Below are 115,343 nucleotides of genomic sequence, written 5' to 3' on the forward strand. Positions count from 1 at the left end.
CAAGCTGCATTTAGGCCACGCTTGGGATACAACGTTACAAGACATCTTAACGCGTATGAAGCGCATGCAAGGCTATGACGTTTTATGGCTTCCTGGCATGGACCATGCGGGGATTGCAACGCAGGCAAAAGTAGAAGAAAAGCTTCGCAGCGAAGGGAAAAGCCGCTACGATCTAGGCCGCGAAAATTTTGTAGCCGAAACGTGGAAATGGAAAGAAGAATATGCAAGCTTTATTCGCCAGCAGTGGTCGAAGCTAGGACTTGGCTTAGACTATTCACGCGAGCGCTTCACGCTTGATGAAGGCCTTTCTAAAGCAGTGCGCGAAGTATTCGTAACGCTTTACAAAAAAGGGTTAATCTATCGCGGAGAATATATTATTAACTGGGATCCAGCTACAAAAACAGCTCTTTCAGACATCGAGGTTATTTACAAAGATGTACAAGGTGCGTTTTATCATATGCGCTATCCGTTGGCAGATGGTTCTGGACATATTGAAATCGCAACAACTCGTCCTGAAACAATGCTAGGAGATACGGCTGTAGCTGTTCACCCTGAAGATGATCGCTATAAGCACTTAATTGGCAAAAAGGTTGTCCTTCCGATTGTAGGGCGTGAAATTCCAATCGTAGGCGATGATTATGTAGATATGGAATTCGGTTCTGGTGCGGTGAAAATCACGCCTGCTCATGACCCGAACGATTTTGAAATTGGAAACCGTCATAATTTAGAGCGTATTTTAGTGATGAATCAAGACGGTACGATGAACGACAAAGCAGGTAAATATGAAGGAATGGATCGTTTTGCTTGCCGTAAGCAAATTGTTAAAGACCTTCAAGAAGACGGTGTATTGTTCAACATTGAAGACCACATGCATTCAGTAGGTCACAGTGAACGAAGCGGTGCCGTTGTTGAACCTTATTTATCAACTCAGTGGTTTGTAAAAATGCAGCCGTTAGCAGATAAAGCAGTAGATCTTCAAAAACAAGAAGAAAAAGTAAACTTTGTGCCTGATCGTTTTGAAAAGACATACTTACACTGGATGGAAAATATTCGCGACTGGTGTATTTCACGTCAGCTTTGGTGGGGACATCGCATTCCAGCTTGGTATCATAAAAAAACTGGAGAAGTATACGTAGATCATGAGGCTCCAGCAGATATCGAAAACTGGGAACAAGATTCAGATGTATTAGACACATGGTTCAGTTCAGCGCTATGGCCATTCTCAACAATGGGCTGGCCCGATGTGGATGCAGCTGATTTCAAACGCTACTACCCAACAAATGTGCTTGTAACAGGCTACGATATTATTTTCTTCTGGGTATCTCGTATGATTTTCCAAGGTCTTGAATTTACGGGTAAACGTCCGTTTGACGATGTACTCATTCACGGTCTTGTACGAGATGCTGAAGGTCGTAAAATGAGTAAATCACTTGGTAACGGTGTAGATCCAATGGAAGTAATCGAGAAATACGGTGCAGATTCTCTTCGCTACTTCTTATCTACAGGAAGCTCACCAGGACAAGATTTACGCTTCAGCTTTGAAAAAGTCGAAGCGACATGGAACTTTGCAAATAAAATTTGGAATGCTTCTCGTTTTGCATTAATGAACATGGACGGCATCACATTTGAAGAGCTTGATTTATCAGGCGAAAAGTCTGTTGCTGATAAATGGATTTTAACGCGCTTAAATGAAACGATTGAGCACGTAACAAAATTAGCTGACAAATATGAATTCGGTGAAGTTGGACGTATTCTCTATAACTTTATTTGGGATGATTTCTGCGATTGGTACATTGAAATGGCTAAACTTCCTCTTTACGGAGAAGATGAAGCAGTTAAAAAGACAACTCGCTCAATTTTAGCTTATGTACTTGATAATACAATGCGACTTTTACATCCATTCATGCCGTTTATTACCGAAGAAATTTGGCAAAGCTTGCCGCATGAAGGCGAATCAATTACAGTAGCTAAATGGCCGGAAGTACGCCCTGAGCTTTCTGATAAAGAAGCTGCTAACGATATGCGTTTACTTGTAGATATTATCCGCGCTGTTCGTAACATTCGTGCTGAAGTGAACACGCCGATGAGCAAACAAGTAAAATTATTTATCAAAGCTAAAGATGAAAATATTCAAAGCCAGCTCGAAAAGAACCGTGCGTATGTAGAACGTTTCTGTAATCCAAGTGAGCTTGTGATTTCAACAGATGTTTCATTAGATGAAAAAGCGATGACTGCTGTTGTAACAGGCGCAGAATTAATTTTACCTCTTGAAGGTTTAATTAATATCGAAGAAGAAATCGCGCGTTTAGAAAAAGAATACGACAAGTTAAACAAAGAAGTAGAACGTGTACAAAAGAAATTAAACAACCAAGGCTTTATTGCAAAAGCGCCTGCTAAAGTAGTAGAAGAAGAGCGTGCAAAAGAGCAGGATTATGTTGAAAAACGCGAAGCTGTTCAGTCTCGTATTGCTGAATTACGCGGATAATCAATGGGTTAATGAACCAACAGAAAAAGCGTGGCTTGTATAGCGACGCTTTTTCTTTACATAATAATAGCGATGGAAAAGAAAGGTGAATAAAAGATGATAACGACATATGAAGAAGCGCTTGATTGGATTCATAACAGACTTCGCTTTGGAATCAAGCCGGGGTTAGAACGAATGGAATGGATGCTAGAGCAGCTTGATTTTCCGCAGCAAAATCTAAATGCTATTCATGTTGCTGGTACGAATGGTAAAGGTTCTACCGTTTCTTATTTGCGAAACATGTTAGAAGAAGCAGGGTATAAAGTTGGAACCTTTACTTCTCCTTATATCGAAACATTTAATGAACGGATCAGCGTGAATGGAAAGCCTATTTCAAATGAAGCAATGACTGCTCTTGTTCAGGAAATAAAGCCTATTGTGGAGCGACTAGAACATACAAACTTAGGATCAGCAACGGAATTTGAAGTGATTACAGTCATGGCTTTTCTTTATTTCGGCTATCATGAGTCAGTTGACTATGCTGTGTTTGAAACAGGTCTTGGAGGACGATATGACTCAACAAACGTTGTGAATCCTATGGTGAGTATTATTACAAACATTGGATTTGATCACATGGCAATACTAGGAGATACGGTAGAAGAAATTGCAGCAGAAAAAGCGGGGATTATTAAAAAAGAAGTCCCTATTATTACCGGTGCAGAGCAAGTAAAGGCGCTTGATGTCATTACTGAAGAAGCAAAGTCAAAGCAGGCTTCGTTATTTGTGTTAGGAAAAGATTTTGACATTAAAAACTATGAGCCCTTAGCAAATGGGGAAGGCTTTGCGTTAAAAACGCCTTATGGCACATTTGAACATTTAGAATTAAATATGCTTGGCTATCATCAAGTGAAAAATGCAGCTTTGGCTGTCATGGCCGTTTGTTATTTAAAAGAAAAGAAAAAGCTTTCTATCTCCAAGGAGCAAATGATAAAAGGGATTCAGCATACAAAGTGGAACGGCCGCTTTGAGATAGTAAATGAGCATCCTTTAACGATTATTGATGGGGCTCATAATGCAGAAGGCATTGATAGCTTGTTATCTACTTTACGCCTTCATTATGAAGATCGAAGCATTCATTTAGTTTTCAGCTGTTTAAATGATAAAAGCGCTGATCGAATGGTCCAAGAACTTGAAACAATCGCTGCAAGTATTACATTTACGTCGTTTGACTTTCCTCGTGCTCGCCCAGCTCAAGAGCTTTATGAGATGAGTACTCATCATAATAAGCATATGGACGAGGAGTGGAAAAAAGCAATTGCTTACGTAAAAGAAAAGGCGACAGGTGAACAAGACATGGTCGTGATTACAGGGTCTCTGTATTTTATATCAGAAGTGCGGGCTTTTCTTCTAAAATGAGCAAAAGCAGCAAGTGAAATCTTGCTGCTTTTAACATAATGTGAGGAAGGGATACGGATAATAAGGAAGCACTAAGTTCAAAGTATTGTCACTTTCACCCCTTAGGTAAGTGATATATAATAAACATGTACATCACTAAATAAGGAGATTGTTAACATGAGTAAGAATAATGAAAAAATTGTACCGAAAAGTAATAAAAACTTTACTGGTATTATTCTTACCTTTTCAGTGATAGCGAATGTTATTATTTTACTGCTATTCTTTTCGAATATTGGCTATCAAGGAAAAGTAAGTTTTGATTTGACTATCTTTCCACGGTTAAATGCTATTTTGAATAGTTTTACGTTTATTTTTTTAGTTGCAGCGTTGATTTCAATTTTCAGGAAAAATATTAATGCTCATAAAGGTTTTATTTTAGCAGCATTCACTTCCACACTGCTCTTTTTAGTTTCATATTTAACGTTCCATTACATTTCCACAGAAACAGCTACGTTTGGTGGAGAAGGAATCGTTCGTCCCATTTACTTCTTTATTTTGATCACACACAGTTTCCTAGCAGCGATTATTGTTCCGCTGGCACTGTTTGCACTTGTGTGGGGCTGGACAATGCAAGTTGAAAAACACAAAAAAATTGTGCGATGGACAATGCCAATCTGGCTTTATGTAAGTCTTACAGGTGTAATTGTCTACTTATTTATGGCTCCTTACTATTAAAAGACGTCTGCTTTTGCAGACGTTTTTTTATGCTGTGTTTGTTTTTTAGTGGTATAATCCTTATTACCTATAAAAAGTGTGTTTTAAGGAAGGAGGCATACAGAATATGACTTTTATGGGTATTATGATTCAGTTTATTAACGAAGGAGCTGTTTGATACTAATCAATAAAGGAGAGATATTGAAATGGATAAACTGTCAACGAGGAATAAAGGAATTTCTCTAATGAAAGTGATCATACTGGTTATCGTAATAGGTCTTCTAGCAGCTTTTCTCATTCCGTTTATTGGCAGCTATTTAAGGGAACGAGATACATTCCTTCACTCAAAAGAAAACCTACAATTAGTAAGCAGCAGGCCTGAGATGGAAGAAATAGTATGAGTTTAATTTACCTCTATGCATTTGTTTCAGGTATCACGTTAGGTTCATTTTATAACGTAGCAGGACTTAGAATACCTCAGAAAAAATCTATTTTATCTCCAAGATCTCATTGTCCACACTGTTTATACGTTCTTTCTCCACAACAATTAATTCCCATAGTCTCCTACATTAAAAATGCAGGAAAATGTAGTATGTGTCACAAAAAAATCTCCTTCATCTACCCATTCATAGAATTTTCGACAGGAAGTTTATTTGTATATGCTTTTTTTAGATTGAATATGACGTTAGAACTGATTGTCATATTAACCTTTGTTTCTTTTTTAACAATTATAGTTGTCTCAGACATAGCCTATATGATTGTCCCAAATAAGGTGCTGCTTTTCTTTTTGCCTATCTTTCTACTTGAGCGTCTTTTCATTCCATTAAATTCGTGGAGTGATTCCTTAATGGGAGGAGGAATCGCATTTTTTCTCCTCTTTCTAATCGCATTTCTCAGCAGAGGGGGGCTTGGAGAAGGAGATATTAAATTGTATGCTTTGATTGGTATTGTGCTTGGAGTAAAGCTTGTTTTGCTATCGCTTTTTTTAGCTATATTAATAGGCGGAACCGTTAGTATAGGAGCGTTATTAATGAAAAAGGCAAAGGTAGGTGTACCAATTCCTTTCGTTCCATTTATTTTTATAGGCACAATCGCTGCTTATTTTCATGGAAACGAATTGATAGATTGGTATGTTAGCAACTATTTTTTATTGAGCTTCAAGTCTTCGACAAATTTAAAATTTCTGTAACTAAATAGCGAAAACCTTTTGTAACAAGACGACAAATGTCTTGTTATTTTTTTTTTCTTCTATGATAGCATGGAAAAAAGTGTATGTTTTATGTCGGTTTACCTCAGCTTGCAACCGGTACTAAGACTACGTTAACTAAAGGCGGTGGGGCAGTGGACAAGCAGGAACGAAAAATTTCAATTAAAATCAACGGTCAATCCAAGGAAGAACAAGCGCCAGAAAAAGACGAGTTTACGTGGGTTCTTCCGGAACCGGGATCCACAGATTCTCATGTGGAAGAAAATAAAGTGGTGTTTATTGAAGATGTAAGAAATGAAAAAAAGAAAAAGCCGCGATTACATCCTAAAAATGTTTCGATTAAAACGGTAAACGGCGGTGTGATCAAACGAACAGCTGTGATTGTACTGCTAGCAGTCGGAATAGGCAGCGGCATCGGTATGGTTGGTGTGAAAATGATGACAGGAAGCGAACAGCCTGTAAGCAAAGCACAAACAAGTGAGCAAACGAAAGAAGAAAAAGCTTCTCAAACAGCGTCTACCACTGAAAGTGTTGGTAAAGCTGAAAAGAAAAGCGAACAGGAATCGAAGGGGACATCAGCTGCTGCTTCTACTTTAGAACCTTTTTCCTTTTACATTGTTCAAGCAGGTGCTTTTTCATCAAAAACTGCTGCAAATAAAGCAATGGATAAATGGAAAGAAGAGAACGAAGCAGGCGAGATCTTTTCACCTAAAACCTATTCTCTTGTCGTTGGTGCTGCCACTGGAGAAGAAAAAGCGAACGCACTTAGTAAAACGTATAAACAACAAGGTAAAGATGTATATGTAAAGTCTTATGAAATTAAGCCCACTAGCGAATTAGGGAAAAAAGATCAAACGGTTATAACAACAGCGCAGCCGTTTATGGCTAATCTCTTAGATCAATCTGCTAAAGCGATTGAAGGACAGCGGGTAGCCGATATCAAATCTCTGAAAAAAGAGCTGACAAAAGTTCAGAAAGAAGCGTCAAATGAAGACATTAAAACCATGGTGAGCACCCTTCAAAAAGCTGCTGCTTCTCTTTCTTCATATGAAGACAATAAAAGCAGTAAAGATGCTTGGCTTGCTCAGCGATACGTGTTAAAAGCTCTTCAGCAGTATGAAAGCCTTGTAACGTCTTAACAAGTGAGGTAGTGTAATGCTGCCTCACTTGTTTATTGTCATTTGGAGATGAAATTGCTAAAATAACGGTGTGTCCTTCTTTTTTAAATCAAAATGCAAAGGTGAGATGTATGAAACAAACATTAATTTTAGCCTCAGGCTCTCCTCGTCGAAAAGAATTACTTCAGCAGCTTCACATTCCCTTTACCGTTCACGTTAGTACAATTGAAGAAATCGTCAATCCATCATACACTCCGTCCGAGGTAGTAATGGATTTAGCTAGGCAAAAAGCAGTGGACGTTGCTTCGCATCATAAAGAGGATATTGTCCTAGGTGCCGATACAGTTGTCGTATATGGCAATCGTATTTTAGGAAAGCCAAAAACGAAACAAGAAGCGATTGAAACACTTACGATGCTGTCAGGTCAAAAACATCAGGTATTAACTGGAGTAGCGTTCGTATCAAATGCAAAAGTTCATACGTTTTATGAACAAACAGATGTAGAGTTTTGGCCGATTGAACAAGATGAAATCGTACAGTACGTAGAGTCAGGAGAGCCTATGGATAAGGCTGGTTCTTATGGAATTCAAGGTCTCGGTGCTGCGCTAGTTAAAAAAATTGAAGGAGACTATTTCTCCGTGGTGGGCTTGCCGCTCTCCCGAACAATACGTGAGCTAAAACAATACGGTTTCGTTTACTAAAAAGGAGTGGCGAAATTGGATCAATCATTGTTAATTAAAGATTTCCCTCAAGATGAAAGACCTCGAGAGCGCCTTGTGTCAATGGGTGCTTCTAGTCTTTCTAACCACGAGCTTATTGCTATTTTGCTGCGCACTGGAACTAAAGATGAATCTGTTCTTCAGCTGTCCAATCGCATATTAACGCATTTTGAAGGTCTTCAACTTTTGCAGCATGCATCGCTTGATGAAATGATGAATATTAAAGGTATCGGACCTGCAAAAGCAATTCAAATTATAGCGGCTATTGAAATAGGTAACAGGATTGTACAGCGGAAATCTAGTCAGCGATATACCATTCATGGCCCTGAAGACGGAGCTAATTATGTGATGGAAGAAATGCGCGTGCTGTCTCAAGAGCATTTCGTCTGTTTATACCTCAACACGAAAAATCAAGTTCTCCACAAGCAAACCATTTTTATCGGAAGCCTCAATTCATCTATTGTCCATCCAAGAGAAGTATTTAAAGAAGCCTTTCGTCGTTCAGCTGCATCCCTTATTTGTATTCATAATCATCCCTCCGGCGACCCTACTCCCAGCAGAGAAGATATAGAGGTAACGAAGCGCTTAAAAGAGTGCGGATTTATCATAGGAATTGAATTGTTAGATCATTTAATTATCGGAGATCGAAAATATATTAGTTTAAAAGAAAAAGGATACATGTAAGGCTATGCTTTTTAAAATCCTTGGGTTATAATAGTAGTCATGATTTTAAATGACAAGTTCTTTACAATCATTCGTTATTAATAGACAAAGTATGACTTTTTATCATACAATATTTGGCGTTGACATCTATGAAAAAAGTATAGAAAATAAAAAATGTTACTTATGAAATGAAGAAATTGAATTATGGAATTTTTACCTTTGCATTTTGGTAAGAGAAAGGAAGAGACACATGTTTGGAATCGGTACTAGAGACCTTGGAATAGATTTGGGTACTGCAAATACGCTCGTTTATGTAAAAGGAAAAGGAATTGTTGTGCGTGAGCCGTCTGTTGTGGCTTTGCAAACTGATACAAAACAAATCGTTGCGGTAGGTAACGATGCAAAAAATATGATTGGTCGTACACCTGGGAACGTAGTAGCCCTTCGTCCAATGAAAGATGGAGTTATTGCAGATTACGAAACAACTGCGACGATGATGAAATATTACATCAATCAAGCTCAAAAAACAAAAAGTTTGTTTGCGGGTAAGCCGTATGTAATGGTTTGTGTACCTTCTGGCATTACAGCTGTTGAGAAACGTGCCGTTATTGATGCGACTCGTCAGGCTGGCGCGCGTGATGCGTATACAATTGAAGAACCGTTTGCTGCAGCAATCGGCGCCAATCTACCGGTTTGGGAGCCAACGGGAAGTATGGTAGTAGATATTGGCGGAGGAACAACAGAAGTTGCGATTATTTCTTTAGGAGGAATCGTAACATGTCAGTCAATCCGTATCGCTGGGGACGAGATGGATGAAGCGATTATTCAATATATTCGCAAGAATTACAATTTAATGATCGGTGAGCGTACGTCAGAAGCATTAAAAGTAGAAGTCGGTTCTGCCGGAATTCCAGAAGGTATTGAAAACATGGAAATTCGCGGACGTGACTTACTAACAGGTCTACCGAAAACAATCGAAATTTCAGCAGAAGAAATTGCAGAAGCGCTAAAAGATACAGTGGCTTCTATTGTAGATTCAGTAAAAAGTACATTAGAAAAAACACCACCTGAACTTGCGGCGGATATTATGGATCGCGGTATTGTATTAACAGGCGGTGGCGCATTGCTACGTAATTTAGATAAAGTTATTAGTGAGGAAACAAATATGCCGGTTGTCATCGCAGAAGATCCGCTTGACTGTGTTGCAATTGGAACTGGTAAAGCGTTAGAACACATTGATTTATTTAAAAATCGTACAAGCGATTCATATCGCTAAATATTAAGAGGTGTAGATCGTGCCACAATTTTTCTTAAATAAACGTTTAGTTATTTTATTAGTCAGTATTATTGTATTAGTGGCATTGATTGGTTTTTCGTTAAATGGTCGTAAAAATGTAACGTGGCCTGAACAGTTTGTCAAAGATACGGTTGGTCTTGTTCAGGCTACCTTTAATGAACCCGCACAATTTGTAGCGGGTTTCTTTCAGAATGTAGGTGACTTAAAGCGTACATACGAAGAAAACGAGGTATTAAAAGCCCGTTTAGACGAACGCATGCAATTAGAAACGAAAGCCAACGCTTTGCAGCAAGAAAATAAAAAATTAAGAGCACAGCTCGACAAAAAAACGGATTTAAGTCAATACAACCCAATCGAAGCAACAGTTATTGCTCGTAATCCAGACCGTTGGCATGAGGTAATTGCCATTGATAAAGGGACGGTTCATAATGTGCAGGAAAATATGGCTGTTATGACTCCTGAAGGGCTGATTGGTAAAGTGAAGCATGCATCTAAGTTCACATCTACTGTGCAGTTAATTAGTTCATCAGATCGTACAAACCGTGTATCTGCTAAAATTCAGGCTAAAAAAGAAGTGTTTGGTTTAATTGAAGGCTATGATGATAAAGAACAGGCGCTTGTTATGCGTCGTATTCCATTTGATGCTGATATTAAAGAAAAGCAAAAAGTAGTAACGTCTGGTCTAGGACAAGAAGACGGTATTTTCCCTAGCAATCTTCCAATTGGCGTTATCACAAAAATTGAGCCTGATGAATATGGATTAACGAAAAAAGCTTATATCAAACCTGCTGCTGACTTGTATGACTTAGATAACGTAGTTGTAGCTAAAAGAAGTGCGCCCGCTGCTGAAGACGATTTAGGGGCGGAGGAGGCTAACTGATGAAGCGGTTTGTCCTTCCTATTCTCGTGCTTGTCGTTTTTATGTTTGAAAGTATCTTTGTTAATTTTGTCGCCATGGCATCACCATGGCGAGACTGGATTCTATCGCCTCATTTTGTTGTAGTGGTACTGGCTTTTATGTCAGTGTATTATCACCCAAAGCAAGCGATGCTATATGGGGTAATCCTTGGATTCATGTACGATATTGCCTTTACGGATGTCTTAGGAGTATACGCGCTTGGATTGCCGGCCGTATGCTATATCGTATCAAAACTAATGAAGATTTTTCAGCAAAATACGCTTATCGTAATCTGCATGTCGCTATTAGCTGTAGCCATTATTGAGTTTTATGTATATGGAATTAATAGCATTATTAATATATCTGATATGACCATTGGTCGCTTCTTGCAAGAGCGATTTTACGCAACCATCATTTTAAATGCCATATTTGCACTCATTTTTGCATTTCCGCTTCAAAGATGTTTTCAATATTTCGCTAAATTTATCGATGAACGCTGATCGGAACATATATTACATATATTACGCTTCTCGTTCATGATAGGATAAAAATGCTGATTGAAGAAACGAAAAAAAGGAATTGAGTAAGTCTCTGTCGAAATTATATATTCGTTGAGGTGAGCGTCTTGAATAAACAAAAGCAACAAAATGTGACAATTAAAGGAACAAAAGATGGATTAACGTTGCATCTCAATGATACATGTTCATTTGCAGAGCTTTTGACGGAACTTAAGACGAAGCTTTTGACAAATAAGCATGGCGATGCCGATCAGATCGTCACAGTGTATGTCAAAATCGGAAATCGTTATTTAACTACAGAGCAGGAAACCGAATTGAAGGCGCTCATAGAAGAAAATCAGTATTTAGTAGTTAAACAAATTGATAGTAACGTTATTTTAAAGCAAGATGCAGTCCGAGTAAGAGAAGAAAGTGAATTAGTATCTGTTACAAAGGTAGTTCGTTCAGGACAGGTTCTCCATGTAGAAGGCGATTTGCTTCTAGTCGGAGACGTAAATCCCGGAGGAACCGTTGTAGCTGGAGGAAATTTATTTGTATTAGGTGCTTTAAAAGGGATTGCTCATGCAGGATATCGAGGCAATAAAAACGCCGTTATTGCTGCATCGTTAATGAAACCTTCACAGCTGCGCATTGCTGATATCATTACCCGATCAGAAGAAGAGCGCAGTGAGAAGGAAGAGAATATAATGGAATGTGCATACTTAGATGATAATGATCAAATGGTGATAGATCGCGTGCAAACTTTACCGCATCTAAGACCGAATTTGACCAGGGTAGAAAGGAGAATTTGACAGTGGGAGAGGCTATTGTTGTTACGTCTGGTAAAGGTGGAGTTGGAAAAACAACGACATCAGCCAATTTAGGTACTGCTCTAGCATTAGCTGGAAAGCGCGTGTGTCTAGTAGACACTGATATCGGCTTACGCAACTTGGATGTTGTAATGGGGCTTGAAAATCGTATTATTTATGATCTTGTAGACGTGGTAGAAGGTCGATGCCAACCGCAAAAAGCCTTGATTAAGGACAAGCGTTTTGAATGTTTGTACTTACTTCCTGCTGCTCAAACGAGTGACAAAACAGCTGTTCAACCAGAACAAATGAGAGAGTTAGTTCTTCAGTTAAAGCAAGACTATGACTATGTGGTTATTGATTGCCCAGCTGGTATTGAACAAGGCTATAAGAATGCCGTAGCTGGCGCTGATAAGGCACTCGTTGTGACAACACCGGAAGTTTCAGCTGTTCGTGATGCTGACCGTATTATTGGATTATTGGAGCAAGAGGATATCGAGTCTCCAAAACTGGTTATTAACCGAATCCGTAGTCATATGATGAAAAATGGAGACATGCTGGACGTGGAAGAAATTTCTCAGCTTCTGGCTGTTGATTTAATTGGAATCGTTGCTGACGATGAAAATGTTATTCGTGCTTCTAACAACGGTGAACCAATTGTCATGGACCCATCAAGCAAAGCATCAATTGCATATCGTAATATTGCAAGACGTATTCTAGGTGAAACGGTTCCTCTTCAATCGTTAGATGAAGAAGATAAGGGAATGTTTGCACGTATTAAACGATTCTTTGGTGTTCGTTCTTAAAAAGCTTCCGATAGAGGAAGCTTTTTTTATTTGTGTGATTTTGTAGAGTCAAGCTGTCATAAGCTCCACGGACAAGTCATATAGTTGATTATACGATAAGAACAAGGAGAATGATGAATCATGAATCGACGTGCTGATGAAATCCGTAAACGAATTGCTGAGCGTAAGCGAAAACAATTAAATACAACGAAGCGTCTTCCTCAAGAACCTCTTCATACGTCCTTAATGAGCGAAGAAGAAAAATATGGATCGATGGATTATTCTGCGGTTGAATACACACCATCAGCAAAGGAATATCACCCGTTATTTCGAAAAGAACGCTTTTTATTTAAAATCTTAGCTTCAGCCTGCTTAGTGTTAATTGTAGGGATTATGTTCAAGAACGCTTCTCCTACTTTTGAACAGGCCAGAGTGGTGGTTCAACAAACAATGGATAAAGAATTTCAGTTTGCAGCTGTTTCCTCCTGGTACGAAGATAAGTTTGGGAAGCCGTTAACGCTATTGCCGAATAAAGAGTCTAGCAAAACGGAGCAAAGTGTAAGCGGAGAATATGCTACTCCAGCTTCAGGGAAAGTAACGGAAACATTTGCTCAAAGTAAGCAAGGCGTGACGGTTCAAACAGGAGTGGATTCGGTTGTAGAAGCAATGAGTGAAGGTATCGTAAGGTATGTAGGAAAACGTGATGATACTGGGAATACCGTTATTATTCAACATGCCGATGGAACCGAAACTTGGTATGGACAGCTCAAAAAAATCAATGTTAGTATGTATGATTTTGTAAATAAAGGCAAAGAAGTAGGAATTGTGGAAAACAGTAAAAAAGGCGATGCTGGAACATTCTATTTTGCTATTAAAAAAGGCGATAAGTTTGTGGATCCTAGTCAGGTGATTCAATTTGAATAGTGCTTTTTCGTTATTGATGAAAATCCACATTCATCCATTGTTTTGGGGGGTTTTCGTAATTGGTATCTTAACGGCTACGGTAAAGCAGCTTTTTTTGTTATTTATTATTGTAATTATTCATGAACTGGGCCACGCCGTAGCGGCTCAGTGTTTTTCTTGGCGGATTCGCAGAATTATGCTCTTACCTTTTGGGGGAGTAGCAGAAGTAGATGAACATGGGAATCGTCCATTTCGAGAAGAGTTTATTGTGACAATAAGTGGACCTCTTCAGCATCTCTGGATGTTTGGAGCTGCTTTCTTATTAATGAAAATAAATGTGTTGTCTTTGGAAACGTATGAGCAATTTATGTTTCAATGCACGGTGATTTTACTGTTTAATCTTTTGCCCATTTGGCCATTGGACGGAGGGAAGCTGCTTTTTTTAATTTGCAGTCGGTCTTTACCATTTTTAGAAGCGCATAAGCTCGCGCTCCGGTTATCAACGTTTTTTTTAGCTGTCGGTATTATTTACGCCGTCATTATGTATCCTTTTCAGCTGCACTTATGGATTGTTATTTCATTTTTAATTATATCCGGATATTTGGAATGGAAGAGCAGGCAATTTGTCTACATGCGCTTTTTGTTGGAGAGATATCATGGCAAAGAGCATCCAATTGGAGCGTTAAAAACGTTAAGTGTATCAACCAGTGAGACGCTCCATCAAGTTCTGCAAAAATTCCAAAGAGGTTGTAAGCATATGATTATTGCTACATCTCAAACAGGCGAGCATGTACAGATTGATGAAAATGAACTTTTACACGCTTACTTTGTAGAAAAAAGAACAAATAGCCAACTAGACGAACTTGTAACAGTTTACTGATTTCTAGTAACATAGAATAGAATGAAAAAAGTTCGGTTGCACTGACCGAACTTTTTCCTATGAATTTAGATTAAAGTGAGGCAATGTATGTGAAGGCATGTATTATTAACGCGGCTACTTCTTCAAAACGTATAGCCGTGATAAACGATAAAGCACTAGAAAAAATCTATTTAGAAGAACAAAGCGAGAATCAAATTATTGGTGATATATATTGGGGTAAAGTAGTAAAAGTACTGCCGCATATGCAAGCAGCCTTTATCGATATCGGTTTATCAATGAACGGATTTATTCATCGAAATGAACTTGTATCCTATCAGCAGTCAGAGAATCCTCACAAAGATCAGCAGCCGATGTCTGCTTTTATTCGTGAAGGAGAAAAAGTATTGGTTCAAGTTGTAAAAGAAGGCATTGGGACAAAAGGGCCCAAGCTGACGGGTATCATTGAATTTTCTTCTGATGAGCTTGTATATTTACCGCACGGAAACTATGTCGCTGTATCCAAAAAAATAGCTGAGCCAAAACGAAAACAGTGGAAACAGCTTGGTGAGCGGTTAAAACAGGGGATGGAAGGCTTTTTATTTCGAACAGCGATTGCAGAAAAATCAGAAGCCGCGGTCCAACATAAAATAAAAGAGCTACAGAAAAAATATGAGCGCCTTGAACGACAGACACAGGGAATGAAAGCTCCTGCCCTAGTCAGCAAAGGACAAGATTTTCTCGAAACAAGAGTGCAAGCTGCACTTCAACAAGGAATTGATGGGATAGTAGTAGATGACTTCGACCTATATCAGCATCTTCAAACTACCTACCCTAACTTGTCAATAGAGTACTATAAAGGAAATGAAAATATTTTCTCTTTTTACGATCTGGAACGGCAAATAGAGAAGCTTTTAAAGCGAATCGTGTGGCTCAAAAGCGGAGGCTATATCGTTATTGACGAAACGGAAGCGATGACGGTCGTGGACGTGAACACGGGGAAGTTTTCAGGAAAAGATAATATTCGAAAGACAATGCTTCAAACAAATATGGAAGCTGCGTATGAACTGTCCAAACAGATGCAATTACGCCACTTAGGCGGCATGATCTTAATTGATTTTATAAATATGCCTCATAAAGAAGATCGGACAGAAGTAGAAAGATACATGAAAAAGCTATGTGAACAAGATGAAGTGCGGACGAATATAGTTGGCTTTACAGAGCTTGGCATATTGCAATTAACGCGGAAGAAAGTGCGCAATAGTATTGGATCAACATTAACTATGCCTTGTGAAGTATGTGAAGGAACCGGTAAAATGATTGATTCCAAAACGGCTGCTTTTCAAATTGAACGTGTAATTTGGGAACATCGCGGCGCGGAAGAAGAGGCTATTTGGATTGAGACGCGAAGTGATGTTATAAATGAAATGAAGGCTCAAGGATTTCTCAACGCTTTAGAGAAAATGGTAAAAAAAACCATATATCTTACACCAAGCGATGATTATACAAACGCATTTGTTTTGCGTCAATTGGGGTCGAATGAGCAGATCCAAAAAAGGGTCTCTGCTTCTATATAAAATTTTAGAAGAAAACATGAATTCCAATTGACACTAACCTTTGATTTGTAGTAAGATTTAATATGTTGGTTTGTAGCACCTGTGCTACAACCGCTCAGAACAGGTTTTAAGTTCACTTGAACACCTGTGATGGCGAGTCTTAGTTTTTAGAGGAGGTGCAGAGAATGTACGCAATTATTGAAACTGGTGGTAAGCAAATTAAAGTAGAGGCTGGTCAAGCAATCTACGTTGAAAAACTTGCTGGTGAACAAGGCGAAACAGTTACTTTTGACAAAGTATTATTTGTAGGTGGCGACAGCGTGAAAGTTGGTGTTCCTTTCGTAGAAGGTGCAACAGTTACGGCTAAAGTTGAAAAACAAGGTCGCGCTAAAAAGATCACTGTATTTAAATACAAAGCAAAGAAAAACTATCGTCGTAAGCAAGGTCACCGTCAACCTTACACAAAAGTTGTAATCGACGCTATCAACGCGTAATTATAACAAATGATTAAGGTGACGATTTCTCGTGATGCAAATAAGAAAGTTGACGGGTTCACGATGAGTGGACATGCTGACTTTTCCGAACACGGAAAAGATCTTGTTTGTGCGGGAGCATCTGCAGTTTCATTTGGGACAATTAATGCTATCTTTTCAATAAGTGGGGTTGAACCGCACTTAGAGCAAGGTGGAGATGGTGGGTATCTCCGTTGTGAGATTCCAAAAGATGTGGATTCGTTCACATTGGAACAGATTCAATTGCTATTAGAAGGTATGGTTGTTTCACTGAAAACGATCGAATTAGATTACAGTAATTATATAAAAATTAACGACAACTAAACAGGAGGTGGATGTCATGTTAGTAAGATTAGACCTTCAATTCTTCGCTTCTAAAAAAGGAGTAGGTAGTACTAAAAACGGTCGTGATTCAATCTCGAAACGTCTTGGTGCTAAACGTGCTGATGGCCAATTCGTATCTGGTGGTTCAATTTTATACCGTCAACGCGGTACTAAAATTTACCCAGGTGCAAACGTAGGTCGTGGTGGAGATGATACTTTATTCGCTCAAATCGACGGTATCGTTAAATTTGAACGTTTCGGTCGTGACCGTAAAAAAGTATCTGTATACCCTGTTGCTCAAGAAGCATAAGATACAAAAAGAAAACTCTAACCCAAGTAGGTTAGAGTTTTCTTTTTGTAGAATATTTCACCTATTACCCATTGGAATTTGTTATAATCGAACATATCTAAGAAGATTGATACGAGATGTTTGTCAGCGTTGTGAAATACTTATGCTCGAGTCAAAGTTAGGAGTGCTAAGATGGAAAAAGAATGGGATGTCGTAGAGGTATTAAGATACGCGCGGCATGATTGGTTAAATAAGCTGCAATTAATCAAAGGCAATCTAGCGTTGAATCGGCTTGATCGAGCGAATGAAATCATTGAAGAAATTGTAAATGAATCCAAACATGAATCCAAGTTAACAAACATCAATATGCGACTGTTTGCGGGCTTTGTTATGACCTATCATTGGAATAACCATGCTGTTCGCTTAGATGTGGAAGTGCTCGGAGAATTGAAGGATTTATCACAATACGATGAGTTCGTATACAACTGGTGTTGCTATTTGACAGAAGCACTCGAAAAATATGTTGATTATCATGCAGAAAACTATTTGAGTATTTCAGTATGCATTGAAGAACGGGGAATTCGTTTCTTTTTTGACTTTAGTGGAATACTAACAGATATACAGAAGCTACAAAACAAGCTACAATGTTATGAGTGCGCTCAAGGAGTTGCATTGGTTGAACAGCATATGTCTGAAGATGAATTTAGCCTTATGCTCACAATAAGTTAACAGCGCTTTTGCTATTGCAGGAGCTAAGATATAGAACGGAGTGAAAAAGAAATGTTTGTAGATCAGGTCAAGGTATATGTAAAAGGTGGCGACGGAGGAAATGGAATGGTTGCCTTTCGTCGCGAAAAGTACGTACCAAAAGGAGGTCCTGCAGGTGGTGACGGTGGTCACGGTGCAGATGTCATCTTTGAAGTAGAAGAAGGATTACGTACGCTGATGGATTTCCGCTATAAGCGTCACTTTAAAGCAAGCCGCGGTGAACATGGAATGTCAAAAGGACAGCATGGACGTAACGCTGAGCCGATGGTTGTAAAAGTTCCACCAGGTACGGTTGTGTTAGATGAAGATACGAACGAAACGATTGCTGATTTAGTTGAGCACGGCCAGCGCGCAGTGATTGCTAAAGGTGGACGCGGAGGGCGTGGGAATACGCGTTTTGCTACACCTGCAAATCCAGCACCGGAGCTTTCAGAAAATGGAGAGCCAGGTAAAGAGAGAAATGTAATTCTTGAATTAAAAGTATTAGCGGATGTAGGATTAGTTGGTTTCCCAAGTGTTGGAAAGTCAACGTTATTATCCGTAACGTCTGCTGCAAAGCCAAAAATTGCTGAATATCATTTTACAACAATTAATCCGAATTTAGGAGTAGTTGAAACAGAAGATAATCGCAGTTTTGTGATGGCGGATTTACCAGGGCTAATCGAAGGTGCACATGAAGGGGTAGGATTAGGTCATCAGTTTTTACGTCACATTGAACGTACCCGCGTTATTGTCCATGTAATCGATATGTCAGGTTTAGAAGGCCGTAATCCATATGAAGATTACTTAACCATTAATGAAGAGCTGCGTCAATATAATATGCGTTTAACAGAACGTCCGCAAGTAGTGGTAGCAAATAAAATGGATATCCCGCAAGCTGAAGAGAATCTAGCTGCATTCAAAGAAAAAGTAGGAGACGAAGTGAAAGTCTTTCCAATTTCTGCAGCAACACGTGATGGAATCCGCGAACTGTTATTTACAGTAGCTGATCTTGTAGAAACTACGCCGGAATTCCCAATGCAAGAAGAGGAAGATCTATCTATGCACCGCGTACTGTACAAGCATGAAAAGAAAGAAGTGGAATTTGTTATTACGCGTGATAGTGATGGCTCATACGTATTAAGCGGTGAAAAAATCGAAAAATTATTCAAGATGACTGACTTCTCACGTGAAGAATCAGTTCGTCGATTTGCGCGTCAGCTTCGAGGCATGGGCGTCGATGAAGCCCTTCGTGAACGAGGAGCAAAAGATGGCGATATTGTAAAGCTGTTTGAATATGAATTTGAATTTATTGACTAATTGTTGTTCATAGGATAAGGGGAGGGGCTTTACTTGCATAAGAGCGATAAGCAGTTTTATTTAGTTCGCGAAGATGTATTACCAGAAGCGATGAAAAAAACATTGGATGCGAAGCTGTTAATTGAACGGGGAAAAGCTGAATCGGTAGCAGATGCCGTACAAGCCGTAGACTTGAGTCGCAGTGCTTTTTATAAGTACCGCGACACGGTCTTTCCGTTTCAGACGGTTGTCAAACAGCGAATTATTTCACTATTTTTTCATATTGAAGATCGATCAGGAACTTTATCACATTTATTGAGCACCGTTGCATCATCGGGATGCAATGTGTTAACGATTCACCAAACCATCCCTTTACAAGGGCGTGCCAACGTAACTCTTTCATTAGATACAGCAAGCATGAATGTTGAATTAAATGAAATGCTGCGAAGACTGAAAAGCTTAGAGTTTGTAGATAAAGTGGACGTGCTTGGTTCAGGGGCATAATGGCAAACAGATATAGATAAGGAGAGGCATGATTGTGGGGAAAGTAGGATATTTAGGACCAAAGGCAACATTTACACATGTAGCCGTCCAAGGCGTATTTAAACAGCACGACCATATTCCATACAAAACAATTCCAGCATGCATTGATGCAGTGGATAACGGAGAAATTGAGTATGGAATTGTACCGTTAGAAAATGCACTTGAAGGATCTGTAAATTTAACACTTGATTATCTTATACATGAACGTCGTCTGCCGATTGTTGGGGAAATTGTGCTTCCAATTCGTCAGCATTTAATGGTTCATCCATCTCGTGAAAAACAGTGGAAAAACATTGAAACGATTTATTCTCATCCTCATGCAATTGCGCAGTGTCATAAATTTTTACACGGAGAATGTACGTCAACTGCAGTAGAAGAGATGACATCAACGGCGTTTGCTGCGAAGTATGTAAGCGAACACCCTGAGCTTAATATTGGAGCTATTGCGAATGGGTTAGCAGCCCATGAATATGGATTACATATTGCCTGCCCGAACATTCATGATTATGATCATAATACAACAAGATTTGTTATTTTGCATAAAGATGGAGGGCAAGAGGTGCCATTTTTAGCTGGAAACGGGTGCAAGACAACGTTAATGATTACACTTCCATCTGATCAGGCAGGAGCGCTTCATCAAGTGCTTTCAGCCTTCTCCTGGCGTAAGCTAAATCTGTCTAAAATTGAATCCCGTCCTATGAAAACAGGGCTTGGAAACTATTTCTTTATCGTTGATATTGAACAAAAAATGGATGAAGTATTAATCCCTGGGGCTATGGCTGAACTTGAGGCACTAGGCTGTAGCGTAGAGCTTTTAGGAAGCTATCCCCATACACTACTTGAAACAGAAATCCCGCTTTAAAGCGGGATTTTTTTTGTTATAACACCTTTTTATTCATTCGAAACTAAATAGCCTTCCTCTTCAAGAGCTAAGCAGGCAGCATTCAGTTTTTCAATTGTATCTGCTTCAATCGTATGAAGGTGAATCCCATCTGTTAGCTGAGATAAATAAGTTGCGTTTGTTTCTTGAATTTTTTCTATGAACGTTTCTACTTCTTTTCGGGTTTGAATCATAACGGAAGCCGTTAATTCACCATACACAGGGTGTTCAACGGTTACATCTTTTACGAGAACGCCGTGGTCAACAAGCAGGAGAAGCTCCTTTTCAGCATCTTCTGGCGTATGCTGACAGGCAATAATTCGCTGATGCACGGTAGTTTGAGATGGATTTTGAATATAAATATATCCTTGGCTTGTTGCGATAATGGGCTCATTTTTAGCTTTAAGCAGTGAAATATCTTGTACAATGACTTGGCGGCTAACGTTTGTTCGTTTCGAAAGCTCACTGCCTGTCATTGGTTTATTCTCTGTTTGTAACCATTGTAGAATAAGTTCTCTTCTTTCTTCTCCAAGAATTTTCTTTTGAGTTCCTGGCACCTTTAATCCCTCCTTTTACACTGTCATAAATTCTTGCTGTAATAAATGAAAAACGGATATGAGTCGATCAATATGCTTAAACGTTGAATGTTGACTGAATGAAATACGTACAAAGTTCTTAGCATTCGCAGTCGATTTCCCAATCGCAAGTAGAGAAGCTAATGGTTCCTGCTGATTTACATGACAGGCACTTCCCGTAGATATAGCAATTCCGTGACGATTACATTGTAACATAACATATTGACCCTGTATGTTTGAAAACGTCAGTCCAATAATTCCAGGAAAATGAGAGTTCCCAAGACCTTCTACTTCTATAAAAGGAGCAAGAGGCTCTAGGTTTTCCAGTAAGTACGATTTTAAGCGCTCATAATGGCTTCGGGCGGTCTTCATTTCTGCATATGCGCATTCAGCTGCTTCAGTAAAGGCAGCAATGCCCGCTGTATTTACAGTCCCAGGGCGAAAGCCTTTTTCATGAGTTGCTTTATGGTAAATAGGCTTCCAAGAAGAACTTGAATTCATGTATACCATTCCTACACCTTTTGGTCCGTAAATTTTATGACTAGAGACTGAGATGCTATCAGCTTTCAGCTTTTTAACATCAATAGGAAGCTTACCGAAAGATTGAACACAATCACAGTGAAAGAGAATTTCTTTTTTAGATAAAAAATGGCCAATATCCTCAACTGGCTGAATTGTACCGAGCTCATGATTGATATGCTGAATGGCTACTAGCACAGTGTCAGGTCGAATAGCTTTCTTTAAGTCGTCTACAGACACAACTCCGTTTTGATCTACAGGTACGTAAGATAGGGAAAATCCTTCTTTTTCAAGCTGCTGCAACGTATGAAGAACCGAAGAATGTTCAAGCTTCGTTGTCACTATATGTTTTCTTTCGTCATTTTTTCCTTTTAAAAGAGAATGAATAGCTAAGTAATTAGCTTCTGTTCCCCCGCTTGTAAAAAAAAGATCATCCTCTCGACAATTTACTAACAGGCTTAATTTTTTTCTGCATAGCGTAAGTAAATTCTCTGCTTGTGTTCCAAGTGTGTGAAGGCTGCTGGAGTTTCCATAATAGCTTGTTGCCGCTTCAGTATATACTTCAATTGCTTCTTGTCTCATTGGCGTTGTTGCTGCATAGTCCAGATAAATCATTTTCTCCCTCCGATAAAAAAACTTCTTGTCTTTCATTTAATAATATGTAAATATAGGTGTCAAGACACATGTAAATAAAGAGGTGTAAAATGTTAGAGACGGATGTTTTAATTATTGGAAGCGGATTAGCAGCGTTTTCTGCAGCTTATGAACTGTGTCGTCATAACAGAGTTGTAATGGTAACGAAAGGGAAAATTGACCGCAATAACTCAGTTCTTGCTCAAGGCGGAGTAGCAGCTGCTATTGGAAGCAGCGATCACTGGAGTGAACATCTCTATGATACGTTGGTTGCGGGCAATAAGCATTGCAATGAACAAGCGGTACGCACTTTAGTGGAAGAAGGTGCGGCTGTAGTAAATGAATTGATTCATAAAGGAATGAAGTTTGATAAAAATCCAGATGGTACGTTGCATTTTGGAAAAGAAGGAGCCCATCGTATGAATCGTATTCTGCATGCAGGTGGCGATGCAACAGGACAAGCGCTGTTCGCTTTTTTGAAAAAAGAAGTACTGCCATATATTACAGTGATTGAAAACGAAATGATTCAGCATTTAGTAACTGTAGATGGAACGTGCAGAGGTGCTATCGGACAAGGTGAAAACAACAAAATTACTATATATCATGCTCGCCAAACGGTTATTGCTACCGGAGGAATCGGCGCTTTGTACAAGCATACATCTAACCAGCCGCTTGCGACAGGAGATGGGCTAGCGCTTGCGTACAGGGCTGGAGCAAAATTAGCGGACTTAGAATTTGTTCAGTTTCATCCGACGCTTTTGTATCAAAAGGAAGCGAAAGGTCTAGTATCCGAAGCGGTTCGAGGGGAAGGTGGCGTGCTGGTAAATGAATGGAATGAACGCATAATGGAAGGCGTTCATCCCTTTAAGGATTTAGCACCGCGAGATGTTGTAGCAAGGACAATTTTTAATGAAATGAAAAAAGGAAGATCCATATTTTTAGACATTGAAAAAGTGGCTCATTTCCAACGAAAATTTCCTACGATTACGGCACTGTGTCGAAAGTATAAAATTCAACTGGACAAAAAACGAATACCTGTTACTCCCGGCGCACATTTTTTAATGGGTGGAATTGAAGTAGATGGTTACGGACAAACAAGTGTTGAAGGATTGTATGCTGTGGGGGAAGTTTCTTCTACAGGCGTTCATGGAGCAAATCGTCTAGCAAGCAATTCATTGTTAGAGTGTCTTGTATTTGGAAAACGGACAGGGCGTCATATTTTACATAAAGCGAGAACGGTATCTCGTTATGTCCCCGTCCATTACGTCTATAAAGGCATGCCTAAAATACTGCCTGCCACAAGACAAATTCAGCATAAAATGATGGATTGTGTAGGAATCATTCGTCATGAAAACGAATTGGCTACTATTGTGCATGAATTCACAAATTATCTGGATGGAATACCTCTTGATCAAGAAGTTATATATTCGAGGGAAGCTGCGACCATCTGCAATATGCTAACTGCAGGTCTGCTTATTGCAGAGTCCTCTCTTGCAAGAAAAGAAAGTAGAGGAGGACATTACCGAAGTGACTTTCCGCATGAAAACCAAGAATGGGAGCATAAGCGAATTATTAAGCAGTCTACTGCTTCAACAAAACAGTCATTGATTTTATAAGCAAGGAAATTTAAAAAGAAAGGTGAAGGTAGCACAATGAACACGTTGAAATTAAAAAAACTATTGCAGTCTTTTTTTATAGAAGACATTGGAGATGGAGATATAACCTGTGAAGCTATTTTTTCTCCGTCTGACCAAGGGAAAGCTGTGTTCACGGCAAAGCAATCAGGTATTATCGCAGGAGTGGAATTGATTAAAGAAGGATTTCATTTAATAGACCCTGACGTGAAAGTGAATTTCGAGAAAAAAGATGGAGATGTTCTTAAGCCTGGCGATAAAATAGCTACCGTTTCAGGACCCGTGCGATCTATTTTGACCGGTGAACGGGTAATCTTAAACTTACTTCAAAGAATGAGTGGCATTGCCACGATGACGCACAAAGCCGTAGCGCTGCTTGGCAGCTCACATACGCGCATATGTGACACGCGAAAAACAACGCCTGGTATGCGAATGTTAGAAAAGTATGCTGTTCGTGCTGGAGGAGGTTATAATCATCGTTTTGGATTGTACGATGGCGTCATGTTAAAAGATAACCATATTGCACATGCAGGATCTATTCTAGACGCTGTTGTGAAAGTAAGAGAGCAGGTTGGACATATGGTTAAGGTGGAAGTAGAAATTGAAAACAAAAGTCAATTGCTAGAAGCAATAGAGGCAGGAGCAGATGTCATTATGTTCGATAACTGTTCTCCAGAAGTCATTAAAGATTGGATACCACTGGTTCCCGCTCATATTGTCACAGAAGCATCCGGTGGAATTAAGCTTGGCACGCTCCATTCTTTTAGAGACAGCGGAGTGGACTATATTTCACTTGGAGCTTTAACGCATTCAGCAGGGTCTATCGATATCAGCTTGGACTTATTAACAGAAAGGGGAACAGGAAATCATGAGTTTATTACAAACGCTTCAGCAGCAAACGCTGCCCGCTAAATATACGCAGCTCACAGAAAATGAAATGAAAAGAAGAGTACTAGAAATCAAGAAAAAGCTCGGAAGCAAATTGTTTCTGCTCGGCCATCATTATCAAAAAGACGAAGTGTACGAATTTGCAGATGCGGTAGGAGACTCCTTACAGCTGGCTCAAATAGCAGCTGAAAATAGAGAAGCTGAGCATATTGTGTTTTGCGGCGTTCACTTCATGGCAGAAACAGCTGATATTTTAACAGCTGAAAATCAAAAAGTCATTTTACCCGATATGCGCGCTGGCTGTTCAATGGCTGATATGGCTACTATTCAGCAAACAGAAAAGGCATGGCCTGTCTTACAGGATCTTTTCGGAGATACGATTATTCCGCTTACGTATGTGAACTCTACAGCTGCAATTAAATCTTTTGTAGGCGAACATGATGGTGCAACAGTAACATCGTCAAATGCAAAAAATATGGTGGAGTGGGCATTTTCTAAAAAAGAGCGCATTCTCTTTTTGCCAGATCAGCATTTAGGCAGAAACACTGCTTATGATTTAGGTGTTGGACTAGATGAAATGGCCATTTGGAATCCTATTGAAGAAATGCTTGAATATGAAGGGGATATAAACAACATCAAGGTGATTCTGTGGAAAGGTCACTGTTCTGTGCACGAAAATTTCACGGTTAAAAATATTGATTATTTACGCGAGAAGCAGCCTGATATGAATATTATTGTTCATCCGGAGTGTTCTTATGAAGTGGTGCAAAAATCAGATTATGCAGGTTCTACAAAATATATTATTGATACAATTGAAAAAGCTCCTTCAGGCTCTAAATGGGCCATTGGCACGGAAATGAACTTAGTGAAACGGATTATCAACAGTCATCCGGATAAAGAAATTGTTTCGCTTAATCCTTATATGTGTCCTTGTTTGACGATGAACCGAATTGATTTGCCTCACTTGCTGTGGGCTTTAGAAAGCATCGAAGAAGGAACAGAAGTGAATCAAATCAAGGTGGATAAACATACAGCACAAGGGGCGATCAAAGCGCTAACGAATATGTTAGAACGAGCATAAAGATTTTTAAGACAATTAAAAAGAGAAGGTCTAAAAGAAGACTTATTGACATATTGTTTGTGTTGATAAGTCTTTTTTTCTTTATCATAAAAACTTGAACCAAACTGTGGGCGAAATGAATAAAAAAATGGTTCAAGGCATATCTTGTGATGAACAAACAGAACTTACTTTGATTTTGCACATATAGATGGCAGAGACTCTACTCGGGAGGGGAATGACGTTGAAAATCCATATCGTTCAAAAAGGGGATACCCTTTGGAAAATCGCTGAAAAGTATGGGGTTAATTTTGAAGAGTTAAAAAAAGCGAATTCTCAATTAAGCAATCCAGACATGATCATGCCTGGAATGAAAATTAAAGTTCCGACAAGCGGAGTGCCTGTTCAAAAAGAAGGAACTCCTTCACCTGGTATAAAAGAAATGCCTAAAGTTCAACATCCTTATAGTGACCAATCCACAAAAGCTTATCCAGTAACGGAAATTGATGAAAGTCCAGATGAGAAAAAGTCAGCTAATCAGCCTGCTCAAACACCGTTTATGCAACCGATAAAAGAAGCACCAATTGCGCAGCCAAAGAAAGAAGCACCGATTGCTCAACCGAAAAAGGAAGCGCCGATTGCGCAGCCAAAAAAAGAAGCACCGGTCGCACAGCCTAAAAAAGAAGCACCAATTGCGCAGCCTAAAAAAGAAATGCCAGTTGCGCCAAAGCTTCCTAAATTAAAGCCAATTGCACCTGAGATTGATATTAACAATTATTACACCGTTAATATGGCGATGCAGGCTCCAAAAAAAGAAGCACCAAAAGAACTACCCAAGCATGAATCGCCAGAAAGTCCTGAGATGGAGAGTATAGAAATGCCTCCTCAAATGCCATGTTACCCAATCATGCCGATATCGCCTGTGATGCCAGGCTACGGATTTAATTATATGCCGTGTCATCCGCCAATGTATGCACCGCAGCCATATCCAATGCCAATGTATCAGCAGGCTCCAATGTATCATCACGGTTATGAAAACGAATCGTTTGAAGAACATGCAATGGGCGCTCACATGGCACCGATGCCAATGTATCCAATGATGCCACACAGCTGCTATGGACCGGTACAATGTTCTCCTTGTCCGCCTCCATGGGGATATCAGCAGCCCGTTTATCCGGCCTATCATCAAGCACCGATGTATCCACAAGTACAAGGAGCTATGACAGGTGGCCATTATGAAAGTTCTTCCGATGGTTTTGGAAACGCACCTTACCATTATGGGCAGCAATATGCGCCACAGCAGCAAGGAGACTGCGGATGCGGTGAACCAAGACCTGACGACTATGCACCACAGCAGCCTTATCTACAGTACCAACAGCAGGTACCTTATGGCTTTCAGGACCCAAGGGCACCCTATCCAGCCCCATATGGCATGATTGGTGTACCTTCGTATCCTGCGTTTGACCCAAATGCATTTAGTATTCCAGAATATGATGAGTACGACGAAGATGAAGATTGATTATTATAGACGAGACGATTTTAATTTAAATCGTCTCTTTCTCTATTTGAAAAAAAGAGATATTCACGTTGAGACCTACCGTATGAAAAAGCCTCATGTCATCATAGCGGATACGAATAAAGGAAAAAAAGTAATAAAAGCATACAGAGACAAAGGTAAAATTGAACATGTTTATCATTTTTTATCTCAGATTCAACAAGGGTACGCTGTTAATTTCGAAGCTTACCCAGAAGAGGAACTTTATATAAAGGACCGTCATTTGTATTGGGCGATGATGCCTTTTGTTAAGCAAGTAAAAGAGGTAACGTATGAAAGTTTTCAGGATCGCGAAGAAGTATTACAAGCATTGATCCGCTATCATGGAGAAGTTCATAAAAAGAAAATAGCCGCGTATACAAAGCTTTCTGAGTATGATCTTATTTTAAAATGGAAAAAGCGGCTTTCCTCTTTTCGAGAAACCTCACATATATTTAGGGAATTTAATCAATTTCATGTATATAAAGACATTGTGACTTGGGGAGAAAAAGCTTTAGTCTTAATGGAACGTTTCAAAGATAGTGGGTTGAACTGTTCCATTATTCACGGTGACGTTGCTTCACATAATTTCTTGAAAACAAACCACTTGGGTATTGTTATGATTGATTTTGACTTATCGGCTAAAGCTCCTGCTCTTTATGACTATGTTCAGCTTGTCCAGCGCTTTTTGCCTTACGTCCAGTGGTCGATGAAAGAACTACTTCAACACTCGAAAATAAAAGAATTAAGCAAGCAGCGTTTTTTTCTTGCTTCTTTACTATTTCCATCGATGCTGATGAGAAACTGGAATGTAAATGTCTCTGCTTTATCATGGGCAAATCGCCAAAGGTTAATGCAGCAATCAGTCGAAGAATGGTCACAGCGTACACATTTTTATCGAGTGATTTACCAGCACTTACAAAACCTACATGACATGTAAAGAGTTTATAAACACTTCATCGAATAAGAAACGGCTCGTCTTTTAATCCTAATAGTAAGCTCAGAGTAAATAGAGCTTAAATTAGGGGGCGATTATGTTGAATAGGTATGTAGCAACTTCTTTAGCTTTTGCATGTATGATGGGACTTGGCGCTTGCAATAACAAAGACCAAGGTATGGAACAGCGCTATACAGATACGACACAGCCTGTTGGGTATCATACAAATGAAAAAGCGAATGAACATCGCGTAGATAATCCGAAAGGTCCAATGACTGAAGTTTTAGATGGGAATGGAACACCTAATTATCCGTTAAACGTAAGTGATGGACGTTTTGACAATCCGACAAACCCTTATGGAAACATCAATAATACAAATGATCGTACAAATGGTGTTGCTAATATGTATTATGGTGAAGATTATCCAAGAGACTTTACAGAAAAAGTGGCTGATCGGGCTGCAAGCGTTAAAGGTGTAGAAAATAGTCGCGCCGTTGTCCGTGGAGATCAGCTATTAGTTGCTGTGGATCCGGCCAAAGACATAAATAACGGCCGTTTAAAACAAAACGTGCTCGATAAAGTAAAGCCTATTGCAAAGGACTACAATGTTCAAGTAAAAGTAGATCATGATGTATTTATGAACGCTCGCTCTCTTGATGACGATATTCGAAATGGAAAAGACCGAAATACGATTCAAACTAATTTCAATGGTCTATTTGAATCAGTCGATGAGAATGTCAATCATAAACATCGTTAAATGAAGAAGCAGCTGTCTGTGAAGGACGGCTGTTTTTTTGATGAGAAGACATATAAAAAAGCTGCCATTGAAGCCAGGCAGCTATTCCTCGAACATGTAACTATTAATTTTTCTTGTTAGAAGCAGATTTGTTTGTTGTTTTGGATTCCGCTTCTTCCTTTTGAGCGTTAGTTTCATTTTGTTTGAGGCGACCTTCTCTTTTTTTCGTATCTGCTGGTGTCGTAGCGACACTCTTTGTATTTTTTACATTTTTTGCAGAAGAGCTTGTCTCATTAGCTTGTGTGTTTGGCTTCTCGTTGTTAGTTGTCTGACTATTTTCGTATTCAGCTTCCACGTCGCTTGCTAGAGCTGCAGAAACTTGAGCGTAAGTATGGTCTGTATAGTTCATCATATTTTCGTATACTTCAGGGCTCGCGAGTCCATCAGGTTCTACGCTTGCTTCTTCTTTCTTAATCGTTTCAGTCCATTCTTTTGTTTCTTGAATAAGTTTTTTTCCTATAATTACTTCTTCAACAATAACTGGTCTTTTGGTTATTTCTACTCGTTCTTCCATGATTGGAACACGAATAATCTCATCTTCTGTAAGTGGCCCAGCGTTATAGTCTCCGTCAACTACAGGGCGACGTTCAATATAAAACTCTTCTCTCATAACAGGAACGTGTACAGTTCTTTCTTCCTCTATTACTTTTTTGTGGAGTTTTACTTCACCGACTTGGACGCGTTCTTTTAAGACATCTAATTTTTCTTCACGTAGTTGGACGGCTCTATGCTCGTTGTGTTCCGTATAGGTTCCGTACGCTGGAGTTTGTTCAGAGCTTACGGCATCTATCAAGATTAGAATTTTACCAGCAGCTACATCTGTCTCGCACTGCACGGCTGAGAAGTCTGGTATGCCCATGCGGATTAATTTTGATTTCAAGCCGTTTCCTTGTTTGAGCCCCATGCCGCCTGTCATCATGGTAAAAAAGTTATCCATCATGACGCCAGCTAATGAACTTACGGCAGGTGAACCAGCTTCAATAATTACATTTGTATCGTGACCTATTTGAAATGTATTGCTTTTACTGTTAGAAATGACCATAATGTCTGTTTCTCGATAACCTTGACGCTTTAAATTATGGATAACATCTAAAGCTTCTTTCTCTGAAAAAAAAGTTCCGACTACACGTTTATTCATTCTCATTACTTCAGCTCCCTTTTTATGAAAATAGATAATAGAAGTCCTTACAATTACTTCCACTATGTACATACCCTTCAAAAATTTAATTAAAACGTTCAAGAGAAAATTTTACAAATAGTGTGCAAATGTAACAAATACTCCATGTTTTCTTAACATAATATCGTAAAAGGGATTTGCTTCATAAAATAAGAGGATAAAAGAAAATAAGTAGGTCAAACTATTAGTGTAGATTTTCACAAAACCTTTTTAGATAATACTAAAAAGAGTATGATTAACGTGTGAGGTGAAGGTGAGTGAAGAAAGTCATTCATCAAGCAGCTTTTTTAATGCTAGTAAGTATTGTGCTTTGTATAATGCCATACCGTGCAGATGCGAATGAAAAGGAGCCGATGACATTATTTCTTGAGCGCGTGTATGTGGATGGAGTCGTAAGTCAAGAGATGATCAAAAGCCCTTCTATGACGAAAAAACAATTAATGAAAAAATATAAAAATTGGCGACTGCTTAAAGAAACGGATCAAGAGCTAGTTTTTAGAACAAGCATAGACGATATTTCACCTATTTTAAAAGAAAACGGTTATGTAGGGCTTTCTGTTAACGGTATTCTCTCAGCATTTGAAGGCAAACCAGCTTCGTCGCAGCACATTATACAGTCGTTTTTTCAAATTGACATCAAAAGGCTTGAGAGTTATCAGCATGAACAATTAAAGAAAGGTATTCGCGTTCAATCAAAAGATGAATATCTTTCTCACATTAATTTCTATAAAATCTATCAGCTCCAGCAGCGGCCGCTTTCAATCAAGTAGCCGTTTTTTAGTATGGTAAAATAATTATTGAATTCAACATTCTAAATTGCTTCTATTTGCTTTTGGCGATATGTTAAAATGGTATTCAGCAGTCTAGTATTGTATATATTTTAAAAGGTCATTCATCAATAGAAGTGGGCGGTTCTATTTTTTACAGCTATTGTAAAAATAGGTTGACAAAGATGAAAAGAGGCAAACGTTCTCTTGAACGTCTTTTTAAAAAGCAGCTTTAAAGGAAAATAGAGAACGATGCGGGCAGGATTCTTCGTAGGCAAAGTTGAAGATCACTGCCCGCGCGTACGTGATTAAGGAGAGAGCTTATTGTTTGATTATATCAAAGGCACCGTTACATATATAAATCCTGAGTATGTAGTAATCGAAAACAACGGGATAGGCTATCAAGTCTTTACGCCGAATCCATATGTATTTTCAATTGATGAACAACCCAAGACGGTTTACACCTATCAATATGTAAGAGAAGACGTAATTGCACTTTACGGGTTTGCTTCCCGAGAACAAAAGGATTTATTTATGAAGTTAATTAGCGTGTCAGGAATCGGCCCAAAAGGCGGTTTAGCTATTTTAGCGTCAGGTAATCCAGCGCAGGTTGTCCAAGCTGTGGAAGAGGAAGACGAGAAGTTTTTAGTTAAGTTTCCAGGAGTAGGTAAAAAAACAGCTCGACAGATGATTCTAGATTTAAAAGGAAAACTGCATGATATTGTACCAGATGCCGTTCCTTCTTTATTTGCAGATTTGGACGCACAAGAAGTCAAATCTCAAAGTTCAGAAGCACTCGATGAAGCGATTGAAGCACTGAAAGTATTAGGTTATGCAGAAAGAGAAATCAAAAAAATTGTTCCGGCTTTAATGAAGGAAACGATGACAACGGATCAGTATATTAAAGAAGCGTTAAAACGATTATTGAAACAATAAGTAAGGGAGGAGTAAAATGGACGATCGTATTGTAACGGGAGATGTTCTTGGTGAAGAAGAAATCATCGAGCAAAGTTTGCGGCCGCAAACCTTACAGCAGTACATTGGTCAGCATAAAGTAAAATCCCATCTTGACATTTTTATTAAAGCTGCCAAAATGCGAAGCGAAACGTTAGATCACGTGCTTTTATATGGTCCTCCAGGATTGGGGAAAACAACTCTTGCTACTATTATCGCTAATGAAATGGGCGTACAAATCCGAACGACCTCAGGACCAGCTATTGAGCGTCCAGGAGACTTAGCCGCAGTTTTAACTAGCTTAGAGCCTGGAGATGTGCTTTTTATTGATGAAATTCATCGATTAAATCGTTCGGTTGAAGAAGTACTATACCCAGCAATGGAAGATTTCTGTTTAGATATTGTTATTGGAAAAGGACCGAGTGCACGTTCCGTCCGTCTGGATTTGCCTCCGTTTACGCTAGTAGGTGCAACGACAAGAGCAGGGCTTTTATCTTCTCCTTTGCGTGATCGCTTCGGCGTTTTAAGCCGTTTAGAATATTACCAAGAAGAAGATCTTGCTTCGATAGTAGAAAGGACAGCCGCTATTTTAGATGTAGAGATTGATGAGAAAGCTACGTTTGAGATGGCTAGGCGTGCTAGGGGAACCCCGCGTATTGCGAATCGCTTGCTTCGAAGAGTCAGAGATTTTGCTCAGGTCAAAGGAGACGGAGCCATAACCGAAAGGCTTGCCAACGAAGCATTAGAAATGTTGCAGGTGGACCGTTTAGGTCTTGATCATATTGACCATAAATTATTAAGAGGGATTATCGAAAAATTTAGGGGCGGACCTGTAGGGTTAGACACCATATCGGCTACTATTGGTGAAGAGTCTCACACAATTGAAGACGTATACGAGCCGTATCTATTGCAAATCGGCTTTTTGCAGCGAACGCCGCGAGGACGAATTGTGACGCCTTTGGTTTATGATCATTTTCAGCTGGAGGTGCCTGATCAGTGAATGATATGCCTAAGATGCTTATCACATTAGGGGGCATTTTAGTCGTCATTGGGCTATTATGGCAGTTTGTTGGCAAGCTTCCTGGCGATATTTTTATCAAAAAAGGAAATACAACCTTTTATTTCCCGATTGTGACATGTATTCTAGTAAGCGTTGTGTTATCACTTATTTTTTATGTAATTGGCAAATTTAAATAATTAAGTAGAAACAGGTGAACATTTTGAAAGTAGATTTATTTGATTTTCATTTACCAGAAGAATTGATTGCCCAAACGCCGCTTGAGCAGCGAGATGCGTCAAGACTCATGGTATTAAACAAGGAAACAGGAAGTGTGAAGCATCATATGTTTCATGACCTTCTTGATTATGTGCAAGAAGGAGATTGTTTAGTGTTAAACGACACGCGTGTTCTTCCTGCACGATTATTTGGGACAAAAGAAGATACAGGTGCTAATATTGAAGTATTGCTTTTAAAACAAACACAAGGCGATACGTGGGAGACGCTTGTAAAACCGGCTAAGCGAGTAAAAGAAGGCACGGTTATTTCGTTTGGTGACGGACGTCTGACAGCTGTATGTAAAGAAACGAGCGACCAAGGCGGACGTTTGTTAGAATTTAACTATGAAGGCATCTTTTATGAGGTGTTGGAACAACTGGGAGAAATGCCGCTGCCGCCTTATATTAAAGAACGCTTGGATGATCAAGAGCGCTACCAAACGGTTTTTGCACGCGAACAAGGTTCTGCAGCAGCGCCAACAGCAGGTCTTCACTTTACAGAAGAGATGCTTGAACAGTTAAAAGAAAAAGGTGTGCATATTGCATTTTTAACGCTTCATGTCGGATTGGGTACATTCCGTCCAGTCAGCGTTGACGACTTAGAAGAGCACGATATGCACTCAGAGTTTTATCAAGTGAGTGAAGGAACCGCTGCTTTACTAAACAGCGTACGCGAAAAAGGCGGTCGCATTATTTCAGTAGGCACAACTTCTACCCGTACCCTTGAAACGATTGCAACTGAGCATAAAGGCAAATTTGTTGCTTCTTCAGGCTGGACCAATATTTTTATCTTCCCAGGGTATGAATTTAAAGCAATTGATGGAATGATTACAAATTTCCACCTTCCAAAATCTACGCTCATTATGCTTGTAAGTGCCTTAGCAGGAAGGGAAAACGTCATTTCTGCCTATGAACAAGCTGTAGCAGAGAAGTATCGCTTTTTCAGCTTCGGCGACGCGATGCTAATTTTGTAATTTAACATGAAAGGAATACATCAATGACAGCAATTCGTTACGAACATATAAAAACTTGTAAACAAACAGGAGCGCGTTTAGGGATTGTCCATACGCCTCACGGCTCATTTGAAACGCCTATTTTTATGCCAGTAGGCACATTAGCTACAGTAAAAACAATGTCTCCGGAAGATTTAAAAGCAATGGGAGCAGGCATTATTTTAAGTAATACGTATCATTTATGGCTTCGTCCGGGTCATGAAATTGTTAAAAAAGCGGGAGGCCTTCATAAATTTATGAACTGGGATCGTCCCATCTTAACGGATTCAGGCGGCTTCCAAGTTTTTAGCTTAAGTGATTTGCGCCGTATTGAAGAAGAAGGAGTTCATTTCCGCAACCATTTGAATGGAGACAAGCTTTTCTTATCTCCAGAAAAAGCGATGGACATTCAAAATGCGCTTGGGTCTGATATTATGATGGCATTTGATGAATGTCCACCTTATCCAGCAGAATATGACTACTTAAAACGTTCAGTTGAACGCACAAGCCGCTGGGCAGAGCGATGCCTTGAGGCTCACAGCCGCCCTCAAGACCAAGGTCTTTTTGGGATTGTTCAAGGCGGAGAGTTTGAAGATTTACGCCGTCAAAGTGCAGCTGATTTAGTTTCAATGGACTTCCCAGGTTATGCTGTGGGAGGCCTGTCAGTTGGAGAACCAAAAGATGTAATGAATCGTGTGCTTGAGTTTACGACGCCATACTTACCAACCGACAAACCACGTTATTTAATGGGAGTAGGATCACCTGACTCGTTAATTGATGGAGCGATTCGCGGGATCGATATGTTTGATTGCGTATTACCAACGCGTATTGCACGTAACGGAACGCTTATGACAAGCGAAGGTCGTCTTGTTGTTAAAAATGCAAAATATGCAGAAGACTTCGGTCCGATTGATCCAAACTGTGACTGCTATACATGTCAAAATTATTCAAGAGCGTATATTCGCCACTTAATTCGTTGTAATGAAACGTTTGGAATTCGTTTAACATCTTACCATAACTTATATTTTCTGCTAAACTTAATGGAGCAAGTCCGTGAAGCCATTCGCGAAGACCGACTTGGCGATTTCCGCGATGAGTTCTTTGAAAAATATGGGTTTAACGGCCCGGACGCAAAGAATTTCTAGGTCACTACAGGAATTTTCATCAAATTTATGAATGAGTACCTGTTGATAATATAAATAAAAGGAGGAGTTTTCATGGGTGTTTTACAAAATATTTGGCCATTACTTTTAATGTTTGTCATTTTCTATTTCTTGTTAATCCGTCCACAGCAAAAACGTCAAAAAAACGTACAGCAAATGCAATCAGCACTTAAAAAAGGTGATAAGGTTGTTACAATTGGCGGTATGCACGGTTTGGTAGACGCAATTGATGAGTCACAAGTTGTGGTTCGCAGCACTGACGGTTCAAAATTAACGTTTGATCGCAATGCTATTCGTGAAGTAAGAAGCGTAGATTAATAAAAAAACGTCACGTACATGTACGTGACGTTTTTTTATGCTTCTCGTGAACCGGCAATGTTTACGCCAACAATTCCCCCGAGAATAGCGACTCCAATAAATCCGGCGTGAAATAACAGCTGCTGTGCAGAAAACAGGTGACTATAGCCGAGGAATTGTAGTAAAAACATTAAAAAAGAATAAGAAACACCAGTGGCTCCTCCAACAAGAAGTCCCTTTGAACCGTTTCGTCCTCCCGCAATAAATCCTCCGATAAACAGTGTAATAAATGAGAGAATAAGTAAAAATAAACGGACCGACTGTTCTTCAACCGATGTGAATTTTAAAATAAGCGAAAAGATAATGCTAATCGCTAAAGCCATCACTAAGATTGTTGCTACTCCCGCAAATACAGCGTTACTCATTCGTTTTGCACCCAACTTGTTTCCCCCTCATGAAATAAAAAGATAGGTGAACCCTTAGTACGAGCATATTCGGGATGACTTCAAAATAGACGCATAAAAGTAAGGCTATTTTAAAATAAATGGTACAAACTACAAGGGAATACATAAAGGAGGTCTTTGCAGTGGAACTATTGATCATGGTTGCGCGAACCGTGCTTTTATACGTAGTAGTTTTAATTATTTTTCGCGTCATGGGTAAAAGGGAAATAGGAGAGCTGAGCATTTTGGATTTAGTTGTCTTTATTATGATTGCTGAAATGGCAGTAATGGCTATTGAAAACCCGAAAGATCCTTTGCTGTATTCAATTCTTCCGATGTTAACGCTTCTTATTATTCAAATCGGCTTAGCTATATGGTCTCTTAAAAGCAATCGAATGCGAAATTTTATTGATGGCAAACCTAGTATTATCATTGAGAATGGAAAAATAAACGAACATGAAATGAAAAGGCAGCGATATAACTTCAATGACTTGCTCGTGCAGCTGCGAGATAAAAATATAAAAAATGTAGCTGATGTTGAATTTGCTATTTTAGAATCTTCAGGAAGGCTATCCGTGTTTGAAAAAGATCAGCAATCAGGTGAAAAAGGCAATTTGAATTTGCCTTTTATCATTGACGGCATTATTCAAGAAGAGCATCTGCTGCATGAACATCAAACGACGGAATGGTTAAAGACAGAGCTGGCAAAGCTAGGGTATTCAAACTTAGATAAGATTTCATATTGCAGCTACGACAACGGAAAATTTTTTATAGATTTGGTAGATGTGAAACAATAAAACGCGGATTGCTCCGCGTTTTATTTTCGTTTAAAATAGCGTAAAACAGAAAAACGGTTTAATTCTTCTTTTGTTATCAGTCTAAAAAGCAGCAAAAACAGTACGTATACAACGCTTGTAAGTGCAATTGATAAAACGGTTCGTAAGCTCAAAGGGATGGAAGTGAAAAGATTCATATAAGCGAAGTGTCCGGTAAAACCTGATATGCCCATTACAGCAAAACTGCGAAGGTACTCAAACACATGAAGCTTATACGTGATTTTTTTCATAACCGTAGACAGGTGTAAAAGAGTGACAAGCATCATTCCAACAACGATTGCAAGACCAGCTCCCATAATGCCTAGATTGGGCTGAGTTGCGAGTAAGAAGATAAGAGATGTTTTGACCGCTGCTCCTATAAAACTGTTAATCATGGCGGCTTTTGCAAGGTCTAGCGCTTGCAGAACAGCTTGAAGCGGCCCTTGAAAGTAATAAAAGATAAAAAAAGGCGCCATTACTTTGACAAAAATAGCAGCTTTGTCAGAACCATACATCAATTCCATTACCGGATTAGCAAATACATAAAGAACAACAACGGCCAGTCCGCCTGTTACAAACGACAAGCGGAGAGCTTGATGAAGCCGATATTCGATTTGTTTCATTTGATTCTGTGCAAGAGATTCACTGATTGCGGGAACCAAAGAAGTGGATAGAGACACCGTTACAAAAGAAGGCAACATCAGGAGAGGGAGTGCAAAGCCTGTTAATTCCCCGTACTGCTTCGTTGCTACAGCTGTCGCTACTCCTGCAATTGCTAAACTTTGAGCTACTACAATCGGTTCTAAAAACCAAGAAATTGACCCAATCATGCGGCTTCCTGTCGTGGGAAGAGCGATTCGCATTAAGTCAAAGAACGTATCTTTGCCTGCATGTAAAGAAGCAAAAAATTTTCGTCTTACCGTTATTTTCTTCTTTCGCTTGAACATAAACACCATATAAAACAGTGAAGCTAGTTCTCCAAATACAGAAGATAGCATAGCGCCAGCCGCAGCGTACTCAATTCCATAAGGCAAAAATGCTTTTGTACATACGGCAATTAACGTAATGCGCACCACTTGTTCGATAATTTGAGAATAAGCGGCAGGCTTCATTTGCTGCTTTCCTTGAAAATATCCGCGGATGACAGACGAGACGGCGATGATTGGAATAACTGGAATAATCGCAAGCAGCGGATAGATCGTACGTGAATCTGTAAAGAAGGTTTTTGCTACAACGGGAGCGAATAATATTAGTCCGAGCGTAAATAAAATGCTCAGCGTACACGTAATACTTAAAGAGACGACAAGTATTTTTTTTATTTTATGCCTGTCACCTAAAGCTTCTGCTTCTGCCACTAACTTGGATATGGCAACCGGTAGCCCAAGCTGTGTTAAGGTGATTACTAATACCAGCGTGGGAACCGCCATCATATAAAGTCCCACACCTTCGTCTCCAATCATTCGAGCCACCACAATTCGATTGACAAACCCGAGTACACGTGTAATTAAGCCAGCAATTATTAAAATAATAGTTCCCTGTAAAAATTTAGACATATACTCACTCTTTCTTGAGGTTTATACAGTGAATATATGCGCCCTCGGTGTCCAAGCATGACAAGTATTCCTCATACGAGAAAGAAATTTTACGCAAAATGTCAAACGGAAAGGAGGATCGATATGACACATCCATTTATTTCAGCTTCGAAAGAACTTATACAGCCTGTCTTATCCAGCAAAATGGAAGAATTTCATATGCTTGGATATGAAGAAGTAACGGAGAACGATTTATTGAGTTATTTAGAAATGAAAAAATGGAAAAAAGAAAGGGAGCTATCTCTCCATCAAGTTGTAAATGATATTTTATCTGTTAAGATCACGCAGGTGATGAGTTATGTAACAATTGAATCTTATAAATCTGATATGTTCTCAAGTGTTAATAATGGAGAAGACTGGAAAGAATTATTAAAGTAGAGCTTGTAAAATACATGTATTAAAATTTGATAAGGTCTTTATTTGACAGACATTAGGTTATGAATGATAATTAGATTGGTCATTTATCTATTGTTATCATTTCATGTTTTTTACATAAGAAGGAGGATTTTCTGTCGATGGTTAAAAGAGGACGTATCGTTGCCTTTTTCCTCTTAGTACTGCTTGTGTTTAGTACAATCGGAACAACGATGACTGGAATTACAAAAGATATTAAACTTGGCCTCGACCTTCAAGGTGGATTTGAAATTTTATATAAAGTCAGTCCAGCTAAAAAAGGCGATGTCATTGACAAAAAGGCACTTAACAGCACGGTTGAAGCGCTCCGTCAACGTGTCGATGTACTGGGAGTTAGTGAGCCCAGCATTCAAATTGAAGGAAACGACCGCATCCGCGTTCAGCTAGCTGGTGTCACGAATCAAAAGCAAGCCAGGGATCTGTTATCAACTCAAGCAAACTTAACGTTCCGTGACGTGAACGATAAGGTGCTGATGGATGGTACAGACTTAGCGCAAGGCGGAGCAAAGCAATCGTTTGACCAAAGCAATCAGCCTAGCGTCTCACTAAAGTTAAAAAATGCGAAAAAATTTGAAAAGATCACGCGAGAGCTTTCTCAAAAACCAGCACCTAACAATTTAATTGTCATTTGGCTGGATTATGAAGAAGGAAAAGACTCGTACCAAAAAGAAGCGACAAAACAAAATCCGAAGTATCTATCTGCAGCCTCTGTTAGCAGCGTGTTAACACAGCCAGATGTTGAGATTTCAGGTGGCAACTTCACAGTGAAAAGTGCAACGCAGCTGGCGGAATTGCTAAATGCCGGGTCGCTGCCGGTTAAATTAGATGAGCTATACTCTACATCCGTTGGAGCACAGTTTGGAGAAGAAGCTCTTCATACGACTATATTAGCGGGTATTATCGGCATCGGAATTATCTTCCTTTACATGCTGTTTTTCTACCGTTTACCGGGGCTTATTGCCATTATTACACTCAGTTTCTATATCTACTTAAACTTAGTGGTATTTGACTGGATGCATGTGGTTATGACGCTTCCAGGTATTGCGGCTCTTATTCTCGGTGTAGGTATGGCAGTAGATGCAAATATTATTACCTACGAGCGGATTAAAGATGAACTGAAAACAGGAAGATCTGTTATATCCGCTTACCGGGCAGGAAATCGTCGTTCACTTGCGACCATTTTTGATGCCAATATTACAACGATGTTAGCGGCTCTTGTACTGTTCTTTTATGGTACAAGCTCAGTAAAAGGATTTGCTACAACGTTAATGATCGGGATTGTGCTAAGCTTTGTAACTGCTGTTTATGGTACTCGTTTACTAATGAGTCTTTTAGTAAACAGCCGCTGGTTTGATAAAAAACCAGGCTACTTTGGCGTGAAGAAAGAGCAAATTCACGATTTAAGCAAAGATGACGGCACAACCGTTTTACCTACGCGTTGGGATAAAATTGACTTTGTTAAATACCGTAAAGCGTTCTTCACGTTCTCAAGCGTGCTTGTGATTATCGGTATTATCTCGGTTGCCGTGTTCAGGCTGAACCTCGGTATTGACTTTACGAGCGGAACTCGCATAGAGATTCCGGCAAATCATACCGTTACGCAGGCTGAGATACAGCGTGAAATGAAGTCTCTCGATATCGAAACGGATGACGTAGTTATTACAGGGAAAAGTAATGATACGGGTGTCGTACGTGTAGTTGGGGTCTTGAATAAAAAAGAAATTGCCAATTTAAAAGATCACTTTAAAGATAAATACGGTTCTGAACCAAATGTAAGCACCGTTTCGCCGACAGTTGGAAAAGAACTGGCGAAAAATGCGATGCTTGCGATTTTAATTGCTTCAATTGGAATTATCATTTATGTAACGATTCGATTTGAGTTTTACATGGCGCTTGCAGCCGTGCTTGCTCTGTTGCATGATGCGTTCTTTATCGTTACGGTCTTCAGCTTAACGAGATTAGAAGTTGATTTAACGTTTATCGCTGCTGTCTTGACGATTGTTGGTTACTCAATTAACGATACGATCGTTACGTTTGACCGCATTCGTGAAAATATGCAGAAATTTAAATCCAAAACGTTTGACGATTTGGCGTTTATCGTAAATCTAAGTTTGCGTGAAACATTTACTCGTTCAATGAACACCGTGTTAACAGTTGTAATTGCAGTTGTAGCACTTCTTCTATTCGGAAGTGAATCGATTCAAAACTTCTCAATTGCCCTGTTAGTAGGCTTAATCCTTGGTGCATATTCATCTGTGTTTATTGCTGCTCAGCTATGGCTTGTGTGGAAAGGAAAACAGTTGAAGCGTGAGGAACAAAAAGAAGTAGAAAGCAAGTAATTCAAAAACGTGCGAAGTGTTCGCACGTTTTTTTGTGCGTGAAAATTCAACCCGTACTGTCAGAAAAATGTGCTTATTTTCTTTCGTTGCTCCATTTCATCCACTCTAGTATAATAATGTGGGTTAAGGGGTGAAGAGACATGTTACAGTCAAAAAAACGTTGGAATGTTCAAGAATGTGATGAACAACTTGTTAATGAATTTGTAGAAAACCTCAATATTACACCTCTAGTAGCTTCGTTATTACTTAATAGAGGCATGACAACAGTAGAAGCGGCACGTGAGTTTTTACACGTTGATGCACAAACGTTCCACGATCCGTTTTTATTGCATGATATGGACAAAGCAGTGGCTCGTATTCAGCAAGCAATTGATCATAATGAAAAAATTATGATTTATGGAGATTACGATGCTGACGGCGTCAGCAGCACTTCTGTTATGTTATCTGCTTTACAGCAGCTTGGCGCTGATGTTGATTTTTATATTCCTAATCGCTTTACAGAAGGTTATGGGCCGAATAAGGCGGCATTTGATAAAATAAGCGCAGGCGGCTATCAGCTGGTGATTACGGTAGACACAGGTATTTCGGCAGTCGAAGAAACTGCGTATGCACGTGAATTAAACTTTGATTTAATTATTACTGATCACCACGAGCCGGGGCCGGTTTTACCGGATGCTTATGCAATTATTCATCCAAAGCTGCCGGGAAGTACATATCCATTTAAAGAACTGGCAGGTGTAGGAGTCGCTTTTAAACTCGCTCATGCGCTGTTAGGGGAGCTTCCGGAACATTTGTTAGAACTAGCAGTAATTGGGACGATTGCTGACTTAGTTCCTTTAGTCGACGAAAACCGCTTAATTGCTCGCAAAGGTCTTGACTATCTCAAGCTCACTAAGCGCACCGGAATTGAAGCGCTGCTGAGCGTATGTGGAGTAAAACGTGAAGAAATTAATGAGGATACAATTGGATTTGCGATGGCTCCTCGCATTAATGCAGTAGGACGTCTTCAAGATGCCGATCCAGCTGTTCATTTGCTTATGACGACAAATGCTGAAGAGGCAAAAGGCTTAGCTAAAGAAATTGATGCGTTAAACAAGGAAAGGCAGCAAATCGTAAACGATATTACAGAGGAAGCCGTTGAATTTGTTGAGAGTATGTATCCTCCGGATGAAAACAGCGTTCTTATTGTAGAGGGAGAAGGATGGAATGCAGGCGTTGTTGGAATTGTCGCTTCTAGGCTCGTAGAAAAATTCTATAGACCAACAATTGTACTAAGTATTGACTCTGAAAACCGTATTGCCAAAGGTTCAGCAAGAAGTATCGAAGGTTTTGACTTATTCGCGAACTTATCTAAGTGCCGTGACATTTTGCCGCATTTTGGAGGGCATCCAATGGCAGCCGGCATGACATTAAACAGCGATGATGTAGAAGAGCTGCGCAGACGTCTTAATGAACAAGCAAGCAACGTGTTAACCGAACAGGATTTTATTCCAATTACATCAGTTGATACAGTATGCACAACAGAGGAAATTACGCTGGAAAACATTGAACAAATGAGTGCGCTTGCTCCATTTGGTATGCATAACCCGAAGCCAAAAGTTCTCATTAAAGATGTTCATACAACATCTATGCGGAAAATTGGTGCTAATAAAAATCATTTAAAACTCGTATTTGAAGACAGCGGTGTATCGGTTGATGCAGTAGGATTTGGGTTAGGCTATATATTAGATGAAGTATCTCCTATAGCTAAAGTATCATTAGTAGGTGAACTATCTATTAATGAGTGGAATAATATGTGCAAGCCGCAGCTGATGGTGGAAGATATTTCTGTAGATGAATGGCAGATGTTTGATTATCGCAGTGCAGTTGATGTCAAACGTTTCTTTCAGCAGGTATTTACGGATCAAATGAAAGTTGTTGCTTTTCACGCTTCAACAATTGATAAATACAAGTCGCTGCTGCCGATGGAGCATGTTGTTCTTATTCAAGGTGAAGAACAGGCAAAAGCATGTATGATTGCAGGGGAACAGATCGTTTTATTAGATTTGCCGCCTTCGCAGAAATGGCTTGAATGTTTGTTTGTCCAAGGTATCCCTTCTAGAATATACGCTATTTTCTTAACGGAAGAAGACCATTATTTTGATACAATCCCAACTCGCGATCATTTTAAATGGTTTTACGGCTTTTTAGCGAAAAAGGGTCCATTTGATTTAAAACGCTACAAAGAAGATTTAGCGATTCATAAGGGCTGGTCAAAAGAAACGATTGATTTTATGGCAAAGGTGTTTTTTGAGTTAGAATTTGTTACAATAAACAATGGCTTAATTTCGTTAGTGAAAAATTCTGCGAAACGTGATTTAATAGAATCTGCGACTTATCGCCAAAAGCAGCAGCAGATTGAAATAGAAAAAAACTTTATTTATACGTCATATGTACAGCTTAAGAATCAATTTCAAGATATTTTTAAGCGTTCGATTGAATGAGGAGGCAACATTAGAATGAATTTTAAAGATTATATTACAATTGTACCTGACTGGCCAAAACCAGGTATTACATTTAAAGATATCTCAACATTAATGGACAATGGTGATGCATACCGTGCCGCAACGGATGAGATTGTAAAATATGCGAATGATAAACAAGTTGATATTATTGTAGGGCCAGAAGCTCGCGGATTTATCGTTGGTTGTCCAGTAGCATATGCGTTAGGTATCGGTTTTGCACCTGTTCGTAAAGAAGGAAAATTACCGCGTGAAGTAATCAAAGTAGATTACGGTTTAGAATACGGTAAAGACGTATTAACGATTCACAAAGATGCAATTAAGCCAGGTCAGCGCGTGTTGATTACAGATGATTTATTAGCAACAGGCGGTACAATTGAAGCGACAATTAAGCTTGTCGAAGAATTAGGTGGAATTGTTGTTGGAGCTGCGTTCTTAATTGAACTTTCTTACCTTGACGGCCGGGACAAACTAGACGGTTACGATGTATTCACATTAATGACGTATTAAGAAGAATGATCACATAAAAAAGAGTACCTGATACAGGTGCTCTTTTTTCGTTAAAAAACGTTAATACGTAAAATGGAAATGATGTAAATTTGATAAATTAAACGCAAAGGCTTTACATCCTTGGATTTTTTCAAGATAATAGTTACAATATGAATTAAAAATGCTAGTTGATAAAAGGTGATTTCATGGCAAATGAGCAAGTCCTAACAGCGGAACAGGTCATTGACAATACGAAGCGATATTTAAATGAAGAAGACGTGGCTTTTGTACAAAAAGCATATGATTTTGCAAAAGAAGCTCACAAAGAACAATATCGCAAGTCGGGTGAACCATATATTATCCACCCGATTCAAGTCGCAGGAATTTTAGTTGATCTAGATATGGATCCAGCAACAATTGCAGCTGGATTTCTACATGATGTGGTTGAAGATACAGAGATAACACTAAAAGATTTAGAAAAAGCTTTTAATGAAGAAGTAGCAATGTTAGTAGACGGCGTAACGAAACTGGGAAAAATTAAATATAAGTCTAAAGAAGAGCAGCAGGCTGAAAATCACCGCAAGATGTTTGTAGCAATGGCTCAAGATATTCGAGTCATACTGATCAAACTTGCGGATCGTCTTCATAACATGCGTACGCTAAAGCATTTACCGCAGGAAAAACAGCGACGCATTTCAAATGAAACGCTTGAAATTTTTGCTCCTCTTGCTCATCGTCTTGGTATTTCAAAAATTAAGTGGGAGCTTGAAGATACAGCTTTACGTTACTTAAATCCTCAGCAATATTATCGCATTGTAAATTTGATGAAGAAAAAGCGTGCGGAACGCGAGCAGTATTTGGCTGAAGTTATTGATGAAGTTCGAGAGCAAGTAGATGAAGTGTCGATTAAAGTTGAAATTTCAGGACGTCCAAAACATATTTATTCCATCTATCGTAAAATGGCACTGCAAAACAAGCAGTTTAATGAAATTTACGATTTACTAGCTGTGCGCATTATTGTAAATAGCATTAAAGACTGCTATGCGGTGTTAGGAATTATTCACACGTGCTGGAAGCCAATGCCAGGACGTTTCAAAGATTATATTGCAATGCCAAAACAAAATATGTACCAGTCTCTTCATACGACGGTTATCGGACCAAAAGGTGATCCGTTAGAAGTTCAAATTCGAACGTTTGACATGCACCAAATTGCTGAGTATGGAATTGCTGCTCACTGGGCTTACAAAGAGGGAAAAACAGCTGAGCATGCTTCATTTGAAGAAAAGTTGACGTGGTTTAGAGAAATTTTAGAATTTCAAAATGACGCAAACGATGCAGAAGAGTTTATGGAATCTCTAAAAGTTGATTTGTTTTCTGACATGGTTTACATTTTTACGCCAAAAGGCGACGTCATTGAGCTTCCTTCGGGTTCTGTTCCAATTGATTTTTCCTATCGTATTCATTCTGAAATCGGAAATAAAACCATTGGAGCAAAAGTCAACGGCAAGATGGTTACGCTTGATTACCGTTTGAAAACGGGGGACATTATCGAAATTTTGACGTCTAAGCATTCGTATGGTCCAAGCAAGGACTGGTTAAAGCTTGCTCAAACGTCTCAAGCCAAAAATAAAATTCGCCAATTCTTTAAAAAGCAAAGCCGCGATGAAAATATTGAAAAAGGCAAAGAGCTGGTTGAAAAAGAAATTCGTCAAATGGAGTTTGACTTAAAAGAAGTATTAACAGCTGATAATATCAAACGAGTAGCGGAGAAGTTTAATTTCTCAAACGAAGATGATATGTATGCAGCTATTGGGTATAACGGATTAACTGCGGCTCAAGTAGCTAATCGTTTAACCGAGAAGTGGAGAAAGCAGCGCGATCAAGAACAAGAGATCCAAATTGATGATATTGCACGCGATACTGCGGCTAAGCGTGTTCGCCAGCATAAACGAAAAGATTCCGGGGTTATCGTACCGGGTGTAGAGAACATGCTGATTCGCTTGTCTAAATGCTGTAATCCAGTTCCTGGAGATGAGATTGTTGGTTTTATTACAAAGGGGCGAGGAGTATCTGTTCATAGAGCAGATTGTTTAAACGTTCACACAGATGATGCTGAAAGCCGCCTTATTCCTGTAGAGTGGGAAACACATATTAAAGAAGGCAAAGAGTTTAACGTGGAAATTGAAATTTCCGGATACGACCGCAGAGGCTTACTAAATGAAGTTCTGCAGGTTGTAAACGAGACTAAAACGAATATTTCAGCCGTTTCAGGAAAATCGGACCGAAACAAAATGGCTACGATTCATATGTCAATTTCTATTCATAACATCAGTCACCTTCATAAAGTGGTTGAGCGCATTAAGCAGCTTCGAGACATTTATTCAGTTCGCCGAATTATGCATTAAGAAAGGTCGTTATAGATGAGAGTAGTCGTACAAAGAGCAAAGAATGCAAAAGTAACTGTTGCAGGTGAGACGGTCGGTGAGATTAAGCACGGATATATGCTTTTAGTGGGCATTACCCATGACGATACTGAAGCTGATGCAGAGTATGTAGCGGATAAAATTGTGAATTTGCGAGTGTTTGATGATGAGTCTGGCAAAATGAATTTGTCGCTTCTAGATGTAGAAGGAGAAATTTTATCGGTATCTCAATTTACGCTGTACGGAGATTGCCGAAAAGGCAGAAGACCAAACTTTATGGGAGCTGCTAGGCCAGATCATGCTGTAACGCTTTACAACTATTTTAATAAAGTATTATCAGAAAAAAATGTTCGAGTAGAAACCGGCGCATTTGGTGAAATGATGGACGTATCATTTACAAATGACGGACCGGTCACGCTTATTGTAGAAAGCAAAGAAAAAACGCAGGCTCACAGATGAGTCTGCGTTTTTTCTTTGCTTTGAAAGTAGTGATTTAATCCTTCAGCGATAGCGGACGTAATCATTTGCTGATAACTGATGGAATTAATATACGTTTCTTCCCGTTCGTTGCTTAAAAAGCCCAGTTCAATTAATGTACTCGGACGTGTATTTTCGCGAAGAACATAATAGTTTCCAAAACGTTCTCCTTTGTCTTTCAATTTTGCATGATTAATAAGGGACTGATGAATAGAATGTGTGAGTGGACTGTCCTGATGCTGATGGTAATAATACGTCATAAGGCCAGTTAGCTGTGAGCTGTTCGTACTGTTGTAGTGAATGCTTATAAAAGCATCTGCTTTAGTCGATTGCAGCGTGCGCTGTGAAAGTAGAAGGTACTCATCATGGGTGCGGGTTAAAATGACGTGTGCGCCTTCTTTTTGAAGTTTGTTTTGTAAAATAAGTGCTGTTCGGAGAGTGAGGTCTTTTTCATATGTGCCCTGTGTGCCGATGGCTCCTTTGTCTTTTCCTCCATGGCCTGCATCAATAATAATTGTTTTGCCCTTTAGGTGCCGCAAGCTTTTACTCAGCGTATAAACAGGCTCACGCTGCGCTACCTGCATGCTAGGCTGAACGCTGTGAAGCGCTACGGTTTTCGTGAATTTTTTAAACACCCATCCTTGAATATCCGAGCTTTCTACATAATACCAATCTCCTTGACGGTCTGAAACGGATAGTCTTGTATTCTTCGTCAATTTATTTGTAATTGAAAATGAACGTCCTGGACCGCTCCGTACATGAAGAGAGTCAGCTGTTACAATAATGGGTTGATGGACCGGTACATTTGGGCGCTCAAATGAGGAAGAGCACAGTAATAAAAGGATACTTGCAGCCAAAACAGATACAGACTTCATGTTTAGATGGCGAATAGATAGACCTCCTTTTTATAACAAAATAGAGTATTCGATGAAAATAAAAAAAATCCTTTCTCTTATGTAAAAACATCTTTTTTGGGCAATGCTAATAAAAGGATAAGTAAGTGTAGGCAGGGAGGAAGAAACGATGAAGTTTAGTGAAAAAGGTGAACAATCATTTCAGCAGGTAAATCCGGTATTTGGCATTCATTTTCATGATTTTATTGACAGAGAAAGTGAAGCTTCATCCCTTGAATTGGCTTCTGAATTTGGTTTAACGCTTCGAGATATTCAGAAACTAAGAAAACAATTAGACCGCTCTTAACATGAAAGGTGCTTGACAACTGCTCATTTCATTCGTAATATAGAAAGCAATTGCTAAATTAAAATGAATGTATAACATTTTTATATTGATAAGCCAAAGATCGAGAAAAGTAGTAAAGATGACACATGGCTAGAGAGGAAATGTCTTAGGCTGAAAGCATTTCTACATGATGACTTTATGAAAGAACACTCAGGAGGCTTCACTCTGAAAAGGGAAACTTAGTAGGAGATGAACGTGTTCGTGCGTTAACGAAATGAGTGGAAACATGTCATATGTTTCAATTAGGGTGGTACCACGTGAGATTAACTCTCGTCCCTACTATGGAAAAATAGTAGAGGCGAGAGTTTTTTTGTATTGTAAATTTTAAAAATAGGAGGCATATCACGTTATGTCAGTTCAAATACCTAGAGGCACACAAGATATTTTACCGGGCAAAGTAGAATATTGGCAGTTTGTTGAACAGCGAGCAAGAGAAATCTGCCGTGCGTTCAACTACCAAGAAATTCGTACACCAATGTTTGAACACACTGAATTATTTTTGCGCGGAGTGGGAGAAACAACAGATATCGTGCAAAAAGAAATGTACACATTTAAAGATCGAGGTGACCGCAGCTTAACGCTTCGTCCAGAAGGAACAGCTGCAGTTGGACGATCATTTGTTTCAAATAAGATGTTTGGAAATCCAACGCAGCCAACAAAGCTGTTTTATATTGGTCCTATGTTTCGCTATGAACGACCTCAAGCGGGACGTTTCCGTCAATTCGTTCAGTTTGGCGTAGAAGCATTAGGGGTAAATGATCCAGCTATTGATGCTGAAGTTCTTGCCCTGTTAATGAGCTTTTACCAATCGCTTGGATTGAAAAAATTAAAGTTGGTTGTTAACAGTTTAGGAGATACAGAAAGTCGTCAAGCTCACCGTCAAGCGCTTATTGACCACTTTGCACCTCGCATTGGAGAGTTTTGCAGCGACTGCCAAAGCAGATTGGAGAAAAATCCTCTTCGTATTTTAGACTGTAAAAAAGATCGTGACCATGAGCTGATGGCTACAGCGCCGTCTATTCTTGATTATTTAAACGACTATTCAAAAGAATATTTTGAAAAAGTACAGCAGTACTTAACCGATTTAGACATTGACTATGTTGTAGATCCGACGCTAGTACGCGGGTTAGATTATTATAATCACACAGCATTTGAACTAATGAGTGAAGCAGAAGGATTTGGCGCCATTACAACTCTTTGTGGCGGAGGCCGTTATAATGGGCTGATTCAAGAAATCGGCGGACCTGAAACACCGGGTATCGGATTCGCTTTAAGTATCGAACGCTTATTATCTGCATTGGAAGCAGAAGGAATTGAGCTTCCGGTAGAAACAGGCGTAGATTGCTATGTAGTAACCATGGGCGATGAAGCAAAAGAAAAATCCGTTTCAATTGTAAATACGCTTCGACGCGCAGGCTTTGTAGCTGATAAAGATTATCAAGATAAAAAAATGAAAGCTCAGTTCAAAGCAGCTGATCGTGTACAAGCAAAATTTGTTGTTGTTCTAGGTGAAGATGAGCTAGCAAAACAAGTTGTAAACGTAAAGAATATGGAATCTGGCGAACAGCAAGAAGTATCAATTGATCAATTGGTCAGCTATTTGCAAAAACAAGTATAAGGGGGAACCATGATGACAAAACGTTCATACTACTGTGGAGATGTAACAGAACAAGCAACTGGCGAAACAATTCTATTAAAAGGATGGGTTCAAAAACGCCGTGATTTAGGGGGATTAATCTTTATTGATTTACGCGACCGCGGCGGAGTTGTACAGGTTGTATTTAATCCTGAAAAATCTGCTGAAGCGCTAAAAATTGCTGAAGATGTACGTAATGAATTCGTACTGGAAGTGCAAGGAACTGTTGTGGCTCGTGAAGAGGGAACCGTTAACCCGAACTTAAAAACAGGTAAAATTGAAGTTCACGCTGAGCAGATTACGGTATTAAACAAAGCCAAAACACCTCCTTTTGCTATTGCGGATCAAACGGAAGTATCAGAAGATGTTCGATTAAAATATCGTTATTTAGACCTTCGACGTTCTGAGATGTTTAACACGCTTAAAATGCGCAATGACATTACAAAAACAATTCGTGACTTCTTAGATCAAAATGACTTTTTAGATGTTGAAACACCTATTCTAACGAAAAGTACGCCAGAAGGCGCGCGTGATTATCTTGTGCCAAGCCGCGTGCACGAAGGGGAGTTTTATGCTCTTCCTCAATCACCGCAAATCTTTAAGCAGCTGCTAATGGTAAGCGGAGTTGAGCGTTATTATCAAATTGCTCGCTGCTTCCGCGATGAAGACTTGCGTGCAGATCGTCAGCCTGAATTTACTCAAATCGATATTGAAACATCATTTTTATCTCAAGAGGACATCATGACAATGACGGAAGAAATGATGTCTAAAGTAATGAAGCGTGTAAAAGATTTAGATGTAACGACGCCTTTCCCGCGCATGTCATATGATGAAGCGATGAGTCGCTACGGTTCAGATAAGCCGGATACACGTTTTGAAATGGAGCTAGTCAACTTATCAGAGCTTGTGAAAGACTGCGGGTTCAAAGTATTTAGCGCAGCAGTTGAAAACGGCGGAGAAGTAAAAGCAATTAACGTAAAAGGTGCCGCTTCTAGCTATTCACGTAAAGATATCGATGCTCTAACAGAGTTCGTGAAAATTTACGGTGCTAAAGGGTTAGCATGGCTGAAAGTTGAAGCTGACGGCTTAAAAGGACCGATTGCAAAATTCTTCAATGAAGATGAGCAAAAGCAATTTGCTGAAGCTCTTCAAACGGAAGAAGGAGATTTACTTTTATTTGTAGCTGATAAAAAGTCAGTTGTAGCAGATGCACTTGGCGCTCTCCGTCTAAAGCTTGCAAAAGAACAAGGAATTATTGATGAAACGAAATTTAACTTCCTATGGGTAACAGATTGGCCTCTTCTTGAGCATGACGAAGAAGACAACCGTTACTACGCGGCTCATCATCCATTCACGATGCCAGTTCGTGAAGATTTACCAATGTTAGAAAGCGATCCTGGACAAGTCCGTGCACAAGCATATGACTTAGTATTGAATGGTTACGAACTTGGCGGAGGATCTTTACGTATTTACGAGCGTGATATTCAAGAAAAAATGTTTAAAACGCTTGGATTTACATTAGAAGAAGCATATGAGCAGTTCGGTTTCTTACTTGAAGCATTTGAATACGGTACTCCTCCTCACGGCGGAATTGCGTTAGGTCTTGACCGTTTGGTTATGCTTCTAGCAGGACGCACAAACTTGCGTGATACAATTGCCTTCCCTAAAACAGCAAGTGCAAGCTGTCTATTAACAAACGCACCTGGTGAAGTAAGTGAAGCGCAATTAGACGAGCTGCATTTGCAGGTAAAAAAGCAAAAAACAGAAGCGTAATCGATTGAACCGTCCGTTAAATCGAGCCTGTCACTGGAACGTGACAGGCTCGATTTTTTTGTTTTACTTATTAATTGCAAAGTGATTTTTTCTGTGATAAGATACTTTCAAGAACTAAATAGTCCTGATGTGTTCGTCCTTAATCCAGTTTTGACCGAACAATTTTTTGCTTGGGAGCTCGGAGTTTTTAACGAGCGTACATGCCTCATCTCGAGGACTTACAATGGTTAAAGCAGAGCACCCACCTGCCGAGAGCGGGTTCAAAACGAAGGCACTCGAGACGGCACGATCGGGACTAGCATACATATAAGAAATCCTCTATGTAATTATTTGCATAGAGTTTTTTTTATGGATAAATAACGAATGCTCATGTTCGTTTTGCTAAAAATATGGTATAGTCAATTTCGTTGTTTATTTGAATTAATCATACACGTTGGTGTATTTAATAGAGGAGTGTTTTAACATGTTGCATCAGTTTTCGCGTAATGAACTGGCGATAGGAAAAGAAGGGCTAGCTACTTTAAAAGGCAGCACAGTTGCTATTTTAGGGATAGGAGGAGTAGGGTCATTTTCTGCTGAGGCTTTGGCTAGGTCAGGAGTAGGGCGTTTAATTCTTGTAGATAAAGACGATGTTGATATTACCAATGTAAATCGTCAAATTCACGCGCTGCTTTCTACGGTAGGTCAGCCCAAGACAGAATTAATGAAAAAGCGTATTTTAGATATTAACCCAGACTGTGACGTCGTTTCTCTTCAAATGTTTTATACGGAAGAAACATATGAAGAGTTCTTTAGTTACAAACCGGACTTCGTAGTGGATGCATCCGATACGATTTCGTATAAAATTCATTTAATGAAAGAATGTTTAAAACGTGATATTCCAATTATTTCAAGTATGGGTGCTGCGAATAAAATGGATCCAACACGTTTTAAAATTGCAGACATTTCAAAGACACATACAGATCCAATTGCAAAAGTAGTTCGTACTCGTCTGCGTAAAGAAGGAATTCGCAAAGGAATTAACGTCGTTTTTTCTGATGAACGTCCAATCGTTATTCGCGAAGAAGTTCGCAAAGAAGTAGGAAACGATCAAGCGCAAATTCGCAAAGCGAAAATGCCTCCATCTTCTAATGCTTTTGTTCCATCTGTAGCAGGATTAATTATGGGCGGTCATGTTATCAATGAATTATTAAGTGATATTAAGATTCGCCGCGTAGGTGATGAATAAAAAGAAGGCTATCGCAGCCTTCTTTTTTTTATGGGAATATCTGTTCTATTTATGCTTTGGATGGAATCTTCTGTTTGATATGTATAAAAAGTACTAATAAATTGAAAAATATGGCTTGATGGTGAATTTACACTGTATTAAAAAAAGAGATTTATGTAAATTTATTTAACGCTTTATTTACATAAAATTTACGTTTTCGCTTTCTTTCTTTTGTTTCTTCTACAGCAATATTCAGAAAGTCTTATATATCAAGGGTTTTGATAGAAATAAGAAAAAATAAACCCCAAATAAGTAAGTTTACAGTAACTTAAAATTCACTTCATATAAAGACAACAATCTACTCGTATAATGTGTCTTGTACCTGTTGTTCGAGTACAAAGGACTAGTACTAATTACACATATATTTATTGGAGGGTAATGTAATGAAAACAAAGGGTTTTAAAGTAACATTAGCAGCTTTTTTAATGGTAGGAGCACTAGCAGCATGTGGTAAAGACGGAGCAAGCAACGACAGTGGTTCGGGCAGCAAAGAAGAAGTGTCAGGTACGTTAACAGCGGCGGGATCTACAGCTTTACAACCACTAGCAGAAGAAGCAGCGAATGGAATTACTGAAAAATATCCAAACCTTTCAGTAACGGTACAAGGTGGAGGTAGTGGAACTGGTGTTAACCAAGTAGCATCAGGAGCAGTTGACATTGGAAACTCTGACGTTCCAGCAGCCGATAAAATTGAAGATAAATCAAAAGCAGATAAACTTGTAGATACGAAAGTAGCGGGCATCGGGTTCGCACTTGTTGTAAATAAAGATGTAAAAGTAGAATCGTTAACAAAAGAGCAAATTCAAAAGATTTTCTCTGGCGAAATTAAAAACTGGAAAGAAGTTGGCGGAAACGACGAAAAAATTAACGTAATCAACCGTCCAGCATCATCTGGCACACGTGCTACATTCGAGAAAACATTAATGGGTGACGCAAAAGTAAATGACAGCGTTGGTACAGCTCAAGATTCAAACGGAGCGGTTGAGCAATCAGTAAACTCAACGCCAGGAGCAGTAAGTTACCTTGCTATGTCGTATTTAATTGGCGATAAAAAAGAAAGTTTAAAAATGCTTAATATTGATGGTGTAGAGCCAACAACAGAAAACATTGTTTCTAAAAAATATCCGTTTTGGTCTTATGAGTACATGATTACAAACGGTGAGCCAAAAGATGGTGCAAAAGAGTATATTGACTACGTAGCTGGTAAAGACTTTGCTAAGCAAGTAGAAGATATGGGATATATCCCAATGACTGAGTTCAAAAAATAAGAGTGTTTTTAAAAAGAATAGGGCTGACTAACACAGTCAGTCTTATTCTATTTGAATGTTAATAAAGTATATAGCGAATAAAAAGAAAAGCGAATATATACTGAATATGTAAGGAGACAGAGCGATGAAGGGGAAAAAATCCATTAATTATGTAAAAAGCGAATACATTGGCCGTACGCTTTCTACATTTTGCGGTATTTTAATTGTACTTGTTACGTTAGCTATTATCGTATTTATTTGTGAAAAAGGCATACAGTCATTTTTACAAAGTAATATATCAATCGGTGAAATGTTGACTTCAACAAAATGGAGCCCAAACAATAAAGAATACGGGGCACTTGTGTTTATTCTGGGTTCCATGCTTGTATCAATCGGAGCCGTTATTATAAGTGCTCCAATTGGAATTGCTATCGCCATTTTTAACAACTATATTTCGCCTAAATTTGGTTCAACGGTTTTACGACCAGTTTTAGAACTTTTAGTCGGAGTTCCTTCAGTGGTATACGGTCTTTTAGGGGTTACAATTTTAGTGCCGCTTCTTCGCGATAACTTCGGCGGAGTGGGCTTTAGTTTGATTGCCGGAATTATTGTCTTAAGCGTCATGATTCTTCCGACAATTGCAAGTATTGCTGACGATGCAATTCGAAGCGTAGCACCTGAATATTTAGAAGCTTCTTATGGACTAGGTTCAACAAGATGGCAGGCAATTAGCCGAGTCATTATTCCATCTGCTAAAACAGGTATTTTAACAGGTATCGTGTTAGGGCTTGCCCGCGCATTCGGAGAAGCGCTAGCTGTTCAAATGGTTATCGGAAACACGGTTAAGCTTCCTGAAAGCTTATATAGTCCAACGGCAACATTAACAGGTATTTTAACAATGGATATGTCTAATACGTTAAACGGAACGGCATGGAATAACGCATTGTGGACGTTAGCCATGATTTTACTGCTTATTTCTTTCGTGTTCATTTTAATTATCCGAGCAATTGGGAAACGAGGTGCTCATCAATGAGAAACAAAAATGCACGCACAGTAAATAATATATGGACAGGTATCTTTTATGGCATTGCCGCTCTAGTTGTGGCGCTATTAGTGTATTTAGTTGTTGAAATTATTGCTAAAGGCTGGGGATTTTGGGATCCGAACTTTTTATTTGGAAAGCCAAGCAATACGATGGCAGGAGGCGGTATCGGACCCCAGCTGTTTAACTCGTTCTACATGCTTGTTTTAACGCTGATCATTTCTATTCCTCTTGGTTTAGGAGCCGGAATTTACTTAGCGGAGTACGCGAAGCAAGGCCGTTTCTTAAATTTCGTCCGCTTATGTATTGAAACAATGGCGTCATTACCGTCCATTGTAGTTGGTTTATTTGGATTATTAATTTTTGTCACATTTTCCGGCTGGGGCTATACGCTTATCGGTGGAGCACTTGTGATTACAATTTTAAATTTACCGGGTTTAACGCGCGTATGTGAAAGTGCGATTGCATCTGTTCCTGCGAGTGTAAAAGAAGCAAGTTTAGGGTTGGGTGCGACTAAATGGCAAACAATTGTCAAAGTCGTCATTCCATCAGCGATTCAACAAATTATCACAGGTGTTATTTTAACAGCGGGACGAATCTTTGGAGAGGCAGCTGCGCTGATTTATACGGCTGGCTTAACGACGCCGATGTTAAATTCAAATGCTGACTTAACGAGTCCTGTAAACCCGTTTAATATTTTTCGACCAGCAGAGACGCTTGCCGTCCACATTTGGAAATTAAACTCTGAAGGAATTGTACCTGATGCAAGATTGATTGCAACAAAGTCAGCTGCTATTCTAATCATTATGGTTCTGTTGTTTAACATAGTCGCTCGTTTAGTCGCTAAACTTTTAGACAGCTACTTTAAAGGTTCAACAAAAATGAAAAAACGAAAAGACGTTAAAAGTGCAGCTTAATAGATAAAGACAAAAAAGAAAATGGCTTTGAAACTGAGCAACAGTTTCAGCCATTTTCTTTTTTTAATGTCTCTAAACGATTGAAAACTTTTGAAAAGTATTTTTCTTGTCCATTTTGTTTAGGATGAAAATATTGTTTATTTTTGATGCGATCCGGTAAATACTGTTGAAGGACCCATCCGTTATCAAAATCATGCGGGTATTGATATTCAACGCCTCGGCCAAGGTTCTCTGCTCCTTTGTAATGAGCATCCTTCAAATGAGGAGGAACGTCGCCGGACAGCCCTTTTTTAATATCACTTATCGCTTCGTCTAATGCTTTGTAAGCAGCGTTGGACTTCGGTGATAGGCAAAGCTCAATAACGGCGTTTGCAAGCGGGATACGTGCTTCTGGAAGTCCTAATCGCTCAGTTGCTTGAATAGCTGCGAGAGTTCTCATGCCGGCATCCGGATCAGCTAGTCCAATGTCTTCATAGGCAATGACTAAAAGGCGACGATTGATGCTGATCAAGTCTCCTGCTTCAATTAGCCGTCCCAAATAATGAAGAGCGGCATTTACGTCGCTGCCGCGAATCGATTTTTGAAAAGCCGATAATACATCATAGTGAGCGTCTCCATTTTTATCATGTGAAAAATATTTTTGCTGCAGACATTCTTCTGCCGTTTGTAAGGTAATAACGATTTTACCATCGCTTTCACCTGTTGATAAAACAGCCAGTTCCAGAGCATTCAAAGCCGAGCGCACGTCACCGTTACAGCTGTTGGCAAAGTGGTTCATGGCGTCATCTTCTACGATAATTTTTCTATCCCCAAATCCGTTTGATGAGTCGTTGAGTGCCCTTGTTAGCGCCATTTTGATATCATCTGGCGTAAGAGATTTTAGTTCGAAGATTTGGCATCTGCTTCGAATAGCAGGATTAATTGCGTGATAAGGATTACTTGTTGTCGCTCCGATTAGAATGATCATGCCATTTTCTAAGTAAGGAAGCAAAAAGTCTTGCTTGGCTTTGTCAAGCCGATGAACTTCATCTAACAGCAGAATTACTTTGCCTGACATTTTGGCTTCTTCGGCGACAATTTCCATATCTTTTTTATTATTTACAACGGCATTTAACTGACGAAACGCCGTGTTGGTTGTTTTTGCAATAGCTGTGGCAATTGTTGTTTTTCCAACGCCTGGAGGTCCATATAAAATCATCGAGCTTAAGTGATTTGCTTTTACCATTCGATAAATCATTTTATCTTTGCCAACTAAATGCTGCTGTCCGATAACGTCATCTAAATGAGTCGGACGCATTCGAAATGCGAGAGGTTTTGTAGCCATGTTTTTCTCCTTTCTTTTCTTTCACTGTATCACAAGAGGTGAATAGGTGGTGGAAATTTATCTTATAGGCATAGTATGTTATAATATCAACAGTTACATTTGCAAGAAATGCATATAGAGAAGTTCATATAGCTTAGTAAAAAACGACTCATCACAGCATTCAGTGACAACGTGAGGGTCTTATTTTTTTCATAAATAAAAAAAGTGTATTGAAGGAGTGTATCGTATGAAAATTTCAACAAAAGGACGCTACGGTTTAACGATTATGATTGAGCTTGCGAAGCGCTTTGGCGAAGGTCCTATCTCGCTTAAAACTATTGCTCAAACGCATGACTTATCTGAACATTATTTAGAGCAGCTTATTTCACCGCTGCGTAACGCTGGGCTTGTAAAAAGCGTGCGCGGAGCTTATGGAGGTTACATCTTAGCACATGAACCTGCTAACATTACTTCTGGCGATATTATTTCTGTTTTAGAAGGTCCTATTAGTCCTGTAGAAGGAATTGAAGATGAAGAGCCTGCAAAACGCGAGCTGTGGATTCGTATTCGAGATGCAGTTAAAGAAGTGCTAGATAGTACAACGCTTGAAGATTTAGCAAATCATTCTGATGATGATCAAGCGTCTTATATGTTTTATATTTAATAATGAGCTAGGAGGCGTTTATTTTGGAACGTATTTATGTTGATCATGCAGCAACGTCTCCAATACATCCGGCAGTCGTTGAGAAAATGACGACTTTTATGCATGAGTACTTTGGAAATCCATCTAGTATTCATCACTACGGGCGGGAAAGTCGACGCTATTTAGACGAAGCTCGCCAAACGATTGCAGCAAGTATTGGAGCACACGAAAATGAACTGATTTTTACAAGTGGTGGGACAGAAGCAGATAATATGGCACTGATCGGAGTAGCTCTTGCAAACCGCCATAAAGGAAATCATATTATTACCACGCAAATTGAACACCATGCTGTGCTTCATACGTGTGAATATTTAGAAACACAGGGCTTTGAAGTGACTTACTTACCAGTTAACGAGTACGGACAAGTATCTGTGGATGAAATAAAATCAGCCCTAACTGATCAAACAATTCTTGTGTCGGTGATGTTTGGAAATAATGAAGTAGGTGCTATTCAGCCAATTGGAGAAATTGGAGTTCTATTAAAAGAGCATGGAGCATATTTCCACACGGATGCAGTGCAAGCTTATGGATTAATTCCGTTAAATGTGCAACAATTAGGTGTCGATCTTTTATCCGTTTCTGCTCATAAAATTAACGGACCAAAAGGGATGGGCTTTTTATATGCAGCTGCTCACGTTTCACTGTCTCCTTTGCTATTTGGAGGAGAACAAGAGCGCAAACGACGAGCTGGAACTGAGAACATGACAAGTATTGTCGGGTTTGAAGAAGCTGTGAAAATTTCGCAACAAACGCTGCAAACACGTGCAGATGAATATAGAAGATACAAAGAAATAATGGTAGCTGTGTTGAAAGAAGAAGGTATTTCATTTGAAATTAACGGACATCTTGAAAATTCTCTGCCACATGTGTTAAATTTATCATTTCCAAAAACAAATGTTGAATCGATGCTCGTAAATTTAGACTTAGCAGGAATTGCGGCATCGAGCGGTTCAGCTTGCACAGCGGGAGCAATCGATCCTTCTCATGTGCTTGTAGCTATGTTTGGAAAAGGGTCTGAACGTTTAACAACTTCTATTCGATTTAGCTTTGGCTTAGGAAACTCAGCTGAGCAAATTGAAAAAACCGCACGTCAAACAGCAAACATCGTTAAGCGACTAACGATGTAAATAGCAGCCATCAGTAGGGTCTTCATCCCTCACTGATGGTTTGTGTCGTTTCTTTCGCTTTTTAGCGAACAATTTAATTAAAATGAAGAAAACGGAGGTGGCGAAGTTGACAAAATCACCTAAAGATACACGTGTAGTAGTCGGAATGAGCGGAGGCGTTGATTCATCTGTAGCAGCTCTTTTATTAAAACAACAAGGATACGATGTGATCGGAATCTTTATGAAAAACTGGGACGATACGGATGAAAACGGCGTTTGTACTGCGACTGAAGATTATAACGATGTTATTCGCGTATGTAATCAAATTGGTATTCCCTACTATGCAGTCAACTTTGAAAAACAATATTGGGATAAAGTATTTACCTACTTTTTAGATGAATATAAAGCAGGTCGTACACCGAATCCTGATGTAATGTGTAATAAGGAAATTAAATTCAAAGCCTTTTTAGAGCATGCAATGACGCTAGGAGCAGATTATCTAGCGACAGGACATTATGCACGCGTTGCGTACCGCGACGGGGAGTATAAAATGCTTCGAGGCGTAGATGGAAATAAAGATCAAACGTATTTCTTAAATCAATTAGGACAAGATCAGCTTTCCAAAGTAATGTTCCCAATTGGTGAAATTGAGAAATCAAAAGTGCGTGAAATTGCGAAAGAAGCAGGCCTTGCTACAGCAACGAAAAAAGACAGCACAGGTATTTGCTTTATTGGTGAACGCAACTTCAAAGAATTTTTAAGTCAGTATCTTCCTGCTCAGCCAGGTGTAATGCAAACGCTTGACGGCGAAGTGAAAGGCAAGCATGACGGTCTCATGTACTATACAATTGGCCAACGCCATGGTTTAGGTATTGGAGGCAGCGGTGAACCTTGGTTTGTAGTCGGAAAAGATTTAGAAAAAAATGTTTTGTACGTCGATCAAGGCTTTCACAATGAGTTGCTCTATTCTACATCTCTTACAGCAACCAATGTCAGCTGGGTAAGCGAACGTGACTGGTCGTCACCAATGACGTGCACAGCAAAATTCCGCTATCGTCAAACTGATTCAGCAGTAACCGTTGAAAAAGTCGATGATGATACAATTAAGGTTATTTTTGCTGAACCTGTTCGCGCAATTACGCCAGGTCAAGCAGTTGTGTTTTACAAAGATGATGAATGTCTTGGCGGAGCAACAATTGACAAAGTATTTCAAGAAGAAGAGCAAATCTGGTACGTATAATTCATATAAGCAAGAACGAAAAACCTCGGCCGTATATAGCTGAGGTTTTTCTATGATATACTTTACTTATTGGGTAAACTAATAACTTACATATTCTAGATTTTCATGATGTGAAAATCTCTTAAATCATAACTAAAACAGTGGAGTGAACGAAAAAATGACAGATAAAAATCAGCTAGGAATTCAGTATATGCAGGAAGGGAAATTTGAAGAGGCTGCTAAAACATTTTCAGAAGCAATTGAAGATAATCCAAAAGATCCAATTGTGTATGTGAATTTTGGCAATTTGTTAGCGGCTGTTAGTGAGATGGATCGTGCTTTGAAATTTTATGAACGTGCGATTGAATTAGATGAAGAAACGGCAACAGCGTATTACGGAGCAGGAAATATTTATTTTAATGCAGAGCAGCTTGAGCAGGCAAAGCACTACTTTGATTTAGCAATCAAAAAAGGCTTAGATTCATCCGATGCGTACTTTATGCTTGGTTTAACGCTGTTTCATATGGAAGAAATTCGTTTTGCGATGCCTTATCTTCAGCGAGCGGTAGAACTAAACGAACATGATGTAGAAGCAAAATTTCAGTACGGTCTTTGTTTAGCACAGCTCGAAATGGTAGATGAAGCGATTGCTGAATTTCTTAAGGTAGTCAATCAAGAGCCAGAACACGCCGATGCTTTTTATAATTTAGGCGTAGCGTATGCCATGAAAGATGACAAAGACAAGGCGATTGAGATGTTAGATGAAGCTTTAAACGTGCAGCCAGATCACGTAATGGCAGTAAATGCCAAACGAGTTCTGTCTACATTAGAACATTAAGAAAGCGGGTAAAGGAAGGATAACATGAACGAAGAACAAGTGAACCCTTCACAGCCAGAACGTCATTATATAAGCGGCACGTCGATTGTAACGGTCTTTCATAACGAAGAAAACTTATATAACGTTACGCGGATACGGATCAAAAAAACAAATTTAGAGATTGAAGATAAAGAAACGGTCGTTACAGGCTATTTTCCTAAGCTGAATGAAGATGAAGTATACACGTTTTACGGAGACTTCAAAGAGCATCCAAAGTTTGGTCTGCAGTTTCATGTTGAACAGTTTAAAAAAGAACTTCCGCAATCAAGGCAAGGGGTTGTTCAGTACCTGTCTAGCGATTTATTTCACGGAATCGGTAAAAAAACCGCTGAAAACATTGTGGACGCCCTAGGAGAACGCGCTATTTTTCGTATTTTGCAAAATGAGTCTGTGCTAAAAGAGGTTCCGAGGCTTTCAGCCGACAAGGCAGAAGCTTTAGTCACGCAGCTTCGTGAACATCAAGGGTTAGAAGAAGTAATGGTAAAGCTGACAGACCTCGGGTTTGGACCGCAGCTTTCGATGAAGATTTTCCAAGCGTACAAACAAGAAGCGCTTGAAATTGTTCAAAATAATCCTTATCAGCTCGTAGAAGATATTCAAGGTATTGGCTTTAGCAGGGCCGATGAACTTGGAAAGAGGCTTGGTATGGCAACCAATCATCCTGATCGTTTGCGTGCAGGTATTTTATATGTCATTGAGCAAGAATGCAATCAAATGGGACATGTATACGTCACGGCAGATCAGCTGTATGGAAAAACAGCAGAGCTTCTTCGAAAAAGCAGGCATGAGAATCTGTCTGAAATGGATCTTACAAGAGAAGTGGACGCATTAAAAGCAGACAAAAAGCTTATCATTCAAGACGAAAAAATTTATTTTCCTCCCCTTTTCTATGCTGAAAAAGGGCTGGTTAAAGCTATTCAAAAAATTATGGCTCAAACGCAGTACGAAGAGCAGTTTCCAGAATCAGAATTCTTATTGGCACTGGGTGAACTAGAAGAGCGATTAGACGTGCAATATGCACCTTCTCAGCGCAAGGGCATACAAACCGCTTTAATGTCTCCGATGCTTCTCTTAACAGGTGGACCAGGTACAGGGAAAACAACGGTTATTAAAGGAATAGTCGAACTCTATGCAGAACTTCACGGATGTTCGTTAAATCCAGGGGATTATAAAAAAGATGAAGCTTTTCCTGTTTTACTTGTGGCACCTACTGGACGCGCTGCTAAACGAATGAGCGAAGCGACGGGACTTCCGGCAGTTACAATTCACAGATTATTAAAATGGAACGGACAAGAAGGATTTGATCATAATGAGGAGAATCCAATTGACGGAAAATTACTGATTGTGGATGAAGTATCAATGGTAGATTTGTGGCTTGCTCATCAGCTGTTTAAATCTCTTCCTGCTAATTTACAGGTTATTTTAGTTGGAGACGAAGACCAGCTTCCTTCAGTAGGTCCGGGACAGGTGTTAAAAGATTTACTGAGTTCAGAAGTAGTTCCTACCGTCCGTCTGACAGATGTATACCGGCAAGCGGAAGGATCTTCAATTATTGATTTGGCTCATGAAATAAAAAAAGGAAAGCTTCCGGAAGACTTATCCAGGCAGCAAGGAGATCGTTCCTTTATTCGTTGTCAAGGACAGCACATCACGAACGTCGTGCAACAAGTTTGCGGGAATGCGTTAAAAAAAGGCTATACGGCTAAAGATATTCAAGTTCTAGCTCCTATGTATAAAGGTCCTGCAGGTATTGATAAGCTGAATGAAGTTCTTCAGGAATTATTCAACCCGGCTTCTGAGCAAAGAAGAGAGCTTAAGCACGGAGATATTACGTACCGAGTCGGAGATAAAGTGCTGCAGCTTGTAAATCAGCCGGATAGCAACGTATTTAACGGAGATATGGGAGAAATCGTCTCGGTTTTTTTTGCCAAAGAAAATACGGAAAAACAGGATATGCTGGTTATTTCATATGAAGGAAATGAAGTAACTTACACAAAGCAAGACTTTAATCAAATAACTCATGCATACTGCTGTTCCATTCATAAATCACAGGGAAGTGAATTTCCCATTGTTGTGCTTCCAATTGTTAAAAGCTATTACCGGATGCTGCGACGCAATTTACTTTATACCGCCGTTACGCGAAGCAAACAGTTTTTAATTTTATGCGGCGAAGACGAAGCGTTTCAGCTTGGAGTCAGCCGAAATGAAGACAGCGTCCGACAAACGAATTTACAGCCCTTGCTTCGAGAAAGCTTGGATAACGACATAGAAGATCCCGAAATTCCATTTATGAAAGATGCAAATATTGGGATGGAAAACGTTACGCCGTATGATTTCATGTAACCTTTCGCATGCTAACAAAGAGTTAAATAAACTCCTTTGTTGCCATCCTTCTTTGCTAATTGTCAGAAAATAAAGTATGGACATGGAAAGAAGTGGACATAATGCGTTTATATAAGTAGAACGTATAAAGAGGTGTCGACTTTGTTTAAATGTCCAAACTGTAAAAGTATTGACGTTGGCAAAATTGGTGTAAATCAGTATTACTGCTGGAATTGTTTTATTGAAATGACTATTTCAAAAGGACAAATTAATACTCACCAAGTAGAAGAAGATGGAACATTGAGCTCGCTTGATGATTTGTTCTCAGACGACGAGCGCACAATCAATTTCTAATTCTTTTTTACCGGGAGGAAGAGCAATGGGCAGAATCATTCCGTCAGTAGTCGCTTTCGGTCTTGGAGCTTATGCATTTAAAATGGCAGATGATCGAGAGATGTTTACAAAAAGAAATATGAAAAAAATGCGTAAACGTATGATGAAAGCTATTCACTAATAAAAAAAGCACTATTGCACTTAGCTGCAATAGTGCTTTTTTGCAGGCAGAAGAGACAACTGCATGTATAAACTCCTTTCTTTATCAAAAAATAGAAGAGAGGAGGAGTTTACGTTGAAAGATAGTTCATTCAAATGGTTCTATAGATTCGGACTGCTGTTATTAGCGCTGCTGTGCATATTAGTCTTTTTTAAAGTCCAGTTTTTATGGCTTCCTGTTATTTACATGTTTTTAAAAGCACTGCTGCCTTTTTTTATTGCAGCATTCATTACATATTTACTTCATCCGCTTATTGAAAAAACGCATGATAAAGGCGTGCCTCGTCCTCTAGCTATTTTACTGATCTACATCATCTTTTTTGGAGGAATTGGGTTTGGAGCCTATAAGTCGTACCCTATTTTTGTGGAACAAGTAAAAGATTTAAACGAACAGCTGCCGCATTTTACGAATACATATAGACATTGGGTAGAATCGATTCATGATCGTACAACTTCACTTCCAAACGGTGTACATGAGAAAATTGAAGGCAGCATTGATGATGTAGAGGCTACGCTCAACGTGTGGCTTACAAAAGTGGCGGAAGGATTAAAGTCATTGATTACCTCTTTTTTGATTTTAATCATTATTCCATTTATTGTTTTTTATATGCTGAAGGATTTTTCCTCTATTAAGAAAGCAACAGCTTATGTCACACCTAAAAAGTGGCACAAACCAGGCGAACGTTTTTTATCGGATGTGAATGAATCGCTCGGAAATTACATTAGAGGGCAATTTTTTGTTTGTCTCATTATTGGTGTTATTGCCACAGCAGCACTGTGGTTCTTTCATGTACCTTATGCACTTCTTTTAGGCTTCATTATTGGCGTAACGAATATCATTCCTTATTTTGGCCCGATTATTGGTGCGGTTCCAGCGGCTATTATTGCAGCCACAATCTCGATAAAGTTGGTTATTACCATTGTCATTATAATCTTTGTGCTGCAGTTTCTAGAGGGAAATGTGCTGTCTCCGCTTATCGTAGGAAAGAGTCTTCATATTCATCCTTTGTTTATCATGCTTGCGCTCCTTTTAGGAGGAGAATTTGGAGGAGTATTGGGTCTCATTTTGGCTGTGCCAATTTTAGCAGTCATTAAAATATCTATTTTGCATATCCGCTCTTATACGCTCAAACATTGACAAAGAGCGGTTAATTTGTCATAATATCGCCATAAGAAAACGCTACATATTTTAAACACAATGATGGATCGAGTACGTTGCACACTGGTTTTTAGAGAAGGGCTTCCTTGGCTGAAAGAAGCGCTAAACAAAGAGCAGCTGAACGCTAGTCCAGAGTGCAGGCTAAAACCTGCCGTGTCAGCAACGTTAACGCTATGAAGGTGATAAATGCTTTTGGCATTTATAATCAGGGTGGTACCGCGAGTTCAACTCTCGTCCCTGCTACAGGGATGAGAGTTTTTTTGTGTGCAAATAACTAGCAATTGCTTTTGTACACAGAGAAAATAGATGCTTTTATGTCATCATTTTTTTGTCTATAAATAAGAAGAGTATTAAAGGAGGACCAATCATGAAAAAACTGACGTCAGCACAAGTTCGTCAAATGTATTTAGATTTCTTTAAAGAAAAAGGCCATGATGTAGAACCAAGCGCATCTTTAGTTCCGCATGAAGATCCATCTTTATTATGGATTAACAGTGGAGTAGCTACATTAAAAAAATATTTTGATGGTCGTGTTATTCCTCAAAATCCGCGTATTTGTAACGCACAAAAATCCATTCGTACAAACGATATCGAAAACGTAGGTAAAACGGCTCGCCATCATACGTTTTTTGAAATGCTTGGTAATTTCTCTATCGGTGATTATTTCAAAGAAGAAGCCATCCAATGGGCATGGGAATTCTTAACGAGCGATAAATGGATTGGATTCGACGCAGATAAGCTATCTGTAACAGTTCACCCTGAAGATGAAGAAGCATTTAAGATTTGGAATGAAAAAATGGGCGTGCCTAAAGAGCGCATCATTCGTTTAGAAGGTAATTTCTGGGATATAGGAGAAGGTCCGAGTGGTCCAAATACAGAGATCTTTTATGATCGCGGAGAAGCATATGGAAATGACCTAACTGATCCGGAATTATATCCAGGTGGAGAAAATGAGCGTTATTTAGAAATTTGGAACCTTGTATTTTCTCAATTTAATCACAATCCTGATGGCACGTACACGCCGCTTCCAAAGAAAAACATCGATACGGGAATGGGCTTAGAGCGTATGGTTTCTGTTATTCAAGACGTGCAAACAAACTTTGATACAGATTTGTTTATGCCAATTATTGAAGCAACAGAAAACATTTCAGGCGCTAAATATCGTACAAATGATGAGCAAGATACGGCATTTAAAGTCATTGCTGACCATATTCGTACGGTAACATTTGCTGTAGGTGATGGTGCGCTTCCTTCAAATGAAGGCCGTGGGTATGTGCTGCGCCGTTTGTTACGCCGAGCAGTTCGCTATGCTAAAAAGTTAAACATTAATCGTCCGTTCATGTACGAGCTAGTGCCGGTAGTAGGGGAAATCATGGTTGATTTCTATCCGGAAGTAAAGGAAAAAACGGATTTTATCCAGCGCGTAGTAAAAAATGAAGAAGAGCGTTTTCACGAAACGTTAAATGACGGACTAGCTATTTTGGCAACCGTTATTAAAAAAGAAAAAGCGCAAAACAGTGATACGGTACAAGGCGAAGATGTTTTCCGTTTATATGACACGTATGGATTCCCTGTTGAATTAACGGAAGAATATGCAGAAGATGAGAACATGAAAATTGATCATGCAGGTTTTGAACGTGAAATGGAAGCACAGCGTGAGCGTGCGCGTGCTGCTCGTCAAGATTCTAGTTCTATGCAAGTTCAAGGCGGCGTACTTGGTGAAGTAACGGTTGCAAGTGAGTTTGTTGGCTATGATAAAAATGAAGTAGAAACAGTTGTTGAAGCAATTATTGTAGACGGTGAGCTTGTTGACCGCGCTGAAGCTGGAACAGAAGCGCAAGTCATCTTAAGCCACACGCCATTCTATGCAGAAAGCGGCGGTCAAATTGCGGACCAAGGTACGATTCAAAGTGCTGCAGGAACAGCGGAAGTAAAAGACGTTCAAAAAGCGCCAAACGGCCAAAATGTCCAAACGGTAGCTGTAACAAACGGTGAGCTTGTAAAAGGTGAAACATACACGGCGACGCTTGATGAAGAAAACCGCAGTGCGATTGTGAAAAATCATACGGCAACGCATTTATTGCATCAAGCATTAAAAGATACGTTAGGAACGCATGTTAATCAAGCGGGTTCTTTAGTAACAGCGGATCGCTTGCGCTTTGACTTCTCTCACTTTGGTCAAGTCACACAAGAAGAGCTTGAGAAAATTGAACAAATCGTTAATGAAAAGATTTGGGACAGCATCTCTGTACAAATTGAAAACAAAGCAATTGACGAAGCAAAAGCGATGGGTGCAATGGCGCTATTTGGTGAGAAATACGGAGATATCGTGCGCGTAGTACAAGTAGGCGACTACAGCTTAGAATTATGTGGTGGATGTCACGTGCCAAATACGTCTGTTATTGGTTTATTTAAAATTGTATCAGAATCGGGAATCGGTGCAGGTACTCGACGCATTGAAGCTGTAACTGGAAAAGCTGCCTATCAGTTAATGAACGATCAAGTAGGCTTACTAAAAGAAGCTGCGGCAAAAGTAAAATCCAACCCGCGTGATTTAGTAGGGCGCGTTGAAGGATTACTAGAAGAAATTCGTAATCTTCAGCGTGAAAATGATTCACTATCTACAAAGCTTGGCAATATTGAAGCTGGCAATCTCGTTGACCGAGTGCAAAACATTAATGGTGTGAATGTACTAGCAGCGAAAGTGAATGCAACGGATATGAATAACCTTCGCGCAATGGTTGACGATTTAAAACAAAAATTAGAATCCGCTGTGATCGTATTAGCTTCTCCACAAGGTGAAAAGGTAAATATTATTGCAGGTGTAACAAAAGATTTAATTGCTAAAGGCCATCATGCTGGCAAACTTGTTAAAGAAGTAGCGACGATTTGCGGCGGAGGCGGAGGCGGACGCCCTGACATGGCGCAAGCTGGAGGAAAAGACGCTAGCCAAATTGAAAAAGCACTTGGCACTGTAGAAGAATGGGTTAAATCCGTTTAATTCTCCTCTTTCTTGGTGTACAATATAAATAAGACTTAGCATAGTGCACAATGTGTTCACAAATTAAGAGAGTGAGGTGGGACCGTGAGTTCATTTGATAAAACCATGCAATTTAATTTTCAAGATGAGCCAGCTGAAACAAACGTACATGAAGTATTGTTTACGGTTTATGACGCACTGCAAGAAAAAGGCTACAACCCGATCAACCAAATCGTTGGGTATTTGTTATCAGGAGACCCTGCTTACATTCCTCGTCATAACGATGCGAGAAACACAATTCGCCAGTTAGAGCGAGACGAGCTCATTGAAGAACTTGTTAAATCTTATTTACAACAGCATCGAAAGGATTCATAAATGCGCGTATTAGGATTAGATGTAGGAACCAAAACAATTGGTGTGGCAGTTAGTGATGAAATGGGATGGACAGCGCAAGGAATTGAAACAATTAAAATTGCAGATGAGCAGATGGAGCAATCATATCCTCGTTTACAGCAGCTAATTGACGAATATTCCGTAGAGAAAATCGTAGTGGGTCTTCCTAAAAATATGAATGGTACGATTGGCCCTCGAGGCGAAGCGTGCATTGAGTTTGCTGACAACGTCAAAGAAAAACTTAACATTGAAACGATGATGTGGGACGAGCGCTTGTCGACGATGGCAGCAGAGCGAGTACTGCTGTCTGCCGATGTAAGCCGCAAGAAACGCAAAAAAGTAATCGATAAAATGGCAGCTGTTATGATTCTTCAAGGATACTTAGACAGCAAGCAGTAAGAAAAGCAGCAGGCTTTGCCTCAGCTGAAAAGTTATGAATTTCCCTTTTGCATATTCTTTTGTACGTAAAAGGGAAGTGAAATAACTGAACGGCTTGCTTTTCGCTGAAGAAAAAGTTAAGCTAAGAGCTTACAATATAAAATGAGGTGCAAACATGAGCGTAGAAGAAAATAAAATTACAATCGTCGATGAGAATGGAAATGAGCAGCTATGCGAAATTTTATTCACATTTGATTCTGATCAATATAACAAATCATATGTAATTTACTATCCAATCGGAGCAGACCAAGATGATGAAGAGGAAATTGAAATTCATGCATCTGCTTTCACACCAAGTGAAGATGGTCAAGACGGTGAGCTTCAACCGATTGAAACAGAAGAAGAGTGGGACATGGTTGAGGAAATGGTTAATACATTCCTTGACGAAGAAGGCGAATAATTATAGTGAAAAAGCTGATGACAATCGTTATCAGCTTTTTTTTACATAGCGGCTGTTCTTTTTAGATATAAAAAGGTTTTTCCTTGCATTCTTAGGGCAGATTGTATGATAATGACGAAAAATAAGATAAATTGTAGTATAATAATTCCTGCGTGTGAGAGTGCAATTTAATAAAAGAATTCATTGTTTGAACGGATGAAACTAGACTTTGGGCAGACAATAACATAAATCATGGAAAAATTTTAGAAGAGGCGAGAGTTTAAGGAAGCGATACCATCTCACACCTATAGGCGATACGAATGAATCGCAATCTCATGTCTCCTCTCTGTTCATACTTATAAAAAATCAAGAAGAAAAGAGGTGAAACTGGTTGTATCTTCTTTTACAGAAGTAGATTTAACCAGGAAGCTGCTTGTCGCAACAAACATTTTTACCACCTAATCGTTCAAGAAAAAAACGAGTTATTTTTATTACAATTATCGTACTTCTTTTACTAGTTGGCGGTGCATTTTTCTATGCTCAATCCCGCTTAACGCCCGTGGATCGAAACAGCAATAAAAAAGTAAATGTGACCATTCCACAAGGTTCTTCCGTCCAATCGATTGGTACGGTATTGAAAAAAGAAGATTTAATTAAAAGTAAAAGTGCATTTCGCTATTACGTAAAATTAACCCATGTGTCTGGATTTCAAGCTGGAACGTATTTATTTTCTCCTTCCATGAGTCTAGGGGAAATGGTTGAAAAAATGGAAAAAGGCGAGGTTTCAAAACAACCTGATATTCGTGTCACCATTCCAGAAGGACGCCAGCTTGTCGAAATTGCTGATATCATTGCTAAAAATACAAAGTTTACAAAAGACGAAGTCATGAAAAAGCTAGACGATAAGGCATTCGTCAATAAAATGAAAGAAAAATATCCAGATGTAGTAACGGATGAAGTGATGCAAAAAGATATTAAACATCCGCTAGAAGGTTATTTATATCCCGTTACGTATGATTTTTATGATAAAAATGTGTCGTTAGATGAAATATTGGATAAAATGGTAGGGAAAACAAATAATGTATTAGGTCAGTACAGTGGGCAAATGAAGAAGAAAAAATTCAGTGCACATAAATTGTTAACCATGTCTTCTCTCATTGAAGAGGAAGCGACTGCGAAAGTCGACCGAGAAAAAATTGCCAGCGTCTTTTATAATCGCCTTGAAAAAAACATGCCTCTTCAAACGGATCCAACCGTCTTATATGCCTTAGGAGAGCATAAAGACCGCGTGTTCTATAAGCATTTAGAAGTGGACTCTCCTTACAATACGTATAAAGTAAAAGGGTTGCCTCCAGGACCAATTGCCAGCTCTGGTTTAATGTCAATCAAAGCTGCGTTACATCCAGCCAATACAGATTATTTATACTTCTTGGCCACACCTGAAGGAAAAGTTATTTTTACCAAAACGTTAGAAGAACATAACAAAGAAAAAGCCAAGCATATTACAGGTAAAGAAAAGCAAAATACCGAAAAATAAGTGGGAATTTAAAATTGGGGAATCGCGATACTTCGCATTCCCCATCTTTTATGTTAAAATATATCGGGTTTACGTAAAAACGAAAAAAACTTATAATAGACTAGTTGTCTTACTATTTTGCAGTAATGAAACGTTATGAAAACATAATGTAAAATGTACTTCTGAGAACGGAGGAAGTGTTTTGCTTTTACAAAACGTAGAGCAGTATGTGGAAAAGCTTATTCCTAAGCGCCAGGAGCTTATTGAAGAAATGGAAGCTTATGCAAAAGAACATCACGTTCCGATTATGGAATTGATTGGTGTTGAAACGCTATTGCAAATTCTTCGTCTTCATCAGCCAAAACATATATTAGAAATTGGAACAGCGATTGCATATTCGTCTATTCGAATGACCCATGCGCTTCCAGAGGCACGAGTGGTTACGGTAGAACGAAATGAAGAGCGTTACCAAAAAGCGCAAGAATTTATTGAACGGGCGGGAAAACAAGATAAAATTGTGTCGTTGTTTGGGGATGCACTAGAGCTTAGAGATGAGATTGAACGTCATGGTCCCTATGATGCAGTTTTTATTGATGCAGCTAAAGGTCAGTATCAGCGTTTTTTTGAACATTATGAGCCGATGCTATCTTCTAAAGGAATGATTATTTCGGATAACGTACTATTTAAAGGTCACGTAGCGACTGATTTGGCCGAAGTAGAAACACGTCGACGCCGCAGCTTAATTAAAAAAATTCAGGCATACAATACGTGGCTGATGAATCATCCCGATTATTATACAACTATTCTCCCTATTGGAGACGGAATCGCGATTAGTATTAAAAGAGGTGACCAAGAATGAAAAAACCAGAACTATTAGTGACACCAACTGCAGTTTCGGAAATCGAATCATTGCTACAAGCTGGAGCAACAGCTGTTATGGTTGGTGAACAGCGCTACGGTTTGCGTTTAGCAGGTGAATTCAAACGTGAAGATATCGTAGAAGCTGTAAATATTGCTCATCAGCATAATGCAAAAGTCTACGTAGCGATGAACGGATTATTTCACAATGATAAAATCGCCGAACTAAATGAATATATTTTATTCTTAAAAGAAGCAAGCGTGGATGCGATTGTATTTGGAGATCCTGCTGTATTGATGGCAGTGCGTGAAACAGCTCCAGAAATGAAGATGCACTGGAGTACTGAAACAACGGGCACAAACTGGTATTCATGTAACTACTGGGGGCGTAAAGGAGCTAAGCGCGCAGTTCTTGCTCGTGAGCTAAGCATGGATAGCATCATTGATATCAAAGAAAAAGCCGAAGTAGAAATTGAAGTTCAGGTGCATGGCATGACGTGTATGTTCCAATCAAAACGTTCACTTCTTGGCAACTACTTTGAGTATCAAGGAAAAGTCATGGAAATTGAAAATCGTAAAGTAGAAAAAGATATGTTTTTACTTGATAATGAGCGAAACAATAAGTATCCAATTTTCGAAGATGAAAATGGAACGCACATTATGAGTCCAAATGATATGTGCATTATCGATGAGCTTTCCGAAATGATTGATGCTGAAGTAGATGTATTCAAAATTGACGGCGTATTAAAGTCACCGCAATATATTTTAGAAGTAACAAAAAAATATCGTCAAGCGATTGATTTATGTGTAGATGACCGTGAAGAATACGAAAACGTTAAAGACGATTTGTTAGAAGAAATTGAAAGCTTGCAGCCAATTAACCGCCCGTTAGACACAGGGTTTTTCTTTAAAGAAACGGTATATTAAAAAGCATGCAAAGAAAGATAAACAAAGGAGGTACAAACGATGGCTGTTCAAATCGATACTGTAGTAGAAGGTAAACGAGTTATTACTAAGAAGCCTGAGTTGTTAGCTCCAGCCGGTAACCTTGAAAAATTAAAAGTTGCCGTACACTATGGAGCAGATGCTGTATTTATCGGAGGAAAAGAGTTTGGCCTTCGTTCAAATGCAGATAACTTTACATTTGAAGAAATGGCAGAAGGTGTTCAGTTTGCAAACAAATACGGCGCACGTATTTATGTTACAACAAACATTTTTGCTCACAATGAAAATATGGACGGACTTGAAGATTATTTAATGGGATTAGAGCGCGCTGGTGTTTCTGGAATCATCGTAGCTGATCCGTTAATTATCGAAACCTGTCGACGCGTTGCACCTAAGCTTGAAGTACATTTGAGTACGCAGCAATCACTTTCAAACTGGAAAGCCGTTCAGTTCTGGAAAGAAGAAGGATTAGAACGTGTTGTACTTGCTCGTGAAACGGGTGCTGAAGAAATGCGCGAAATGAAAGAAAAAGTGGATATTGAAATTGAAGCTTTTATTCACGGAGCGATGTGTATTGCTTATTCAGGCCGCTGCGTGCTAAGTAACCATATGACAGCGCGTGATTCAAACCGCGGAGGCTGCTGTCAATCATGCCGTTGGGACTATGATTTATTTAAAGTAGAAGACGGTAAAACGGAAACGGCTTTATTTGATGAGCAAGACGATCCGTTTGCAATGAGTCCAAAAGACTTAAATTTAATTCAATCTATCCCTCAAATGATTGAGCTGGGTATTGATAGCTTAAAAATTGAAGGACGTATGAAGTCGATTCACTATATCGCAACAGTGGTGAGCGTGTATCGCAAGGTGATTGACGCATACTGTGCAGATCCTGAGAATTTTGTGATTCAAAAAGAATGGCTTGATGAGCTAGACAAATGTGCAAACCGCGATACGGCTCCTGCCTTTTTTGAAGGGGTTCCTGGAGTAGATGAGCAAATGTTTGGCGTACACGGCAAGAAAACAAAATTTGATTTTGCTGGTTTAGTATTGAATTATGATGAAGAAACAAGCATCGTGACATTGCAACAGCGTAACTATTTTAAACCGGGAGAAGAAGTGGAATTTTTCGGTCCGGAAATTAAAAACTTTACGCAAAAAATAGATAAAATTTGGGACGAAGATGGCAATGAACTAGATGCTGCGCGTCATCCGCTGCAAATTGTGAAATTTAAAGTGGACCAACCTCTATTTTCATACAACATGATGCGAAAGGGGATTTAAATATAAAATGGGGAAAAAGCCCGTTGTAATCGGTATCGCTGGTGGATCCGGTTCTGGTAAAACAACTGTAACCAAAGCTATTTATGAGTATTTTAAAGGGCATTCTATTATGCTTCTTGAGCAAGACTATTATTATAAAGATCAAAGCGATGTACCGTTTGAACAGCGTTTGCAAACAAACTACGATCATCCTTTAGCATTTGATAATGATTTGCTGATTGAACACTTGCAAAACTTATTAAATTATGAGAGCATTGACAAACCGGTATATGATTACGCAATTCATACGCGCTCTGAAAAGGTAATTAGAGAAGAACCAAAAGATGTTATTATTTTAGAAGGTATTCTTGTACTAGAAGATCAGCGCTTGCGTAATTTAATGGATATCAAGCTATACGTAGATACAGATGCGGATCTTCGTATCATTCGTCGTATGCTTCGTGATATTAAAGAACGAGAGCGTACGCTTGAGTCAGTTGTTGATCAATACGTATCTGTCGTTCGCCCGATGCATAATCAGTTTGTTGAACCAACAAAACGTTATGCAGATATTATCATTCCTGAAGGCGGTCAAAACCACGTAGCGATTGACTTGATGGTCACTAAAATTCAAACAATTCTTGAACAAAATGCCATTTTATAATAACATAGCATAGATGCAGGAGTTTTTTTGAAGACAATGCAGACATATTCTGCTAACTAAACACAAACATTATAAAGAATAGAGAAACGAGCAGCTTCTATTTTGAAGCTGTCATTTCTCTATTAACTGATTTTTCCACAGAGTGGAAAATTTTTTGTACATACAGAAATGGACTGTATACACTAGAGATTTTGAGTTCAAGAAGGAGTGAAGGGATTATGGCACAAGAAAAAGTATTTCCAATGACAGAAGAAGGAAAGCTAAAGCTAGAGCAAGAGCTAGAATATTTAAAAACAGTAAAACGTAAAGAAGTTGTAGAGCGTATCAAAATCGCCCGCAGTTTTGGAGATTTATCGGAGAACTCTGAGTACGATTCTGCAAAAGACGAGCAGGCTTTCGTAGAAGGCCGTATTACAACGCTTGAAAATATGATTCGCAATGCGAAAATTATTGAAGAAGATGTAGAAAACTCTTCTATTGTATCATTAGGTAAATCTGTAACATTTGTAGAGTTGCCAGATGGTGACGAAGAAACGTATACAATTGTAGGTAGTGCAGAAGCAGATCCGTTTGAAGGGAAAATTTCAAATGATTCGCCAATTGCTAAAAGTCTAATGGGCAAACAAATTGGAGATCAAGTAACTGTTCAAACTCCTGGTGGAGATATGTCAGTGAAAATTGTATCTGTTAAGTAAAACATATGGTTGGAAGCGTTCTACTGAATGCTCGTAATTAAAAAAGCTGACACGCGTCAGCTTTTTTTATATGATTTTAAAAAGCGGAGAGAATAGAAAAGATATGTAAGAAAGGAAAGATGAAAATGAAAGATATCGATTTTACTAAAACAGCGCTTGTTTTAATTGATTTACAAAAAGGGATTGTTCCAACTGGAGGAGACGAAATTGTGGAGAAATCTGTTCAGCTTGTGAATCGTTTCCGCGAACAAAATGGATTTATTAGCTTTGTACGAGTAGATTTTCAAGATGGAAAAGATGCGTTGACGCCAGAAACGGATCAAAAGCCATCTGCTCCTCAAGAAAGACCTGCAGACTGGGCGGAATTCGATCCAAGACTTAATGTTCAAGAGAATGATTACATTGTGACAAAACGTCAGTGGGGAGCCTTTTTTGGGACAGATTTAGACCTTCAGCTTCGCCGAAGAGGAATTGATACAATTGTCCTTTGCGGAATTGCAACAAATATTGGTGTGGAAAGCACAGCTCGTGAAGCATTTCAGTATGGGTATAACCAAATTTTTATCACGGATGCCATGGCGACATTTACAAAAGAAGAGCATGAAGCAACTCTTTCTTACATCTTTCCGAAAATAGGAAAGCTAAGAACAACTCAACAATTTTTAACAGAAAATTAATAATAAAAACTTGCTGAATCAGCAAGTTTTTTTGTGAAATAAAAAAAAGAATGAATATTTCTTAAGATAATGGTTTTAAAAGTAATGGCAACGTCGACACTTGTAAAGAGTGAGGTGTAGTCATGAAAATAATTCACAAGCGAATTTATATTACTCTTATTTTTATTTTATTATTAATTAGTGGACTGGGAGCACGGCTTGTTCAACTCCAGCTTGTCAGCACAGAATCTTTTACTGACAAAAAGATTAACTTAATTGAAGGAAGCGTAAAACAGCGTACGCAGGAAATGGTGGTAGATGACGGGCGAGGGAAATTTGAAGATAAAAATGGACAGTCTTTAACATCTATCACGCATAATCGCTTAGTCCTGTTTCCATTTTTAGAAAAAATGAAGTGGCCTGTTCAGCAAGTAAGTGAAATCGTGGGAATGCAACCAAAGGAACTAACGAACAGACTAGCGAATGCTAAAACACCGGTTGTTATTACAAAAGAATTATCCCATGCACAAGTCGAAAAAATAAATGCATTAAAGGTACCTGGCGTATTTGGAATTCCTCTAAAAGATGAGCGTCCAGTTCCTCTTGCTGAACATTTAATCGGACTAGAGGCACAAAGCAAACAAATAATTGAAGAGAAGTATAGTGACAAATTGAAAAATGGAGCAATTAAATCAACTACGCCTGTAGGTATCTCAGGGATGCAGAGGGCTTTTGACGAGTTTTTGCTGCCTGAGCAGGAGTCTAAGCTCCTTTATCATGTTGATCGCCTAGGTGGGCCTATGTTTGGCATCGATGTAAAATACACGGGTACAGCTAACCCTTATTATCCAGTCAGTGTGCGTACGACGCTTGATTTGTCTGCTCAGGAGCTGGTGGAGAATACATTAAATCATTATAAGTTAAAAGACGGAGGAGCTGTCTTAATTGATATAAAAAATAATAAAGTAATTGCGATGGCCAGCAGGCCTTCGATTAATAAGAAAGATCCATTTAAAAAGCAAAATGGTTCAGACAGCGTAGAAAATCGTTTGCTGACGCCACAAACTCCTGGATCTATATTTAAAACCGTAACAGCTGCTGCAGCGCTTGAACAAAATAAAATTCAGCCTTCTTTGACCTATAACTGCGATAAAAGTATTTATGGCAATAATGTAGAAGAAGATCATCAAAAAGGGCAGCTGACGTTTGAAGAAAGCTTCGCGCAAAGTTGTAATGCAACGTTTGCCCAGCTAGCAAAAGAAATGATAATATCTAATCCGAATATCCTTGAACAATATGCTGATAAGTTAGGGCTTATTCAGCCTGTAGGATGGACAGGTGATGTGTTCCACTTTGAACATTTTAAGCAGTTTTTAGGAGAAAAATCGGGAAGAGTTTGGACAAATGCAAAAGAAAAAAAAGTACCAAATGCTGTAGCGCAAACGGCAATTGGACAGCTTGATGTAAAAGTGACTCCGCTTGCAGTAGCAAATATGATGGCGACAATTGCACGTGGAGGAGAAAAGAAACAGGTAAAAGCTGTAGATGCGCTAGAGTATAAAAACAACACGTCATTGTATACGTTTAAAGAGCATGAGCTAAAAGGAGATACCATTAATAAAGCCACAGCTGCTTCTATGCAGCAGCTTTTAAAAGGTGTCGTACAGAGCGAAAAAGGAACAGGAAGAAGATTTCAAACGCTTCCTTATGAAGTGGCAGGAAAGTCAGGAACTGCTGAAATCAGTGTGAAAGACGATATCGTCAATAAATGGTTTGCCGGTTACTTTCCTGCAGATGATCCAAAATATGCAATGGTAGTAGTGGATTTAAATACAAAAAGTGCGATATCTCCCACAAACAGCGTATTTTATGATATTGTTAAAGGGATGTATGACTTAAATACACGTTAAAACAAGAAGAATTTGTAAAAAATATTACAAATATACTTCAAATAAATTTTGATGCTTCATGTATAAGAAAACACATGTTAGAATAAAGCATTATAAAAGTTGGAGGAAATTGTAGCAATGAATAACAATCGTTCTTCAAGACACGAAAACAAAGAAAAAAAAGTAAACCGATTATATAATCTGTTAATTGCTGTCGTAGCAGTTTTAATTGTATTTGTCGGTGGTACGATGATTCTTGGAAACAAGGATAAATCGGATAACCAAGCGGAAACAACTCAAAACAATCCGCAAACAAATGACCAAAAAACGGACAAGACGGCTAAAAAAGACGATGATTCTTCGAAAGATGATCAAGCAACAGATGATCAAGCAACGGACGATCAAAGTTCTGAAGATGACCAAAGCTCTGAAGATGACCAAAGCTCTGAAGATGATCAAGCAACAGATGAAGAATCAAACGACTCAGATTCACAGGCTGAAGTAGAGAAAAATCCAGAGCCTGGCGTGGCAGAACGAAAGGTAGATCCTTCATGGGATTCAGTAGGTACGTCACAAGATGCACCTGCAGCAACATATAAAAAAGGATCAACGGATTGGAACGAAATGCTAAAAGCTGTAGGCGAAGGGTCAGGCATTAGCCCAAGCAACATGACCGTATGGCGTTTAGGGAATAACGGTGGCGTAGGTAAAGCGGTAGCTACGGTTAGTCCTAAAGGCAACTCCTCAACAAAATACCGCGTTCAAATTGAATGGGTAGATGGAGAAGGCTGGAAGCCCGCAGTGGTAGACAAGCTTCAATAAGAAAAGCAGCGCGCTAGCGCTGCTTTTTTAATTTGAAATGAACAACTGCAGAGTACAGTTTTTTACCTTGTTCATAGTCCACAGACATTTGATGAGATACGCTGTGCACCTCAAGCAAAATCGCTTTATTTTGATCAATTTTTTCAGCAATTTGTTTCTCAAGTATTTTAACATCAGGCGCTTCAAAAAATTCTATTTTATCTTCAATCATTTCAAATTCAAAGTTCATCTTACAACCTCCTTACCTCATTACTATAGTATAGCAAATAGAAAGTTAAAAGCTTAAAATAATTTGTAAATGAAGAACAAACGATAGCTAAAAACATACTATATCCATAAGAATTATTAGTTATGAGGAGGCGTTTTTTATGGGTCTAGAGTTTTTAGATATCTTTGAAAAGTGGGCGAATGAGTATGATGCATCGGTAAGCGGGAAAGATGAACAGTATAGAGAAGTGTTTCGCAATTATAATGAAATCTTAGAATATGTAGCAGACCGTTCAATAGGGCATGTGATAGAATTTGGAACAGGGACTGGAAACTTAACAAAAAAACTGTTAGAAAAAGAACTGACTGTAGTAGGAATTGAACCTTCAGTACCAATGAGACAATTGGCACACCAGAAATTAGGGGCAGATGTTTTAGTCACACCAGGAGACTTTTTACAATTTGATACATCATTGTTTCCAGCAGAGAGCTTAGTTAGTACGTATGCTTTTCATCATTTAACAGATAAAGAAAAAGAAGAAGCTGTGATAAACTATGGAAAGTTACTTCAAACCGGTGGTAAAATAGTGTTTGCTGATACAATGTTTGAAACAGCGGATTCATTTGCTGATACCATTGTTCAGGCAAAACAAAAAGGATATACGCAACTAGCAGAAGATTTAGAGAGGGAATACTATACAACGATTCCCGTCTTAAAGCAAATCTTTGAAAGCAATGGTTTTCACATAACCTTTACACAATTTAATCACTTTGTGTGGGTATTGGAGGCAACGAAACAATAGTAGAAAGAGGTTTTAAAATGAAAGTAGCAATCATTGGAGCAATGGAAGAAGAAGTGACGATTTTACGCGATAAAATTGAAAATCGTCAAGAAACAGTAATCGCAGGATGTGAATACTCAACAGGAACAATTAGCGGTGTGGAGGTTGTATTATTAAAATCAGGTATTGGAAAAGTAAATGCTGCGTTATCTACAGCCATCTTACTAGAGAAGTTCAAACCTGATTACGTTATTAACACAGGATCAGCAGGCGGCTTCCATCCAGAGTTAAACGTAGGGGATGCGGTTATTTCAACAGAAGTTCGTCATCATGATGTAGATGTAACGGTATTCAACTATGAATACGGTCAAGTGCCAAACTTGCCTGCAGCTTTTAAAGCAGATGACAAACTAGTTCGTCTTGCTGAAGAAAGTGCTCTTGAAGTAACGGACATGAAAATTGTAAAAGGACTAATTGCTACAGGAGATTCGTTCATGAACGATCCTGTGCGCGTAGAGTTTGTTCGCTCTAAGTTTCCAGACCTGTATGCAGCTGAAATGGAAGCGGCGGCTGTTGCTCAAGTATGCTATCAATTTGGCGTACCGTTTGTTATTCTTCGTGCTCTTTCTGACATCGCCGGCAAAGAATCAAATGTTTCTTTTGAGCAATTTTTAGAAAAAGCAGCTGTTAATTCAACGAAATTAGTATTGAATTTTATTACAAAATTAAAATAAGCTGTTCGTAAAATATAGAGTTTGTTTTCGTCTACACTCTGCATCGTTTATCATAACATGGGGTGTAGACTATATTTTTACCTTAATTCCGACTTTATTTATAGGTTAAGTTATATTATTTGATAGCGAGGTGTTCAAGATTATGAAGGTAGCCAAAAACATTCATGAATTGATTGGAAACACACCTATGATTGAGATTACACAATTTGATTTACCTAGAGAAATCAGGATATTTGCTAAACTGGAATATATTAATCCAGGAGGAAGTGTAAAAGATCGTTTAGGAAAAGAACTGATGCAAGAAGCTCTTAGCTCTGGAAGACTGAAGCGAGGCGGAACGGTGGTTGAGCCTACTGCTGGAAATACGGGGATTGGGCTGGCTTTAGCTGCTCTTCAGCACGAAATAAACGTCATACTATGTGTTCCAGAAAAATTCAGTATTGAAAAACAGCAGCTTATGAAGGCTTTGGGGGCAACTGTGGTTCAAACACCTACTGAAGCTGGTATGAAAGGTGCTATAAACAAGGCTCAAGAGCTGCTGCGTGAAATACCTGGTTCTTATTGTCCTCAGCAGTTTGCTAATCCGGCCAATCCTATGACTTATTACAAAACCTTAGGGCCAGAAATATATGAACAGCTTGATGGAAAAATCGACGTGTTTGTAGCTGGAGCAGGTACAGGTGGAACATTTATGGGTACAGCAAAATTTTTGAAAGAAAAAAATCCTTCTCTAAAAACAGTCATTGTTGAGCCAGAAGGTTCGATTTTAAACGGAGGGAAATCCGGCCCTCACTTAACTGAAGGAATTGGAATGGAGTTCATCCCTGATTATATGGAGCGGTCTTATTTTAATGCTATTCATACTGTTGAAGATGTTTATGCTTTTCAAAGAGTGAAAGAGCTGGCTTTAAAAGAAGGGTTACTAGTAGGGAGCTCTTCAGGAGCAGCCTTCGAAGCAGCCCTGCTCGAAGCAAAAAATGCAGAAAAAGGCGCTCATATCGTCACCATTTTTCCCGATAGCAGCGAACGGTACTTAAGTAAAAATATTTACAGTGGAGGAAGATAAGATGAAACGTAAAACACAATTAATTCATGGTGGAATTGTTGGCGATGAACAGACGGGTGCTGTCTCTGTTCCTATTTATCAAGTGAGCACTTATAAACAAGAGGGAGCTGGAAAACATACGGGATACGAATATTCGAGAACCGGTAACCCTACACGACACGCCTTAGAAGAACTTATCAAAGAAATTGAAGGAGGATATGCGGGGTTTGCGTTTGGATCTGGTATGGCAGCTACTACTGCTGTATTCATGCTGTTTAACAGCGGAGATCATGTGCTAATTACAGATGACGTATACGGAGGAACGTACCGAGTGATTACAAAAGTGCTGAGCCGTATTGGCATTGAAGCTACTTTTATTGATACAAGCGACATCGAAAATATTAAGAAAGAAATTCGCCCCAACACAAAAGCTATTTATATCGAGACTCCCACGAATCCTCTCCTAAAAATTACTGACTTGCAGCAGGCTTCTTCAGTAGCTAAACAGCATCATTTACTTACCATCGTTGATAACACATTCAGTACCCCGTATTGGCAAAACCCTATCGAAAAAGGTGCGGATATCGTTCTGCACAGTGCAACTAAGTATCTAGGCGGCCACAGTGACGTTGTAGCAGGGCTAGCTGTTGTGAATTCGCCTAAATTGGCAGAAGACCTTCATTTTATTCAAAATGCGACTGGAGGCATTTTAGGACCCCAAGATTCTTGGCTTTTGATGAGGGGGATTAAAACATTAGGAATACGAATGGAAGAACATGAATTCAACACTGGGAAAATAGTAGAATTTTTACTTGCTCATCCTGCTGTTACAAAAGTATATTATCCAGGATTAAAAACCCACCCAAACCACCTTATTGCTAAAAAGCAAGCAAGAGGTTTTGGGGGAATGGTTTCTTTTGATGTGGGAAGCGAAGAGAAAGCGGAACAAGTACTGAGCAAAGTGAAATATTTTACATTAGCAGAAAGTTTAGGAGCCATTGAAAGCCTTATTTCCATTCCTTCTAAAATGACTCATGCTTCTATACCGAGCGACCGACGTAAAGAGCTAGGAATTACAGATGGATTAATTCGTATTTCTGTAGGCCTTGAAGATGTAGAAGATTTAATTGAAGACTTAGAAGAGGCATTGAAATGATTATGGTAAAAATAGGATTTTTATAGACCTATAGATCTATGATAGAGTAGAGTTATAACATTCTACTGAGAAGGTGATTGTATGAAAGCTCAACACATCAAAGCAAAAATTGAAGATTACAGCCGCTTTATTTACGTCCTTCTAGCCGTAAGTACATTCTTGTACATTGGTGTTATGATTGGCCAAGGTGAAAAAAGTGATATGCAGCTTGGAATAATGGAAGCGATCGTTATTCTTTTTGCCGCCCTTGCCTTTTATTTTAGTTATCAAACTAAAAAACTGAAAAAAGAACTAATGAAAGAAAAAGAATAATAGATGTAAAAAGGCGATCATACATCGTCTTTTTTTTATGAGGGTTGAAAAAATAAAAAAATTCCCTATTTTTCAAAAAAACAGTTTACTTTTTATGAGTCCGTGGATATAATTACCATTGTAAGGAAAATACTTTATTAAAAGGAGGTCGAGTCATATGTTAAGACGTTTATCAGTTATGGGTCATCCAGTTTCAACTATGTTCAAAAATCGTCTATATACGTATACTATTCGGCCGTGTTCCTGTATCAAGTAACTTTCTTACTTTGATCATTAAAACACGTTAATTCACCACAGGTGCGAATAGTAGCCCTGTGGTTTTTATTATTTTTCAGCCACAGGATGCTTATGCATTACTGTGGCTTTTTTGTGTATAAGGAGGTGATTGTAATGACACTGAACATTTTCTTTTTAACTATTACCATAAAGTCCCGTCAATACTCAGAGGCAGAAATTAAGCATGAACAGTATGTAAGACAATTAGAAGAAGAAATAAAAGACCGCAAGTATGAGTTTTATCGTCATTTCTAATTTGAACAGTGGAAAGGAGTGGATGAATGATGATTAATCAAAAAGGATATATCGTTGTATGGCTGCTTGTGGAGAAAGATTCCACCTAAATGATTAGTAGGGGGAGTAATGATGTGTTTGCTACGGATTATTATTTGGAAATTATTTTAAAAAAAGAGCGGAAGGAAGGATTAATTCTCCTTCTTTCCGCTCTTTTTTTTCTCTTTTTCGGCTCTGTAAAATTCGTGAAACATTTTCATCAGCGCTCGCTTTTCAATTCGCGAAACATAACTTCTTGAAATATTTAATTCTTTTGCAATTTCTCGCTGGGTTTTTTCATCCTGCAGATCCAAACCGAAGCGGCCAACAATTACTTCCTTTTCTCGATCATCGAGAATATCGATGTATTCTTTTATTTTTTCTAATTCCATATTTAGTTGAATCATATCAATTACATCGTCTGATTCTGATTTTAATACATCAATCAAACTGATTTCATTTCCTTCTTTATCCTGGCCAATTGGATCATGGAGCGACACATCTTTTTTTGTTTTTTTGAGCGCTCGCAAGTGCATCAATATTTCATTTTCAATACATCGTGCGGCATAAGTAGCTAATTTTGTTCCTTTTCCTTGCGAATAACTTTCGATTGCTTTAATTAAACCGATTGTCCCAATTGAAATTAAATCTTCCGCATCCTCTCCCGTGTTTTCAAACTTTTTAACAATATGCGCAACGAGCCGGAGATTGTGTTCAATAAGAAGGTTTCGCGCTTCTTGATCTCCTTGTTCCATTAAAGATAAATATCTCTTTTCTTCAGCAGCAGACAAGGGTTGAGGAAACGCATTGTTTTTTACGTAGGAAACAAGGAAAACCAATTCTTTAAAGAAATAGCCTAGTGCGGTAAATAATGCAGACATCTCTTCACCTCCATAAGGGGATATCAACCTGTGAGAGACTAACATTACACTATATGTAAAAAGAAGGATGTCTTTGCCTGTACGTTTAAAATTCCCCCGGGGACAAGAGAGTTTGAAAAAGTCCACAGATTTTTCTTTAGAGATAGTTACCAGCCTATACAGGGGAAAAGTATGTACATACGCTAGTAGTAGTTCATAGTGTAAGGAGGGGGAGTATGTACGGTTACGGAGGCTGCTGTTATCCTAATTATCCAGCTTACCCATGTGGAGGAGGCTTCGGCTGGGGACTTGGATTGTTGATTGTTCTGTTTGTCCTGTTATTAATTTTCGGAAGCTTCTATTGGTTTAGCTGCTGGTATTAAAAAAAACTCATGCATGCGCATGAGTTTTTTTAGATGACATATCCTACCGAATAGAACCATTCATTTTTAAGAATTCTTAAGGAATTTTCGCTTTGTTTCTTAAAGAAGATGATTTATTCTATAATTAAGAAAAGAAGCAAGACGATAATATTCCTCTATAAAAGTAAATAGAGCTCTATACTTTTTTTAGCTTGAAAGTACTAATCATCAAGCAAGCGAGTACGATAATTAAAAACATATAAAAGTGTGAAGGCAAATAAGGGACGCCTAAGTAGCTAAGAGTTAATAAACAACCTGCTGCGGTAATAGGGAGCCCTGTAAAATACCCAGTATTTTCTGTGATGTTAAAGCGGGCAAGACGAAGTGCTCCGCAAGCAATGTAACAGATGGTAACAATTGAACCTGCAGCACCAAAGTGAGATAAAATACTTTGATAAAGTAGTAGAGCTGGAGCGATGCCAAATGATATAATATCGCACATGGAGTCCAGTTGTTTTCCAAGTTCAGATTCAATTTGCAGCTTTCTGGCTACCATGCCGTCGAATCGGTCTGCTAACGCTGCTAAAAAAATTAGTAATAAACTTAAGTTCAATTCATTTTTCATGACAAATAAAATAGCAAAGCTTCCTAAACTTAAATTAACAATCGTTAAGGAGTTTGCCGCTTGGGATCTCAGCTTTTTAATTGTATGATCTAGATAGTCTAATAAAAACAATTTCCTCACTCCTTTAAAGGATGGAATGAACTAAAGGTAAAAATAATGGTAATTTCATTGTAGACGCAAACCTTATTCTAGTAAAGAACTATTCAGTATGTGGAGGTAAAATTATTGTTGCAGCACCTGTATCGAACGTTTATTGAGCTTACGAATCACCAAGGATCATCGAAGCTCATTCGAAAATTCACTTTCTCTAAATGGAGTCGGTTTGTTATACCCTCCTATACAAAAGTTTTTAAAGTAAATAAAGAAGAAATGGACAAGCCTCTGCATCACTATCAAAACTTACATGAGCTATTTATTCGCCGTTTGAAACCTTCTGCCCGTCCGGTCGATCAGCAGAAAGACAGCGTTGTCAGTCCTGTAGATGCAAAGATAGAAGCATATGGAGTCATTACGCCTCAAAAAGAAATGATTGTAAAAAACAAACCTTATTCTATACAGGAAATGGTTTCAAATGATCTCGTTCTTGAAAAATATATAGAGGGACAGTTTATTATCCTCTACCTTAGTCCGAAAGACTATCATCGCATTCACAGCCCTCTTAAAGCCCAAGTGGGGGATACGTGGACCGTTGGACAAAAGTCTTATCCAGTAAATTCATTAGGAATCAAATACGGGAAAGAACCGCTTGTGAAAAATTTCCGGAAGCTCACGGAGTTAACATTTGAAAATGGTCACATGCTGATGGTAAAAGTAGGAGCCATGTTTATCAACAGTATTGAAGCGGTTTCTAAAAAAGAAGTAGTCGAAAAAGGGGAAGAAATGGCTTACTTCACGTTTGGCTCGACTGTCATTTTATTATTTGAGAAGAACTCAATCACTTTTGCTTCTAATGTTTACTCAGGTTCTTACGTAAAATGTGGAGAACCAATTGCTCATTTGAAAAAATAGAGCCTATATAATAAAAGAGTAGATAGATAAATGAAGATGCAGCTTTCTTTTATTAAGAAGGCTCTTTTATTCGTTAAGAAGGAATTTGTATGCTAATCTTTAATGATCTTCTTTCAATTTCCTCTTCAATTAATTTTATAAAATCAGGGCTTAATTGCAGTTCAGTTGCTTTGCTGTATGATTCAATAAGCAGCTCATCTGATAATTTTCTCATAAGATTGCCGCCACCTCCTACTAAAATAAATATCCTAAAAAGTTATATTTAAATGCTAATAAATTCCTTATTTATAATCTAACATGAATCAAATAAAGGAACAATCGTTCTGTTATCCACAGCTTTCGGTGGATAAAATGTGGGTATGTTGTTTATAATTACCATTAATTGCTGAACTATAACAGAGGATAATGTGTATAACCTTATCCACATAATTGGGCTTATCAATTTTTGTCGAAAACTTTTAACGGAATTTGTTTACCACTTACCCTATTTGATAAGTAATAAACGTTTTCTGCACTATTTTTTATTTTAAGTTTGCAGTGGGTGAATATATCGTAAGCTCACGAACAAATGGAGTTTTACTACCTTTTGTCAATAACTTTCTGTATAAAGTTAAAGCATTCACAAGGCATATCCTTTATACTAAGAAAAGACCTGTTTTTGAAGAGAATAAAATTTTAGGTTGGAAAATAACAAGAAGTCGTTATAATGATAGACGGCGTTAATTTTAGTATGTAACTATATATTCGAGGTGCATGATACGTGTTGAAACTTTTTTTACCAAATGAACATGTGAAAAACGTGTTTCAAATTAAGCCAGACGATTTGAAAGAGCGCGGAATAAAAGGAATTATTACCGACTTAGATAACACGTTGGTGGAATGGGATCGCCCTGATGCCACTCCGGAATTAATTGAGTGGTTTCAGTTAATGAAAGATAGTGGAATTAAAATTACGATTGTATCGAATAATGTGGAGAAACGAGTCAAGCTGTTTTCAGATCCAGTTGGACTTCCATTTGTATATAAAGCACGCAAACCGATGCGTAAAGCATTTAGAAGAGCTCTTCGTGATATGGAGCTGCAAAAAGATGAGGTTGTAGTTATTGGTGACCAGCTTTTAACGGATGTATTAGGAGGAAATCGTCTCGGCGTATATACGGTTTTGGTTGTACCAGTTGCGCAAACAGATGGATTTGTAACGAAATTTAACCGTAAAATGGAACGAAGAATTCTAGGTTGGATGAAACGAAAAGGTATGATTAACTGGGAGGATTAAAACGTGAGTGAAGAAAAATTACAGTGCGTAGGATGCGGAGTGGAGATTCAAACAGAACGACCGGATGAACTTGGCTATGCTCCAAAATCAGCACTAGAAAAAGAAGCTATTATTTGCCAGCGATGCTTCCGCTTGAAGCATTATAATGAAGTACAAGATGTTTCCTTAACAGACGATGATTTTTTAAAAATCTTAAATGGAATTGGTCAAACGGACGGTTTAGTTGTAAAAGTTGTAGATATCTTTGACTTTAATGGCAGCTGGTTACCTGGTTTGCATCGATTTGTTGGAAATAACAAGGTTCTTTTAGTGGGAAATAAAGCAGATTTACTGCCAAAGTCTATAAAGAAAAATAAACTAATTCATTGGATGAAGCGAGAAGCGAAAGAGCTTGGGCTAAAATCAGTGGATGTGTTTCTCATGAGCGCGCAAAAAGGACAAGGAATTCGAGAAATTGCCGAAGCCATTGAACATTATCGCGAAGGTAAAGATGTATATGTTGTGGGATGTACAAACGTTGGTAAATCAACATTTATTAATGCCATTATTAAAGAAGTAACGGGAGAAAAAGATATTATTACCACATCTCAATATCCGGGCACAACGCTGGATATGATTGATATCCCGCTTGATAACGGCGCGTCTTTATATGATACGCCTGGTATTATTAATCACCATCAAATGGCTCACTATGTAGATAAACGAGACTTAAAGCTAATTTCTCCTAAAAAAGAAATAAAGCCGAAGGTTTATCAGCTAAATGAAGGGCAAACGTTATACTTTGGAGGACTGGCGCGCTTAGATTATGTACAGGGAGGCCGCAAGTCATTAACATGTTATGTATCGAACGATTTGCATATCCATCGTACGAAGCTTGAAAAAGCAGATGAGCTGTATGAAAAGCAAGCAGGTGAACTGCTTCAGCCGCCGCGCCCAGAGCAAATGGATGAGTTTCCTGAACTGGTTGCACATGAATTTACAATAAAAAATGAAAAAACGGATATTGTTTTTTCAGGGCTTGGCTGGGTGACGGTTAATGAGTCAGGTTCAAAAGTTGTGGCGCATGCACCAAAAGGAGTCGGCGTATTTGTGCGCGATTCTTTAATTTAAACAAAAAGGGGAAAAAATCTTGAGTACATTATATGGGCTAGTTGGTTATCCGCTTGGGCATTCACTATCGCCATTGATGCAAAATGACGCCTTTAAACGTCTGAATATGGATGCTCATTATGAAGCTTTTCCAATTGAACCTGTTCATTTTGAGTCAGCCATTGGAGAGCTAAAAGATAAAAACATTCAAGGATTTAATGTCACGATTCCTTATAAAGTTGATATTATGAAGCATTTGGATGAAGTCGATCCATTAGCAAAGGCAATTGGCGCTGTAAATACAGTTGTTAATCAAGATGGCCGTTATATTGGATACAATACCGACGGAGAGGGGTATGTGACGTCTTTACTCAAAGCAGTAGAAGGCAGCTTATCCCAAAAAAGAATTTTAATTATTGGAGCTGGAGGAGCTGCAAAAGCTATTTTTTATACAATTGCCGCTCAGCATGCTCCCGAGGTAATTGCGATATGCAATCGTACCGTCGAAAAAGCAGCTGTATTAGCTAACGAGCTGCCTTTTTCGACGAAAACGGCGGCGATGTCTATTTCTGATGCGGAAAAACAATTAGATACATTCGATATTATTATTAATACCACTTCAGTGGGAATGTATCCTAACGTTGATGAGCTGCCATTAGCACTTACTTTATTGCAAAAAGAAGCCGTAGTCAGCGATATTATTTACAACCCTTTAAAAACAAAGCTTTTAAAAGAGGCTGAAGCAAAAGGGGCAGGCACTCATAACGGTGTCGGTATGTTTGTACTGCAAGGTGCACTTGCATTTGAAAAGTGGACGAACGTCCGTCCTGACGAAGAGGCAATGGAACACATTGTTCTTTCAACACTAACTAAGAGATAAGATACAACGGAGGTTTTTATGTTAACAGGTAAACAAAAACGTTTTTTACGTTCAAAAGCACATCATTTAAATCCAATTTTCCAAGTAGGAAAAGGTGGAGTCAACGAAAATATGATTGGTCAAATTGCTGATGCATTAGAAGCAAGAGAATTATTAAAAGTAAGCATTCTGCAAAACTGTGACGAAGATCGTGACACGGTTGCTGCTCGATTAACAAAAGGAACAAAAGCAGAGCTTGTACAAGTGATTGGAAATACAATTGTATTATATAAAGAATCACGCGAAAATAAGCAGTTAATGCTTCCAAAAGTGAAATGAAATAGAGCGGGGAAACCCGCTCTATTTAAAAATGAAGTAAATTAAAGGAGTCGGGGATTGTTGAAGAGTATTGGAATTTTAGGTGGAACATTCAATCCGCCTCATTTGGGGCATTTAATGATGGCAAATGAGGTTTTGCATGCCTTGAAATTAGATGAGATATGGTTCATGCCGTCGTATATTCCACCTCATAAAACAATCAAAGAACCTATTGAGCCATATCATCGTTTACAAATGCTAAAGCTAGCTATTGAAGAACATGATCAATTTACCCTGCAGCCGATTGAATTTGAGCGCAAAGAGCCTTCATATACATATGATACGATGAGAATACTAACGGAGAAATATCCAACGTATCAGTTTCATTTCATCGTTGGTGCTGATATGGTAGAATATTTGCCGAAGTGGTATGAAATTGATGAATTAGTCAATTTGGTTACATTTGTAGGTGTAAAACGCCCGGGGTATACCATTACGTCCCCTTACCCGATAAAAGAAGTAGAAGTTCCGCAGTTTGATGTCTCCTCTTCCTTTATTCGCGAACGAGTAGTAAAGAAAGAAACCATTCGTTATTTTATACCTGCTGGTGTTAAACAATATATCGAGGAGAATCAATTATATGAATCGAACTGAGGCATTAGAAATCGTAAAGAAACAGTTAACAGAACGTCGTTATATTCATACTGTCGGGGTAATGGAAACAGCAATTGAATTAGCTAAGCGTTTTGAAGCAGACGAAAAAAAAGCAGAACTGGCTGCTATTTTTCATGACTATGCCAAGTTTCGTCCAAAGGAAGAGATGAAGCAAATTATTATTGATCAAAACATGAACCCTTCTTTATTGGAATACAATACCGAATTATGGCATGCTCCAGTAGGCGCGTTTTTAGTGAGAAATGAAGTAGGGATTACGGATAAGGAAGTATTGGATGCAATTGCTTACCATACATCCGGAAGACCTGGCATGACGTTACTTGAAAAAATTGTGTACGTTGCTGATTACATTGAACCCGGAAGGAGATTTCCAGGTGTTGATGAAGTGCGGGAGTTAGCTAAAACCGACTTAAATGCAGCACTTATTCAATCACTGAAAAACACCATTTCTTTTTTAATGACTAAACATCAGGCCGTTTATCCCGATACGATGATGACATATAATGATTTAATCTTAGGAGGTCAAACACATGACTGAACGTGAATTGCTATCTCTTGTTGTAGAAGCAGCAGACGATAAAAAAGCAATCGATATCGTAGCGTTAAATATGGAAGGAATCTCACTTGTGGCAGATTATTTTGTTATTTGTCACGGTAACTCAGATAAACAAGTGCAGGCAATTGCTCGTGAAATTAAAGAAAAAGCACACGAACAAGGCATTTCTGTGAAGCGTTTAGAAGGATTTGAGCAGGCTAAGTGGGTTCTTGTTGATCTTGGAGATGTTGTGGTTCACATTTTCCATAAAGATGAGCGCGGATATTATAACTTAGAACGCTTATGGGGAGATGCACCATTTGTAAGTTCAGAAGAGCTACAGCTATGAGCAGGTACGGAGAATTTGCCTACGTATATGATCAGCTAATGGCAGACGTTCCGTATGACGATTGGGCTGAATTTTTTAATCAGCAGGTGGCAAAAGCGAAAACAAAGCCTGACAGTATATTAGACCTTGCCTGCGGCACGGGAGAACTCTCCGTTCGATTTGCACAAGAAGGTTTCTCCGTAGTAGGCGTTGATTTGTCTGATGATATGCTTATGGTAGCCCAGGAAAAGGCGACAGAAGCAGGGGTAACGCTATCTCTTTTTCAGCAAAACATGGCGGAACTTGAGTTATTGAAAGAGTTCGATTGTGTAGTAATCTTTTGTGATTCTTTGAACTATTTGCAAAGTAATAAAGAAGTTCAAGAAACCATTCAACGTGTATATAAGCACTTAAAACCAGGTGGGCTCTTTATATTTGATGTTCATTCAGTGCACAAGATGAAGGACGTATTTGGAAATCAATCTTTTTCTTACGTAGATGAAGACGTGTCATATATTTGGAACTGCACCTATGACGATACAGACATGCGCGTAGAGCATGATATTACGTTTTTTGCTTATGATGAAGAAATGGATGCATATCATCGCTTTGATGAGGTGCATGCTCAGCGCACTTGGTCGATTGACCATTATCAATCATGGCTGAGCGAAGCTGGTTTTATAAATATAGAAGTAAGTGCAGATTTCAAAATGAGTGAGCCTACTTCAAACAGTGAGCGCATCTTTTTCTCTGCGCAAAAAAAAGAAGCCGAGTAGAGGCTTCTTTTTTTGTTTCAAAGCAGGATTTCTACAGAAATTATGGAATAAGACTATCAAACTGATTGTGAACAAGCTCAATGTCTTCGTCAAATTTTTCATGTGTTTTTTGAAATACGTGCACAAACATCTCTCCGAGTTCAGCTTCTAAAACTTTAATACCTTCTCCGGTTACACCGCCTTTTACGCATACTTTATCCTGCAAGGTAGGAAGCGTAAATATTTCTTTTTCCAACAGTTTTCCCATTCCAATAATCATATCACTGGCCATGACGGTAGCTTCTTCTTCAGAAATATTTGTTTCTTGAACTGCTGCATCAATAAAGCGTTGAAGCAAAAAGCTGAAGAATGCAGGACCGCAGCTTACGATATCGGATGATACGCGCGTAATCGTTTGATCAATAGCCACAGGCTTTGACATAGATGAAAATAATTCATGTAAATAATTTTGGTAAAAAGGCGTACATCTTTCTCCAAACGTGAAAAGAGAAACACCTGCTAATGCCCGATTCGTAATGCTAGGGATAATTCTAGCTGCTTGACTCGGAATGAGGCGTTCGATTTGTTCTACGCTAATTGGACTGGTAATGGATACAATGCAGTGATCTTTCGTCAGCAGTGGTTCTAATTTTATTAAAAGGGGGTGAATATCCAATGGCTTAACACAAATAAAAATGACTTTGGATGCGTGAACAACTTCTTCAGCTGTATCAGCAACATGAATTTTTTTATGCTGCTGTTGAATCTCTTTGGCTCTTTTTTTTGTGCGATTCATAATAGTAATTTTAGAAGGACGTACGGCTTTTGATTCAATAAACGCATCAATTAATATTTTCCCCATGTTTCCTGTTCCGATAAACCCTATGTTCACTGATTCATTCCCTCCTTCAAAAGCCTTTTCTTCTAAACACTATGAAGACGTAATGGAATTTATGACGTTACTTCAAAATTCAAAGGAGTGTACAATTTGACTTTTTCAAAAAAACAATGGCTAATTGGGTGTATTTGCTTAGCAGTTAGCTTGGCTTTTTATATCTATCGCACAGGCGGAGAGAAACCGGAAAGTTCTCTTCAAACCTCAGATATGATAAAGGCAGAATCTTCTGCTGCAAAAAAAGAAGGAGAGTCGTCTGATCAAGTAATTTCGAGCCAAGATTCCCCGTTTGTTATGGTGGATATTAAAGGAGCTGTTCAGAAGCCTGGTGTATACCAGCTTCCGAAAGATGCAAGGGTAAAAGATGCTCTAGCACAAGCCGGAGGCGCTACGAAAGAAGCGGACTTAAGACAGCTCAATTTAGCTAGCAAGCTACAAGATGAAATGGCTGTTTACATCCCAGCTGCTGGAGAAGAAATCCCGCCTTCATCTCCAGTTTCTTCAATCTCTTCCTCAGGAACTTCAAATGATCAGCCCCTTGTTAATATCAATACAGCGAACACTGATGAACTACAAACGCTAAATGGTATTGGACCTTCAAAAGCGAGTGCCATCGTTTCATATCGAGAGGAAAATGGCTTGTTTCAAACAGTAGAGGATTTGGGGCAAGTATCAGGTATTGGCGAGAAGTCGCTAGAAAAAATCAAAGCTCAAATTACGGTACAGTAGAGACTTATTGACGAAAAAGGAAAAGAAACGCTACACTATGAAAGAGACAAGTATAATTATAATTATTCAGTTTTAAATAAAAAGGTAGGGAATGAGATGAACCGGATTTCATGGGATCAATATTTTATGGCACAAAGCCATTTGCTAGCTTTAAGAAGCACTTGTGAACGTCTGGCTGTTGGGGCTACAGTGGTGCGTGATAAACGTATTATAGCTGGAGGATACAACGGCTCGATCAGCGGAGGCGTGCATTGTGCTGACGAAGGCTGTTATGTGATTGATGGACACTGTGTAAGAACTGTCCATGCAGAAGTGAATGCACTCTTGCAGTGTGCTAAGTTTGGTGTAAAAACAGAAGATGCGGAAGTATACGTCACGCATTTTCCTTGTTTAAACTGCTGTAAAGCCCTTATTCAAGCGGGAATTAAAACAGTATATTACGCTAATGATTACAAAAATCATCCGTATGCTGTTGAGTTATTTCAACAGGCGGGAGTGAAAACAGCAAAAGTTGAACTTGATGAAGCAATCATTGACTTAAAAAGTAAAGAGAAGCTTCAATTTGTGACGGGTGTTCTCGCTCGTTTAGAAAAAAGCGGAGCGGACGAAGCAGAATTGATGAATTTACAGCGTGAAGCTCTCGCTTTGTTTACAGCAAATTAAAGGTAAAAGAGGTTTTTTACTTGGTAACAGTAAGAAGCCTCTTTCTTTTAAGAAGAAAGGAGCTAAAAGTGAAAGGATATTATATTTACTGTGCTTTTAGCATGATGATAGCTTTATATGTATATGATAATCATTCCGCTGTAAGCCTGTTTTTGCTAATCGTGCTTTTCATTTTTCAATGGCTACAATGTCCGAGGAAAGTGGTTATTGCTTCTGCACTGTTGAGTGTTTTGTGCGTCTACCTATTAGCTGAGACAAATAAGCATAACAAAACGGTTCTTTTAGCTGAATCTTCTTCTTTTACAGGCGAAATTTCCTCTGTTCCGCATAGTGACGGCGACAAGCTTACTTTTAAGTTTACGGTTCAAAATGAAGAGGTCATGGCTTTTTATAAACTAAAAACGTTGGAAGAGAAACAGCAGCTCGAAAAGTTAACGATTCATCAAGTTTGTCAACTAGGGGGGCAATTAACTTCTCCTTCACCTGCTCGCAACCTTCATGCATTTGATTATCAGCAATATTTGTACCATCAGTCTATTCATTGGCAGCTTAACGTCAAGGGACTTGATTTGGTAAAATGTCAGCTCCCCACTTTAACTCCACTTACGTACCTTACCTTTATTCGTCAAAAAGGAATTAATTATATTCAACAAAATATGTCGGATCCAGGCGCTGGGTTTATGCAGGCACTAATTTATGGCGAGCGCACTGGCATCGAAGAAGAGAGTATCAAGCGCTATCAGCAATTTGGTTTAATCCACTTGCTTGCCATATCAGGTCTTCATGTTGGACTGCTGACAGCGATGTGTTTTTATTTGCTCATTCGGATTGGAATAACGCGCGAGCGAGCCATTACGCTTTTACTTTTGCTTCTTCCTGTATACATGGTTTTGGCCGGTGGCAGCGCTTCAGTTGTCCGAGCTGTTTTTATGAGTATGCTGATGCTTATATCGATAAAAATACAAAGAAAAATTCTTTTGGTTGATAGCATCAGCCTTGCTTTTATGGCCATGCTGCTTTTTAAGCCGTACTATTTATTTGACGTAGGATTTCAGCTTTCTTTTGCCGTTAGTTTTGCATTGATTTTATCGAGTCAGACGATTTTACCTTGTTTTCATTCTTCTTTCAGCCAGCTCATGGTTGTTTCAGCGATTGCACAAATCAGTTCACTTCCTTTATTGTTGTACTATTTTTATGGAGTATCTCTCCTCAGTTTGCCATTAAATATGGTTTTTGTACCGCTGTTTTCTCTTGTTATATTACCTCTTTGTTTGCTCATTCTTTTTGTTCGTATCCTCTTGCCGGGAGTGAGTGAACTGCTGGAGCAAATTCTTCATGTTCTTTTACTTTTTTGTGAAAAATTGCTTGGCTTTTTTGAGTGGATTCCCGCTGATTTTGTAACGGGAAAACCCCACATTGTGCTGTTTTTAGGCATGTACTTATGCATTTATGCTGTATTTGTGGCGGTCGAAGAAGGAGAATTTTTCGTTCGCTATATGTTTCTTCTCGTGGCATTGTTAGCCGCACAATGTATGTATCCTTATTTGAATCCAAAAGGAACGGTCACAATGGTCGATGTAGGACAAGGAGACTGCTTTATCATTGAGCTTCCTTATCGAAAAGGTGTGTATATGATCGATACGGGAGGAACCGTTTCATTTCCAAAAGAACCATGGCAAAAACGTCGTTCTTCTTTTGACGTGGGAGAAGATGTACTTGTTCCCTTTTTGCATTCAAAAGGAATAACAAGGGTAGATAAAATGATTATCACACACGGCGATTATGATCACGCAGGGGCGGCACAGCATTTATTTTCACAAGTGGCTGTCGGAGAGCTGGTGCTTGGGAAAAAAGCTGAATTAAATGACGTAGAGACTGGCTTGGTGATCGCTGCTCAAAAACAAAGAGTGCCTGTTCAAATTGTTCAACAAGGAGATAGCTGGCAAGAAGGAGGTGTGTTATTTCAGATTATTTCTCCGACAGGTTTCGAAGAAACGAGCAACAACGGCTCAATTGTAATAGACGCTAAGTTAGGAAATTTAAGATGGCTATTCACCGGAGATTTAGAAAAGGAAGGAGAACAAAGAATATTGAAAGACTTTCTAAACCTTAAAGCAGATGTATTAAAAGTTGGGCATCATGGCAGTAAAACCTCAACTTCAGAAGAGTTTGTTCAACATTTAAATCCTAAAGTAGCGCTTGTTTCAGCGGGACAAAAAAATCGTTATGGTCATCCTCATCAAGAAATATTAGAGCTTCTGAAAAGCTACGGAGTGTATATTTATCGAACGGATGAAGATGGTGGGGTAATGTATGAATTTACAAAAAAGTCAGGAACGTTTTCGCAGCAACTTCCATAGTCTATAGTAAGAAAAACGAACTAAAAAAGACTGCTAAGAAGCAGCCTTGAAGCAATTTTACGAACCCAAGTAGTGAATCACAGTTGCAATAACAAATAAGGCAGTGAAAAAGCCAAATGAAACACCAAATCCTACGGCAGAATCGACAGCGTCGTTGCGTTTACTTTGGACACTTTCTTCAAATTGGTTCATTAACACCCCTCCTGTTTACAGTATAATCTAACTTTTTTTAAAAATCTAGACAATTTAAAAGCGTTTTCACAAACTGACAACAGTTAACAACTATACTTTATAGACATGAGGAGAAAATAGAGATAAGGGTTTAATCATTAACAAATAAGTAACCTAGGGCTTATATTGTTAATGTTTATCATAAACTGAGGAATTGTCGTTTTAAGGCAATTCCTTTTGTATTGTTGCCAAAAACTCATAACACCTTTACGATAGAAATTGTATTTTGTTTATCAGTAACTATACATAATCAATATAGATGAATAAAAAAGAGGAGCGTATATACGTTGGCAGTTGATAGCTTAAAAAGTATTACTAAAAATAATATAGCCCCCGTTTACTTAATACACGGGGTCAATGCATTTATGAGTAAAAAGATTAGAGATAAAATCGTCGACTATACGTTAAATGAAGAAGATAAAGAATTTAACTTGTCACTATACGATTTAGAAGAAACATCGATTGATCAAGTTCTAGAAGATGCTGAAACGCTTCCTTTTTTAGGAGACAAGCGTGTAGTGGTTGCGAAAAATGCAGCATTTTTAACGGCTGAAAAATCGAAAGATAAAGTAGAGCATGATCTAGCAAAACTGCAGCAATATGTGGAGCAGCCCCCGTCTTTTTCAACGTTAATTCTACTAGCCCCTTATGAAAAGCTGGATGAAAGAAAAAAAATAACAAAATTATTAAAAAAACAAGCAGCTTACATTGAAGCGAACGAATTTGGTGAAAAAGAAATGAAGCAGTGGATTCATAATTTACTTTCAAAAGATGGAGTGAATATGGATGAAGATGCTGTGACGCTGCTTATTCAGCTTGTGGGTCTTAATGTAACGCTTGTGACAAATGAAATTGAAAAAATGGTGTTATATGTTGGACAAGACGGAGTCATTACAAAAGAAGTTGTGCTTAAGCTTGTGGCAAAAACGCTTGAACAAAATGTATTTACGCTTATTGACGCTGTTATTCAGCGAAAGGTTTCTACTGCTTTAAATATGTATCAGGATTTACTGCGTAATAACGAAGAGCCTATTAAAATTTTATCTTTGTTAGCGACGCAGTTTCGTTTGATTTATCATACGAAGCAGCTGTCTAGTCAAGGGTACGGTCAGCAGCAAATTGCTCAAACGATTAAGGTTCATCCGTTTCGTGTGAAAATTGCTTTGCAGCAGAGCAGAAGTTTTGAGGAACAGCAGCTTAAAGAAATTTTAAAGGATTTAGCAGAGGCAGATTATGAAATGAAGACGGGGAAAATGGATAAAGCGCTTATTTTACAGCTGTTTTTATTAAAAAGAGCGCAATAAAAAAACGATCCTAATGGGATCGTTTTTGTCTCAATTATGCAGATAAACCGTTAAGTTTTACTGCTAAGCGAGATTTTTGACGAGCTGCAGCATTTTTGTGGATAATACCAGATTGTGCAGCTTTGTCTAATTTTTTAGAAGCAACAGCAAATGCTGCTTTTGCGTTATCTACATCGTTGTTTTCAACTAAAGCTTCAAAGTTTTTGATTGCAGTACGCATAGCTGATTTAGCTTGAATGTTATGAGCACGGCGAGCTTCAGTAGTTTTTACACGTTTGATAGCTGATTTAATGTTTGGCATCCGTTTCACCTCCCGAAATGATAACAATCGAGATTATATAGAACTCGACATTCTTCACAATAAGAACAAAAGATATTTTATCAAACACAAGGACAGAATGCAATAGCCTTGACAAGGAATTTTATATGACAGAGCTCTCTTTAAAAGCTTGTAGCTGATATTGCGCCCTTCCTTCCACTTTTCATTTCTTAAATGCATGAATCTGCCAGTCCTCGGTGACAATAATTTCAACAAAGATTGTCTAGGAGGTTAAGAAATGGAAAAAGAACTTGATTTAAGTCAATATAGCGTGCGCACGGATTTAGCTGTCGAAGCAAAAGACATAGCGTTAGAAAATCAGCCTAAACCGAATAACCAGTCAGAAATCAAAGGCGTAATTGTAAAAGAAAAAGAAGAACAAGGTGTCAAAATTTCAATGGTAGAAATTACGGAAGAGGGCGCAGAAGCAATCGGTAAGAAAAAAGGCCGATATGTAACCCTTGAATCGGTAGGCATTCGCGAGCAGGATACTGAAAAGCAAGAGGCCATGGAAGAAGTATTTGCTAAAGAGCTGAATTTTTTTATTAAAAGCCTCAACATTCCAGATGATGCTAGCTGTCTTGTAGTGGGTCTTGGAAACTTAAGTGTTACACCAGATGCGCTTGGACCAAAGGCAGTAGATAATTTGTTGATTACAAGACATTTGTTTGAGTTACAGCCTGAAAGCGTGCAAGATGGCTTTAGACCCGTTAGCGCCATTGTTCCGGGAGTAATGGGAATGACGGGTATTGAGACAAGTGATATTATCTTTGGCGTTGTAAAGAAAGTGAATCCAGATTTTATTATTGCAATCGATGCGCTGGCCGCTCGTTCGATTGAACGGGTAAATGCTACCATTCAAATTTCAGATTCAGGTATTCATCCGGGGTCTGGGGTTGGAAACAAGCGCAAAGAAATCAGTTATGAAACACTTGGCATTCCAGTTATTGCAATAGGTATTCCAACGGTAGTGGATGCTGTTTCCATTACAAGCGATACAATTGACTTTATCTTAAAACATTTCGGCCGAGAAATGAAAGAGCAGGGAAAGCCGTCTAAGTCGCTGCTTCCGTCTGGTATGACGTTTGGAGAAAAAAAGAAGCTCACGGAGGATGATTTACCTAATGAAGAGCAGCGTCAAACGTATCTCGGTATGATTGGCACCCTTCCCGATGAAGAAAAAAGACGTCTTATTCATGAAGTGCTTGCACCTTTAGGCCATAATTTGATGGTTACGCCAAAAGAAGTGGATATGTTTATTGAAGATATGGCTAATGTAGTTGCAGGAGGACTTAACGCTGCTTTGCATCATGAAGTGGATCAAGAGAACTTTGGGGCATATACTCATTAATACGTTTTTAGATGAATGAGTTCTTCACAATATAGTCATAATGGTTAGTACTACAGAAGATAAAGAAGTAAGGGGCCTAATAATATGATTAAATTTACTTTAAAATCAGTAGTGCTAACCATTTTTTTACTGTGCGTCGTATTTTTAGGGATGCAGACGGCTCAGCAAGGGTTGATTAAAATGAAGGGATATAATGATCCTTCGATTGAACATGTTATTAATGTGTCTAAAACGTCAGATGGTCAGGTGGAAGCTGCTGTTTTAGGTTCAAAAAAAGTTGTGAACATTGATGAAAAACAGCAGTTTTTAGAAAAACGAAAGGCTTTTAACTTTTTCTCCTCGCTAGGTCAAAGTCTAGCGGAAGGCGTGAAAAGTACAATAGGAAAAGCTTTTAAGGCTATCCATCATCTTCTTAATTAAAAGCAGAATCTCTTTCTGCTTTTTTGTATGGAAAAATCCCCAATGGAATGCTTATTGAATGTTGACGAATGTGTTGTTATAATTTAATTTAGTGTATTTTGCCGATTTTCAGTAGGAGTGAAAAAAATATGGATAGAGAAGCAAGATTGAAACGACAATCGAAAATCAGAAACTTTTCGATTATTGCTCATATAGACCACGGTAAGTCAACATTAGCAGACCGTATTTTAGAAAAAACAAATGCGTTAACACAGCGAGAAATGAAAGCTCAGCTTTTAGATTCGATGGATTTAGAACGTGAACGTGGAATTACCATTAAATTAAATGCTGTGCAGCTTCAATACAAAGCAAAAGATGGAGAAGAGTATACTTTTCATCTAATTGATACACCGGGACACGTCGATTTTACATATGAAGTGTCGCGAAGTTTAGCCGCGTGTGAAGGTGCTATTCTAGTAGTAGATGCAGCTCAAGGTATTGAAGCTCAAACACTAGCCAACGTATATTTAGCGCTTGATAACAACCTTGAAATTTTACCTGTCATTAATAAGATTGACCTGCCGAGCGCAGAGCCAGAGCGAGTGCGTCAAGAAGTTGAAGACGTAATTGGATTAGATGCGTCGGAAGCTGTATTAGCTTCAGCTAAAGCAGGAATTGGAATCGAAGAAATTTTAGAACAAATTGTTGAAAAAGTTCCTGCTCCTGAAGGGGATCCAGATGCACCGCTTCAAGCACTAATCTTTGATTCATTTTATGATGCATACCGAGGTGTAGTTGCATCTATTCGTATCGTACAGGGACGAGTAAAAGTAGGCGACAAAATTAAAATGATGGCAACAGGAAAAGAGTTTGAGGTAACGGAGCTAGGTGTGTTAACGCCAAAAGCCGTTGCTAAAGATGAACTTTCTGTTGGCGACGTAGGGTTTTTAACAGCAGCTATTAAAAACGTTGGAGATACGCGAGTAGGGGACACGATTACTCTTGCTAAAAATGGAGCCAGTGAACCTCTTCCTGGTTATCGTCGTCTGAATCCAATGGTATACTGCGGACTGTATCCAATTGATACAGCGAAGTATAACGATCTTCGTGAAGCACTAGAAAAGTTAGAGCTAAATGACTCTGCACTTCAGTTTGAACCAGAGACGTCTCAGGCCTTAGGGTTTGGTTTCCGATGTGGATTCTTAGGGTTGCTTCACATGGAAATTATCCAAGAGCGTATTGAGCGCGAATTTAAAATTGATTTAATTACAACAGCTCCAAGCGTTATTTATGACGTGTATTTAACAGACGAGACTCATCTGTCTGTAGATAACCCGTCTAATATGCCGGACCCACAAAAGATTGAACGCGTAGAAGAACCGTATGTGAAAGCAACGATGATGGTACCAAACGATTATGTTGGTGCTGTGATGGAGCTTTGTCAGAAGAAGCGAGGCAACTTTATTGATATGCAGTACTTGGATGCTAATCGCGTGAGTATTGTATACGAAATTCCGCTAGCTGAAATTGTATATGATTTCTTTGATCAATTAAAATCAAATACAAAAGGCTACGCGTCGTTTGATTACGAACTTATCGGATATCAGCCTTCGAAGCTTGTGAAGATGGATATTCTTTTAAACGGCGAAACGGTCGATGCACTGTCCTTTATCGTGCACAGAGATTCAGCTTACGATCGTGGTAAAGTCATTGTAGAAAAGCTTAAAGAGCTTATTCCACGTCAACAGTTCGAAGTGCCGATTCAAGCGGCAATCGGTCAAAAAATTGTCGCGCGTTCAACAATTAAAGCCATTCGTAAAAACGTTTTAGCAAAATGTTACGGAGGAGATATCTCTCGTAAACGTAAACTTCTTGAAAAACAAAAAGAAGGTAAAAAACGTATGAAGCAGGTCGGTTCTGTTGAAGTACCGCAGGAAGCATTCATGGCTGTTCTTCGCATGGACGAAGATTAATAGCTGAAATTCTATTATTTAACATGTCAAATTAGTTTTGAAAATCAAGCTAATCTGATACGATAGTAAAGAGCTTTGAGCGCTGTAAATAAGTGTGAACGAACATAGATAAAAATACCGCAGAGAGACTCTGCGGTATTTTTATCATTTATAAATGTGATTGAGGTGGAAGTCCATGGTGAAGGCAGCATATCTGCACATCCCGTTTTGTCATCATATTTGTCACTATTGTGACTTTAATAAAGTGTTTTTCAAAAATCAGCCCGTTATGCCGTATTTGGAAAGCATGCGAGAAGAAATGAAACAAGCAGTTGAACATTATCCAACGACCAATTTAAACACGATATTCGTTGGGGGTGGGACGCCTACAGCCTTAGATGAACAGCAGCTAGAGTATTTTTTAGAATCCATTCGTATGTACCTCCCTTATGACGAAAAAGGTGAGTTTACATTTGAAGCGAATCCGAATGAATTGACAAAAGAAAAGCTTCAGCTTCTCCATGACTATGGCGTGAATCGTTTAAGCATTGGTGTACAAACGTTTAATGAAAGATTATTGGAGAAAATTGGACGTGTGCATTCAAATAGACAGGTATTTGATTGTGTTGAACAAGCGAGAAAGATTGGAATGTCGAATATAAGCTTAGACTTAATTTATAGCCTGCCGGAACAAACGGTAGCTGATTTTTCTTCTACGCTTCAAACGGCTTTTTCATTAGAGGTAGAGCATATGTCTGCCTATTCGTTGATTATTGAACCTAAAACGGTATTTTATAATTTAATGAATAAAGGAAAGCTACCCCTGCCTGCTCAAGAAGAAGAAGCAGCTATGTATGAGCTGCTTATGAAAGAAATGGACAAACAAGGTTTTCATCAATACGAAATCAGTAATTTCGCAAAGCAAGGCTACGAGAGTATTCATAATCTAACATATTGGAACAACGACGATTATTACGGAATTGGCGCAGGCGCACATAGCTATATAGACGGAATAAGACGAGCAAATATTGGACCATTAAAAAAGTACATTGATTCAGTCGAGCAAAAAGGAAATGCATATCTCAATGAAGTGAGCGTGACCGAGGCTGAAAAAATGGAAGAAGAAATGTTTTTGGGCCTTCGTAAAACGAAAGGAGTCTCAAAAGAGGAGTTTAAGAAAAAATTCAATCGAGAATTAAAAGATGTATTTGGAGAACCTATTCAAGAATACAAAGAGAAAGGACTTTTGGGTGAGGACAATAGCTCAGTCTTTTTAACACACAATGGTCGATTTTTGGGGAATGAAGTTTTTCAAGCCTTTATTGGGATAATCTAATATCAAATCGTTGACATCGCTATAGTGATTTGGTAATTTATTATTAGATTTAGCACTCAGAGTTTTAGAGTGCTAACAGAGGTGATGAAGCGTGCTTACTGATCGACAGTTATTAATTTTACAAGTCATTATTGATGATTTCATTCGATCTGCGCAGCCGGTAGGCTCTCGAACATTATCTAAGAAAGAAGAGTTTAATTTTAGTTCGGCTACGATTCGTAATGAGATGTCAGACCTAGAAGAACTTGGATTTATTGAAAAAACTCATACTTCTTCAGGGCGCGTTCCGTCTGAGAAAGGTTATCGTTATTATGTTGATCATCTAGTGTCCCCGCAGCACTTGAAAGCAAGCGACGTTTCCACGGTACGTTCGGTATTCGCTGAACGCATTGTAGAACTGGAGCAGCTCGTTCAAAAGTCAGCGCAAATTTTATCTGATTTAACGAGTTTAACGTCTATTGTGCTAGGACCAAAAGCGGTCAGCCATAAGTTAAAACAGCTGCAGATTTTACCTTTAACGGCTCAGTCAGCTGTTGCCATTATTGTGACCGATACAGGACACGTTGAAAGTCGGACGATTACGCTGCCGAGCAGTATTCAACCTTCCGATATTGAAAAAATGGTTAACATTTTAAACGAAAAGCTCATCGGCGTTCGCATTACTGATTTACATGATAAAATGTACAAAGAAGTAGCGACGCTCTTAAAAAGCCATATTCAAGGGTATGAGCAGACGATGGATATACTCAATGATGCATTAAAGCTCAACATGAATGGCAAATTAGTAGTTGGCGGCAAAACGAATATGTTTGCTCAGCCGGAATTTCATGATCTTAATAAAATTCGCGGGCTGTTTAATATTATTGAACATGAACAGCAGTTTTATAAGCTGTTAAGCCCAAATGAGGCTGGCATACATGTGAAAATTGGTCATGAAAATAAATTGAATGAAATGGTAGGGTGCAGCTTAATTACAGCTAGTTATTCCTTTGGTCACGAACAGCTTGGCACAATTGCTATACTGGGACCGACCCGCATGGAATATGCGCGTGTGATTAGTTTGCTTACACTGCTGTCATCAGATATGTCTCAAGTATTAACAAACTTGTATAAAGAATAAAGGAATCGGGTGGAATATATTACTTCCATCCTTTCCCTGTGATAAAATAAAAAACGTTGTTTAAAATGTGAAAATGTGTGTAAACATTTAAGGGAGGTGAATGAATTGTCAAACGAAAAGCAAGTAGAAGAACAAAACGAAGAAGTGGTTGAAGAAGTTCAAACAGACTCTGCTGAAGCAACTGAAGCTGAAGTGTCTGAGGAAGTAAACCCTCTTCAACAAGAAAATGATCAATTAAAGCAACAGCTTGAAGAAGAAGAGAATCGCTACTTACGTCTACAAGCTGATTTCGATAATTTCCGTCGTCGTTCACGTCTCGATGCAGAAGCTGCTCAAAAATACCGTGCTCAATCATTAGTTTCGGATATTTTACCAGCACTTGATAACTTTGAACGTGCATTACAAGTTAACACAGCGGACGAGCAAACTAAATCTGTGCTGCAAGGTGTAGAAATGGTATACCGTCAATTAGTAGAGGCACTTCAAAAAGAAGGTGTTGAAGCAATTGAATCAGTCGGGAAAACATTCGATCCATACGAGCATCAAGCAGTGATGCAAGTAGAAGACGATGAATACGAACCGAACACGGTAGTAGAAGAGCTTCAAAAAGGTTACAAATTAAAAGATAAAATCATCCGCCCTGCGATGGTTAAAGTGAATCAATAACACTACATATTATGAAGGAGGTCATTGTCAATGAGTAAGATCATTGGTATCGATTTAGGTACAACTAACTCTTGTGTCGCTGTATTAGAAGGCGGCGAACCAAAAGTAATTCCAAATCCAGAAGGAAACCGTACAACGCCATCAGTTGTGGCATTCAAAAACGGTGAGCGTCAAGTTGGGGAAGTAGCGAAACGTCAAGCTATTACAAACCCTAACACAATTATTTCAGTTAAACGTCATATGGGTACAGACCATAAGGTTGAAGCTGAAGGCAAGCAATACACGCCTCAAGAAATGTCAGCTATCATTCTTCAACATTTAAAAGGTTATGCTGAAGAGTATTTAGGTGAGCCTGTAACAAAAGCTGTTATCACAGTTCCTGCTTACTTTAATGATGCTGAGCGTCAAGCAACAAAAGATGCTGGTAAAATTGCTGGTTTAGAAGTAGAGCGTATTATTAACGAGCCTACTGCAGCAGCACTTGCATACGGATTAGAAAAAACAGATGAAGATCAAACAGTTTTAGTTTATGACCTTGGTGGCGGTACGTTTGACGTATCTATTCTAGAACTTGGCGACGGCGTATTTGAAGTTCGCGCAACTGCAGGTGACAACCGCCTTGGTGGTGACGACTTTGACCAAGTAATCATCGACTATTTAGTCGCTGAATTCAAAAAAGAAAACGGCGTTGATCTAAGCAAAGATAAAATGGCGCTTCAACGTTTAAAAGATGCGGCTGAAAAAGCGAAAAAAGATTTATCAGGCGTAACATCTACACAAATTTCTTTACCATTTATCACTGCTGGAGAAGCTGGTCCTCTTCACTTAGAGGTATCTTTATCACGTGCTAAATTTGACGAGTTATCAGCAGGCCTTGTAGAGCGTACAATGGCTCCTGTGCGTCAAGCTTTAAAAGATGCAGGCCTTTCTGCAAGCGAACTTGATAAAGTAATCTTAGTTGGTGGTTCAACTCGTATCCCAGCGGTACAAGATGCAATCAAAAAAGAAACTGGTCAAGATCCTCACAAAGGTGTAAACCCTGATGAAGTAGTTGCACTTGGTGCAGCAATTCAAGGTGGCGTATTAACTGGTGATGTAAAAGACGTTGTATTACTAGATGTAACGCCTTTATCACTAGGTATCGAAACAATGGGTGGCGTATTTACAAAGCTAATTGAGCGTAATACGACGATTCCAACAAGTAAATCACAAGTATTCTCAACGGCTGCAGATAGCCAAACGGCTGTAGATATTCATGTTCTTCAAGGTGAGCGTCCAATGTCTGCAGACAACAAAACGCTAGGTCGTTTCCAGTTAACTGATATTCCACCTGCACCACGCGGAGTACCTCAAATCGAAGTGTCATTCGATATTGACAAAAATGGTATCGTAAACGTTCGTGCAAAAGATTTAGGTACAAACAAAGAGCAAGCTATTACAATTAAATCTTCAACAGGTTTATCAGATGATGAAATCGATCGCATGGTAAAAGAAGCGGAAGAAAACGCAGATGCTGATAAGCAACGTAAAGAAGAAGTGGAACTACGCAATGAAGCAGATCAATTAGTGTTTACAACTGAAAAAACATTAAAAGATCTTGAAGGAAAAGTAGAAGAAGCTGAAGTAACAAAAGCTAACGAAGCAAAAGATGCTTTAAAAGCAGCGATTGAAAAGAATGACCTTGAAGAAATCAAAGCGAAAAAAGATGAACTTCAAGAAATCGTTCAAGCGTTAACTGTAAAATTGTATGAGCAAGCTCAACAAGCTCAGCAAGCAGGTGAACAAGGCGCTCAAAATGATGATGTTGTAGATGCAGAGTTTGAAGAAGTAAACGACGACAAAAAATAATGCATCTTGACGACTAACGTGAATGACGCCATGGTGCGATTCACATCTTTTTAAAAAGTCAAAGTCAAGCTTATTTCTTGGCTTTGACTTTTTTAACGTGGAAAAGCGAAAAGGAAAGTTTTTCACTTGGCTCTCTGCGTGCACGGGAGCAATAGAAAGTAACTTTTATGTTGCTATGGAATTATTAATAATGATACAATTACGTTTATGTGAAACGATTCGGGAGTGAGTATTGATGAGTAAGCGAGATTACTATGAAGTACTCGGTATCAGTAAGAGCGCTACAAAAGATGAAATAAAAAAAGCATACCGCAAGCTTTCTAAACAATATCATCCAGATATTAACAAAGCGGAAGATGCTGCTGACAAATTTAAAGAAGTAAAAGAAGCATATGAAGTATTGAGTGATGACCAAAAAAAAGCACAATACGATCAATTTGGTCATACTGATCCAAATCAAGGCTTTGGCGGCTTTGGTGGAGGCGGCTCAGACTTTGGCGGCTTCGGCTTTGAAGATATTTTCAGCTCGATCTTTGGTGGTGGTGGTCGCAGACGTGACCCTAATGCTCCGAGACAAGGTGCCGATTTACAATACACGATGACACTTTCTTTTGAAGAAGCTGTTTTCGGAAAAGAAACAACAATTGAAATTCCACGTGAAGAAACGTGTGAGACATGTCACGGTTCAGGTGCAAAACCTGGAACAAAAGTCGATACATGTTCGCACTGTAATGGTTCAGGTCAGTTAAACGTTGAACAAAACACGCCGTTTGGCCGCGTGGTAAATCGACGTGCGTGTCATCATTGTAATGGTACGGGAAAAATCATTAAAGACAAATGTGCAACGTGCCACGGTGACGGTAAAGTAACAAAACGACGTAAAATTAATGTTAAAATTCCAGCTGGTGTAGATGATGGTCAACAGCTGCGCGTAAGTGCTCAAGGAGAACCAGGGGTAAATGGTGGTCCTCCGGGAGATTTATACGTAGTGTTCCACGTGCGCACTCATGAATTCTTTGAACGTGATGGAGACGATATCTACTGCGAAATGCCTTTAACGTTTGCTCAGGCAGCGCTAGGTGATGAAGTAGAAGTACCAACTCTACACGGCAAGGTGAAGCTGAAGATTCCTGCTGGTACACAAACGGGAACGAAATTCCGTTTAAAAGGAAAAGGTGTGGCAAACGTACGAGGATATGGTCAAGGAGATCAGCATATTCACGTTCGAGTTGTAACTCCAACAAAAATATCAGAAAAACAAAAACAATTATTGCGTGAGTTCGCTGAACTGAGCGGTCAAGAAGCCGTTGATGAGCAGCATGATTCCTTTTTTGCAAAAGTAAAACGAGCAATTAAAGGAGAATAATTGTCTTTCATAGTAAACAGAGACAGGTTGGTAAAGGTACTTTGCCAACCTGTCATCTGTCATGTTCATATTTAAAATCCTATATTACTGAAGGCAGAAAGGATGAAGTTGGTAGCAATGAAATGGTCTGAAATTTGTATTCATACAGCGCAAGAAGCAATTGAACCCATCTCTCATATTTTACATGAATCAGGAGCTAGCGGGGTAGTCATTGAAGATCCTGCTGATTTAGTGAAGGACAGAGATACAACTTTTGGAGAAATCTACGATTTAAACGTAGAAGACTACCCAGAAGAAGGTGTAGTGATTAAAGCATATCTTCCAGTTAACAGCTTTTTAGCAGAAACTGTGGATGGTATCAAAAAAGAAATTAATGGACTGCTTGTTTACGACTTTGATTTAGGAGCTAACAAAGTTACGATCAGTGAAGTGAACGAGGAAGAGTGGGCCACTGCTTGGAAAAAATATTACCATCCCGTGAAAATTTCAGAGCGTTTTACGATTGTACCAACTTGGGAAAACTATGAAAAAGTAAGCACAGATGAATTGATTATCGAGCTTGATCCCGGAATGGCTTTTGGGACAGGTACGCATCCAACGACGGTTATGTCTCTTCAAGCATTGGAAAGAACAGTGAAAGCAGGAGATACTGTTATTGACGTGGGTACAGGTTCAGGAGTGCTAAGCATTGGCGCAGCTCTGTTAGGATCAAGTAATGTACAAGCTCTAGACCTTGATGAAGTAGCCGTACGTTCTGCTCGCGAAAATATTGAACTGAATCAAGTTGGGAACGTCGTAACAGTAGGTCAAAACAACTTGTTGCAAGGTATAGAAGGACCGGTTGACATTGTTGTGGCGAATATTCTAGCTGAAGTAATCGTACGTTTTGTAGACGATGCTGCAAAGGTATTAAAGCCAGGAGGCATGTTCATTACATCAGGTATTATTAGTGCGAAAAAAGAAGATGTCAAAAAAGCGTTAACGGGAGCGGGCTTTGTTATTCAAGAAGTAACGCTTATGGAAGACTGGGTAGCAATTATTGCGCAAAAACAAGCTTAACAAGTGAGAAGGTGTCAAGATGCAACGTTATTTTCTGCCAAATGATCAATTTCAAGAGCAAAGTGTCATAGTGACACAAGATGATGCCCATCATATCTCACGCGTCATGAGAATGAATGAAGGATCACAGTTTATTGCCTGTAATGAACAGGGGCAAGCTGCTTTGTGTGAAATTGAAAATATTTCCGCTAACGAAGTGAAAGCATCTATTATAGAATGGATAAGCGAAGAAAAAGAGCTTCCAGTCCATGTTACAATTGTGAACGGTCTGCCTAAAGGGGATAAGCTCGAGCTTATTATCCAAAAAGGGACAGAACTTGGGGCGTATAAGTTTATCCCTTTTATTGCGGCTCGTTCAGTTGTTAAATGGGATGATAAAAAGAGTCAAAAAAAATTAGATCGCTGGAACAAGATTGCTAAAGAGGCTGCAGAACAATCTCATCGTACGATTGTACCAGCAGTAGAAGCCCCAATTTCTTTTAAAAAACTAGTAGAAATTAGCGGTGACTATACTCATAAAGTTGTCGCCTATGAAGAAAGAGCAAAGCAAGGAGAAACATCTCATCTGCACGCTGTTCTTTCGGCTTTAAAACCCGGTAATTCCGTGCTTGTGGTTGTAGGTCCAGAGGGTGGTTTGACCGAGCAGGAAGTAGAAGTATTAGAAGAAAATGAATTTACAATAAGCGGATTTGGTCCGCGAATTTTACGGGCAGAAACAGCTCCTTTATATGCGCTGTCTGCTATATCTTATCAAACTGAGTTAATGAGGTGACGATTATGTCAACAGTTGCTTTTCACACGCTAGGGTGTAAAGTAAATCACTATGAAACAGAAGCAATTTGGCAATTGTTCAAAGGCCAAGGCTATGAGCGTGTTGAATATGAACAAACTGCCGATGTATATGTAATTAATACATGTACGGTAACAAATACAGGAGATAAAAAAAGCCGTCAAGTTATTCGCAGAGCTGTGCGAAAAAATCCAGATGCGGTTATTTGTGTAACTGGGTGTTATGCTCAAACTTCGCCAGCTGAAATTATGGCCATTCCTGGTGTTGATATCGTAGTAGGTACACAAGATCGCGTTAAGATGCTTGATTATATTGAACAATTTAAAAAAGAGCGTCAACCGATTAACGGCGTAGGAAACATTATGAAAACACGCGTATATGAAGAGCTAGATGTACCGGCTTTTACAGACCGTACGCGTGCTTCGTTAAAGATTCAAGAAGGCTGTAACAACTTCTGTACATTCTGTATTATTCCATGGGCACGCGGTTTAATGCGATCTCGTGATCCTAAAGAAGTAGTAGCACAAGCACAGCAGCTAGTGGATGCGGGCTATAAAGAAATCGTGTTAACAGGTATTCACACTGGCGGATACGGAGAAGACATGAAAAATTACAATCTTGCCCAGCTTCTTCGTGATTTAGAGTCTCAAGTAAAAGGATTAAAACGCATTCGTATTTCGTCAATTGAAGCAAGTCAAATTACAGACGAAGTGATTGAGGTACTAGATCAATCAGAAATGGTTGTACGTCATTTGCATATTCCTCTTCAATCAGGTTCAAATACGGTATTGAAGCGCATGCGTCGTAAGTATACAATGGAGTTCTTTGGTGAGCGCTTAAACCGTCTGAAAGAAGCTCTTCCTGGATTAGCGATTACATCAGATGTTATTGTTGGCTTCCCAGGTGAAACAGAAGAAGAGTTTATGGAGACGTACAACTTTATTAAAGAGCACGGTTTTTCAGAGCTTCACGTATTCCCGTATTCTAAACGTACAGGTACGCCAGCAGCTCGTATGACCGACCAAATTGATGAAGAAGTGAAAAATGAACGTGTGCATCGTTTAATCGAACTTTCAAATCAATTGGCAAAAGAATATGCTTCAACGTTTGAAGGAGAAGTACTAGAAGTAATTCCGGAAGAAAAATATAAAGAAGATCCTGAAAGTGGTTTATATGTAGGATATACTGATAACTACTTAAAGGTTGTGTTTAAAGCGTCTGAAGAAATGGTTGGAAAGCTTGTAAAAGTGAAAATTTCAAAAGCTGGATATCCTTATAATGAAGGTGAGTTTGTTCGCGTGCTAGATGAGGTTCATCTTCAAGATCAGGTGAAAATGAGCTCATAACACTTATTGGAAAGCTGCGTGTATACGCAGCTTTTTTCATACGTGTAAAAAAGCTGAACGAGTAATGTTTTATCAAGAAAGTTCATAAAATAAAGGGGGAATAACTGCATTACTTTATGTAAAGCGGTTGACCTTAAGGAATCATTATATTATAATTGCAAAAGACATGTCTAACATGTCATTTCATTATGATGTTAGTGGTTTTGTTCGGAGGGAGGGAATTAGAATGTCAAGAACAGTTGTTCGTAAAAACGAATCGCTTGAAGATGCTCTTCGTCGCTTCAAACGTTCAGTTTCAAAAACTGGTACGTTACAAGAAGCAAGAAAGCGCGAATTCTATGAAAAGCCTAGCGTAAAGCGTAAGAAGAAATCTGAAGCTGCTAGAAAACGCAAGTTCTAATAAGAGGGTGGATTTATGAGTCTTCTCGAGCGTTTAAATAGTGATATGAAACAAGCGATGAAAAACAAAGAGAAAGAGAAGCTTGGGGTCATTCGTATGGTCAAAGCATCTCTTCAAAACGAAGCCATTAAGTTAGGAACCGACCTAACTGAAGCAGACGAGTTGACGGTTATTTCTCGCGAATTCAAACAACGTAAAGACTCCCTCCATGAATTTGAGAAAGCAGGTCGTCAAGATCTTGTTGATAAAATTCATTCTGAATTAGCGGTTTTAGAAGTTTACGCTCCTAAACAGCTAACTGAAGAAGAGTTATCTGAAATTATTAAAACGACGATTGAAGAAACGCAGTCTTCCTCTAAAGCTGATATGGGGAAAGTTATGGGAGCGCTTATGCCGAAAGTAAAAGGCAAAGCGGATGGCTCTCTTGTTAATAAGCTTGTCCTTCAACACTTATCATAAAAAACACCTTACCTTGTGTAAGGTGTTTTTTATATGGATAATAATCGAACGTATGTTTTGTTTTTCTGGTGCAAAGAATAAAATAGATAAATTTTAAAAAATTTGAAACTATTGTTAAAGTTATTCGTATATACAGATACATGCTCATACTATCTATGGAAGGAGGGAAGTGTATTCGGTGAAAACCTTATTTTCTTTCGTGTGCTTTCTTATCTTAGCCACTGGGTTATTCCCCACTATTAGCACCGCTGACGTGAAGCGCGTACACGTTATTCCTGTAAATAAAACGGTAGAAAATGGACTGCTTTCTTTTCTAAACAGATCCATTGAAGATGCGGAAAATGACGGTGCAGATTTGATTATATTGGACATAGATACTCCTGGAGGAGCTGTAGATGCAGCTTCTGAAATAGCTAAAAGCTTAACCTCAACACCTATTCCTACCGCTGCTTTTGTCGATAAAAAAGCATTATCAGCCGGAGCGTATATTGCACTTAACGCGGATCAAATTTATATGACACCCGGTTCTACAATGGGATCGGCAGCAGTGATTGACCAACACGGAAATGCCGCAGGAAAAAAAGCTCAGTCCTACTGGTTATCGGCTATGAAGAGCGCAGCAGAACAAAATAACCGAAACCCTAAATATGCAGAAGCGATGGCAAATACCAAGATGGTAATACCTGAGCTCAACTTAAAAGGAAACGAATTGTTGACGCTCACTCCGAAGCAAGCCGAGCAAGTTGGTTATTCAGAAGGGACTGTAAAAAATTTAGACGATCTCCTAAGCGTACTTGGCTATGAAGATGCTAAACTGACGTATGCAAAAATGAGTGTAAGTGAACAAATTGCTCGTTTTCTTACCCATCCGCTTGTTGTTCCCATTTTATTATCCATTGGTGCTTTAGGAATTGTAATTGAATTGTTTACGCCTTCATTTGGTATTGCGGGCTCTATTGGAATAGCTTCACTTCTTTTATTTTTCTATGGTCATATGGTAGCAGGATTAGCTGGAATGGAAGCGCTCGTTTTATTTATAGCAGGAATTATATTGCTTCTGTTAGAGATTGTAGTACCAGGCGGAGTTTTAGGACTACTAGGACTTGGAGCTATCATTTTAAGTTTTTTTATGTCAACAGATAATAATGTCGAAATGGGAATTTCTCTTGTAATTGCAATAGTGGTGGCACTGGGAGGTGCGTTTGTGATGATGAAATTTTTTAAAAGAAAGCTTACACCTTTCAAAAAAATGGTGCTTAATGATTCACTTAATACCGAATCTGGCTACGTGTCGAATCAAAATCGTTATGAATTAATAGGAAAACAAGGTAAAACAACAACACCGCTGCGTCCTTCAGGTACCGTACTCATCGATGAAGAGTATGTGGATGTAGTCACTGAAGGAGGATATTTAGACAAAGATGTGTTAGTAAATATTATAAAAGTAGAGGGATCAAGGGTTGTGGTGCGGAAGCTTACAGAGCCTTTGAAAAAGGAGGACCTTAATTAATGGAAGTAGGTAGCGTATTGTTTTTTGTAGTTATTGGTCTAGCAATTATTGCTTTAGCTGTTTTTTTCACTTTTGTACCGATTATGCTATGGATTTCAGCATTAGCAGCAGGCGTTCGTATTAGTATTTTCACACTGGTCGGAATGAGACTTCGTCGAGTGATACCATCTCGCGTTGTGAACCCGTTAATTAAAGCAAGTAAAGCAGGTTTAGGTATTACCATTAATCAATTAGAAAGCCACTATTTAGCAGGCGGTAACGTTGACCGCGTGGTAAATGCGTTGATTGCAGCGCACCGAGCAAATATTGAGTTAACATTTGAGCGCGGAGCAGCTATCGACTTAGCGGGCCGTGATGTGCTAGAAGCTGTACAAATGAGCGTTAATCCAAAAGTTATTGAAACACCTTTTATTGCAGGGGTGGCTATGGATGGAATCGAAGTCAAAGCAAAAGCTCGAATTACTGTTCGTGCAAACATTGATCGACTAGTAGGGGGAGCTGGAGAAGAAACGATTATTGCCCGTGTTGGCGAGGGGATTGTTTCTACAATCGGTTCGCAAAAAGATCACAAAAAAGTATTGGAAAATCCCGATATGATTTCTCAAACGGTGTTAGGAAAAGGACTGGATTCAGGAACAGCGTTTGAAATCTTATCCATTGATATTGCTGACATCGATATTGGTAAAAATATTGGGGCAGTTCTTCAAACAGACCAAGCGGAAGCAGATAAAAATATTGC

The 115,343-nt window shown here is 38.9% G+C and carries 121 protein-coding genes, 1 other RNA gene and 2 other annotated features (2 of these 124 running past the window's edge); of the genes, 108 read left to right on the top strand and 14 right to left on the bottom strand.

The annotated features are described in order from the left end of the window. The 23 genes from ACFX4N_RS20845 to pheA all read left to right on the top strand — a co-directional run. Window positions 1-2,485, top strand: partial view of a valine--tRNA ligase gene (locus ACFX4N_RS20845; protein ID WP_055992453.1) — the 3' portion only. 158 nt of this gene lie to the left of the window's left edge; 2,485 of the gene's 2,643 nt are visible here — the last part of the coding sequence; its start codon lies off the left edge, out of view; it ends in the stop codon at window positions 2,483-2,485. A 96-nt stretch (window positions 2,486-2,581) separates the two neighbouring features. Beyond that, window positions 2,582-3,880 (top strand): bifunctional folylpolyglutamate synthase/dihydrofolate synthase, encoded by a 1,299-nt coding sequence (locus tag ACFX4N_RS20850; protein ID WP_301264580.1) that lies wholly within the window; start codon window positions 2,582-2,584, stop codon window positions 3,878-3,880. Between the two features lie 156 nt (window positions 3,881-4,036). Next, the gene (locus ACFX4N_RS20855; RefSeq protein ID WP_013059351.1) at window positions 4,037-4,594 is read left to right on the top strand and encodes a DUF420 domain-containing protein; all 558 of its coding nucleotides are present in this window, start codon (window positions 4,037-4,039) and stop codon (window positions 4,592-4,594) included. Between the two features lie 185 nt (window positions 4,595-4,779). Then, window positions 4,780-4,974: a hypothetical protein gene (locus ACFX4N_RS20860; RefSeq protein WP_013059350.1), complete on the top strand. Its 195-nt coding sequence runs from the start codon at window positions 4,780-4,782 to the stop codon at window positions 4,972-4,974. Beyond that, on the top strand, window positions 4,971-5,762 hold the full coding sequence (locus ACFX4N_RS20865; RefSeq protein WP_013059349.1) for a prepilin peptidase: 792 nt from the start codon (window positions 4,971-4,973) through the stop codon (window positions 5,760-5,762). The genes ACFX4N_RS20860 and ACFX4N_RS20865 overlap by 4 nt, the downstream gene beginning before the upstream one ends. A gap of 83 nt (window positions 5,763-5,845) precedes the next feature. Further along, on the top strand, window positions 5,846-6,919 hold the full coding sequence (locus tag ACFX4N_RS20870; protein WP_053487753.1) for an SPOR domain-containing protein: 1,074 nt from the start codon (window positions 5,846-5,848) through the stop codon (window positions 6,917-6,919). Between the two features lie 110 nt (window positions 6,920-7,029). Beyond that, a complete protein-coding gene (locus tag ACFX4N_RS20875; RefSeq protein WP_013059347.1) occupies window positions 7,030-7,599 on the top strand; it encodes a Maf family protein in 570 nt (189 codons plus the stop codon). Window positions 7,600-7,614: 15 nt separating this feature from the next. Next, window positions 7,615-8,301, top strand: a complete 687-nt coding sequence (gene radC, locus ACFX4N_RS20880; RefSeq protein WP_063672727.1) for a RadC family protein — start codon at window positions 7,615-7,617, stop codon at window positions 8,299-8,301. Window positions 8,302-8,530: 229 nt separating this feature from the next. Next, complete coding sequence (locus ACFX4N_RS20885; RefSeq protein WP_013059345.1) at window positions 8,531-9,556, top strand: rod shape-determining protein; 1,026 nt, start codon at window positions 8,531-8,533, stop codon at window positions 9,554-9,556. A gap of 19 nt (window positions 9,557-9,575) precedes the next feature. Next, window positions 9,576-10,457, top strand: coding sequence for a rod shape-determining protein MreC (mreC, locus tag ACFX4N_RS20890; RefSeq protein ID WP_013059344.1), 882 nt, complete (start codon window positions 9,576-9,578; stop codon window positions 10,455-10,457). Next, on the top strand, window positions 10,457-10,975 hold the full coding sequence (gene mreD / locus ACFX4N_RS20895) for a rod shape-determining protein MreD (protein ID WP_013059343.1): 519 nt from the start codon (window positions 10,457-10,459) through the stop codon (window positions 10,973-10,975). The genes mreC and mreD overlap by 1 nt, the downstream gene beginning before the upstream one ends. A gap of 125 nt (window positions 10,976-11,100) precedes the next feature. After that, a complete protein-coding gene (gene minC, locus ACFX4N_RS20900) occupies window positions 11,101-11,784 on the top strand; it encodes a septum site-determining protein MinC (RefSeq protein WP_013059342.1) in 684 nt (227 codons plus the stop codon). A gap of 2 nt (window positions 11,785-11,786) precedes the next feature. After that, window positions 11,787-12,587, top strand: a complete 801-nt coding sequence (minD, locus tag ACFX4N_RS20905; protein ID WP_013059341.1) for a septum site-determining protein MinD — start codon at window positions 11,787-11,789, stop codon at window positions 12,585-12,587. 120 nt (window positions 12,588-12,707) lie between these two features. After that, window positions 12,708-13,490: a M23 family metallopeptidase gene (locus ACFX4N_RS20910; RefSeq protein ID WP_029320096.1), complete on the top strand. Its 783-nt coding sequence runs from the start codon at window positions 12,708-12,710 to the stop codon at window positions 13,488-13,490. Beyond that, window positions 13,483-14,349, top strand: a complete 867-nt coding sequence (locus ACFX4N_RS20915; protein ID WP_053487751.1) for a M50 family metallopeptidase — start codon at window positions 13,483-13,485, stop codon at window positions 14,347-14,349. The genes ACFX4N_RS20910 and ACFX4N_RS20915 overlap by 8 nt, the downstream gene beginning before the upstream one ends. A gap of 83 nt (window positions 14,350-14,432) precedes the next feature. Further along, the gene (locus ACFX4N_RS20920; RefSeq protein WP_301264579.1) at window positions 14,433-15,902 is read left to right on the top strand and encodes an Rne/Rng family ribonuclease; all 1,470 of its coding nucleotides are present in this window, start codon (window positions 14,433-14,435) and stop codon (window positions 15,900-15,902) included. A 78-nt stretch (window positions 15,903-15,980) separates the two neighbouring features. Then, window positions 15,981-16,052, top strand: a sequence feature (ribosomal protein L21 leader region). A 14-nt stretch (window positions 16,053-16,066) separates the two neighbouring features. Continuing rightward, window positions 16,067-16,375 (top strand): 50S ribosomal protein L21, encoded by a 309-nt coding sequence (rplU, locus tag ACFX4N_RS20925; protein WP_013059337.1) that lies wholly within the window; start codon window positions 16,067-16,069, stop codon window positions 16,373-16,375. Window positions 16,376-16,384: 9 nt separating this feature from the next. Next, window positions 16,385-16,717 carry a ribosomal-processing cysteine protease Prp gene (locus ACFX4N_RS20930; RefSeq protein ID WP_013059336.1) on the top strand — a complete coding sequence of 111 codons (333 nt, stop codon included), beginning with the start codon at window positions 16,385-16,387 and terminating at the stop codon, window positions 16,715-16,717. A gap of 16 nt (window positions 16,718-16,733) precedes the next feature. After that, window positions 16,734-17,027, top strand: coding sequence for a 50S ribosomal protein L27 (gene rpmA, locus ACFX4N_RS20935; RefSeq protein WP_013059335.1), 294 nt, complete (start codon window positions 16,734-16,736; stop codon window positions 17,025-17,027). Window positions 17,028-17,198: 171 nt separating this feature from the next. Further along, window positions 17,199-17,735, top strand: a complete 537-nt coding sequence (locus ACFX4N_RS20940; protein WP_029320103.1) for a Spo0B C-terminal domain-containing protein — start codon at window positions 17,199-17,201, stop codon at window positions 17,733-17,735. 51 nt (window positions 17,736-17,786) lie between these two features. Next, a complete protein-coding gene (gene obgE / locus ACFX4N_RS20945) occupies window positions 17,787-19,073 on the top strand; it encodes a GTPase ObgE (protein WP_301264578.1) in 1,287 nt (428 codons plus the stop codon). 33 nt (window positions 19,074-19,106) lie between these two features. Then, a complete protein-coding gene (locus ACFX4N_RS20950) occupies window positions 19,107-19,556 on the top strand; it encodes an ACT domain-containing protein (protein ID WP_013059332.1) in 450 nt (149 codons plus the stop codon). 28 nt (window positions 19,557-19,584) lie between these two features. Then, complete coding sequence (gene pheA / locus ACFX4N_RS20955; protein WP_301264577.1) at window positions 19,585-20,457, top strand: prephenate dehydratase; 873 nt, start codon at window positions 19,585-19,587, stop codon at window positions 20,455-20,457. Window positions 20,458-20,486: 29 nt separating this feature from the next. On the opposite strand, the gene ACFX4N_RS20960 is transcribed toward pheA, so the two are convergent. Together ACFX4N_RS20960 and ACFX4N_RS20965 are read right to left on the bottom strand one after the other, a co-directional pair. Beyond that, complete coding sequence (locus ACFX4N_RS20960) at window positions 20,487-21,032, bottom strand: transcription repressor NadR (RefSeq protein ID WP_013059330.1); 546 nt, start codon at window positions 21,030-21,032, stop codon at window positions 20,487-20,489. A gap of 15 nt (window positions 21,033-21,047) precedes the next feature. Further along, window positions 21,048-22,184 carry an IscS subfamily cysteine desulfurase gene (locus ACFX4N_RS20965; protein WP_053487747.1) on the bottom strand — a complete coding sequence of 379 codons (1,137 nt, stop codon included), beginning with the start codon at window positions 22,182-22,184 and terminating at the stop codon, window positions 21,048-21,050. An 89-nt stretch (window positions 22,185-22,273) separates the two neighbouring features. On the opposite strand from ACFX4N_RS20965, the gene nadB reads away from it, so the two are divergent. The 6 genes from nadB to ACFX4N_RS20995 all read left to right on the top strand — a co-directional run bounded on the left by nadB (window position 22,274) and on the right by ACFX4N_RS20995 (window position 29,009). Beyond that, window positions 22,274-23,818: an L-aspartate oxidase gene (nadB, locus tag ACFX4N_RS20970; protein WP_013059329.1), complete on the top strand. Its 1,545-nt coding sequence runs from the start codon at window positions 22,274-22,276 to the stop codon at window positions 23,816-23,818. A gap of 36 nt (window positions 23,819-23,854) precedes the next feature. Beyond that, window positions 23,855-24,748, top strand: coding sequence for a carboxylating nicotinate-nucleotide diphosphorylase (gene nadC / locus ACFX4N_RS20975; RefSeq protein ID WP_377262353.1), 894 nt, complete (start codon window positions 23,855-23,857; stop codon window positions 24,746-24,748). Next, on the top strand, window positions 24,705-25,805 hold the full coding sequence (gene nadA / locus ACFX4N_RS20980; protein WP_055992468.1) for a quinolinate synthase NadA: 1,101 nt from the start codon (window positions 24,705-24,707) through the stop codon (window positions 25,803-25,805). The genes nadC and nadA overlap by 44 nt, the downstream gene beginning before the upstream one ends. Window positions 25,806-26,019: 214 nt before the next feature. Next, on the top strand, window positions 26,020-27,300 hold the full coding sequence (gene safA / locus ACFX4N_RS20985; RefSeq protein WP_301264575.1) for a SafA/ExsA family spore coat assembly protein: 1,281 nt from the start codon (window positions 26,020-26,022) through the stop codon (window positions 27,298-27,300). After that, window positions 27,275-28,255 carry a phosphotransferase gene (locus tag ACFX4N_RS20990; protein WP_377262356.1) on the top strand — a complete coding sequence of 327 codons (981 nt, stop codon included), beginning with the start codon at window positions 27,275-27,277 and terminating at the stop codon, window positions 28,253-28,255. Before safA ends, ACFX4N_RS20990 begins: the two co-directional genes overlap by 26 nt. A gap of 94 nt (window positions 28,256-28,349) precedes the next feature. Further along, entirely contained in the window at window positions 28,350-29,009 is a 660-nt protein-coding gene (locus tag ACFX4N_RS20995; RefSeq protein WP_013059324.1) for a YhcN/YlaJ family sporulation lipoprotein, read from the top strand. A 103-nt stretch (window positions 29,010-29,112) separates the two neighbouring features. Here the strand turns inward: ACFX4N_RS20995 and ACFX4N_RS21000 are convergent, their stop codons facing one another. Further along, on the bottom strand, window positions 29,113-30,192 hold the full coding sequence (locus tag ACFX4N_RS21000) for a YsnF/AvaK domain-containing protein (RefSeq protein ID WP_057274150.1): 1,080 nt from the start codon (window positions 30,190-30,192) through the stop codon (window positions 29,113-29,115). Window positions 30,193-30,482: 290 nt separating this feature from the next. Here ACFX4N_RS21000 and ACFX4N_RS21005 point away from each other — a divergent pair, with 290 nt between their 5' ends. The 7 genes from ACFX4N_RS21005 (at window position 30,483) to yajC (ending at window position 35,694) form a co-directional block, all read left to right on the top strand. Beyond that, on the top strand, window positions 30,483-30,995 hold the full coding sequence (locus ACFX4N_RS21005) for a BofC C-terminal domain-containing protein (RefSeq protein ID WP_377262359.1): 513 nt from the start codon (window positions 30,483-30,485) through the stop codon (window positions 30,993-30,995). A 321-nt stretch (window positions 30,996-31,316) separates the two neighbouring features. Beyond that, on the top strand, window positions 31,317-31,928 hold the full coding sequence (ruvA, locus tag ACFX4N_RS21010; protein WP_013059321.1) for a Holliday junction branch migration protein RuvA: 612 nt from the start codon (window positions 31,317-31,319) through the stop codon (window positions 31,926-31,928). Window positions 31,929-31,944: 16 nt separating this feature from the next. Next, window positions 31,945-32,946 (top strand): Holliday junction branch migration DNA helicase RuvB, encoded by a 1,002-nt coding sequence (gene ruvB / locus ACFX4N_RS21015; RefSeq protein ID WP_013059320.1) that lies wholly within the window; start codon window positions 31,945-31,947, stop codon window positions 32,944-32,946. Then, window positions 32,943-33,143 (top strand): DUF2905 domain-containing protein, encoded by a 201-nt coding sequence (locus tag ACFX4N_RS21020; protein WP_013059319.1) that lies wholly within the window; start codon window positions 32,943-32,945, stop codon window positions 33,141-33,143. The genes ruvB and ACFX4N_RS21020 overlap by 4 nt, the downstream gene beginning before the upstream one ends. A gap of 23 nt (window positions 33,144-33,166) precedes the next feature. Next, complete coding sequence (gene queA, locus ACFX4N_RS21025; RefSeq protein WP_057274055.1) at window positions 33,167-34,195, top strand: tRNA preQ1(34) S-adenosylmethionine ribosyltransferase-isomerase QueA; 1,029 nt, start codon at window positions 33,167-33,169, stop codon at window positions 34,193-34,195. 23 nt (window positions 34,196-34,218) lie between these two features. Then, window positions 34,219-35,358: a tRNA guanosine(34) transglycosylase Tgt gene (gene tgt, locus ACFX4N_RS21030; protein ID WP_013059317.1), complete on the top strand. Its 1,140-nt coding sequence runs from the start codon at window positions 34,219-34,221 to the stop codon at window positions 35,356-35,358. A gap of 72 nt (window positions 35,359-35,430) precedes the next feature. After that, complete coding sequence (yajC, locus tag ACFX4N_RS21035) at window positions 35,431-35,694, top strand: preprotein translocase subunit YajC (RefSeq protein ID WP_013059316.1); 264 nt, start codon at window positions 35,431-35,433, stop codon at window positions 35,692-35,694. 35 nt (window positions 35,695-35,729) lie between these two features. Here yajC and ACFX4N_RS21040 read toward each other — a convergent pair whose 3' ends face one another. Continuing rightward, a complete protein-coding gene (locus ACFX4N_RS21040) occupies window positions 35,730-36,113 on the bottom strand; it encodes a TIGR04086 family membrane protein (RefSeq protein ID WP_025601352.1) in 384 nt (127 codons plus the stop codon). A 146-nt stretch (window positions 36,114-36,259) separates the two neighbouring features. On the opposite strand from ACFX4N_RS21040, the gene ACFX4N_RS21045 reads away from it, so the two are divergent. Next, window positions 36,260-36,913 (top strand): DUF421 domain-containing protein, encoded by a 654-nt coding sequence (locus ACFX4N_RS21045; protein ID WP_407728225.1) that lies wholly within the window; start codon window positions 36,260-36,262, stop codon window positions 36,911-36,913. Between the two features lie 20 nt (window positions 36,914-36,933). Here ACFX4N_RS21045 and spoVB read toward each other — a convergent pair whose 3' ends face one another. Continuing rightward, window positions 36,934-38,484, bottom strand: coding sequence for a stage V sporulation protein B (gene spoVB / locus ACFX4N_RS21050; RefSeq protein ID WP_025601348.1), 1,551 nt, complete (start codon window positions 38,482-38,484; stop codon window positions 36,934-36,936). Window positions 38,485-38,607: 123 nt separating this feature from the next. Between spoVB and ACFX4N_RS21055 the strand changes: the two genes are divergently transcribed. The 6 genes from ACFX4N_RS21055 (at window position 38,608) to dtd (ending at window position 47,148) form a co-directional block, all read left to right on the top strand. After that, on the top strand, window positions 38,608-38,901 hold the full coding sequence (locus ACFX4N_RS21055) for a post-transcriptional regulator (protein ID WP_013059312.1): 294 nt from the start codon (window positions 38,608-38,610) through the stop codon (window positions 38,899-38,901). A 137-nt stretch (window positions 38,902-39,038) separates the two neighbouring features. Further along, window positions 39,039-41,276 carry a protein translocase subunit SecDF gene (gene secDF / locus ACFX4N_RS21060; RefSeq protein WP_028410582.1) on the top strand — a complete coding sequence of 746 codons (2,238 nt, stop codon included), beginning with the start codon at window positions 39,039-39,041 and terminating at the stop codon, window positions 41,274-41,276. Window positions 41,277-41,416: 140 nt separating this feature from the next. Continuing rightward, on the top strand, window positions 41,417-43,759 hold the full coding sequence (gene recJ, locus ACFX4N_RS21065) for a single-stranded-DNA-specific exonuclease RecJ (RefSeq protein ID WP_377262363.1): 2,343 nt from the start codon (window positions 41,417-41,419) through the stop codon (window positions 43,757-43,759). A gap of 15 nt (window positions 43,760-43,774) precedes the next feature. Then, on the top strand, window positions 43,775-44,287 hold the full coding sequence (locus ACFX4N_RS21070; protein ID WP_013059309.1) for an adenine phosphoribosyltransferase: 513 nt from the start codon (window positions 43,775-43,777) through the stop codon (window positions 44,285-44,287). Window positions 44,288-44,472: 185 nt separating this feature from the next. Continuing rightward, window positions 44,473-46,671: a RelA/SpoT family protein gene (locus tag ACFX4N_RS21075; protein ID WP_013059308.1), complete on the top strand. Its 2,199-nt coding sequence runs from the start codon at window positions 44,473-44,475 to the stop codon at window positions 46,669-46,671. Between the two features lie 15 nt (window positions 46,672-46,686). Next, window positions 46,687-47,148, top strand: a complete 462-nt coding sequence (gene dtd, locus ACFX4N_RS21080; protein ID WP_013059307.1) for a D-aminoacyl-tRNA deacylase — start codon at window positions 46,687-46,689, stop codon at window positions 47,146-47,148. Here the strand turns inward: dtd and ACFX4N_RS21085 are convergent. Further along, window positions 47,139-48,041 (bottom strand): N-acetylmuramoyl-L-alanine amidase family protein, encoded by a 903-nt coding sequence (locus tag ACFX4N_RS21085; protein WP_057274053.1) that lies wholly within the window; start codon window positions 48,039-48,041, stop codon window positions 47,139-47,141. The genes dtd and ACFX4N_RS21085 overlap by 10 nt on opposite strands. A gap of 148 nt (window positions 48,042-48,189) precedes the next feature. Here ACFX4N_RS21085 and ACFX4N_RS21090 point away from each other — a divergent pair, with 148 nt between their 5' ends. From ACFX4N_RS21090 to pstA, 8 genes are all read left to right on the top strand, one after another. Continuing rightward, window positions 48,190-48,366 carry a hypothetical protein gene (locus tag ACFX4N_RS21090; protein ID WP_013059305.1) on the top strand — a complete coding sequence of 59 codons (177 nt, stop codon included), beginning with the start codon at window positions 48,190-48,192 and terminating at the stop codon, window positions 48,364-48,366. A gap of 87 nt (window positions 48,367-48,453) precedes the next feature. Beyond that, window positions 48,454-48,686 (top strand) — a binding site (T-box leader). Between the two features lie 68 nt (window positions 48,687-48,754). Then, a complete protein-coding gene (gene hisS, locus ACFX4N_RS21095; RefSeq protein WP_016765628.1) occupies window positions 48,755-50,023 on the top strand; it encodes a histidine--tRNA ligase in 1,269 nt (422 codons plus the stop codon). A 12-nt stretch (window positions 50,024-50,035) separates the two neighbouring features. After that, window positions 50,036-51,814, top strand: coding sequence for an aspartate--tRNA ligase (gene aspS, locus ACFX4N_RS21100; protein ID WP_057274052.1), 1,779 nt, complete (start codon window positions 50,036-50,038; stop codon window positions 51,812-51,814). 118 nt (window positions 51,815-51,932) lie between these two features. Next, a non-coding RNA gene (gene ssrS, locus ACFX4N_RS21105) (6S RNA) lies at window positions 51,933-52,114 on the top strand. Between the two features lie 163 nt (window positions 52,115-52,277). Then, window positions 52,278-53,042, top strand: a complete 765-nt coding sequence (locus tag ACFX4N_RS21110; RefSeq protein WP_013059302.1) for a tRNA threonylcarbamoyladenosine dehydratase — start codon at window positions 52,278-52,280, stop codon at window positions 53,040-53,042. 422 nt (window positions 53,043-53,464) lie between these two features. Beyond that, window positions 53,465-54,349 carry a phosphate ABC transporter substrate-binding protein PstS family protein gene (locus tag ACFX4N_RS21115; protein WP_013059301.1) on the top strand — a complete coding sequence of 295 codons (885 nt, stop codon included), beginning with the start codon at window positions 53,465-53,467 and terminating at the stop codon, window positions 54,347-54,349. Between the two features lie 124 nt (window positions 54,350-54,473). Beyond that, on the top strand, window positions 54,474-55,361 hold the full coding sequence (gene pstC, locus ACFX4N_RS21120) for a phosphate ABC transporter permease subunit PstC (protein WP_013059300.1): 888 nt from the start codon (window positions 54,474-54,476) through the stop codon (window positions 55,359-55,361). Further along, window positions 55,358-56,287, top strand: coding sequence for a phosphate ABC transporter permease PstA (gene pstA, locus ACFX4N_RS21125; RefSeq protein ID WP_013059299.1), 930 nt, complete (start codon window positions 55,358-55,360; stop codon window positions 56,285-56,287). Before pstC ends, pstA begins: the two co-directional genes overlap by 4 nt. 46 nt (window positions 56,288-56,333) lie before the next feature. Here pstA and ACFX4N_RS21130 read toward each other — a convergent pair whose 3' ends face one another. Next, a complete protein-coding gene (locus tag ACFX4N_RS21130; protein ID WP_013085092.1) occupies window positions 56,334-57,611 on the bottom strand; it encodes a replication-associated recombination protein A in 1,278 nt (425 codons plus the stop codon). A 226-nt stretch (window positions 57,612-57,837) separates the two neighbouring features. Here ACFX4N_RS21130 and cymR point away from each other — a divergent pair, with 226 nt between their 5' ends. From cymR to ACFX4N_RS21240, 22 genes are all read left to right on the top strand, one after another. Next, on the top strand, window positions 57,838-58,254 hold the full coding sequence (gene cymR, locus ACFX4N_RS21135) for a cysteine metabolism transcriptional regulator CymR (RefSeq protein WP_013059297.1): 417 nt from the start codon (window positions 57,838-57,840) through the stop codon (window positions 58,252-58,254). Between the two features lie 23 nt (window positions 58,255-58,277). Continuing rightward, window positions 58,278-59,420 carry a cysteine desulfurase family protein gene (locus ACFX4N_RS21140; RefSeq protein WP_025750574.1) on the top strand — a complete coding sequence of 381 codons (1,143 nt, stop codon included), beginning with the start codon at window positions 58,278-58,280 and terminating at the stop codon, window positions 59,418-59,420. A 106-nt stretch (window positions 59,421-59,526) separates the two neighbouring features. After that, entirely contained in the window at window positions 59,527-60,639 is a 1,113-nt protein-coding gene (gene mnmA / locus ACFX4N_RS21145; RefSeq protein WP_013059295.1) for a tRNA 2-thiouridine(34) synthase MnmA, read from the top strand. Between the two features lie 157 nt (window positions 60,640-60,796). Next, entirely contained in the window at window positions 60,797-61,456 is a 660-nt protein-coding gene (locus ACFX4N_RS21150) for a tetratricopeptide repeat protein (protein WP_057274050.1), read from the top strand. Window positions 61,457-61,480: 24 nt separating this feature from the next. Next, window positions 61,481-63,838, top strand: a complete 2,358-nt coding sequence (gene recD2, locus ACFX4N_RS21155; RefSeq protein WP_013059293.1) for an SF1B family DNA helicase RecD2 — start codon at window positions 61,481-61,483, stop codon at window positions 63,836-63,838. Between the two features lie 141 nt (window positions 63,839-63,979). Next, complete coding sequence (locus ACFX4N_RS21160) at window positions 63,980-64,171, top strand: hypothetical protein (protein ID WP_013059292.1); 192 nt, start codon at window positions 63,980-63,982, stop codon at window positions 64,169-64,171. 25 nt (window positions 64,172-64,196) lie between these two features. Then, a complete protein-coding gene (locus ACFX4N_RS21165; protein ID WP_013059291.1) occupies window positions 64,197-64,331 on the top strand; it encodes a YrzQ family protein in 135 nt (44 codons plus the stop codon). Between the two features lie 114 nt (window positions 64,332-64,445). Further along, on the top strand, window positions 64,446-65,507 hold the full coding sequence (locus ACFX4N_RS21170) for an AI-2E family transporter (RefSeq protein ID WP_013059290.1): 1,062 nt from the start codon (window positions 64,446-64,448) through the stop codon (window positions 65,505-65,507). 63 nt (window positions 65,508-65,570) lie between these two features. Then, complete coding sequence (locus ACFX4N_RS21175; RefSeq protein WP_255219740.1) at window positions 65,571-65,705, top strand: hypothetical protein; 135 nt, start codon at window positions 65,571-65,573, stop codon at window positions 65,703-65,705. A 190-nt stretch (window positions 65,706-65,895) separates the two neighbouring features. Then, window positions 65,896-68,529, top strand: a complete 2,634-nt coding sequence (gene alaS, locus ACFX4N_RS21180; RefSeq protein ID WP_013085088.1) for an alanine--tRNA ligase — start codon at window positions 65,896-65,898, stop codon at window positions 68,527-68,529. Window positions 68,530-68,613: 84 nt separating this feature from the next. Then, window positions 68,614-68,883 (top strand): IreB family regulatory phosphoprotein, encoded by a 270-nt coding sequence (locus ACFX4N_RS21185; RefSeq protein WP_013059287.1) that lies wholly within the window; start codon window positions 68,614-68,616, stop codon window positions 68,881-68,883. Then, window positions 68,884-69,300, top strand: a complete 417-nt coding sequence (gene ruvX, locus ACFX4N_RS21190) for a Holliday junction resolvase RuvX (protein WP_013059286.1) — start codon at window positions 68,884-68,886, stop codon at window positions 69,298-69,300. 154 nt (window positions 69,301-69,454) lie between these two features. Beyond that, window positions 69,455-69,739, top strand: coding sequence for a DUF1292 domain-containing protein (locus ACFX4N_RS21195; protein ID WP_013059285.1), 285 nt, complete (start codon window positions 69,455-69,457; stop codon window positions 69,737-69,739). 412 nt (window positions 69,740-70,151) lie between these two features. Next, on the top strand, window positions 70,152-71,255 hold the full coding sequence (gene mltG, locus ACFX4N_RS21200) for an endolytic transglycosylase MltG (RefSeq protein WP_055992485.1): 1,104 nt from the start codon (window positions 70,152-70,154) through the stop codon (window positions 71,253-71,255). A 181-nt stretch (window positions 71,256-71,436) separates the two neighbouring features. After that, window positions 71,437-72,093 carry an O-methyltransferase gene (locus ACFX4N_RS21205; RefSeq protein WP_013059283.1) on the top strand — a complete coding sequence of 219 codons (657 nt, stop codon included), beginning with the start codon at window positions 71,437-71,439 and terminating at the stop codon, window positions 72,091-72,093. Continuing rightward, window positions 72,090-73,019 (top strand): peptidase U32 family protein, encoded by a 930-nt coding sequence (locus ACFX4N_RS21210; protein WP_013059282.1) that lies wholly within the window; start codon window positions 72,090-72,092, stop codon window positions 73,017-73,019. The genes ACFX4N_RS21205 and ACFX4N_RS21210 overlap by 4 nt, the downstream gene beginning before the upstream one ends. A gap of 39 nt (window positions 73,020-73,058) precedes the next feature. Continuing rightward, entirely contained in the window at window positions 73,059-74,321 is a 1,263-nt protein-coding gene (locus ACFX4N_RS21215) for a peptidase U32 family protein (protein WP_013059281.1), read from the top strand. A 7-nt stretch (window positions 74,322-74,328) separates the two neighbouring features. Continuing rightward, complete coding sequence (gene udk / locus ACFX4N_RS21220) at window positions 74,329-74,964, top strand: uridine kinase (protein WP_013059280.1); 636 nt, start codon at window positions 74,329-74,331, stop codon at window positions 74,962-74,964. A 218-nt stretch (window positions 74,965-75,182) separates the two neighbouring features. Next, entirely contained in the window at window positions 75,183-75,659 is a 477-nt protein-coding gene (gene greA / locus ACFX4N_RS21225; RefSeq protein WP_013059279.1) for a transcription elongation factor GreA, read from the top strand. Window positions 75,660-75,778: 119 nt separating this feature from the next. After that, entirely contained in the window at window positions 75,779-76,336 is a 558-nt protein-coding gene (locus ACFX4N_RS21230) for an isochorismatase family protein (RefSeq protein WP_377262374.1), read from the top strand. Window positions 76,337-76,458: 122 nt separating this feature from the next. Beyond that, on the top strand, window positions 76,459-78,225 hold the full coding sequence (locus ACFX4N_RS21235; RefSeq protein ID WP_057274046.1) for a peptidoglycan D,D-transpeptidase FtsI family protein: 1,767 nt from the start codon (window positions 76,459-76,461) through the stop codon (window positions 78,223-78,225). A gap of 117 nt (window positions 78,226-78,342) precedes the next feature. Next, entirely contained in the window at window positions 78,343-79,026 is a 684-nt protein-coding gene (locus tag ACFX4N_RS21240; protein WP_057274045.1) for a YrrS family protein, read from the top strand. Window positions 79,027-79,039: 13 nt separating this feature from the next. Here ACFX4N_RS21240 and ACFX4N_RS21245 read toward each other — a convergent pair whose 3' ends face one another. Continuing rightward, window positions 79,040-79,255: a DUF2536 family protein gene (locus ACFX4N_RS21245; RefSeq protein WP_013059275.1), complete on the bottom strand. Its 216-nt coding sequence runs from the start codon at window positions 79,253-79,255 to the stop codon at window positions 79,040-79,042. 139 nt (window positions 79,256-79,394) lie between these two features. On the opposite strand from ACFX4N_RS21245, the gene ACFX4N_RS21250 reads away from it, so the two are divergent. From ACFX4N_RS21250 to ACFX4N_RS21275, 6 genes are all read left to right on the top strand, one after another. Beyond that, window positions 79,395-80,036, top strand: coding sequence for a class I SAM-dependent methyltransferase (locus tag ACFX4N_RS21250; RefSeq protein WP_013059274.1), 642 nt, complete (start codon window positions 79,395-79,397; stop codon window positions 80,034-80,036). Between the two features lie 17 nt (window positions 80,037-80,053). Continuing rightward, entirely contained in the window at window positions 80,054-80,749 is a 696-nt protein-coding gene (gene mtnN, locus ACFX4N_RS21255; protein ID WP_013059273.1) for a 5'-methylthioadenosine/S-adenosylhomocysteine nucleosidase, read from the top strand. 142 nt (window positions 80,750-80,891) lie between these two features. Further along, window positions 80,892-81,815 carry a PLP-dependent cysteine synthase family protein gene (locus ACFX4N_RS21260; RefSeq protein ID WP_057274044.1) on the top strand — a complete coding sequence of 308 codons (924 nt, stop codon included), beginning with the start codon at window positions 80,892-80,894 and terminating at the stop codon, window positions 81,813-81,815. Window position 81,816: 1 nt separating this feature from the next. Then, window positions 81,817-82,950 (top strand): bifunctional cystathionine gamma-lyase/homocysteine desulfhydrase, encoded by a 1,134-nt coding sequence (locus ACFX4N_RS21265; RefSeq protein WP_013059271.1) that lies wholly within the window; start codon window positions 81,817-81,819, stop codon window positions 82,948-82,950. A gap of 81 nt (window positions 82,951-83,031) precedes the next feature. Continuing rightward, on the top strand, window positions 83,032-83,262 hold the full coding sequence (locus ACFX4N_RS21270; RefSeq protein ID WP_013059270.1) for a YrhC family protein: 231 nt from the start codon (window positions 83,032-83,034) through the stop codon (window positions 83,260-83,262). Between the two features lie 390 nt (window positions 83,263-83,652). After that, window positions 83,653-83,793 carry a YrzI family small protein gene (locus ACFX4N_RS21275; protein ID WP_013059269.1) on the top strand — a complete coding sequence of 47 codons (141 nt, stop codon included), beginning with the start codon at window positions 83,653-83,655 and terminating at the stop codon, window positions 83,791-83,793. Between the two features lie 170 nt (window positions 83,794-83,963). On the opposite strand, the gene sigK is transcribed toward ACFX4N_RS21275, so the two are convergent. Beyond that, window positions 83,964-84,692 carry an RNA polymerase sporulation sigma factor SigK gene (sigK, locus tag ACFX4N_RS21280; RefSeq protein ID WP_013059268.1) on the bottom strand — a complete coding sequence of 243 codons (729 nt, stop codon included), beginning with the start codon at window positions 84,690-84,692 and terminating at the stop codon, window positions 83,964-83,966. 215 nt (window positions 84,693-84,907) lie between these two features. Between sigK and ACFX4N_RS21285 the strand changes: the two genes are divergently transcribed. Further along, entirely contained in the window at window positions 84,908-85,054 is a 147-nt protein-coding gene (locus ACFX4N_RS21285; RefSeq protein WP_013059267.1) for a hypothetical protein, read from the top strand. Between the two features lie 175 nt (window positions 85,055-85,229). On the opposite strand, the gene pssA is transcribed toward ACFX4N_RS21285, so the two are convergent. Further along, entirely contained in the window at window positions 85,230-85,769 is a 540-nt protein-coding gene (gene pssA, locus ACFX4N_RS21290) for a CDP-diacylglycerol--serine O-phosphatidyltransferase (protein WP_013059266.1), read from the bottom strand. 114 nt (window positions 85,770-85,883) lie between these two features. On the opposite strand from pssA, the gene ACFX4N_RS21295 reads away from it, so the two are divergent. Continuing rightward, entirely contained in the window at window positions 85,884-86,666 is a 783-nt protein-coding gene (locus tag ACFX4N_RS21295) for a phosphatidylserine decarboxylase (RefSeq protein WP_029320147.1), read from the top strand. Between the two features lie 73 nt (window positions 86,667-86,739). Here ACFX4N_RS21295 and ACFX4N_RS21300 read toward each other — a convergent pair whose 3' ends face one another. After that, entirely contained in the window at window positions 86,740-86,880 is a 141-nt protein-coding gene (locus ACFX4N_RS21300) for a sporulation histidine kinase inhibitor Sda (protein WP_013059264.1), read from the bottom strand. A gap of 549 nt (window positions 86,881-87,429) precedes the next feature. Here ACFX4N_RS21300 and ACFX4N_RS21305 point away from each other — a divergent pair. The 8 genes from ACFX4N_RS21305 to ACFX4N_RS21340 are packed head-to-tail and all read left to right on the top strand — an operon-like array spanning window position 87,430 to window position 92,522. Beyond that, a complete protein-coding gene (locus ACFX4N_RS21305; RefSeq protein WP_013059263.1) occupies window positions 87,430-87,942 on the top strand; it encodes a YqeG family HAD IIIA-type phosphatase in 513 nt (170 codons plus the stop codon). A 3-nt stretch (window positions 87,943-87,945) separates the two neighbouring features. Further along, a complete protein-coding gene (gene yqeH, locus ACFX4N_RS21310) occupies window positions 87,946-89,052 on the top strand; it encodes a ribosome biogenesis GTPase YqeH (protein WP_013059262.1) in 1,107 nt (368 codons plus the stop codon). A 19-nt stretch (window positions 89,053-89,071) separates the two neighbouring features. After that, window positions 89,072-89,911 (top strand): shikimate dehydrogenase, encoded by an 840-nt coding sequence (gene aroE, locus ACFX4N_RS21315; protein ID WP_016765605.1) that lies wholly within the window; start codon window positions 89,072-89,074, stop codon window positions 89,909-89,911. Window positions 89,912-89,929: 18 nt separating this feature from the next. After that, a complete protein-coding gene (gene yhbY, locus ACFX4N_RS21320) occupies window positions 89,930-90,229 on the top strand; it encodes a ribosome assembly RNA-binding protein YhbY (protein WP_013059260.1) in 300 nt (99 codons plus the stop codon). Window positions 90,230-90,289: 60 nt separating this feature from the next. Then, the gene (locus tag ACFX4N_RS21325) at window positions 90,290-90,862 is read left to right on the top strand and encodes a nicotinate-nucleotide adenylyltransferase (protein WP_013059259.1); all 573 of its coding nucleotides are present in this window, start codon (window positions 90,290-90,292) and stop codon (window positions 90,860-90,862) included. Next, window positions 90,849-91,421, top strand: a complete 573-nt coding sequence (gene yqeK / locus ACFX4N_RS21330) for a bis(5'-nucleosyl)-tetraphosphatase (symmetrical) YqeK (protein WP_028411664.1) — start codon at window positions 90,849-90,851, stop codon at window positions 91,419-91,421. The genes ACFX4N_RS21325 and yqeK overlap by 14 nt, the downstream gene beginning before the upstream one ends. After that, window positions 91,414-91,767: a ribosome silencing factor gene (rsfS, locus tag ACFX4N_RS21335; protein WP_013085071.1), complete on the top strand. Its 354-nt coding sequence runs from the start codon at window positions 91,414-91,416 to the stop codon at window positions 91,765-91,767. The genes yqeK and rsfS overlap by 8 nt, the downstream gene beginning before the upstream one ends. After that, window positions 91,764-92,522: a class I SAM-dependent DNA methyltransferase gene (locus tag ACFX4N_RS21340; RefSeq protein ID WP_057274043.1), complete on the top strand. Its 759-nt coding sequence runs from the start codon at window positions 91,764-91,766 to the stop codon at window positions 92,520-92,522. Before rsfS ends, ACFX4N_RS21340 begins: the two co-directional genes overlap by 4 nt. Window positions 92,523-92,562: 40 nt before the next feature. Here ACFX4N_RS21340 and comER read toward each other — a convergent pair whose 3' ends face one another. Beyond that, the gene (gene comER, locus ACFX4N_RS21345) at window positions 92,563-93,393 is read right to left on the bottom strand and encodes a late competence protein ComER (RefSeq protein ID WP_025750559.1); all 831 of its coding nucleotides are present in this window, start codon (window positions 93,391-93,393) and stop codon (window positions 92,563-92,565) included. A gap of 96 nt (window positions 93,394-93,489) precedes the next feature. Here comER and ACFX4N_RS21350 point away from each other — a divergent pair, with 96 nt between their 5' ends. The 3 genes from ACFX4N_RS21350 (at window position 93,490) to ACFX4N_RS21360 (ending at window position 97,148) form a co-directional block, all read left to right on the top strand. Next, window positions 93,490-94,125 (top strand): helix-hairpin-helix domain-containing protein, encoded by a 636-nt coding sequence (locus ACFX4N_RS21350; RefSeq protein WP_013059254.1) that lies wholly within the window; start codon window positions 93,490-93,492, stop codon window positions 94,123-94,125. A 96-nt stretch (window positions 94,126-94,221) separates the two neighbouring features. Next, window positions 94,222-94,788 carry a ComE operon protein 2 gene (locus tag ACFX4N_RS21355; RefSeq protein WP_057274042.1) on the top strand — a complete coding sequence of 189 codons (567 nt, stop codon included), beginning with the start codon at window positions 94,222-94,224 and terminating at the stop codon, window positions 94,786-94,788. 101 nt (window positions 94,789-94,889) lie between these two features. Further along, on the top strand, window positions 94,890-97,148 hold the full coding sequence (locus tag ACFX4N_RS21360; RefSeq protein ID WP_199866411.1) for a DNA internalization-related competence protein ComEC/Rec2: 2,259 nt from the start codon (window positions 94,890-94,892) through the stop codon (window positions 97,146-97,148). 57 nt (window positions 97,149-97,205) lie between these two features. Here the strand turns inward: ACFX4N_RS21360 and ACFX4N_RS21365 are convergent, their stop codons facing one another. After that, on the bottom strand, window positions 97,206-97,340 hold the full coding sequence (locus ACFX4N_RS21365) for a YqzM family protein (RefSeq protein WP_013059251.1): 135 nt from the start codon (window positions 97,338-97,340) through the stop codon (window positions 97,206-97,208). Window positions 97,341-97,666: 326 nt separating this feature from the next. On the opposite strand from ACFX4N_RS21365, the gene holA reads away from it, so the two are divergent. Continuing rightward, on the top strand, window positions 97,667-98,683 hold the full coding sequence (holA, locus tag ACFX4N_RS21370; RefSeq protein WP_013059250.1) for a DNA polymerase III subunit delta: 1,017 nt from the start codon (window positions 97,667-97,669) through the stop codon (window positions 98,681-98,683). 34 nt (window positions 98,684-98,717) lie between these two features. On the opposite strand, the gene rpsT is transcribed toward holA, so the two are convergent. After that, complete coding sequence (gene rpsT / locus ACFX4N_RS21375) at window positions 98,718-98,984, bottom strand: 30S ribosomal protein S20 (protein ID WP_013059249.1); 267 nt, start codon at window positions 98,982-98,984, stop codon at window positions 98,718-98,720. A gap of 256 nt (window positions 98,985-99,240) precedes the next feature. Between rpsT and gpr the strand changes: the two genes are divergently transcribed. The 15 genes from gpr to floA form a co-directional block, all read left to right on the top strand. Further along, window positions 99,241-100,353, top strand: coding sequence for a GPR endopeptidase (gene gpr, locus ACFX4N_RS21380; RefSeq protein WP_013059248.1), 1,113 nt, complete (start codon window positions 99,241-99,243; stop codon window positions 100,351-100,353). Between the two features lie 84 nt (window positions 100,354-100,437). After that, on the top strand, window positions 100,438-100,773 hold the full coding sequence (locus tag ACFX4N_RS21385) for a DUF3679 domain-containing protein (RefSeq protein ID WP_014458177.1): 336 nt from the start codon (window positions 100,438-100,440) through the stop codon (window positions 100,771-100,773). Between the two features lie 128 nt (window positions 100,774-100,901). Next, window positions 100,902-102,725 carry a translation elongation factor 4 gene (gene lepA / locus ACFX4N_RS21390; RefSeq protein ID WP_013059246.1) on the top strand — a complete coding sequence of 608 codons (1,824 nt, stop codon included), beginning with the start codon at window positions 100,902-100,904 and terminating at the stop codon, window positions 102,723-102,725. Between the two features lie 175 nt (window positions 102,726-102,900). Then, window positions 102,901-104,040 (top strand): radical SAM family heme chaperone HemW, encoded by a 1,140-nt coding sequence (gene hemW / locus ACFX4N_RS21395; protein WP_057274041.1) that lies wholly within the window; start codon window positions 102,901-102,903, stop codon window positions 104,038-104,040. Between the two features lie 91 nt (window positions 104,041-104,131). Continuing rightward, a complete protein-coding gene (gene hrcA / locus ACFX4N_RS21400; protein WP_013059244.1) occupies window positions 104,132-105,160 on the top strand; it encodes a heat-inducible transcriptional repressor HrcA in 1,029 nt (342 codons plus the stop codon). Between the two features lie 105 nt (window positions 105,161-105,265). Further along, window positions 105,266-105,826 (top strand): nucleotide exchange factor GrpE, encoded by a 561-nt coding sequence (gene grpE, locus ACFX4N_RS21405; RefSeq protein WP_013059243.1) that lies wholly within the window; start codon window positions 105,266-105,268, stop codon window positions 105,824-105,826. A 30-nt stretch (window positions 105,827-105,856) separates the two neighbouring features. Continuing rightward, window positions 105,857-107,674: a molecular chaperone DnaK gene (gene dnaK / locus ACFX4N_RS21410; protein ID WP_013059242.1), complete on the top strand. Its 1,818-nt coding sequence runs from the start codon at window positions 105,857-105,859 to the stop codon at window positions 107,672-107,674. Between the two features lie 235 nt (window positions 107,675-107,909). Then, entirely contained in the window at window positions 107,910-109,040 is a 1,131-nt protein-coding gene (gene dnaJ, locus ACFX4N_RS21415; protein WP_013059241.1) for a molecular chaperone DnaJ, read from the top strand. Between the two features lie 117 nt (window positions 109,041-109,157). After that, complete coding sequence (prmA, locus tag ACFX4N_RS21420; protein WP_057274147.1) at window positions 109,158-110,099, top strand: 50S ribosomal protein L11 methyltransferase; 942 nt, start codon at window positions 109,158-109,160, stop codon at window positions 110,097-110,099. A 19-nt stretch (window positions 110,100-110,118) separates the two neighbouring features. Continuing rightward, window positions 110,119-110,871, top strand: coding sequence for a 16S rRNA (uracil(1498)-N(3))-methyltransferase (locus tag ACFX4N_RS21425; protein WP_029320160.1), 753 nt, complete (start codon window positions 110,119-110,121; stop codon window positions 110,869-110,871). A gap of 5 nt (window positions 110,872-110,876) precedes the next feature. Then, the gene (gene mtaB / locus ACFX4N_RS21430) at window positions 110,877-112,235 is read left to right on the top strand and encodes a tRNA (N(6)-L-threonylcarbamoyladenosine(37)-C(2))-methylthiotransferase MtaB (protein ID WP_192099970.1); all 1,359 of its coding nucleotides are present in this window, start codon (window positions 110,877-110,879) and stop codon (window positions 112,233-112,235) included. Window positions 112,236-112,461: 226 nt separating this feature from the next. Then, window positions 112,462-112,635 (top strand): 30S ribosomal protein S21, encoded by a 174-nt coding sequence (gene rpsU / locus ACFX4N_RS21435; protein ID WP_013059237.1) that lies wholly within the window; start codon window positions 112,462-112,464, stop codon window positions 112,633-112,635. Window positions 112,636-112,650: 15 nt separating this feature from the next. Next, window positions 112,651-113,094 carry a GatB/YqeY domain-containing protein gene (locus ACFX4N_RS21440; RefSeq protein ID WP_013059236.1) on the top strand — a complete coding sequence of 148 codons (444 nt, stop codon included), beginning with the start codon at window positions 112,651-112,653 and terminating at the stop codon, window positions 113,092-113,094. Window positions 113,095-113,272: 178 nt separating this feature from the next. Beyond that, on the top strand, window positions 113,273-114,604 hold the full coding sequence (locus ACFX4N_RS21445) for an NfeD family protein (RefSeq protein WP_057274040.1): 1,332 nt from the start codon (window positions 113,273-113,275) through the stop codon (window positions 114,602-114,604). Next, window positions 114,604-115,343, top strand: the 5' portion of a protein-coding gene (floA, locus tag ACFX4N_RS21450) for a flotillin-like protein FloA (RefSeq protein ID WP_013059234.1). Its footprint extends 244 nt past the window's final position; the window shows 740 of its 984 coding nt (coding positions 1-740); the start codon lies at window positions 114,604-114,606; its stop codon lies off the right edge, out of view. The genes ACFX4N_RS21445 and floA overlap by 1 nt, the downstream gene beginning before the upstream one ends.

The organism is Priestia sp. YIM B13551, from assembly GCF_042787905.1.
Lineage (GTDB): Bacteria > Bacillota > Bacilli > Bacillales > Bacillaceae_H > Priestia.

What these genes read in the sequence shown, in the direction of transcription:
- secDF (WP_028410582.1), top strand. Translation starts at nt 39,039, where the DNA reads ATGGTTAAAAGAGGACGTATCGTTGCCTTTTTCCTCTTAGTACTGCTT.
- pstC (WP_013059300.1), top strand. Translation starts at nt 54,474, where the DNA reads ATGAAGGGGAAAAAATCCATTAATTATGTAAAAAGCGAATACATTGGC.
- yajC (WP_013059316.1), top strand. Translation starts at nt 35,431, where the DNA reads ATGGGTGTTTTACAAAATATTTGGCCATTACTTTTAATGTTTGTCATT.
- nadB (WP_013059329.1), top strand. Translation starts at nt 22,274, where the DNA reads ATGTTAGAGACGGATGTTTTAATTATTGGAAGCGGATTAGCAGCGTTT.
- ACFX4N_RS20920 (WP_301264579.1), top strand. Translation starts at nt 14,433, where the DNA reads ATGTATGTGAAGGCATGTATTATTAACGCGGCTACTTCTTCAAAACGT.
- safA (WP_301264575.1), top strand. Translation starts at nt 26,020, where the DNA reads ATGACGTTGAAAATCCATATCGTTCAAAAAGGGGATACCCTTTGGAAA.
- ACFX4N_RS21085 (WP_057274053.1), bottom strand. Translation starts at nt 48,041, where the DNA reads ATGAAGTCTGTATCTGTTTTGGCTGCAAGTATCCTTTTATTACTGTGC.
- mtnN (WP_013059273.1), top strand. Translation starts at nt 80,054, where the DNA reads ATGAAAGTAGCAATCATTGGAGCAATGGAAGAAGAAGTGACGATTTTA.
- hemW (WP_057274041.1), top strand. Translation starts at nt 102,901, where the DNA reads ATGGTGAAGGCAGCATATCTGCACATCCCGTTTTGTCATCATATTTGT.
- ACFX4N_RS21300 (WP_013059264.1), bottom strand. Translation starts at nt 86,880, where the DNA reads ATGAGAAAATTATCAGATGAGCTGCTTATTGAATCATACAGCAAAGCA.
- ACFX4N_RS20885 (WP_013059345.1), top strand. Translation starts at nt 8,531, where the DNA reads ATGTTTGGAATCGGTACTAGAGACCTTGGAATAGATTTGGGTACTGCA.
- rsfS (WP_013085071.1), top strand. Translation starts at nt 91,414, where the DNA reads ATGACTGAACGTGAATTGCTATCTCTTGTTGTAGAAGCAGCAGACGAT.
- dtd (WP_013059307.1), top strand. Translation starts at nt 46,687, where the DNA reads ATGAGAGTAGTCGTACAAAGAGCAAAGAATGCAAAAGTAACTGTTGCA.
- lepA (WP_013059246.1), top strand. Translation starts at nt 100,902, where the DNA reads ATGGATAGAGAAGCAAGATTGAAACGACAATCGAAAATCAGAAACTTT.
- ACFX4N_RS21165 (WP_013059291.1), top strand. Translation starts at nt 64,197, where the DNA reads ATGGGCAGAATCATTCCGTCAGTAGTCGCTTTCGGTCTTGGAGCTTAT.
- rpsU (WP_013059237.1), top strand. Translation starts at nt 112,462, where the DNA reads ATGTCAAGAACAGTTGTTCGTAAAAACGAATCGCTTGAAGATGCTCTT.
- ACFX4N_RS20850 (WP_301264580.1), top strand. Translation starts at nt 2,582, where the DNA reads ATGATAACGACATATGAAGAAGCGCTTGATTGGATTCATAACAGACTT.
- ACFX4N_RS20870 (WP_053487753.1), top strand. Translation starts at nt 5,846, where the DNA reads ATGTTTTATGTCGGTTTACCTCAGCTTGCAACCGGTACTAAGACTACG.
- ACFX4N_RS21260 (WP_057274044.1), top strand. Translation starts at nt 80,892, where the DNA reads ATGAAGGTAGCCAAAAACATTCATGAATTGATTGGAAACACACCTATG.
- ACFX4N_RS21250 (WP_013059274.1), top strand. Translation starts at nt 79,395, where the DNA reads ATGGGTCTAGAGTTTTTAGATATCTTTGAAAAGTGGGCGAATGAGTAT.
- ruvB (WP_013059320.1), top strand. Translation starts at nt 31,945, where the DNA reads ATGGACGATCGTATTGTAACGGGAGATGTTCTTGGTGAAGAAGAAATC.
- yhbY (WP_013059260.1), top strand. Translation starts at nt 89,930, where the DNA reads ATGTTAACAGGTAAACAAAAACGTTTTTTACGTTCAAAAGCACATCAT.
- recD2 (WP_013059293.1), top strand. Translation starts at nt 61,481, where the DNA reads ATGAACGAAGAACAAGTGAACCCTTCACAGCCAGAACGTCATTATATA.
- greA (WP_013059279.1), top strand. Translation starts at nt 75,183, where the DNA reads ATGGCACAAGAAAAAGTATTTCCAATGACAGAAGAAGGAAAGCTAAAG.
- alaS (WP_013085088.1), top strand. Translation starts at nt 65,896, where the DNA reads ATGAAAAAACTGACGTCAGCACAAGTTCGTCAAATGTATTTAGATTTC.
- ACFX4N_RS21270 (WP_013059270.1), top strand. Translation starts at nt 83,032, where the DNA reads ATGAAAGCTCAACACATCAAAGCAAAAATTGAAGATTACAGCCGCTTT.
- ACFX4N_RS21275 (WP_013059269.1), top strand. Translation starts at nt 83,653, where the DNA reads ATGACACTGAACATTTTCTTTTTAACTATTACCATAAAGTCCCGTCAA.
- ACFX4N_RS21215 (WP_013059281.1), top strand. Translation starts at nt 73,059, where the DNA reads ATGGCTGTTCAAATCGATACTGTAGTAGAAGGTAAACGAGTTATTACT.
- ACFX4N_RS20875 (WP_013059347.1), top strand. Translation starts at nt 7,030, where the DNA reads ATGAAACAAACATTAATTTTAGCCTCAGGCTCTCCTCGTCGAAAAGAA.
- rpmA (WP_013059335.1), top strand. Translation starts at nt 16,734, where the DNA reads ATGTTAGTAAGATTAGACCTTCAATTCTTCGCTTCTAAAAAAGGAGTA.
- ACFX4N_RS20930 (WP_013059336.1), top strand. Translation starts at nt 16,385, where the DNA reads ATGATTAAGGTGACGATTTCTCGTGATGCAAATAAGAAAGTTGACGGG.
- ACFX4N_RS20990 (WP_377262356.1), top strand. Translation starts at nt 27,275, where the DNA reads ATGAGTACGACGAAGATGAAGATTGATTATTATAGACGAGACGATTTT.
- ACFX4N_RS21000 (WP_057274150.1), bottom strand. Translation starts at nt 30,192, where the DNA reads ATGAGAATGAATAAACGTGTAGTCGGAACTTTTTTTTCAGAGAAAGAA.
- mtaB (WP_192099970.1), top strand. Translation starts at nt 110,877, where the DNA reads ATGTCAACAGTTGCTTTTCACACGCTAGGGTGTAAAGTAAATCACTAT.
- dnaJ (WP_013059241.1), top strand. Translation starts at nt 107,910, where the DNA reads ATGAGTAAGCGAGATTACTATGAAGTACTCGGTATCAGTAAGAGCGCT.
- gpr (WP_013059248.1), top strand. Translation starts at nt 99,241, where the DNA reads ATGGAAAAAGAACTTGATTTAAGTCAATATAGCGTGCGCACGGATTTA.
- ACFX4N_RS21385 (WP_014458177.1), top strand. Translation starts at nt 100,438, where the DNA reads ATGATTAAATTTACTTTAAAATCAGTAGTGCTAACCATTTTTTTACTG.
- prmA (WP_057274147.1), top strand. Translation starts at nt 109,158, where the DNA reads ATGAAATGGTCTGAAATTTGTATTCATACAGCGCAAGAAGCAATTGAA.
- ACFX4N_RS20965 (WP_053487747.1), bottom strand. Translation starts at nt 22,184, where the DNA reads ATGATTTATCTGGACTATGCAGCAACAACGCCAATGAGACAAGAAGCA.
- pheA (WP_301264577.1), top strand. Translation starts at nt 19,585, where the DNA reads ATGATTGTGGGGAAAGTAGGATATTTAGGACCAAAGGCAACATTTACA.
- ACFX4N_RS21240 (WP_057274045.1), top strand. Translation starts at nt 78,343, where the DNA reads ATGAATAACAATCGTTCTTCAAGACACGAAAACAAAGAAAAAAAAGTA.
- yqeK (WP_028411664.1), top strand. Translation starts at nt 90,849, where the DNA reads ATGAATCGAACTGAGGCATTAGAAATCGTAAAGAAACAGTTAACAGAA.
- ACFX4N_RS21130 (WP_013085092.1), bottom strand. Translation starts at nt 57,611, where the DNA reads ATGGCTACAAAACCTCTCGCATTTCGAATGCGTCCGACTCATTTAGAT.
- ACFX4N_RS21230 (WP_377262374.1), top strand. Translation starts at nt 75,779, where the DNA reads ATGAAAATGAAAGATATCGATTTTACTAAAACAGCGCTTGTTTTAATT.
- ACFX4N_RS21110 (WP_013059302.1), top strand. Translation starts at nt 52,278, where the DNA reads ATGTTGCATCAGTTTTCGCGTAATGAACTGGCGATAGGAAAAGAAGGG.
- ruvX (WP_013059286.1), top strand. Translation starts at nt 68,884, where the DNA reads ATGCGCGTATTAGGATTAGATGTAGGAACCAAAACAATTGGTGTGGCA.
- ACFX4N_RS21365 (WP_013059251.1), bottom strand. Translation starts at nt 97,340, where the DNA reads ATGAACCAATTTGAAGAAAGTGTCCAAAGTAAACGCAACGACGCTGTC.
- rplU (WP_013059337.1), top strand. Translation starts at nt 16,067, where the DNA reads ATGTACGCAATTATTGAAACTGGTGGTAAGCAAATTAAAGTAGAGGCT.
- ACFX4N_RS21210 (WP_013059282.1), top strand. Translation starts at nt 72,090, where the DNA reads ATGAAAAAACCAGAACTATTAGTGACACCAACTGCAGTTTCGGAAATC.
- cymR (WP_013059297.1), top strand. Translation starts at nt 57,838, where the DNA reads ATGAAAATTTCAACAAAAGGACGCTACGGTTTAACGATTATGATTGAG.
- ACFX4N_RS20855 (WP_013059351.1), top strand. Translation starts at nt 4,037, where the DNA reads ATGAGTAAGAATAATGAAAAAATTGTACCGAAAAGTAATAAAAACTTT.
- sigK (WP_013059268.1), bottom strand. Translation starts at nt 84,692, where the DNA reads ATGTCTGCATTATTTACCGCACTAGGCTATTTCTTTAAAGAATTGGTT.
- recJ (WP_377262363.1), top strand. Translation starts at nt 41,417, where the DNA reads ATGTTACAGTCAAAAAAACGTTGGAATGTTCAAGAATGTGATGAACAA.
- ACFX4N_RS21440 (WP_013059236.1), top strand. Translation starts at nt 112,651, where the DNA reads ATGAGTCTTCTCGAGCGTTTAAATAGTGATATGAAACAAGCGATGAAA.
- ACFX4N_RS21115 (WP_013059301.1), top strand. Translation starts at nt 53,465, where the DNA reads ATGAAAACAAAGGGTTTTAAAGTAACATTAGCAGCTTTTTTAATGGTA.
- ACFX4N_RS21425 (WP_029320160.1), top strand. Translation starts at nt 110,119, where the DNA reads ATGCAACGTTATTTTCTGCCAAATGATCAATTTCAAGAGCAAAGTGTC.
- rpsT (WP_013059249.1), bottom strand. Translation starts at nt 98,984, where the DNA reads ATGCCAAACATTAAATCAGCTATCAAACGTGTAAAAACTACTGAAGCT.
- dnaK (WP_013059242.1), top strand. Translation starts at nt 105,857, where the DNA reads ATGAGTAAGATCATTGGTATCGATTTAGGTACAACTAACTCTTGTGTC.
- ACFX4N_RS21195 (WP_013059285.1), top strand. Translation starts at nt 69,455, where the DNA reads ATGAGCGTAGAAGAAAATAAAATTACAATCGTCGATGAGAATGGAAAT.
- pstA (WP_013059299.1), top strand. Translation starts at nt 55,358, where the DNA reads ATGAGAAACAAAAATGCACGCACAGTAAATAATATATGGACAGGTATC.
- ACFX4N_RS20860 (WP_013059350.1), top strand. Translation starts at nt 4,780, where the DNA reads ATGGATAAACTGTCAACGAGGAATAAAGGAATTTCTCTAATGAAAGTG.
- ACFX4N_RS21265 (WP_013059271.1), top strand. Translation starts at nt 81,817, where the DNA reads ATGAAACGTAAAACACAATTAATTCATGGTGGAATTGTTGGCGATGAA.
- ACFX4N_RS21235 (WP_057274046.1), top strand. Translation starts at nt 76,459, where the DNA reads ATGAAAATAATTCACAAGCGAATTTATATTACTCTTATTTTTATTTTA.
- ACFX4N_RS21070 (WP_013059309.1), top strand. Translation starts at nt 43,775, where the DNA reads ATGAATTTTAAAGATTATATTACAATTGTACCTGACTGGCCAAAACCA.
- mreD (WP_013059343.1), top strand. Translation starts at nt 10,457, where the DNA reads ATGAAGCGGTTTGTCCTTCCTATTCTCGTGCTTGTCGTTTTTATGTTT.
- tgt (WP_013059317.1), top strand. Translation starts at nt 34,219, where the DNA reads ATGACAGCAATTCGTTACGAACATATAAAAACTTGTAAACAAACAGGA.
- nadA (WP_055992468.1), top strand. Translation starts at nt 24,705, where the DNA reads ATGAGTTTATTACAAACGCTTCAGCAGCAAACGCTGCCCGCTAAATAT.
- ACFX4N_RS21055 (WP_013059312.1), top strand. Translation starts at nt 38,608, where the DNA reads ATGACACATCCATTTATTTCAGCTTCGAAAGAACTTATACAGCCTGTC.
- ACFX4N_RS21090 (WP_013059305.1), top strand. Translation starts at nt 48,190, where the DNA reads ATGAAGTTTAGTGAAAAAGGTGAACAATCATTTCAGCAGGTAAATCCG.
- aspS (WP_057274052.1), top strand. Translation starts at nt 50,036, where the DNA reads ATGACAAAACGTTCATACTACTGTGGAGATGTAACAGAACAAGCAACT.
- ACFX4N_RS21150 (WP_057274050.1), top strand. Translation starts at nt 60,797, where the DNA reads ATGACAGATAAAAATCAGCTAGGAATTCAGTATATGCAGGAAGGGAAA.
- ACFX4N_RS21175 (WP_255219740.1), top strand. Translation starts at nt 65,571, where the DNA reads ATGGATCGAGTACGTTGCACACTGGTTTTTAGAGAAGGGCTTCCTTGG.
- ACFX4N_RS20865 (WP_013059349.1), top strand. Translation starts at nt 4,971, where the DNA reads ATGAGTTTAATTTACCTCTATGCATTTGTTTCAGGTATCACGTTAGGT.
- ACFX4N_RS21340 (WP_057274043.1), top strand. Translation starts at nt 91,764, where the DNA reads ATGAGCAGGTACGGAGAATTTGCCTACGTATATGATCAGCTAATGGCA.
- ACFX4N_RS21245 (WP_013059275.1), bottom strand. Translation starts at nt 79,255, where the DNA reads ATGAACTTTGAATTTGAAATGATTGAAGATAAAATAGAATTTTTTGAA.
- ACFX4N_RS21075 (WP_013059308.1), top strand. Translation starts at nt 44,473, where the DNA reads ATGGCAAATGAGCAAGTCCTAACAGCGGAACAGGTCATTGACAATACG.
- ACFX4N_RS20995 (WP_013059324.1), top strand. Translation starts at nt 28,350, where the DNA reads ATGTTGAATAGGTATGTAGCAACTTCTTTAGCTTTTGCATGTATGATG.
- nadC (WP_377262353.1), top strand. Translation starts at nt 23,855, where the DNA reads ATGAACACGTTGAAATTAAAAAAACTATTGCAGTCTTTTTTTATAGAA.
- obgE (WP_301264578.1), top strand. Translation starts at nt 17,787, where the DNA reads ATGTTTGTAGATCAGGTCAAGGTATATGTAAAAGGTGGCGACGGAGGA.
- spoVB (WP_025601348.1), bottom strand. Translation starts at nt 38,484, where the DNA reads ATGTCTAAATTTTTACAGGGAACTATTATTTTAATAATTGCTGGCTTA.
- ACFX4N_RS20910 (WP_029320096.1), top strand. Translation starts at nt 12,708, where the DNA reads ATGAATCGACGTGCTGATGAAATCCGTAAACGAATTGCTGAGCGTAAG.
- ACFX4N_RS21360 (WP_199866411.1), top strand. Translation starts at nt 94,890, where the DNA reads ATGATGATAGCTTTATATGTATATGATAATCATTCCGCTGTAAGCCTG.
- ACFX4N_RS21355 (WP_057274042.1), top strand. Translation starts at nt 94,222, where the DNA reads ATGAACCGGATTTCATGGGATCAATATTTTATGGCACAAAGCCATTTG.
- ACFX4N_RS21285 (WP_013059267.1), top strand. Translation starts at nt 84,908, where the DNA reads ATGTACGGTTACGGAGGCTGCTGTTATCCTAATTATCCAGCTTACCCA.
- ACFX4N_RS20940 (WP_029320103.1), top strand. Translation starts at nt 17,199, where the DNA reads ATGGAAAAAGAATGGGATGTCGTAGAGGTATTAAGATACGCGCGGCAT.
- hisS (WP_016765628.1), top strand. Translation starts at nt 48,755, where the DNA reads ATGTCAGTTCAAATACCTAGAGGCACACAAGATATTTTACCGGGCAAA.
- udk (WP_013059280.1), top strand. Translation starts at nt 74,329, where the DNA reads ATGGGGAAAAAGCCCGTTGTAATCGGTATCGCTGGTGGATCCGGTTCT.